Annotated in this window: 95 protein-coding genes, 3 tRNA genes and 1 pseudogene; 64 read left to right on the forward strand and 35 right to left on the reverse strand. The window is 71.5% G+C overall.

The window, feature by feature from the left end:
* The first annotated feature begins 131 nt into the window (after nucleotides 1-131).
* Together AB0877_RS28790 and AB0877_RS28795 are read left to right on the forward strand one after the other, a co-directional pair.
* Nucleotides 132-1,157 (forward strand): aspartate-semialdehyde dehydrogenase, encoded by a 1,026-nt coding sequence (locus tag AB0877_RS28790; protein ID WP_366612705.1) that lies wholly within the window; start codon nucleotides 132-134, stop codon nucleotides 1,155-1,157.
* Between the two features lie 185 nt (nucleotides 1,158-1,342).
* The gene (locus AB0877_RS28795) at nucleotides 1,343-1,783 is read left to right on the forward strand and encodes a PPOX class F420-dependent oxidoreductase (RefSeq protein WP_366612777.1); all 441 of its coding nucleotides are present in this window, start codon (nucleotides 1,343-1,345) and stop codon (nucleotides 1,781-1,783) included.
* Nucleotides 1,784-1,885: 102 nt separating this feature from the next.
* On the opposite strand, the gene AB0877_RS28800 is transcribed toward AB0877_RS28795, so the two are convergent.
* The gene (locus AB0877_RS28800; protein WP_366612706.1) at nucleotides 1,886-2,467 is read right to left on the reverse strand and encodes a nucleotidyltransferase family protein; all 582 of its coding nucleotides are present in this window, start codon (nucleotides 2,465-2,467) and stop codon (nucleotides 1,886-1,888) included.
* A 254-nt stretch (nucleotides 2,468-2,721) separates the two neighbouring features.
* Here AB0877_RS28800 and AB0877_RS28805 point away from each other — a divergent pair, with 254 nt between their 5' ends.
* The 4 genes from AB0877_RS28805 (at nucleotide 2,722) to AB0877_RS28820 (ending at nucleotide 6,622) form a co-directional block, all read left to right on the forward strand.
* Complete coding sequence (locus tag AB0877_RS28805) at nucleotides 2,722-3,138, forward strand: CBS domain-containing protein (RefSeq protein WP_030333361.1); 417 nt, start codon at nucleotides 2,722-2,724, stop codon at nucleotides 3,136-3,138.
* A gap of 200 nt (nucleotides 3,139-3,338) precedes the next feature.
* Complete coding sequence (locus tag AB0877_RS28810; protein WP_366612707.1) at nucleotides 3,339-3,710, forward strand: SCP2 sterol-binding domain-containing protein; 372 nt, start codon at nucleotides 3,339-3,341, stop codon at nucleotides 3,708-3,710.
* The gene (locus tag AB0877_RS28815) at nucleotides 3,710-5,770 is read left to right on the forward strand and encodes a glycogen debranching N-terminal domain-containing protein (protein WP_366612708.1); all 2,061 of its coding nucleotides are present in this window, start codon (nucleotides 3,710-3,712) and stop codon (nucleotides 5,768-5,770) included. Before AB0877_RS28810 ends, AB0877_RS28815 begins: the two co-directional genes overlap by 1 nt.
* A gap of 99 nt (nucleotides 5,771-5,869) precedes the next feature.
* Nucleotides 5,870-6,622 carry a lysophospholipid acyltransferase family protein gene (locus tag AB0877_RS28820; RefSeq protein WP_366612709.1) on the forward strand — a complete coding sequence of 251 codons (753 nt, stop codon included), beginning with the start codon at nucleotides 5,870-5,872 and terminating at the stop codon, nucleotides 6,620-6,622.
* Nucleotides 6,623-6,730: 108 nt separating this feature from the next.
* On the opposite strand, the gene AB0877_RS28825 is transcribed toward AB0877_RS28820, so the two are convergent.
* From AB0877_RS28825 to AB0877_RS28845, 5 genes are all read right to left on the reverse strand, one after another.
* Nucleotides 6,731-7,453 carry a hypothetical protein gene (locus AB0877_RS28825; RefSeq protein WP_366612710.1) on the reverse strand — a complete coding sequence of 241 codons (723 nt, stop codon included), beginning with the start codon at nucleotides 7,451-7,453 and terminating at the stop codon, nucleotides 6,731-6,733.
* A gap of 72 nt (nucleotides 7,454-7,525) precedes the next feature.
* Complete coding sequence (locus AB0877_RS28830; protein WP_091405585.1) at nucleotides 7,526-8,239, reverse strand: response regulator transcription factor; 714 nt, start codon at nucleotides 8,237-8,239, stop codon at nucleotides 7,526-7,528.
* On the reverse strand, nucleotides 8,212-9,414 hold the full coding sequence (locus tag AB0877_RS28835; RefSeq protein WP_366612711.1) for a hypothetical protein: 1,203 nt from the start codon (nucleotides 9,412-9,414) through the stop codon (nucleotides 8,212-8,214). Before AB0877_RS28835 ends, AB0877_RS28830 begins: the two co-directional genes overlap by 28 nt.
* Entirely contained in the window at nucleotides 9,404-10,582 is a 1,179-nt protein-coding gene (locus tag AB0877_RS28840; RefSeq protein ID WP_366612778.1) for an ATP-binding protein, read from the reverse strand. Before AB0877_RS28840 ends, AB0877_RS28835 begins: the two co-directional genes overlap by 11 nt.
* A gap of 118 nt (nucleotides 10,583-10,700) precedes the next feature.
* Nucleotides 10,701-11,096, reverse strand: a complete 396-nt coding sequence (locus AB0877_RS28845) for a VOC family protein (RefSeq protein ID WP_366612712.1) — start codon at nucleotides 11,094-11,096, stop codon at nucleotides 10,701-10,703.
* A gap of 196 nt (nucleotides 11,097-11,292) precedes the next feature.
* Here AB0877_RS28845 and AB0877_RS28850 point away from each other — a divergent pair, with 196 nt between their 5' ends.
* Nucleotides 11,293-12,285, forward strand: a complete 993-nt coding sequence (locus AB0877_RS28850) for a hypothetical protein (protein ID WP_366612713.1) — start codon at nucleotides 11,293-11,295, stop codon at nucleotides 12,283-12,285.
* Between the two features lie 8 nt (nucleotides 12,286-12,293).
* Here AB0877_RS28850 and AB0877_RS28855 read toward each other — a convergent pair whose 3' ends face one another.
* Together AB0877_RS28855 and AB0877_RS28860 are read right to left on the reverse strand one after the other, a co-directional pair.
* Entirely contained in the window at nucleotides 12,294-13,334 is a 1,041-nt protein-coding gene (locus AB0877_RS28855; RefSeq protein ID WP_366612714.1) for a hypothetical protein, read from the reverse strand.
* A complete protein-coding gene (locus tag AB0877_RS28860; RefSeq protein WP_366612715.1) occupies nucleotides 13,334-13,831 on the reverse strand; it encodes a SigE family RNA polymerase sigma factor in 498 nt (165 codons plus the stop codon). Before AB0877_RS28860 ends, AB0877_RS28855 begins: the two co-directional genes overlap by 1 nt.
* A 190-nt stretch (nucleotides 13,832-14,021) precedes the next feature.
* Here AB0877_RS28860 and AB0877_RS28865 point away from each other — a divergent pair, with 190 nt between their 5' ends.
* Nucleotides 14,022-14,630, forward strand: coding sequence for a hypothetical protein (locus AB0877_RS28865; RefSeq protein ID WP_366612716.1), 609 nt, complete (start codon nucleotides 14,022-14,024; stop codon nucleotides 14,628-14,630).
* Nucleotides 14,631-14,763: 133 nt separating this feature from the next.
* Here AB0877_RS28865 and AB0877_RS28870 read toward each other — a convergent pair whose 3' ends face one another.
* Together AB0877_RS28870 and AB0877_RS28875 are read right to left on the reverse strand one after the other, a co-directional pair.
* Nucleotides 14,764-15,498: an LPXTG cell wall anchor domain-containing protein gene (locus AB0877_RS28870; RefSeq protein WP_366612717.1), complete on the reverse strand. Its 735-nt coding sequence runs from the start codon at nucleotides 15,496-15,498 to the stop codon at nucleotides 14,764-14,766.
* 162 nt (nucleotides 15,499-15,660) lie between these two features.
* Nucleotides 15,661-15,733: transfer RNA gene (locus tag AB0877_RS28875), tRNA-Arg, on the reverse strand.
* Between the two features lie 160 nt (nucleotides 15,734-15,893).
* Here AB0877_RS28875 and AB0877_RS28880 point away from each other — a divergent pair.
* Nucleotides 15,894-16,589 carry a hypothetical protein gene (locus tag AB0877_RS28880; RefSeq protein WP_366612718.1) on the forward strand — a complete coding sequence of 232 codons (696 nt, stop codon included), beginning with the start codon at nucleotides 15,894-15,896 and terminating at the stop codon, nucleotides 16,587-16,589.
* A 17-nt stretch (nucleotides 16,590-16,606) separates the two neighbouring features.
* Here the strand turns inward: AB0877_RS28880 and AB0877_RS28885 are convergent, their stop codons facing one another.
* Both AB0877_RS28885 and AB0877_RS28890 read right to left on the reverse strand, forming a co-directional pair.
* Nucleotides 16,607-17,617, reverse strand: coding sequence for an alpha/beta hydrolase (locus AB0877_RS28885; protein ID WP_366612719.1), 1,011 nt, complete (start codon nucleotides 17,615-17,617; stop codon nucleotides 16,607-16,609).
* A 173-nt stretch (nucleotides 17,618-17,790) separates the two neighbouring features.
* Nucleotides 17,791-18,210: an HPF/RaiA family ribosome-associated protein gene (locus tag AB0877_RS28890; protein WP_366612720.1), complete on the reverse strand. Its 420-nt coding sequence runs from the start codon at nucleotides 18,208-18,210 to the stop codon at nucleotides 17,791-17,793.
* 302 nt (nucleotides 18,211-18,512) lie between these two features.
* On the opposite strand from AB0877_RS28890, the gene AB0877_RS28895 reads away from it, so the two are divergent.
* From AB0877_RS28895 to AB0877_RS28905, 3 genes and pseudogenes are all read left to right on the forward strand, one after another.
* The gene (locus tag AB0877_RS28895) at nucleotides 18,513-19,310 is read left to right on the forward strand and encodes a single-stranded DNA-binding protein (protein ID WP_366612721.1); all 798 of its coding nucleotides are present in this window, start codon (nucleotides 18,513-18,515) and stop codon (nucleotides 19,308-19,310) included.
* 303 nt (nucleotides 19,311-19,613) lie between these two features.
* Nucleotides 19,614-20,552 (forward strand): annotated as a pseudogene (locus AB0877_RS28900) (cobalamin biosynthesis protein); the annotation flags it as partial.
* Nucleotides 20,553-20,719: 167 nt separating this feature from the next.
* Nucleotides 20,720-22,261 carry a cobyric acid synthase gene (locus AB0877_RS28905; protein WP_366612722.1) on the forward strand — a complete coding sequence of 514 codons (1,542 nt, stop codon included), beginning with the start codon at nucleotides 20,720-20,722 and terminating at the stop codon, nucleotides 22,259-22,261.
* A gap of 367 nt (nucleotides 22,262-22,628) precedes the next feature.
* Here the strand turns inward: AB0877_RS28905 and AB0877_RS28910 are convergent, their stop codons facing one another.
* Entirely contained in the window at nucleotides 22,629-23,030 is a 402-nt protein-coding gene (locus tag AB0877_RS28910) for a rhodanese-like domain-containing protein (protein WP_366612779.1), read from the reverse strand.
* Nucleotides 23,031-23,544: 514 nt separating this feature from the next.
* Between AB0877_RS28910 and AB0877_RS28915 the strand changes: the two genes are divergently transcribed.
* From AB0877_RS28915 to AB0877_RS28935, 5 genes are all read left to right on the forward strand, one after another.
* Nucleotides 23,545-24,204 (forward strand): hypothetical protein, encoded by a 660-nt coding sequence (locus AB0877_RS28915; RefSeq protein ID WP_366612723.1) that lies wholly within the window; start codon nucleotides 23,545-23,547, stop codon nucleotides 24,202-24,204.
* Between the two features lie 67 nt (nucleotides 24,205-24,271).
* Nucleotides 24,272-25,417: a M48 family metallopeptidase gene (locus AB0877_RS28920; protein ID WP_366612724.1), complete on the forward strand. Its 1,146-nt coding sequence runs from the start codon at nucleotides 24,272-24,274 to the stop codon at nucleotides 25,415-25,417.
* Nucleotides 25,418-25,453: 36 nt separating this feature from the next.
* Entirely contained in the window at nucleotides 25,454-26,797 is a 1,344-nt protein-coding gene (locus AB0877_RS28925; RefSeq protein ID WP_366612780.1) for a dipeptidase, read from the forward strand.
* A 77-nt stretch (nucleotides 26,798-26,874) separates the two neighbouring features.
* A complete protein-coding gene (locus tag AB0877_RS28930; RefSeq protein ID WP_030333429.1) occupies nucleotides 26,875-27,081 on the forward strand; it encodes a hypothetical protein in 207 nt (68 codons plus the stop codon).
* A 141-nt stretch (nucleotides 27,082-27,222) separates the two neighbouring features.
* Nucleotides 27,223-28,815, forward strand: coding sequence for an ATP-dependent DNA ligase (locus AB0877_RS28935; RefSeq protein WP_366612725.1), 1,593 nt, complete (start codon nucleotides 27,223-27,225; stop codon nucleotides 28,813-28,815).
* 10 nt (nucleotides 28,816-28,825) lie between these two features.
* Here the strand turns inward: AB0877_RS28935 and AB0877_RS28940 are convergent, their stop codons facing one another.
* Nucleotides 28,826-29,647 carry an SURF1 family protein gene (locus AB0877_RS28940; RefSeq protein ID WP_366612726.1) on the reverse strand — a complete coding sequence of 274 codons (822 nt, stop codon included), beginning with the start codon at nucleotides 29,645-29,647 and terminating at the stop codon, nucleotides 28,826-28,828.
* 205 nt (nucleotides 29,648-29,852) lie between these two features.
* On the opposite strand from AB0877_RS28940, the gene AB0877_RS28945 reads away from it, so the two are divergent.
* Both AB0877_RS28945 and AB0877_RS28950 read left to right on the forward strand, forming a co-directional pair.
* Entirely contained in the window at nucleotides 29,853-31,256 is a 1,404-nt protein-coding gene (locus AB0877_RS28945; protein WP_366612727.1) for a cobyrinate a,c-diamide synthase, read from the forward strand.
* Complete coding sequence (locus AB0877_RS28950) at nucleotides 31,253-31,822, forward strand: GNAT family protein (protein WP_091405515.1); 570 nt, start codon at nucleotides 31,253-31,255, stop codon at nucleotides 31,820-31,822. The genes AB0877_RS28945 and AB0877_RS28950 overlap by 4 nt, the downstream gene beginning before the upstream one ends.
* Before the next feature lie 131 nt (nucleotides 31,823-31,953).
* On the opposite strand, the gene AB0877_RS28955 is transcribed toward AB0877_RS28950, so the two are convergent.
* Nucleotides 31,954-34,083 (reverse strand): transglycosylase domain-containing protein, encoded by a 2,130-nt coding sequence (locus AB0877_RS28955; protein WP_366612728.1) that lies wholly within the window; start codon nucleotides 34,081-34,083, stop codon nucleotides 31,954-31,956.
* Nucleotides 34,084-34,204: 121 nt separating this feature from the next.
* Between AB0877_RS28955 and cobC the strand changes: the two genes are divergently transcribed.
* From cobC to cobA, 3 genes are read left to right on the forward strand one after another with little or no spacing between them, the layout of a single operon-like run.
* On the forward strand, nucleotides 34,205-35,290 hold the full coding sequence (cobC, locus tag AB0877_RS28960; protein WP_366612729.1) for an Rv2231c family pyridoxal phosphate-dependent protein CobC: 1,086 nt from the start codon (nucleotides 34,205-34,207) through the stop codon (nucleotides 35,288-35,290).
* Entirely contained in the window at nucleotides 35,290-36,432 is a 1,143-nt protein-coding gene (locus AB0877_RS28965; protein ID WP_366612730.1) for a nicotinate-nucleotide--dimethylbenzimidazole phosphoribosyltransferase, read from the forward strand. The genes cobC and AB0877_RS28965 overlap by 1 nt, the downstream gene beginning before the upstream one ends.
* A gap of 40 nt (nucleotides 36,433-36,472) precedes the next feature.
* A complete protein-coding gene (cobA, locus tag AB0877_RS28970; RefSeq protein WP_366612731.1) occupies nucleotides 36,473-37,873 on the forward strand; it encodes a uroporphyrinogen-III C-methyltransferase in 1,401 nt (466 codons plus the stop codon).
* Between the two features lie 185 nt (nucleotides 37,874-38,058).
* Here cobA and otsB read toward each other — a convergent pair whose 3' ends face one another.
* From otsB to AB0877_RS28990, 4 genes are all read right to left on the reverse strand, one after another.
* On the reverse strand, nucleotides 38,059-40,623 hold the full coding sequence (otsB, locus tag AB0877_RS28975) for a trehalose-phosphatase (RefSeq protein ID WP_366612781.1): 2,565 nt from the start codon (nucleotides 40,621-40,623) through the stop codon (nucleotides 38,059-38,061).
* Nucleotides 40,624-40,664: 41 nt separating this feature from the next.
* Nucleotides 40,665-42,065, reverse strand: a complete 1,401-nt coding sequence (locus AB0877_RS28980) for a trehalose-6-phosphate synthase (protein WP_030333449.1) — start codon at nucleotides 42,063-42,065, stop codon at nucleotides 40,665-40,667.
* A 143-nt stretch (nucleotides 42,066-42,208) separates the two neighbouring features.
* The gene (locus AB0877_RS28985; RefSeq protein WP_366612732.1) at nucleotides 42,209-42,598 is read right to left on the reverse strand and encodes a hypothetical protein; all 390 of its coding nucleotides are present in this window, start codon (nucleotides 42,596-42,598) and stop codon (nucleotides 42,209-42,211) included.
* Complete coding sequence (locus AB0877_RS28990) at nucleotides 42,591-42,875, reverse strand: hypothetical protein (protein WP_366612733.1); 285 nt, start codon at nucleotides 42,873-42,875, stop codon at nucleotides 42,591-42,593. Before AB0877_RS28990 ends, AB0877_RS28985 begins: the two co-directional genes overlap by 8 nt.
* A gap of 210 nt (nucleotides 42,876-43,085) precedes the next feature.
* Here AB0877_RS28990 and ettA point away from each other — a divergent pair, with 210 nt between their 5' ends.
* The 4 genes from ettA to AB0877_RS29010 all read left to right on the forward strand — a co-directional run bounded on the left by ettA (nucleotide 43,086) and on the right by AB0877_RS29010 (nucleotide 46,671).
* Nucleotides 43,086-44,762, forward strand: a complete 1,677-nt coding sequence (ettA, locus tag AB0877_RS28995) for an energy-dependent translational throttle protein EttA (RefSeq protein ID WP_366612734.1) — start codon at nucleotides 43,086-43,088, stop codon at nucleotides 44,760-44,762.
* A gap of 12 nt (nucleotides 44,763-44,774) precedes the next feature.
* Nucleotides 44,775-45,221, forward strand: coding sequence for a thioesterase family protein (locus AB0877_RS29000; RefSeq protein WP_112584127.1), 447 nt, complete (start codon nucleotides 44,775-44,777; stop codon nucleotides 45,219-45,221).
* Complete coding sequence (locus tag AB0877_RS29005; protein ID WP_366612735.1) at nucleotides 45,218-45,955, forward strand: hypothetical protein; 738 nt, start codon at nucleotides 45,218-45,220, stop codon at nucleotides 45,953-45,955. Before AB0877_RS29000 ends, AB0877_RS29005 begins: the two co-directional genes overlap by 4 nt.
* A 131-nt stretch (nucleotides 45,956-46,086) precedes the next feature.
* Entirely contained in the window at nucleotides 46,087-46,671 is a 585-nt protein-coding gene (locus tag AB0877_RS29010) for a YbjN domain-containing protein (RefSeq protein ID WP_357356583.1), read from the forward strand.
* Nucleotides 46,672-46,683: 12 nt separating this feature from the next.
* Here AB0877_RS29010 and AB0877_RS29015 read toward each other — a convergent pair whose 3' ends face one another.
* The 3 genes from AB0877_RS29015 to AB0877_RS29025 form a co-directional block, all read right to left on the reverse strand.
* Nucleotides 46,684-47,112, reverse strand: coding sequence for a globin (locus tag AB0877_RS29015; protein WP_366612736.1), 429 nt, complete (start codon nucleotides 47,110-47,112; stop codon nucleotides 46,684-46,686).
* A gap of 124 nt (nucleotides 47,113-47,236) precedes the next feature.
* Nucleotides 47,237-48,622 (reverse strand): MFS transporter, encoded by a 1,386-nt coding sequence (locus AB0877_RS29020; RefSeq protein WP_366612737.1) that lies wholly within the window; start codon nucleotides 48,620-48,622, stop codon nucleotides 47,237-47,239.
* A gap of 233 nt (nucleotides 48,623-48,855) precedes the next feature.
* Nucleotides 48,856-49,866 (reverse strand): mechanosensitive ion channel family protein, encoded by a 1,011-nt coding sequence (locus tag AB0877_RS29025; protein WP_366612782.1) that lies wholly within the window; start codon nucleotides 49,864-49,866, stop codon nucleotides 48,856-48,858.
* 123 nt (nucleotides 49,867-49,989) lie between these two features.
* Here AB0877_RS29025 and AB0877_RS29030 point away from each other — a divergent pair, with 123 nt between their 5' ends.
* The 3 genes from AB0877_RS29030 (at nucleotide 49,990) to AB0877_RS29040 (ending at nucleotide 52,107) form a co-directional block, all read left to right on the forward strand.
* Nucleotides 49,990-50,544, forward strand: coding sequence for a hypothetical protein (locus AB0877_RS29030; RefSeq protein WP_366612738.1), 555 nt, complete (start codon nucleotides 49,990-49,992; stop codon nucleotides 50,542-50,544).
* Between the two features lie 150 nt (nucleotides 50,545-50,694).
* Complete coding sequence (locus AB0877_RS29035) at nucleotides 50,695-51,315, forward strand: hypothetical protein (RefSeq protein ID WP_366612739.1); 621 nt, start codon at nucleotides 50,695-50,697, stop codon at nucleotides 51,313-51,315.
* A gap of 255 nt (nucleotides 51,316-51,570) precedes the next feature.
* Nucleotides 51,571-52,107, forward strand: a complete 537-nt coding sequence (locus tag AB0877_RS29040; protein ID WP_030333470.1) for an HNH endonuclease — start codon at nucleotides 51,571-51,573, stop codon at nucleotides 52,105-52,107.
* 15 nt (nucleotides 52,108-52,122) lie between these two features.
* On the opposite strand, the gene AB0877_RS29045 is transcribed toward AB0877_RS29040, so the two are convergent.
* Complete coding sequence (locus AB0877_RS29045) at nucleotides 52,123-53,703, reverse strand: DUF6194 family protein (RefSeq protein WP_366612740.1); 1,581 nt, start codon at nucleotides 53,701-53,703, stop codon at nucleotides 52,123-52,125.
* A 54-nt stretch (nucleotides 53,704-53,757) separates the two neighbouring features.
* Between AB0877_RS29045 and AB0877_RS29050 the strand changes: the two genes are divergently transcribed.
* From AB0877_RS29050 to AB0877_RS29060, 3 genes are all read left to right on the forward strand, one after another.
* Nucleotides 53,758-54,531, forward strand: a complete 774-nt coding sequence (locus AB0877_RS29050; protein WP_366612741.1) for a MerR family transcriptional regulator — start codon at nucleotides 53,758-53,760, stop codon at nucleotides 54,529-54,531.
* A gap of 79 nt (nucleotides 54,532-54,610) precedes the next feature.
* Nucleotides 54,611-54,889: a type II toxin-antitoxin system prevent-host-death family antitoxin gene (locus AB0877_RS29055; RefSeq protein ID WP_366612742.1), complete on the forward strand. Its 279-nt coding sequence runs from the start codon at nucleotides 54,611-54,613 to the stop codon at nucleotides 54,887-54,889.
* On the forward strand, nucleotides 54,886-55,296 hold the full coding sequence (locus AB0877_RS29060) for a type II toxin-antitoxin system VapC family toxin (RefSeq protein ID WP_366612743.1): 411 nt from the start codon (nucleotides 54,886-54,888) through the stop codon (nucleotides 55,294-55,296). The genes AB0877_RS29055 and AB0877_RS29060 overlap by 4 nt, the downstream gene beginning before the upstream one ends.
* A gap of 23 nt (nucleotides 55,297-55,319) precedes the next feature.
* On the opposite strand, the gene AB0877_RS29065 is transcribed toward AB0877_RS29060, so the two are convergent.
* From AB0877_RS29065 to AB0877_RS29075, 3 genes are all read right to left on the reverse strand, one after another.
* A complete protein-coding gene (locus AB0877_RS29065; RefSeq protein ID WP_366612744.1) occupies nucleotides 55,320-56,156 on the reverse strand; it encodes a class F sortase in 837 nt (278 codons plus the stop codon).
* A gap of 12 nt (nucleotides 56,157-56,168) precedes the next feature.
* Complete coding sequence (locus AB0877_RS29070) at nucleotides 56,169-56,693, reverse strand: hypothetical protein (protein ID WP_366612745.1); 525 nt, start codon at nucleotides 56,691-56,693, stop codon at nucleotides 56,169-56,171.
* A gap of 223 nt (nucleotides 56,694-56,916) precedes the next feature.
* Nucleotides 56,917-57,366 (reverse strand): Lrp/AsnC family transcriptional regulator, encoded by a 450-nt coding sequence (locus AB0877_RS29075; RefSeq protein WP_366612746.1) that lies wholly within the window; start codon nucleotides 57,364-57,366, stop codon nucleotides 56,917-56,919.
* Nucleotides 57,367-57,513: 147 nt separating this feature from the next.
* Here AB0877_RS29075 and AB0877_RS29080 point away from each other — a divergent pair, with 147 nt between their 5' ends.
* The 16 genes from AB0877_RS29080 to AB0877_RS29155 all read left to right on the forward strand — a co-directional run bounded on the left by AB0877_RS29080 (nucleotide 57,514) and on the right by AB0877_RS29155 (nucleotide 71,067).
* Nucleotides 57,514-58,416: a tryptophan 2,3-dioxygenase family protein gene (locus tag AB0877_RS29080; protein WP_366612783.1), complete on the forward strand. Its 903-nt coding sequence runs from the start codon at nucleotides 57,514-57,516 to the stop codon at nucleotides 58,414-58,416.
* A gap of 14 nt (nucleotides 58,417-58,430) precedes the next feature.
* Nucleotides 58,431-59,738 (forward strand): kynureninase, encoded by a 1,308-nt coding sequence (gene kynU, locus AB0877_RS29085; RefSeq protein ID WP_366612747.1) that lies wholly within the window; start codon nucleotides 58,431-58,433, stop codon nucleotides 59,736-59,738.
* A complete protein-coding gene (locus AB0877_RS29090) occupies nucleotides 59,735-61,072 on the forward strand; it encodes an NAD(P)/FAD-dependent oxidoreductase (protein ID WP_366612748.1) in 1,338 nt (445 codons plus the stop codon). Before kynU ends, AB0877_RS29090 begins: the two co-directional genes overlap by 4 nt.
* Before the next feature lie 23 nt (nucleotides 61,073-61,095).
* Entirely contained in the window at nucleotides 61,096-62,577 is a 1,482-nt protein-coding gene (locus AB0877_RS29095) for a 2-hydroxymuconic semialdehyde dehydrogenase (protein WP_357223424.1), read from the forward strand.
* A 20-nt stretch (nucleotides 62,578-62,597) separates the two neighbouring features.
* Nucleotides 62,598-63,395 (forward strand): fumarylacetoacetate hydrolase family protein, encoded by a 798-nt coding sequence (locus tag AB0877_RS29100; protein ID WP_366612749.1) that lies wholly within the window; start codon nucleotides 62,598-62,600, stop codon nucleotides 63,393-63,395.
* Nucleotides 63,392-64,327 carry an acetaldehyde dehydrogenase (acetylating) gene (locus tag AB0877_RS29105; protein WP_366612750.1) on the forward strand — a complete coding sequence of 312 codons (936 nt, stop codon included), beginning with the start codon at nucleotides 63,392-63,394 and terminating at the stop codon, nucleotides 64,325-64,327. Before AB0877_RS29100 ends, AB0877_RS29105 begins: the two co-directional genes overlap by 4 nt.
* Nucleotides 64,324-65,388: a 4-hydroxy-2-oxovalerate aldolase gene (gene dmpG, locus AB0877_RS29110; RefSeq protein WP_366612751.1), complete on the forward strand. Its 1,065-nt coding sequence runs from the start codon at nucleotides 64,324-64,326 to the stop codon at nucleotides 65,386-65,388. The genes AB0877_RS29105 and dmpG overlap by 4 nt, the downstream gene beginning before the upstream one ends.
* The gene (locus tag AB0877_RS29115; RefSeq protein WP_366612752.1) at nucleotides 65,385-66,158 is read left to right on the forward strand and encodes a fumarylacetoacetate hydrolase family protein; all 774 of its coding nucleotides are present in this window, start codon (nucleotides 65,385-65,387) and stop codon (nucleotides 66,156-66,158) included. The genes dmpG and AB0877_RS29115 overlap by 4 nt, the downstream gene beginning before the upstream one ends.
* On the forward strand, nucleotides 66,149-66,577 hold the full coding sequence (locus tag AB0877_RS29120; RefSeq protein WP_366612784.1) for a RidA family protein: 429 nt from the start codon (nucleotides 66,149-66,151) through the stop codon (nucleotides 66,575-66,577). The genes AB0877_RS29115 and AB0877_RS29120 overlap by 10 nt, the downstream gene beginning before the upstream one ends.
* Entirely contained in the window at nucleotides 66,574-67,098 is a 525-nt protein-coding gene (locus AB0877_RS29125) for a 3-hydroxyanthranilate 3,4-dioxygenase (RefSeq protein ID WP_357205430.1), read from the forward strand. Before AB0877_RS29120 ends, AB0877_RS29125 begins: the two co-directional genes overlap by 4 nt.
* Nucleotides 67,098-68,108, forward strand: coding sequence for an amidohydrolase family protein (locus tag AB0877_RS29130; RefSeq protein ID WP_366612753.1), 1,011 nt, complete (start codon nucleotides 67,098-67,100; stop codon nucleotides 68,106-68,108). Before AB0877_RS29125 ends, AB0877_RS29130 begins: the two co-directional genes overlap by 1 nt.
* A 28-nt stretch (nucleotides 68,109-68,136) precedes the next feature.
* Nucleotides 68,137-68,355 (forward strand): type II toxin-antitoxin system VapB family antitoxin, encoded by a 219-nt coding sequence (locus AB0877_RS29135; protein WP_366612754.1) that lies wholly within the window; start codon nucleotides 68,137-68,139, stop codon nucleotides 68,353-68,355.
* Complete coding sequence (locus AB0877_RS29140) at nucleotides 68,352-68,780, forward strand: PIN domain-containing protein (protein WP_366612755.1); 429 nt, start codon at nucleotides 68,352-68,354, stop codon at nucleotides 68,778-68,780. Before AB0877_RS29135 ends, AB0877_RS29140 begins: the two co-directional genes overlap by 4 nt.
* Nucleotides 68,781-68,837: 57 nt before the next feature.
* Complete coding sequence (locus AB0877_RS29145) at nucleotides 68,838-70,301, forward strand: amidase (protein WP_366612756.1); 1,464 nt, start codon at nucleotides 68,838-68,840, stop codon at nucleotides 70,299-70,301.
* A 75-nt stretch (nucleotides 70,302-70,376) separates the two neighbouring features.
* Entirely contained in the window at nucleotides 70,377-70,673 is a 297-nt protein-coding gene (locus AB0877_RS29150; protein WP_196930456.1) for a hypothetical protein, read from the forward strand.
* Nucleotides 70,660-71,067 carry a DUF5130 family protein gene (locus AB0877_RS29155; RefSeq protein ID WP_124856680.1) on the forward strand — a complete coding sequence of 136 codons (408 nt, stop codon included), beginning with the start codon at nucleotides 70,660-70,662 and terminating at the stop codon, nucleotides 71,065-71,067. Before AB0877_RS29150 ends, AB0877_RS29155 begins: the two co-directional genes overlap by 14 nt.
* A 68-nt stretch (nucleotides 71,068-71,135) precedes the next feature.
* Here the strand turns inward: AB0877_RS29155 and AB0877_RS29160 are convergent, their stop codons facing one another.
* Together AB0877_RS29160 and pepN are read right to left on the reverse strand one after the other, a co-directional pair.
* Complete coding sequence (locus tag AB0877_RS29160; RefSeq protein ID WP_366612757.1) at nucleotides 71,136-71,699, reverse strand: Uma2 family endonuclease; 564 nt, start codon at nucleotides 71,697-71,699, stop codon at nucleotides 71,136-71,138.
* 84 nt (nucleotides 71,700-71,783) lie between these two features.
* Nucleotides 71,784-74,333, reverse strand: a complete 2,550-nt coding sequence (pepN, locus tag AB0877_RS29165; RefSeq protein ID WP_366612758.1) for an aminopeptidase N — start codon at nucleotides 74,331-74,333, stop codon at nucleotides 71,784-71,786.
* 221 nt (nucleotides 74,334-74,554) lie between these two features.
* On the opposite strand from pepN, the gene AB0877_RS29170 reads away from it, so the two are divergent.
* The 4 genes from AB0877_RS29170 (at nucleotide 74,555) to AB0877_RS29185 (ending at nucleotide 77,723) form a co-directional block, all read left to right on the forward strand.
* Entirely contained in the window at nucleotides 74,555-75,181 is a 627-nt protein-coding gene (locus tag AB0877_RS29170) for a disulfide bond formation protein DsbA (RefSeq protein WP_366612759.1), read from the forward strand.
* A 182-nt stretch (nucleotides 75,182-75,363) separates the two neighbouring features.
* Entirely contained in the window at nucleotides 75,364-75,879 is a 516-nt protein-coding gene (locus AB0877_RS29175) for a hypothetical protein (protein ID WP_366612760.1), read from the forward strand.
* An 89-nt stretch (nucleotides 75,880-75,968) separates the two neighbouring features.
* On the forward strand, nucleotides 75,969-77,168 hold the full coding sequence (locus AB0877_RS29180; RefSeq protein WP_366612761.1) for a DUF1015 family protein: 1,200 nt from the start codon (nucleotides 75,969-75,971) through the stop codon (nucleotides 77,166-77,168).
* Nucleotides 77,169-77,255: 87 nt separating this feature from the next.
* Nucleotides 77,256-77,723 (forward strand): ribose-5-phosphate isomerase, encoded by a 468-nt coding sequence (locus AB0877_RS29185; protein WP_366612762.1) that lies wholly within the window; start codon nucleotides 77,256-77,258, stop codon nucleotides 77,721-77,723.
* 11 nt (nucleotides 77,724-77,734) lie between these two features.
* Here the strand turns inward: AB0877_RS29185 and AB0877_RS29190 are convergent, their stop codons facing one another.
* Nucleotides 77,735-78,076: a hypothetical protein gene (locus AB0877_RS29190; protein ID WP_366612763.1), complete on the reverse strand. Its 342-nt coding sequence runs from the start codon at nucleotides 78,074-78,076 to the stop codon at nucleotides 77,735-77,737.
* A 139-nt stretch (nucleotides 78,077-78,215) separates the two neighbouring features.
* Between AB0877_RS29190 and AB0877_RS29195 the strand changes: the two genes are divergently transcribed.
* Nucleotides 78,216-78,761 carry a hypothetical protein gene (locus AB0877_RS29195; protein ID WP_366612764.1) on the forward strand — a complete coding sequence of 182 codons (546 nt, stop codon included), beginning with the start codon at nucleotides 78,216-78,218 and terminating at the stop codon, nucleotides 78,759-78,761.
* Between the two features lie 153 nt (nucleotides 78,762-78,914).
* On the opposite strand, the gene AB0877_RS29200 is transcribed toward AB0877_RS29195, so the two are convergent.
* Entirely contained in the window at nucleotides 78,915-79,679 is a 765-nt protein-coding gene (locus AB0877_RS29200; RefSeq protein ID WP_366612765.1) for a class I SAM-dependent methyltransferase, read from the reverse strand.
* 130 nt (nucleotides 79,680-79,809) lie between these two features.
* On the opposite strand from AB0877_RS29200, the gene AB0877_RS29205 reads away from it, so the two are divergent.
* The 3 genes from AB0877_RS29205 to fxsT are packed head-to-tail and all read left to right on the forward strand — an operon-like array spanning nucleotide 79,810 to nucleotide 84,410.
* Complete coding sequence (locus AB0877_RS29205) at nucleotides 79,810-80,181, forward strand: CU044_2847 family protein (RefSeq protein WP_366612766.1); 372 nt, start codon at nucleotides 79,810-79,812, stop codon at nucleotides 80,179-80,181.
* A 57-nt stretch (nucleotides 80,182-80,238) separates the two neighbouring features.
* On the forward strand, nucleotides 80,239-81,213 hold the full coding sequence (locus AB0877_RS29210) for a trypsin-like peptidase domain-containing protein (protein WP_366612767.1): 975 nt from the start codon (nucleotides 80,239-80,241) through the stop codon (nucleotides 81,211-81,213).
* On the forward strand, nucleotides 81,210-84,410 hold the full coding sequence (fxsT, locus tag AB0877_RS29215) for an FxSxx-COOH system tetratricopeptide repeat protein (protein ID WP_366612768.1): 3,201 nt from the start codon (nucleotides 81,210-81,212) through the stop codon (nucleotides 84,408-84,410). Before AB0877_RS29210 ends, fxsT begins: the two co-directional genes overlap by 4 nt.
* Nucleotides 84,411-84,432: 22 nt before the next feature.
* On the opposite strand, the gene AB0877_RS29220 is transcribed toward fxsT, so the two are convergent.
* The 3 genes from AB0877_RS29220 to AB0877_RS29230 form a co-directional block, all read right to left on the reverse strand.
* Nucleotides 84,433-85,533 (reverse strand): HEXXH motif-containing putative peptide modification protein, encoded by a 1,101-nt coding sequence (locus AB0877_RS29220; RefSeq protein ID WP_366612769.1) that lies wholly within the window; start codon nucleotides 85,531-85,533, stop codon nucleotides 84,433-84,435.
* Between the two features lie 86 nt (nucleotides 85,534-85,619).
* The gene (locus AB0877_RS29225) at nucleotides 85,620-85,814 is read right to left on the reverse strand and encodes a hypothetical protein (RefSeq protein ID WP_366612770.1); all 195 of its coding nucleotides are present in this window, start codon (nucleotides 85,812-85,814) and stop codon (nucleotides 85,620-85,622) included.
* A gap of 146 nt (nucleotides 85,815-85,960) precedes the next feature.
* Entirely contained in the window at nucleotides 85,961-88,111 is a 2,151-nt protein-coding gene (locus tag AB0877_RS29230; protein ID WP_366612771.1) for a M14 family zinc carboxypeptidase, read from the reverse strand.
* Nucleotides 88,112-88,317: 206 nt separating this feature from the next.
* Here AB0877_RS29230 and AB0877_RS29235 point away from each other — a divergent pair, with 206 nt between their 5' ends.
* Together AB0877_RS29235 and AB0877_RS29240 are read left to right on the forward strand one after the other, a co-directional pair.
* On the forward strand, nucleotides 88,318-88,827 hold the full coding sequence (locus AB0877_RS29235) for a SigE family RNA polymerase sigma factor (protein ID WP_366612772.1): 510 nt from the start codon (nucleotides 88,318-88,320) through the stop codon (nucleotides 88,825-88,827).
* Complete coding sequence (locus tag AB0877_RS29240; protein ID WP_366612773.1) at nucleotides 88,824-89,654, forward strand: hypothetical protein; 831 nt, start codon at nucleotides 88,824-88,826, stop codon at nucleotides 89,652-89,654. The genes AB0877_RS29235 and AB0877_RS29240 overlap by 4 nt, the downstream gene beginning before the upstream one ends.
* 70 nt (nucleotides 89,655-89,724) lie before the next feature.
* On the opposite strand, the gene AB0877_RS29245 is transcribed toward AB0877_RS29240, so the two are convergent.
* Nucleotides 89,725-89,798, reverse strand: a tRNA-Gly gene (locus AB0877_RS29245).
* A gap of 301 nt (nucleotides 89,799-90,099) precedes the next feature.
* Between AB0877_RS29245 and AB0877_RS29250 the strand changes: the two genes are divergently transcribed.
* The 6 genes from AB0877_RS29250 (at nucleotide 90,100) to AB0877_RS29275 (ending at nucleotide 95,663) form a co-directional block, all read left to right on the forward strand.
* Nucleotides 90,100-90,173 (forward strand) — tRNA-Pro (locus tag AB0877_RS29250).
* A 138-nt stretch (nucleotides 90,174-90,311) separates the two neighbouring features.
* Nucleotides 90,312-91,658, forward strand: coding sequence for a trigger factor (gene tig, locus AB0877_RS29255; RefSeq protein WP_366612774.1), 1,347 nt, complete (start codon nucleotides 90,312-90,314; stop codon nucleotides 91,656-91,658).
* Between the two features lie 244 nt (nucleotides 91,659-91,902).
* Nucleotides 91,903-92,544: an ATP-dependent Clp protease proteolytic subunit gene (locus tag AB0877_RS29260; protein WP_007464111.1), complete on the forward strand. Its 642-nt coding sequence runs from the start codon at nucleotides 91,903-91,905 to the stop codon at nucleotides 92,542-92,544.
* 10 nt (nucleotides 92,545-92,554) lie between these two features.
* Nucleotides 92,555-93,217 carry an ATP-dependent Clp protease proteolytic subunit gene (locus AB0877_RS29265; protein ID WP_030333536.1) on the forward strand — a complete coding sequence of 221 codons (663 nt, stop codon included), beginning with the start codon at nucleotides 92,555-92,557 and terminating at the stop codon, nucleotides 93,215-93,217.
* Nucleotides 93,218-93,427: 210 nt separating this feature from the next.
* On the forward strand, nucleotides 93,428-94,723 hold the full coding sequence (gene clpX / locus AB0877_RS29270; RefSeq protein WP_355010117.1) for an ATP-dependent Clp protease ATP-binding subunit ClpX: 1,296 nt from the start codon (nucleotides 93,428-93,430) through the stop codon (nucleotides 94,721-94,723).
* A gap of 142 nt (nucleotides 94,724-94,865) precedes the next feature.
* A complete protein-coding gene (locus AB0877_RS29275; protein WP_366612775.1) occupies nucleotides 94,866-95,663 on the forward strand; it encodes a carbon-nitrogen hydrolase family protein in 798 nt (265 codons plus the stop codon).
* 127 nt (nucleotides 95,664-95,790) lie between these two features.
* On the opposite strand, the gene AB0877_RS29280 is transcribed toward AB0877_RS29275, so the two are convergent.
* Entirely contained in the window at nucleotides 95,791-96,015 is a 225-nt protein-coding gene (locus AB0877_RS29280; protein WP_366612776.1) for a hypothetical protein, read from the reverse strand.
* Nucleotides 96,016-96,534 lie beyond the last annotated feature (519 nt).

Raw genomic sequence — 96,534 nt, forward strand, 5'->3', positions numbered from 1 at the left:
GGTGCACCACCAGCAGCGCGGTGCTGTCGCGCAGGACCCGCCGCAGCGCCGCTTCGACCAGGGCCTCGGTGTGCACGTCGAGCGCGGAGAGCGGTCCCGGTTTCGGGGGTGGGGTCGGTAGCCTCGCGGGCATGAGGATCGGCATTGTGGGTGCCACCGGCCAGGTCGGTGGCGTGATGCGGCAGGTGCTGGCGGAGCGGGAGTTCCCAGCGGAGCAGGTGCGGTTGTTCGCCTCGGCGCGGTCCGCCGGGCGTACGCTGCCGTGGCGCGACGGCGAGGTGACAGTCGAGGACGCCGCGACCGCGGACTATTCGGAGCTGGACATCGTGCTCTTCTCGGCCGGTAAGGGCACCGCCCGGGAGTTGGCCCCCCGGGTCGCCGAGGCCGGCGCCGTGGTGATCGACAACTCGTCGGCGTTCCGGATGGACCCGCAGGTGCCGCTGGTGGTCGCCGAGGTCAACCCGCACGCCGCCCTGGACCGACCCAAGGGCATCATCGCCAACCCGAACTGCACCACGATGGCCGCGATGCCGGTGCTGCGTCCGTTGCACGCCGAGGCTGGCCTGGTCGGTCTTGTCGTCTCCACCTACCAGGCGGTCTCCGGCGCAGGGCTGGCCGGCGTCGCCGAGCTGGACGAGCAGGTCCGCAAGGTGGCCGAGCACGCCGCCGGGCTGGCCTTCGACGGGTCGGCCGTGGAGTTCCCCGCGCCGCGCTCGTTCACGCAGCCGATCGCCTTCAACGTCCTCCCGCTGGCCGGTTCGATCGTCGACGACGGCTCGTTCGAGACCGACGAGGAGCAGAAGCTCCGCAACGAGAGCCGCAAGATTCTGGACATCCCCGACCTGTTGGTCTCCGGCACCTGTGTCCGGGTGCCGGTCTTCACCGGGCACTCGCTCCAGATCAACGCCCGGTTCGCCAGGCCGCTCACCCCGCAGCGCGCCCACGAACTGCTGGCCGACGCGCCCGGGGTGGCACTGACCGACGTCCCGACGCCGTTGCAGGCCGCCGGCCAGGACCCGACCTACGTGGGCCGGATCCGCGCCGACGAGACCGTCGAGCACGGGCTGGCGCTGTTCTGCTCCAACGACAACCTGCGCAAGGGCGCCGCGCTGAACGCGGTGCAACTCGCCGAGCTGGTCGCCGCCGAGCGCCGCTGACCGGCACGGTCGCCGAAACATCGAACTCTCACCGAGCCCTCGCCGTTCGCCGGCGGGGGCTCGGTGCCGTCCCGGGGCTCGGTGCCGTCCCGGGTGGTCGCCCTGCCGTCCCGGGTGGTCGCCCGCGGCGGCCGGCAGGTCGTGCTTGGATGGGTCGGAGACGATCGTCCAACCTGGAGGACACCATGCCGGATGACCGGACCCAGCAGGCGTTGACCGATCTGGTGGCCGACCGCTCGATGGGCGTGCTCGCCACCATCAAGCGGGATGGGCGTCCGCAGCTGTCCACGGTGCTGTACTCCTTCGACCGGGACGCGGGCCTGATCCGGGTCTCGGTCACCGAGGGTCGTGCCAAGACCGCCAACCTGCGCCGCGACCCACGCGCCAGCTTCCACGTCAGCAGCGCGGACGGCTGGGCGTACGCGGTGGTCGACGGTCGCGCCGAGCTGACCCCGCCGGCCACCGAACTCCACGACGAGACTGTCGAGGAGTTGGTGGCGCTCTACCGGGGGCTGAGCGGCGAACACCCCGACTGGGACGAGTATCGCCAGGCCATGGTCGACGAGGGTCGCATCGTGCTGCGCCTGCACGTCGAGCGGCTCTACGGCATGCCGCCCCGAGGCTGACCGGCGCCCAGAGGCTGACCGGCGCGCCGAGGCTGACCGGCGCGCCCAGACTGACCGGACGCCCAGGCTGACCCGCCCGCGGGCTGAGCGGCCCACGGTCGGTCAGCCCGGCTCGATCACTGTCACGCCGGGCCAGCGCTGCGCCGGCCGGTGCCGGGCCAACCGCTGCCGCGACCGGGCCACGTCCACCCGGGCCGGGTTGTGCCGCCACACTCCGCCCAGCAGGTCCGTCAGGCCGTACGGCGCGCAGACGACCAGCCGCCCGGTCTGGTCCAGGCGGACGGCCACCGCTGTCGCGTACTCCGGCCAGGTGGCGACCGCCTCGGCCACGCTTCGGTACGGCTCGATCGGGTCGCCGCCGAACGTGGTCGCGTACCAGGTGTGCACAGCGGCCTGGTTGCGAGCCTCCCACGGCGGCTGCGGCCACATCCCCGTCAGCAACGCGGTGGCCCGGTCGTCGTCGGCTCGGGTGAGCCTCGCCGGGTCGAAGAAGACCACGTCCACGTCGCGGACCCGCGCCGGGTCGAACCCGTCGCCGTACCGCTCGCCCCAGACCAGGTCGCGCAGCGCGCCAGCGCCGATCCAGGCGTCCGGCAGCCCGGAATCACGTACCACCGCCAGCGCCCGGGTCAGCCAGCTACTGCCCCTGACCAGGTCCCGCAGCTCATCCTCGCCCGTTCTCATCCGCCCACGGTAGGCGGCGGGGTCGACGCGCGCCTGTGCCGCCCGTCGACGGGTAAACCGCCCTACCTCGCCCCTGGGGGACGTCGGGGAGGGGTTGGCGATGGGCGCCGGCACGAGCAGCGACGGGATCGACCCGGCGGGCCCGACGCTGCGGGCGGCTGCTACACCCGCACGGACAGCCCGGCGGGCACTCGGCGTTACCCCCTCCCGGGCGGCGGGTAGACGGGCCGTGCCGACACCGAGAGGGGAGCACCATGACAACGGTCGGAGAGTTCATGACGACCCGGTTGGTGACGATGGACGGCAACGACACGCTCATCGCCGCCGCGCAGGAGATGCGCGACAGCGCGATCGGCGATGTGGTGGTTACTGATGGTGACAGCGTGGTTGGCATCGTCACGGACCGGGACATCACGGTCCGAGGTGTCGCGGAGAACATGGACCCGGGCTCGACCCGGTTGAACCAGATCACCACTCGCGACGTGATCACGGTGAGTCAGTACGACGATGCCGTGGCCGCCGCAGACCTGATGCGGACGTACGCCGTACGCCGACTTCCGGTGATCGACGACGGGCGCCTGGTCGGCCTGGTGTCGATGGGCGACCTCGCGGTCGAGCGCGAACCGCAGTCGGTCCTGGCCGACATCAGCGCCGACGACCCGAACAACTGACCCGTCCGCCGCGGCGCGCGCCGGCTCTCCCTTCCGGGAGGGCCGGCGCGTGGCGTCTCCACCCCCTGCTCACCCGGATTGGGCGAGGTTGGGCGGGGGAGCGGCGGGGACCCGTGCGGGGACGTGCAACGCCGGCCGTCCGCGCGACGCGAGCGCGGTGGGTGGGATCCCCGGCCCGGCAACTGGGAGGAGTGGACCCGATGGTGGACGCGACCACGAGGTTCTTCGAGGACCTGGACCGGCGGGGGTACGAACCCCTGCTGGCCAAGACCTCCGGGACGCTGCGGATCGACCTGCACGAGGGGGCGCAGACCCGGCACTGGCTGCTGAGGATCGATCACGGCCGGCTGAACGTCAGTCAGGAGGAGCAGGAGGCCGACACGGTGATCGGCACCAGCCCGCTGCTCTTCGACGACATCGCCTCGGGGCGCGAGCACGGCCTGGCCGCGCTGTTGCGGGGGGACATGACGGTGTCGGGTGACGCTCGCCTCGTCGTACAGGTGGAGCGGATCTTTCCGGGTTCCCCGGACGCCCGCGGGCCGCGCCGGCGATTCGCGGGGGAGGAGCACTGATGGGGCAGAGCAACACGATCCGGATCCTGGACGGCAACACGTTCGTCGTCTGCGAGGACACCGGTGACATCGAGGCGACGCCGAGCGAGCCCACCGGGCTCTTCTCCATCGACACCCGGTTCCTGTCGACCTGGGTGCTGACCATCAACGGTGAGCGACTCAACTCGCTCTCCTACGACGACCTGCAGTACTTCGAGTCGCGATTCTTCCTGGTCCCGGGGATGGCCACGCACTACGTGGACGCGAAGCTGTCGATCATCCGCGAGCGCGCGGTGGGCGGCAGCTTCTGTGAGCAGCTGACCATCCTCAACCACGACGAGAAGCCGGTCGACCTGGAAGTCCGGATGGACGCGGCGTCGGACTTCGCCGACCTGTTCCAGGTGAAGGACGAGATCCTCAACAAGAAGGGCGAGATCTACACCGAGGTGGAGTCGGACCGGCTGAAGCTGGGGTACCGGCGGGGGAACTTCCGGCGGGAGACAACCATCTCGTCGTCGGTGTCGGCCCGGTACGACAGCAAGGGCTTCTCCTACACCGTGCACCTGGAGCCCAACGAGCAGTGGGACGCCTCGATCGACGTCCAGACCCACGCGGTCGGGCCCGGCGGCCGGGACCTGCGGTTCGGGCTTCGCACACACGGCACCGAGCGGCTCGCCCTCCAGCACGACCTGGAGAAGTGGATCGCCGACGCACCGAAGGTCAACAGTGAGCACGGCCGGGTGGCCAGCACGTACCGGCGCAGTCTGATCGACCTGGCGGCGCTGCGCTTCTCGCCGCTGTCGCTGGGCGGTGCCACCCTGCCCGCCGCCGGTCTGCCCTGGTTCATGACCATGTTCGGCCGGGACAGCATCCTCACCTGCCTGCAGACACTGCCGTTCACCCCGCAGCTGTCGAAGACGACGCTGCGCATCCTGGCGTCCCTGCAGGGCAGCCGGTTCGACGACTTCCGGGACGAGGACCCGGGGCGCATCCTGCACGAGATGCGCTACGGCGAGACCGCGGCCTTCGAGGAGCAGCCGCACTCGCCGTACTACGGCTCGGTGGACGCGACGCCGCTGTTCATCGTGCTGCTCGACGAGTACGAGCGGTGGAGCGGGGACGTCGCGCTGGTCAAGGAGTTGGAGCAGGAGTCCCGGGCGGCGCTGAGGTGGATCGACAACTACGCCGACCTGGTGGGCACCGGCTACATCTGGTACGAGCGACGCAACACCGACACCGGCCTGGAGAACCAGTGCTGGAAGGACTCCTGGGACTCGATCTCCTACTCCGACGGCACGCTGCCGCCGTTCCCTCGGGCCACCTGCGAGGTGCAGGGGTACGCGTACGACGCGAAGGTCCGCGCGGCCCGGTTGGCGCGCGAGTTCTGGGGGGACCCGGAGTTCGCCGACCAGTTGGAGCGGGAGGCGGCGGAGCTGAAGGAGCGGTTCAACCGGGACTGGTGGGTGGACGACGGGGAGTACTTCGCCCTGGCCCTGGACCCGGACGGTCGACAGTGCGACATCCTCAGCTCCAACATCGGCCACCTGCTGTGGAGCGGGATCGTCGAACCCGAGCGGGCGGAGAAGCTCGCCGCGCACCTGGTCGGGCCGCGGCTGTTCTCCGGCTGGGGGGTGCGCACCCTCGCCGAGGGGGAGGCTCGCTACAACCCCATCGGCTACCACAACGGCACGATCTGGCCGTTCGACAACTCGTTCATCGCCTGGGGTCTGCGCCGGTACGGCTTCGCCGAGGAGGCCGCGACCATCGCCAACGGCATCCTGGACGCGGCCACGTACTTCGACGGCCGGCTGCCGGAGGCGTTCGGCGGCTACCCGCGGGAGCTGACCAAGTTCCCGGTGGAGTACCCGACGGCGTGCAGCCCGCAGGCCTGGTCGACGGGTACCCCGCTGCTGCTGCTGCGCACGATGCTCGGTCTGGAGCCGCACGAGGGTCACCTGGCGGTGGAGCCACGGCTGCCGGTGGGGATGGGTCGCATCGAGGTCCTGGACATCCCCGGTCGTTGGGGCCGGGTGGACGCGTTCGCCCGGGGTCGACTGGACCTGGACAACCTCGCCGAGTGACCGATTAGGCCGCCGAACCGGCGGTGGCGTCGCCGCCCGCGTCGCCGCCGCCGGGTCGCCACCCAGCCGATCCCCAGCCGGTCAGGGTAGATTCTGCGAATGCCGGAGCTCGTGTACCCGCCCGTTATCGCCACCGCCAAGACGCTGTTCCGGGTCCTCGACCTGAAGATCACCATTGAGGGCGCCCACCACGTACCCCGAACGGGCGGGGCGGTGCTGGCCAGCAACCACGTCAGCTACCTCGACTTCGTCTTCGCCGGTCTGGGTGCGAACGCGTCGGGCCGGCTGGTGCGGTTCATGGCCAAGGATTCGGTCTTCACGCACAAGATCTCCGGCCCGCTGATGCGCGGTATGCGGCACATCCCGGTGGACCGGCAGGCCGGCGCTGCCTCGTTCCGCGCCGCCGTGGGCGCGCTCAAGCAGGGCGAGGTCGTCGGCGTCTTCCCCGAGGCGACGATCAGCCGGTCGTTCACCGTCAAGGAGCTCAAGAGCGGCACGGTCCGGATGGCACGCTCGGCGAAGGTGCCGGTGTTGCCGGTCGCGCTGTGGGGCACCCAGCGCCTCTGGACCAAGGGCCGCCCGCGCACTCTGACCCGACGGCACACGCCGATCACCATCCTGATCGGCGAGCCGATCAACCCGGCGGACTTCCCGGACCCGAACGTGCTGGCCGCCGAGCTGACCACCCGCCTCAGCGCCCTCGTCGACCGGGCGCAGCGGGATTATCCGGACACCCCGGCCGGCCCGGACGACACCTGGTGGCAGCCCGCGCACCTGGGCGGCAGCGCGCCCACGCCGGAGGAGGCCGCCGCTCTGGACGCCGCCGCCGAACACCCCGCTTCCAGCGCCTGACACCGACGGCGACGTTCTCGGCGGGCCAGGGGCTTCGACGTACGCCTCAGCAGGCCGGATCGTTTGGAGCCCGGACACAGCGGTGTCCACCGACGCGGGCGGTCGGTGTCACCGCTGCCCGGATGCTGCGCCGCCGGCGAGCCCACCCCACGAGCTCGGGTCCGGTCTTGAGCGGTAGTAGTCGTCCCTGGAGTGGAACTCCACCGGCAACGAGCCGGGCAGCGTGATCCGGGTGTCGCCGGCCAGCAGGCCGGGGCCGGCCCGCAGCAGCAGCACGTCGCGCTCCTGGGCCGAGAGATCGACCAGTTGTGGACGGTTGAGCCGGAACATGGCAACCGCCCGGCGGACCTGCCGGGCCAGCGCCACGACCTCGGCTGTCATTCCGCTGAGGGCCAACGCCGGCTGCTGAATGGTGCGCAGCGCGTCGCAGACGATCAGCAGCTGGGCCGGCGCGTCCGGCGCGCTCGTCGGCAGCTCCAAGCGGGACGGCCACTGCCAGCGGATCTGACCGCTCATCAGGCCGTTGTGTCGAGCCGGCGGTCGGGCCCGGTGCGTGCCGTCGGCGACCAGGGACAGGTGCGAGCCACTGCCCACCCAGCAGATCCGCTGGTCGGTGACGGTCACCGCGACCGGCTCGGGCAACTGCCAGCGGCGTCGCACCTCGCTCGGCCCGAGCAGGTAGCCCGCGACCAGCAGCCGGTGTCGCCCGAGCAACCGCTCGCCGGGCATCGGTCGCAGGTTGTAGCGGCGGTCCAGGGTCGGGCCCACGTCGTCGTCGGGGGCGTCGAACCGGTGGGGACCGATGAAGAAGGGGGACGCGTCGGCGTGCATCGTCACGACCTTCCGGTCAGCTGGCTGTGTAAGGAAGCCTTCCGGACCGCAGCGCCCCTGTCATGACGCCTGTTAGGGGGTCGGCCGGTCGTGCGTCGCCTGTGACCGGTAGATGCCGATCTCCTCCGGGCGGACGAGACCGTCCTCGATCGCACGGGCGAGTAGTGCTGCCTTTGTGGCGGCTGGTCGCCCCGCCCGGGTGTACTTGATCCGTGCCCGGTCGACGTACTGCTTCACCGTGTGCTCGCTGATCTGCATCCGCCGGGCCACCGACGCCTTGGACATCGACTGGAACCAGAGCAGCAGCGCCTCACGCTCCTTGTCGGACAACATCGGCCGGTCCGGCCGTGGGTCGCCGACCATCGCACCGGCGAGCGCTGGCGGCACGTACGGACGGTCGCTCGCGGCGGCCAGCACCGTCTCCACGCAGTGTTCCCGGCCCTCGTGCTTGGCCAGGAACGCCACCGCCCCGGCGTCCAGCGCGGCGAGCATCGTCTGCGGGTCGGTGTGCTCCGAATAGACCACCACCCGCCGGCCGGCGGCGCTCAGCTCGGCCAACTTGTCCAACGCCATCCGCCCGTGCAGTCGCAGGTCGAGCAGGATGACGTCGGCGTGCGGTGCCGCCCGCAGCACCGCGTCCGGGTCGTCGCCGGTGGCGAGCACCGTCAGGCGAGGCTCGGTGGCGAGCCAGGCGCGGACCCCCTCGACCACCACCGGGTGGTCGTCGACGATCGCTACCCCGACCGGTCGATCGCCGGTCACCGCCGCCACCGGGTCTGCGCCCATCTGATGTTTCCGTCCCGTTCGTAGAGGTACTCCACCGGCCCGTCGTCGTGCTCCCCGGGGGGCGGGCCGGTCGACTCCGGCCCCTCCCGGTCCGGTGTGACCAGGCTGACCACCACCTCGTCCGGGCCGGAGACCACTGTCAGACGCGCCCATTCGCGAGCGTCGGCGAGGGTGCCGGTGAGCGGGTCGGCCAGTCGGCGGCGGACCTCCACCGGCAGCGGCGGCGGAGTGCCGATGGTGACCAGGTCGATCGGAAGGCCGTTGCGTTCCGCCAGGTCGGCGGCGGCTCGCAACTCGTGCAACAGCGGGTCGGGCACATCGTCGGACTCGGCGATCAGTCGGCGCAGTCGGGCGGCGGCCAGCATGCAGCGGCGCTGCACCTCCGGGTCGTCCGGGTCGGCCTGGCCGGCGGCCAGGTCCCCGAGGACCCGCCCGGCCGCCGAGCTGACCAGGGCGAGCCGGTCCCGGCGTTCCCGAAGGCCCCGCTCGGCGGCGTCCCGCTCGGCGGCCATCGCGTGACCGGCGGCCGAGACGGCGGCCCGTTCCCGAGCCAGGCCGACGATGACGGTGCTGCCCACGAAGACCGCCACCGGCAGCGAGAAGGTGCCGTAGACGTACATCACGTAGCGGGCCACGTCGGCCGGGTCGGGGCCGTGCCCGAGCACGGCGACCAGGGCGATCAACGCGTGCGTGCCGAGGAGCGCGATCAGCCCCGCGACGCGCCGGCCCCACACCGCCAGCACGAAGAACCAGCCGAGCGTGCCCCACACCCAGTTGGCGGCGGTGAACAACTGCCGCTCACCGGCCGCCGCGAAGACGGCCGCGTCGACGACGAGCAGCAGCCCGGCCAGCGGCCACGGCGGCAGTGGTGAGCCTTGCAGCAGCCGTACCCCGGCGACCGCGCCGGTCACGGCGACCAGTACCCAGGCGCCGAGCACCACCGCTGGCGCGGCGAGCTCCGCACGGGCGGACAGCACCGCCGGCAGCGCGATCGCCACGTGCCAGGCCAACGCGATGGCGACGGCGGCGATCCGGGCACCCCGGTCGGACGCGTGCGCCACGGCGGCCGGCGCGGCGAGCGCAGCGGGGGAGTCCGGCTCCCGGGGCGTCGGAACGCTGGTGCGCTTCGGTGCCTCCGGCGCGGCGGTCGCCGGGGCGTTCAGGTCAGCCGACACCGGGCCACTCCAGCCGAATCCGGGTGCCCGCGCCGACGGCCGAGTGCACGTCGGCCCGGCCACCGACAGTCGCCATCCGGCCACGGATGGACTCGCGCAACCCGTACCGGTGCGGGGGGACGGTAGCCAGGTCGAAGCCGGGGCCGTCGTCGGCGACCTCGACCACGACGCCGATGGCGTCGCGGGTCAGTCGCAGCGTGGCCCCGGCGCCCTGCGCGTGCCGGACCACGTTGGACAACGCCGCGTAGGCGCTCTCGCTGATCGCGTCGGCCACGCCGACCGGGACGGCGCAGGACGCCAGGTCCAGCCGGACCGCAAGCTCGGGCAGCCGGCCGGCCACCAACCGCAACCGCCCGTCGAGCGGCACCGGGCCGTCGCCGGCCACCGGGCCGACGTCGGTGAGCGCGACGAGGGTACGCAGGTCGGCCGCGCAGCGTTCCCGGAAGACTGCCGAAGGGCCGGCCACCGCGCCCAGCCCCACCATGGTCAGCGTCCCGAGCACCGTGTCGTGCAGGTCGCGGTTCTGCTGGCGTTCGGCCTCGCGGGCGGCGCGCGCGACCAACGCCTCCCGGGTCAGCCGCTGGTGTTCGACGAAGGCGCGGTCCGCCCGGCCGATGCGTCGGCGCATGACCGCCGCCATCATCGCCGTGCAGGCGGTCTGTGCCAGCAGCGTGGCCGCGTGCGCCCGGGCTTCGGTGGGGTTGCCGGCGGCCTGCGCCCCGATGACGTAGGTGGCTATCACGAGCAGTCCGGCCGGGATCGACCAGCGCGCCGAGGTCGTGGCCTGCGTGTTGATCACCGTGGTGCTGGCCAGCACGGCGATCCAACTGCCCTCGCCGGGCAGCACCTCGGGCGCCACCAGCACCGGAATGAGCAGGCAGGTCAGGGCGGTGACCGCCACGTCACCGCCGACGAGACGGGGGCCGATGCCGTGGCGCAACGCCCGGTGTGCGTACCAGAGGGACCAGCCGGTCAGCACCGCCACAGCGGGCAGCAGCACCGCCTGCCGCACCGGCGGGGTCTGCACCGACACGGCCACCGCCGCCCCGAACAACCCGCAGCTCAGCCGCAGCAACGCTGGCAGCGTGGTGAAGATGAGGCCCAGGGCCCCGCCGGCCGGATTGTCCAGCGTGGGCGGCGGCACGGTTGGGGTGGCAACGGCCGGCATCGGGAAGTGTCCTTCCGACAACGACCCGGTCCGGGTCCACACGGCGTAGATCGACATCGGACAATAGCATGCGGACCGTGACGGGGTGATCCCTTGTGTGCGGAGTGTCGCTAATGTGTCACTCTGTGCTGCGGGGCTGAAGGAGGTCCCAGCGGTTGCCGTAGATATCGACGAACACCGCTACCGAACCGTACGCCTCGTGCCGCGGTTCCTCCAGGAAACGCACTCCGGCCGCCACCATCCGGGCATGGTCCCGGGCGAAATCCTCCGTGTGGAGGAACAGCCCGACCCGGCCGCCGGTCTGGTCGCCGATCCGAGCCTGCTGCTCGGCGCTGCTCGCCCGAGCCAGCAGCAGCGCCGTCTCCCGGGCCCCCGCCGGGCGGACCACGACCCAGCGTGAGCCATCCGGTCGGGCGGTGTCCTCCACCAGCTCGAAACCGAGGTCGCCGACGTAGAAGTCGATCGCCTCGTCGTACTCCCTGACCAGCAGCGCGACAAGTCCCAGATGTGCCATTCGGCCATTCTGCCGGCGCGTACGGGCGCCGTGGCGTGCGGGTCTGATCCACTCGAGTGCACGGAAGTCCGGGTGTCCGGAGCCGACTGACACCCGGACATCATGGAAACCGAGTCGATCACCGGGTGCGATGCAGCGACCACCCGGCCGGAACCGCGGCTGCCCGTCGTCCGTCTCATCCCCGGATGGAGAGGTGGTGAGCCGGATGCGCTCGTCCCGTACGGCACTCGCGGTGGCGCTGCTCGGCATGACGTTGGGCGGCTGCGGTGGCACGGCGGTTGGGCCGGGTCGGGCCGACGAGCCCGCACCGGCTCAGATCGTCGACGGGTGGGCCTCCTGCGCCACCGACGCACCCCGGGCCGGCGAGATGACCACGGAGGCGTCGCCGCCGGCCGTGGACGAGCCGACGATCGGTCGCATCGACCCCACGTTCACGCCCGTCGCGGCCGTGACCTGCGGGCGGGAGATTCGACCGGGCCCCAACGGCGGCCAGGAGCAGGTCGCCACCGAGCGACGCGCCGAGGAGATCGCGCCGCTGCTCAGCGCGCTGCGGCTACCCGATGAGCAGGGCGGTGGAGATGTCGCCTGCACCCTCGACCTGGTCATCCCACCGTGGTTGGCGCTGCTCGACGACCGGGGACGGTGGCTGCGACCCCAGATCCCGACGGACTCCTGCGACAAACCGCGCCCCGAGGTGATCGCCGCTCTGGCCGGGCCGCAGTGGACCACTGTGGCCACCCGTACCATCCGGCAGGTCGAATCCGCGGCGGCCGAGGCCGCCGGATGCGCCCAGCAATGGACGGACCTGGTGTGGGTGGAGACCCGCAACGGCCGCCCCGGGCCGCCTCCGCCGGCCCGCTCGACCGCCGGGCCGCTGCGCCTCTGCGTCTACGAGGTGCCGGCGTCGCTTCAGGAGAGCGAGAAACCGCCAGGTGATTTCGTGTACGGCGGCCCGCTGCCCGCCGAGCGTCAGGCGGGTGTGCTCCGGGGTCTGTCCAACCGCCGGGCAGTGGTCGACTGTGCCACCCCGGCGAGCCGCTTCGCGGTGCTGCGCCCCCTCGAAGGAGCAGGCCCCGACCGGTACGTGGAACTCGACGGCTGCCGACGGTTCCTGATCGCGCCCGCGACGGACGCTGTGCAACTCGGCCAGGGCGACGAGACGTTGACCGCCCTGCTGGGACCCGTCTAGGGCTCGTGTCACCAGGTCGCCGGGCGGGTGAGATCGCGGGCCAGCTGGTAACCGCCGAGGATCGCCAGGCCCTCCGCCTCGCTGTAGCCGTTCCCCCAACCCTTGCGGAACGCCTCGACGACGCAGGGCTTGACGGTCATCTCCAGCACGTCGCTGCCCTGCCGGCGGGCTCGGTACGGGCCGGCGACGAGATCCCCGGGCCGGGCGTCGCGGGCCGGGGCGGGTTGCGCCCGAACAGTCAGCCAACGGCCGGACGCGTCACCGACCACCAGAGCGCCCTCGACGAAAGGGTCCCGCGCTGACCTGCCGAGGGTGACCGAGCACTCCAGCAACCGTCCGTCCGGCGGCAGCGACTCCAGGCGGAACGGCACGGCGCAGCGGTGGGCGCCGTCGAACCGGACCCGGCTCGCCGTACCCGTCGCGCCGTCAAGGGTGCTCGCGTAGCTGTCCAACTGGGCCCAGAGCCCGTCGGCGGGCTGCCAGCGGACGAACCACAGTCTCCGGTCGCCGGACGGATCGAACCAGGCGACCCCCGAGCGGTCGCCGACCCGTACCTCCGTGCGTCCCTGCGGTCGTCCCTGCGAGGACAACGTCTGCTGGAGCCCGTCGAGCAACGCCTCGGTGCGTGCCAGCGCGAAACGCGCCTGATCGCTCGGACCCCGGAACTCGACGCTCTCGATGCCGCGACCGGTGCGCCACGTGGCGACGTCGGCGCCCCTCACCAGGGCTTCGGTCGTGAAGTGCACGGTCGCGGGATCGGCGCCGACCTCCTCCGGACGTACGGTCCCGTTGCTCTGCACCTCCGGCAGCATCAGCGCCGCGGCCGGCATGACCGGGTCATCGGTGCTCCGAACGCCCGGAATCGCCAGCACCACCGAGGTGAGAGCGACACACGCCGCTGCCACGCCACCGGTGATCAGCCCCCGCCGCCGCAGACGCAACCGCCGGCCCCGGTGCTGGGCCTGTCGCACTATCGGCGTCGGGTCGATGTCGCCTCCCGCCCGATGCCTCAGCGTGCTGGCGAGCTGCTCGTCGAGGTCACTGAACATCACAGGTCTCCCGCCCAGGCGTGGGTTGTCGCACCCTGTCGTCGACGCAGCGCCGCCAGGGCGCGCTTGGCATGTGTGCGTACCGTCCCGGTCGAACAGGCGAGGATCTCGGCGATCGAGGTGTCGTCCAGATCCTCGTAGTAGCGCAGCACGATCACGGTGCGCTGACGTGCCGGCAGATCGCAGACCAACCGCCACAGCGCGTCGCGCTCGGCGACCCCGGCGGCCTCGTCCACCCCGCCGGCCCGGTCGAGCACCGCGGCAACCGAGATCTCCCGGCTGCTGAGCCGACGCCACCACGAGTTGTGGGTGTTGACGAGCATGCGCCGGACGTACGCGTCCGGCTGGTCCGTCCGCGAGATGCGGCCCCACCGGGCGTACGCGCGGGCGAGGACCTCCTGCACCAGGTCCTCGGCTCGATGCTCGTCACCGGTCAGCAGCCGGGCGAGCCGCACCAGCGCCGACGTGCGAGCGAACGCGTACTCCTCGAACGTCACGCCCTATTAACGCCGTAGGCCGGCCGACCCGTAGACACGCGCCCGGCACTTTCCACCGAGCCGGGCCGTCGTGACGCGCCTTGCTGTCGCCGAGGCAGGTGCCTCCGCAGCTTGGGTGAAGCCACCGAGGCGATGCTGATCTCGTAGCCGTCGAGCGCGAGGTCGATGTCAATCGTGTTGAATGCCGGTCATGCCGCTGACGATCGGACCGGCGTTCACCATTCCCGGGTACACCACACTGGCCGGACCCGACTACGACACTGAGTGCGAGGCGGCTGTGTATGCCGCCGACGTCGTGTCGGACCACCCGGCCTTCTGGTCGCACTACCTGGCCGGCCCACTCGGCGCGGACCGGGAGGCGGACGCTGCCTTCGAGGTCACACCGGCCGGCCATCAGGAGATGTGGGCAGTCCTCAACGACCCGGAGCGCTGGCCGGTCGTGTCCGTGCGGCTCGATCGGAACGCCTGGCTGCGGATCGTCTATCGCAACGTCGAGGACGACGCAACGCTCGACTTCGTCACGGTGCGACCGGGCCAGCCGGTGCAGGTCTTCACCCTGGATCAGGATGCCGGTTGTTCCACGATGACCTGGGCGGAGCTACGTGTCGCGGCGGACTTGCCCGACGATCGGCTGACGTGGGGGCAGCGCTTCGTTCTGATGCTGCCGATGCTGGAGCCGCAGGAGCTACCCGCCGACGCCGGAGAGGTCATCGACAGGGCGCTGGGAGGGATTGGCGCTGCGAACAGGGCGGCCGTCGTGGCGGTCCTGCTCGACTCGCTGGACTGGCGTTCCCGCTAGCGGATCGGCCACCGACTTGTTGATCATGCTGGTCTCGCCGGCGTCGAGCGCTGGCCGCCGCATCCACGACGGCCAGGCATTGCGCGGACGCGCCCGGCCCGACGACGCATCGAGCCGGGCGCGTCGGGCTGAGCTACGCCACGAAGCGGGAACGGCGTCGGCGGCCGATCAGGTAGCCCCCGCCGCCGAGGAGCAGGAGCACGCCGCCGATGCCGGCCACGGTCAGGGTGTTGGCGCCGGTCACGGGGAGCCCGCCGCCCTCGCCGCTTTCGCCGCCCTCGCCGCCGGGGGCACCCGGGCTGGCGGAGGCAGTAGGAGTCGGTGCCGCGGTCGCCGTCGCGCTGGGCGTGGCGCTCGGAGTGGCCGTCGGCGTCGGGGTGGGCTGAGACGCGCAGTCAAGCTCACGGGCGGCGTACAGGCCGTCGTTGAGGTAAGCCAGGTAGGCGTCAACGGCCGTCTCGCCGAGCACCTTCTGCGCAGCGGCCTCCACGTTGGGGCCAGCATCCGTCAGCGTGCGAACCACAACGATCCGCAGAGCCACCGACCAGGCTTTCTGCGCATCCGTCTTGAGGAATGCGCGGAGTTCTTCCTCGGTGCCCTTCAGTGCCTCCTGAATGGCACCCGGCAGAACCGGCAACGAGTCGGCGTTCGCCGCGGACAGGATCTGGGCCGCCAACACCCGTACCTCCTGCTCGGGGGCGGTGTCCAGGTCGATGGTGAAAAGCTCGCGGATGTCCTTGTACGCCTTGCGTTCGACCGTCTGGCAGGACTCGTTCAGTCCGGGCGATTCGATGTGAGCCGTCGCCGGTGCCGCCGGAATCAGAAGGGCCAGCGCCAATAGGGCGCCGGCCGGGAACTTCCATCGCATGTGGTCTTCCTCCCCGTGATCAGCAAAAAACACGGAGATACTACCGTCAGTGCGCGAAGGAGCAAGATGGATGGACGTCTCAGCCCGCGCCCTGGCTGCCGCCTTCAGATGAGGTGATCGGCGGGACCGGGCACGGCAAGCCGCTGACCTACGGTGGTGGAGTGCGCCCGGCAGGATTCGAACCTGCGGCCTTGGGATTAGAAGTCCCCTGCTCTATCCGCTGAGCTACGGGCGCGTGTGGCGTGGATGTCGCGCCCAGAGGGTACCGCCGTCCCACTGCCCGACGGCGAAAAGGGTGCCCGCGTCCACGTTGCCGAGCAGAGTCTCACGTCCGCCTCGTAGCGGGCATCCGGGTTACCGCTAGGCGGCCCGGCCCCGGACCGTACCGTGGGCTGGTGTTGCTGGATTCCGACGCCGAGAGCGACGTCGCCTACGAGCTGTGCCAGGTCGTCGGTCGCGCCATCCTGCCGTACCGGTCGTCGGGCGACGTCGGTACCGCGTTCTTCTTTCAGGGAGGCGACGACCCGGTGGGAGAGTCGCTGCTGACGGCGGCCGACCTGGTGGGCGGTTCGGGTGGTGAGTTGAGCCTGCGGGCCAGCGTCACCGAGCCGGCGGGGGTGGCCCCGGCCGTCATTTCCGAGGCCGAGATCGTGCCCGGTTGGGCCCGCTTCGCGGGCGACGGGGTGGCCGTGCTGCCGACCGCCGGCCTGCACCGGTATGCCGGCGACGGAGGCTGGCGGTGGCGCGTCCAGCCGGTGCCGGCGGGGATCGCCGCCGGGCCCGAGGTGGTCGCCCGCCTCGGCGCCGACACCAGTTCCGCTTTCGTGCTGGCCCACGGGGTACGCGAAGACGGGTCGCGGCCGCTGGAGGTTGCGATCGAGCGGGTGGTCCGCGACGGGGACGCCGTGCTGATCACCGCCGAGCTGCCGCCGGGGTACGTCGGCGCGCCGGTCTTCATCGTGCAGGCCGAAGCCACGGGTGAGGTTTCCCCGTACTGCCTGGGCCTGGTCCTGCCCGGCGTCGGCGTACACCCGGTGGCGACCTTCGACCGGATCAGCGCCGTTCTTCCGGCGACGTCCGGCGACGTCTGAGCCGCGGCCCCGCCCGGTCAGCCGCCGGGCGTCGTCACCTTCGCCGGGTCGGCCGGCTGCCCGTCGGCCGGTGCGGTGGGGCCGGCGGCGAGGAACGCCTCGGCCCAGCGGCCCACCTCGTCGAAGACCTTCGCCCGCACGGCCGGGCCGGAGAGCGTGAGGTCGTGCAACCCGCCGTCGAAGCGCGCCAGTGTGACGTGGCGACCCAGCCGGGGCGCGTAGCGGACCATGTGCTCGACGTCCAGGACGGCGTCGGCCAGGGTCGCGTTGTCGTGCCACTTGGTGCCCCGGAATGACCGGGTCGAGCAGGCCAGCAGCACCGGGACCTGGATGTCCAGCCCGGCGCGCAGCCGGCGTTGCCCGGTGCGGATCGCGTTCAGCCAGCCGGCCCGGACCGGGAACCCGGCCAGCGGCTTCCACGCCAGGTCGTAGGTCCACTCGCCGCGGTGGTCGGAGTGGAGGCTTTCGCCGTACACGGTGCCCAGCCCGAACGGCAGGATGCGGTGCGGCGCCCTGCGGCCCAGCCGGGACGCGGCGGCCGCGAGGGGTCGACGGACCGCCCAGGGGGCGTTCAGGTCGAAGAAGGGGCTGTTGAGCACCAGGCCGTCGATGGTGCCGGTGTCGCGGCGGGCGTCCGCCCAGAGCGAGATGATCAGGCCACCGGTGGAGTGGCCCATCGTCAGCAGGGTGTCGTGCCCGTCGTCCTTGCGGATGATCTCGGCGGCGGCGTCCAGCTCGGGGAAGTAGTCGCTGATGTCGCGGCAGAAGTTCGGGGTCTGGGCCGGGAGCAGACTCCGGCCGTATTTACGCAGGTCGAGCGCGTAGAAATCCCAGCCTCGCTCGGCGAAGAAGTCAGCCAGATGGGTCTGGAAGAAGTAGTCGACGAAGCCGTGCACGTAGAGCACGGCCCGACCGGTGGGGCGCTCGGCCCGCCGTCGGACCAGTGTCGCGACAACGGGGCCCTCGTCGTCGGTGCCCAGGTCGATCGTCTGCCGCTCGTACGGCGGCCCCAACACGTCCGGTTCCACGAACGCGACGCTACGCCGCCGCCCCTACCCAGCGGTAGCCCACGCCCTGCCGCTGTTCACCCCCGCGATCTTGCACTTTGTGTCCCGGCATAAGGGACGATTGCCGCCATTCGGCGTTCGAAAGTGCAAGATCGCGGGGGTATGGCGTGGGTCAGGCGTGGGTATGGCGTGGGTCAGGCGGTTTCTGCGTCGGCGCGGAGGGTTGGGTCGGCGGGCTCCTCGGCATCCAGCTGCGGCTGGGGGAGGTCGCGCAGGTGCTTGTTGTGCCGGGGCTCCTGGCGGGTCTTGGCGTCGTTGAGCTTGCGGCGCAGGTCGTCCCGGACGTCGTTGAGGGCGGCGTGCAGGTCCTCCTCGGCCGACGTGGTGACGATCTTCTGTCGGCCGGCGATCCAGCACTCCAGGGTCACCTTCTGGCCGCGCGCCTCCCGGTCCTTCACCGACACCTCCAGCTCGGTGGCGTCGGCGTGGAAGCTGGCGAGCCGGGCGTCGAGGGTGCCGAACTGCTCGGCGATCCAGTTGCGGTCGCCCTGCGAGAACCCGGCGCCCACCCGCAGGCACTCCGCCACGGTGGCCGGGTTCGCCGCGGCGCTCATCGCTGCGCCTCGGAAGCGTTCGCGGAGCCGATGGTAGTGATCATCATGGCGCTGACCTCTCGTCGACGTGGAGCTGTCGGTGGTGCGTTGATCAAGTCCTTACCCAGTTCGGGCGGCCTGGGAAACCGTGGACGGCGGGTCGGGTGGGTCGGGCGTACCACATCCGGGCTTGATCAGGGCGTTGTCCACAGGTGGCTTCGTCATCCACAGGTTGGGGACGGGTGCTCACGAAGGGCGTCCGGAGTGTCGATGCTCGTGTCGAGTCGACTCGCGCTGGCAGCCCCGATCTCCCTGGAGGGACGATGTTCGACACTTACGTGACAATCGTCGGCAATGTGCTGACTACGCCCGAGTGGCGGCGTACGACCCAGAGCAACACCCTGGTGGCCAACTTCAAGGTCGCCTCCACCGCCCGCCGACTCGACCGGGACAGCGGCCGGTGGGTCGACGGCAATTCGCTCCGGGTCCGCGTCAACTGCTGGCGCAAGCTCGCCGAGGGGGTGGCGGCCTCCGTCATGGTCGGCGATCCGGTGGTGGTCTGCGGGCGGCTCTACACCCGCGACTGGACCGACGACGGCGGTAACCACCGCACGCTCTACGAGTTGGAGGCGGTGGCCGTCGGTCATGACCTGTCCCGGGGGCGCGCCCGCTTCCTGCGCAACCGGCCGAGCATGGCGACCAGCACGGTGGAGGACGCGGAGGCCGAGAGCCGGGTGCACGGCGAGCCCACCGAGCCGGTGCCGGCCGGGCAGGCGCCAGCGCTGCCCGACGACAGTCCGCTGGACGACGACTTCGAGCTGCCCGACTATGCAGAGCTGCGAAGCAGCCCGTTCGGCAACGTCCCGACCGACGACGACAGCCCTCCGAGCGGCGGCGTCTTCGGTGACGGCGGAGCGCTTTCCAGCGGTGGACCGGGCGGGCCGGCCGACGCGGCGTCGGCACTCGACGACGAGTTGGCCCCGTCGCCCCAGGCGGACGACGACAACGCCGACGGTGACCTGGACATCGAGTTGGGGTCGGTGCCCGACGAGGGGCAGCCGGAGCCGGCGCAGCCCGCTCGGGGGCGGCGTGGTCGGGGCCGGATTCCGCAGCCGGCCTGACCGGTCGGCTCGGCCTTCGCGGTTCGGTAGCGGTCGAGCCGACCGAGGCACCCTGCCGGTCGCCGCGGTGAAGCGGTGCCGCGACGCAGCGGCACCACCCGGCCCGGCGTGGTGCGGCACGACGGGGGCGGGGTGGCGGCGCGAGCAGCGTCGTCACCCCGCGTGACCGGACGTCGGCAGGTCTGCCGGCCGGTCACTCAACGGGTGCTCGCTGTCGGTGCGGGGCCGTGAGTTGGACTGGTTCACGGAATGCTCGTCTAGGCTGGCCGGCCGGAGGTGGTGCGGGTGCGACGGACAGCGCCGATGGCGAACGCGGTGGGGTTGCTGGCCGGGTACGCGCTGGACAGGGCGCTCGGCGACCCCCGCCGGTGGCACCCGGTGGCCGGCTTCGGGCAGGCAGCGGGCGCGCTGGAGCGCCGCCTCTACCGCCCGGACCGAACGGCGGGTACGGCGTTCACCGCGCTGGCCGTGGGCGGGCCGGTGTTGCTCGGGGCGGTCACCGCAGCGGCTACCCGCCACCGGCCGGTGACCCGGGCGGTGCTGGTGGCGGCCGGCACCTGGACCGTGCTGGGCGGCCGCACGCTACGGCACGAGGCGACCGTCATGGGTCGTACGCTGCGTAACGGTGACCTGCCCGCCGCCCGGCGTCGCCTCGGTCACCTCTGCGGGCGGGACCCGTCGACGCTGGGCGAGTCGGAGTTGGCCCGTGCCACCGTCGAGTCGGTCGCGGAGAACACCTCCGACGCGGTGGTCGCTCCGCTGCTCTGGGGTGCGGTCGCTGGTCTGCCCGGGCTGCTGGGCTACCGCGCGGCGAACACCCTCGACGCGATGGTCGGGCACCGGTCGACCCGCTATGCGCGGTTCGGCACACCGGCCGCTCGGCTGGACGACGCGCTCAACCTCCTGCCGTCCCGGCTGACCGGGCTGCTCACCATCGCCGTCGCGCCGGTCGCCCACGGGGACCGGCAGCGCGCCTGGCAGGTGTGGCGGCGCGACCGCAACGACCACCCGAGCCCCAACGCCGGTCAGTGCGAGGCGGCCATGGCCGGCGCGCTCGGGGTCCGCCTCGGTGGTCGCAACGTCTACTTCGGGCGCTCCGAGGTGCGGCCGTTCCTCGGCGACGGTCCCCGCCCGGAGGCGCGGCATTTGAAACGGGCCGCCCGGATCTCCGGCGCGGTGGGGCTGGCCGCCGTCGGGTTGGCCGCCGCGTACCCGGTGACGCTCGGCCGGCTGGTTGGTGCGCTGAGCAGGCGTGCGCTCACCGCTGCCGGGGGCCGGACAGGGCCGGCGGGCACGGCCGGAGGGCGCGGTTCGGGTGGTGTGGCCGGGGCCCTGCGTCCGGCCGCTGCCGGCGAGCATGGGCTGCGGGCGGTCGGTATGGGCGCTGCTGTACGTCGAGGGAGCGCGAGGTGAGCGGCGGGCTGCTGGTGGCCGGCACGACGTCCGACGCCGGCAAGAGCGTGCTCACCGCCGGCATCTGCCGTTGGCTGCACCGGCAGGGCGTGAAGGTGGCGCCGTACAAGGCGCAGAACATGTCGAACAACTCGGCGGTGGTCGTCGGGGCGGACGGGCGCGGCGGCGAGATCGGGCGCGCCCAGGCCATGCAGGCCGCGGCGTGCGGGCTCGCACCCGACCTGCGGTTCAACCCCGTGCTGCTCAAGCCGGGCAGCGACCTGGCCAGTCAGGTGGTGCTGTTGGGCGAGGCGGTCGACACGATCACCGCGGGCACCTTCCGGCAGTTGCGTCCCCGGCTCGCCGAGACCGCGTACGCCGCGCTGGCCGAGCTGCGCGAGACGTACGACGTGGTGATCTGCGAGGGCGCCGGCAGCCCTGCGGAGATCAACCTGCGGGCCGGTGACTACGTCAACATGGGGTTGGCCCGGCACGCCAACCTGCCCACCATCGTGGTCGGCGACATCGACCGGGGCGGCGTCTTCGCCTCGATGTTCGGCACCGTGGCCCTGCTCGACCCGGCCGACCAGGCGCTGATCGCCGGGTTCGTGATCAACAAGTTCCGGGGCGACCTCGGGCTGCTCCAGCCGGGTCTGGACATGTTGCGTCAGGTCACCGGCCGCCCCACGTACGGAGTGCTGCCCTGGTCACTGGACCTGTGGCTCGACGCGGAGGACTCACTCGCCTACGGTCGGGTGCTCGGTCGACCGGCCGCCCCGCACGGCAGCGAATGGCTGGACGTGGCCGTCGTCCGCCTACCCCGGATCAGCAACGCCACCGACGTGGAGGCGCTCGCCACCGAGCCGGGCGTCCGGGTGCGCCTCACCATCGAACCGGCCGAACTGGCCGCCGCCGATCTGGTCGTCCTGCCCGGCTCCAAGTCCACCGTCGCCGACCTCCGCTGGCTGCGCGAGACCGGTCTCGCCGACGCGGTGGCCACCCATGTGGCGGCCGGCAAGCCCCTGCTCGGCCTCTGCGGGGGCTTCCAGATGCTCGGCCGCGCCATCCACGATCCGGTGGAGAGCCGGCAGGGCAGCGTGCCGGGGCTCGGTCTGCTGCCCATCGACATCACCTTCGACCCGCGCAAGACCGTCCGGCAGTCGGTGGGCACCGGCCCCGGTGGCCTTCCGGTCCGGGGCTACGAGATCCACCATGGGTACGTCTCGCAGGCCGACCCGAACCTGACCCCGTTGCTGACCAGCGACGACGGTGTCGCGGAGGGCGCCGTGCGCGGCGTGGTGCACGGCACGCACTGGCACGGGGCGTTCGAGTCCGACGAGTTCCGGCGATGGTTCCTCACCGAGGCGGCTCGCCTGGCCGGCCGCAGCGGGTTCCGGGTCGCACCGGCCACCAACTTCGCCGCCGCCCGGGAGCACTCGCTCGACCTGCTCGGCGACCTGGTCGAGGAACACCTGGACACCGATGCCCTCTGGCGTCTCATCAAAGCCGGCCCCCCCGCCGACCTGCCCTTCATCCCACCCGGCCCGCCACCCGATTGACCTGCGAACGGTCTTGACCTGCGAACGGTCTTGACCTGCGAACGGTCCTGGCCGGTGCGTGGTCTTGACCCGGGCGTGGACCTGGTCGGTCCGCCGTCCCAAGGGAGTGGGAGGCGCGAACCGTCCATGATCGTGCTGGATCCTTGTTGTAGTGGCCTCGTCCGCGCGACGAGGGGCCTGTTTCCTGGATCTAGCGCGATCTTGCAACGGGCTCGGCCGTGAAGCGGCGAGCTTGAGCCAGGCTCGGCCGTGAAGTGGCGAGCTTGGGCCAGGCTCGGCCGCGAGGTGGCGAGGTGGCGAGGTGGCGAGGCTCGAGGTGGTTCGGCCGCGAGGTGGCCCGGCGGACCCGGCGGCACGGCGGTGCGGATCAGGGGCGGATGTCGGCTGGGCGGTCGGTGGTGGGCAGGCCGGCGGCGAGCCAGGCGTCCACGCCGCCGATCATGTCGGTGGCCCGGCGCAGCCCGAGAGTCTGCAGGCTGGCGGCGGCCAGGCTGGAGCTGTAACCCTGTCGGCACACCAGGATGATCTCCCGGTCGTACCCGGTGGCTTCTGGGATCCGCCAGGCGCTGGCCGGATCGAGGCGCCACTCCAGTACGGTCCGGTCGACGACGACCGCCCCCGGCAGGTCGCCCTGTTCGCGGCGCTGCGGTTCGGTACGGGTGTCGACCAGCAACGCGCCGCCGCGGACCGCCTCGACGGTCTGCTGCGGAGTCAGTCGGTGCAGCCCGGCGCGGGCCTGTTCGAGCAGGGCGTCTATACCGGGGCTCATCACGTCTCGGAGCACCACCCGATCATGCCGATTCGGTGGCACCCCGGGCGGCGAACGGGCCGCCCGTCACCCGTCGCCGCACCAATTCCCCCGGACGTGACGGTGGCCGCCCAGCGCGGTCAGCCGGACGTGTCACAGTGGCCCACCATGCCACCCCACCACGCATGATCGACATGGCCCACCAGGCATGATCGACACCGCTTCAAGGAAGTCGCGGTGTCCGGCCGACAGGGATACCGCGACTTCAATGAAACCGAGTCGATCACCGTGCTCAGCGACCGTCGCGGCATACTTCGGTCATGCGCCAAGCGAGGTCGGGCCACGGAAGGCCGGCCCGCGTGAGGTCGGGCCACGGAAGGTCGGGCCACGGCGGGCCGGGCCACGGAAGGTCGGGCCACGGAAGGTCGGGCCACGGCGGGCCGGGCCAAGCGAGGTCGGGCCACGGAAGGCCGGGCCGCGTGAGGTCGGGCCACGGAAGGTCGGGCCGCGTCAGACCGCGCGCTGCCACGCCGCGTTGGGCTCGGGGGCTGCGCTGAACCCGGAAACCGGCGGACCGACAGTCGCGGTTGTCGAGGCGTACGCCGAACTGGCTCGTCGGGTGCTCGCGGGCCCGGCGCGGTTGGGGCGGACCCGGCTGGTCGCGGTCGACGGGCCGAGTGGCGCGGGTAAGAGCCGGTTCGCCGCGCGGCTCGCGGACGCCCTGGCGGGGCCGCTCGGCGGCCGACCGCCGGTGGTGCACACCGACGACCTGCTCGACGGGTGGGACGACCAGGTCACCTTCTGGCCCCGGCTCGACGAGGGGGTGCTCGCCCCGCTGCGTATCGGTGAGCCGGGAGCCTACCGGCGGTACAGCTGGGTCCGGCGGTGTTTCCTGCCCCGGCCGGTTCCGGTGCCGGTGGCTCCGGTGCTGGTGGTCGAGGGGGTCAGCGCCGCTCGGGCGGTCGTCCGGCCAGAGCTGACGCTGGCCGTGTTCGTGACCGCGCCCGCGTCGCTGCGGCTGGCCCGCGCTTTAGCCCGGGACGGGCCGGAGATCCTGCCCGAGCTGCGCCGCTGGCATGAGGGGGAGCGGGCGCACTTCGCCGTCGACGACACCGCGACCCACGCCGACCTGGTGGTGGACGGCGCGCCGACACTGCCCAATGACGCGGACCGGTACTACGTGCGGCGTTGCTGAGCGGGGCATGGACGTGGGTCACGGTCTGCGGCACGATGCGGAGAGCTACGGCGAACGGGGAGCCAGCATGACGGCAGCGGATGCGCCAGCGCGACGTCGGATCACCCTCACCGGCATCAGCTCGCGGGCCTGGGAACACCCGGCCGATCGGGGTGCCCTGGTCGCGCTGCGGGAGCTGCGCGGTTTCGACGACGTGGTGCGGGCGTTCTTCGGGATGTGGAACGAGCGGGGTTTCCGGCTGTCCGTGCTGGCCTCCGGCATCCGGGTCGACCACCGGCAGTATCCGGCGGTGTGGCAGCGCTACACCGAGGCCGCGGCGGCGCTCGACGTGGCCGAACTGCCCGAGCTGTACGTGACCCAGTCGCCCTGGTTGGGCGCCGAGGCGGTCGGGCTGGAGCGGCCGTTCATCGTGCTGAACTCCGCCTGCGTGCAGCAGTTCGACGAGGACGAACTGCGCTGCCTGCTCGGCCACGAGTTGGGCCACGTGGGCAGCGGGCACGCGGTCTACAAGACCATGCTCATGATCCTCACCCGGTGGGCGGCCAACCTGAGCTGGTTGCCGGTTGGCGCGATCGCGCTGCGCGCCATCATCGCGGCGATGCTCGAGTGGTGGCGCAAGGCGGAGTTGTCCGCCGACCGGGCCGGCCTGCTCGCCGGGCAGGACCCGGCCGCCGCGCTGCGGCTGCTGATGAAGCTCGCCGGCGGCGGCGACCTGTCCCAGGTCGACACCACGGCCTTCCTGGAGCAGGCCGCCGAGTACGCCGGTGGCGGCGACCTGCGCGACAGCCTGCACAAGATCAAGATGACCGCGTGGAGCACCCACCCGGCGCCGGTGGCGCGGGCCGCGTCGCTGCGCAAGTGGATCGACTCCGGGGCGTACGGGCGGGTGCTGGCGGGGGACTATCCGCGCCGCGAGGACGACAGCTCGACAAGCGTGTCGGAGGAGATCAAGGCGGCTGCCGAGTCGTACCGGGAGGAGTTCAGCCGGTCGACCGACCCGCTGGTGGGGTTGCTGCGCCGGCTCGGCGACGGCGCCAGCGACGTCGGCGAGTGGGTGGGTGGCACCGCCGGTCGGGCCCGTTCCTGGATGGACGCCGCCACCGAGGCGGCGGGCCGCGCACACCGCGCCGGCCGGGCCGCCCCGGGAGCGCGGGCCGGGGCCGGCGCCGCGGACAGCGGTGACGGTACGGGCTCCGCCGGCACGCCCAGGTAAGGCCGGCATACGATGCCGGTCATGACCTCACCGATCATGACCGAGTCCGAGGTGCGGGCCGCCGTCGAGCGGGAGATGCCCGGCGTCCGGGCCGACCTGGAGCGCCTCGTCCGCATCCCCGGTATCGCCTTCGAGGGCTTCGACCACTCACACGTGGAACGCTCCGCCGAGGCGGTCGCCGAACTGCTGCGCGGCTGTGGCCTGGACGTCGACATCGTGCGATCCGGTGGCCAGCCGGCGGTGATCGGCCGTCGGGCCGCCCCGCCCGGCGCGCCCACCGTGCTGCTCTACGCCCACCACGACGTCCAGCCGGTCGGCGACCGGTCGCTGTGGGAGTCCGACCCGTTCGAGCCGGTGGAACGGGACGGCCGGCTCTACGCCCGGGGCGCGGCCGACGACAAGGCCGGCATCATGGCGCACGTGGCGGCGCTGCGCGCGTACGGTGACGCGCTGCCGGTCGGCGTGGTCCTCTTCATCGAGGGCGAGGAGGAGTACGGCTCCGACTCGCTGGAGCAACTGCTGGCCGAGCACCGCGACGCGATCGCCTCGGACGTCATCGTGATCGCCGACTCCGGCAACTGGGACATCGGCGTACCGGCGTTGACCACCTCGCTGCGGGGCATCGTCAACTGCTTCGTCGAGGTGCGCACGCTGGACCACGCGGTGCACAGCGGCATGTTCGGTGGCGCCGTGCCGGACGCGCTCACCGCGCTGGTCCGGCTGTTGGCGACGCTGCACGACGACGCCGGTGACGTGGCCGTGGACGGCCTGGTCGGCCGGGAGGGCGCGACCGTCGACTACCCGGAGGACCGGGTCCGGGCGGAGGCCGGGCTCGCCGACGGCGTGCAGTTCATCGGCACCGGGCGGATCACCGACCGACTCTGGACCAAGCCGGCGCTGGCCATTCTCGGTGTCGACGCGCCGTCCACCGGCGAGGCGCCGAACGCCCTGGTCCCGGCCGCGAAGGCGAAGCTCAGCATCCGCCTCGCCCCGGGCGACGACCCCAAGCGGGCGTACGCGGCGGTGCGCGCGCACCTGGAGCGGTACGCGCCGTGGGGTGCGCAGGTGACCGTCACCTTCGAACACGACGGTGACCCGTGCGTGATCGACGCGTCCGGGCCGATGTTCGACGCCGCCCGCTCGGCCTTCCGGACCGCCTGGGACGGCACCGACCCGGTGGACATCGGCGTCGGCGGTTCGATTCCGTTCATCGCCACCTTCCAGGAGATGTTCCCGAAGGCGGCGATCCTGGTGACCGGCGTGGAGGACCCACACGCCCGCGCGCACGGCCCGAACGAGAGTCTGCACCTGGGTGAGTTCGCCCGGGTCTGCCTGGCCGAGGCGCTGCTCCTGCGCAACGTGGCGGCGGTGAGCAGTTAGGCGTCAGAACGGCAACTTTGGGCCTGATCTGGGAGTTTACGGCGTGTCGGATGGTCAGCTGTTATAGCCTTTCGTACATGAGTACGAACGAGGTGATGGCCCGGTTGGGGGCCGCTGTCAGCGCGCTGGGAGATGTCGATGTCTCCGCGTGGTCCGAGGACACGCTCAACGAACAGCTCGGTGAGCTCTCCGCCGCACTGGTCGCCCTCGACTCGGTGCTCTCCCGGGTCGCCGGCGAGGTCCGCGCCCGGGGGTTGCGCATCGAGGAACCCGTCTCCGCTTAGGGCGTGTGTCAAAGCCCTCGGCTCGACCGAGGACTTTGACACACGCCCAGGCCCTGATCCGTCGTCCAGTGAGTGGGCGGCACCCTGCCGACACCGCCCGGGCACGGCAATGCCCGGGCGGTGTCGGAGGTGACTGGCAGGATGAGCTGCGTGCGGTTTCTCGATCTGGCAGCCACCTCCGCCGCCGTCGGCGCCACCAGCGGCCGCCGGGCCAAGGTGGAGCTGCTCGCTGACGCGCTGCGTCGGCTCGACCCTGCCGAGGTCGAGCCCGGGGCCGGCTATCTCGCCGGTGAGCTGCGCCAACGGCAGACCGGCGTCGGCTACGCGAGTCTGCGTGACCTGCCGCCACCGGCCGCCGAGCCGACGTTGACGGTGGCCGGCGTGGACGCGGCCATCGCGCAGATCGCCGCGGTGCGCGGCTCAGGCTCACAGGCTCGTCGGCGGGACCTGCTCGGTGCCCTCTATGCGGCGGCGACGGCCGACGAGCAGCGGCTGCTCACCGGCCTGTTCAGCGGCGAGCTACGGCAGGGCGCCCAGGCCGGCCTCCTCGCGGACGCGGTGGCCCGGGCCGCCGAGGTGCCGGTGGCGGCGGTCCGCCGGGCGCTGCTGCTCGCCGGTGATCTCCGGGCGGTGGCGGTGGCCGCGCTGGCCGGAGGGGCCGCCGAGTTGGCCGGCTTCGGCCTACAGGTCGGCCGCCCGCTGGCGCCGATGCTCGCGCAGAGCGCCCCCTCGGTCGACGAGGCGCTCGCCGCGACCGGCACGCCCGCGGTGGTCGACGTCAAGCTCGACGGCATCCGCATCCAGGTGCACCGCTCCGGCACCGACATCGCCGTGTTCACCCGCAGCCTCGACGAGATCACCACCCGGGTGCCCGAGGTGGTCGCCGCGGTCCGTGCCCTGCCGGGCCGGGAGTTGGTCCTCGACGGTGAGGCGATCGGCCTGGACGAGACCGGTCGCCCGCTGCCGTTCCAGCAGACGTCGAGTCGGGCCGCCCGACGCGCCACCCCCAGCACCACCGGGCGCGCACCCGTCGCTCCGGCGGTGCTCGCGGCGGCCGCCAGCACGGGCGCCACAGTGCTCACCCCGTACTTCTTCGACCTGCTGCACCTCGACGGTGAGGATCTGATCGACCTTCCCGGCCGGGACCGGTGGGCCGCCCTCGCCGGTTCGGTGGACTCGTCGCTGCTGGTCGGCCGGATGGAGGTCGACGGCCCGGAGCAGGCCGGTGCCGCGTTCGCCGCCGCGCTCGACGCCGGGCAGGAGGGCGTCGTGGTCAAGGCGCCGGACGCCCCCTACGACGCCGGCCGGCGCGGTGCCGCCTGGGTCAAGGTGAAACCGAGGCACACCCTCGACCTGGTGGTGCTCGCCGTCGAGTGGGGCAGCGGCCGACGCAAGGGCTGGCTGTCCAACCTGCATCTGGGTGCGCGGGACGCGCGCACCGGTGACTTCGTGATGCTCGGCAAGACGTTCAAGGGGCTCACCGACGAGCTGCTGCGGTGGCAGACCGAACGGTTCCTCGGCCTCGCCGTGGAACGCGGCGACTGGGTGGTCCGGGTCCGGCCCGAGCAGGTGGTGGAGATCGCCTTCGACGGGGTGCAGACGAGCTCGCGCTATCCCGGCGGGATGGCGCTGCGGTTCGCCCGGGTGGTGCGCTATCGCGACGACAAGTCCGCCGCGGAGGCGGACACCATCGAGGCGGTCCGCGCCATCCACGCCGGGCGCGTCACCGGCTGACCGGGCGAGGTCAGGCGGAAGCGGTCGGCGTCGGCTCGGCGGCCCGGTCCAGCGGAGCCGGGGCGGTGCCGATTCCGGCGGCCCGGCGCGCCTCCCGACGGGCCACCCAGCCGTAGCCGAACAGCGCCATCACCGCGAACAGCCACCACTGCACGACGTAGCCGAAGTTCTGCCAGTTGTTGGCGTGCCCCACCGGCACCGCCTTGAACACCGGATCGGCTGCCGGGGTCTGCTCGTCGAGCAGCAGGTACGCGCCGTAGACCGGGTAGGGAAGCTCGCCGGCCAGCCGCGACACCCCGATCCGCCGGATCTCCAGCACTCCGTCGCGTCGGGCCACCGCGCCGGCACCGCTCTCGGTCTCGTGCACCCGGCCGACCACGGTCACGTCGCCGGTCGGCGCGGCCGGCACCGACGGCTGCGCGGTCGCCCCACCGGGCGCCGGCGGGATCCACCCCCGGTCCACCAGCACCGCCGTGCCGTCGGCGAGCACCAGCGGGGTGAGCACCTCGAAACCGACCCGGCTGTCCACCGTGCGGCCACGGACCAGCACGGTGTTCGTGGGGTCGTACCGGCCGGTGACGGTGACCCGGGTCCAGACCTTGTCCTCGGCGGGGGCCGGACCGGCGGTCCCCGCGCCGCCGGCGGGAGCGCGCAGCGCATCGGTGAGCGGCACCGGCGCCATCCGCTGGCCCGCGTCGATCCGCTCGTTGACCTCGGTGCGCCCCCGGTAGCGGTCGAGCTGCCAGTTGCCGAGGAACACCATGACGGCGGCCGCGACCAGGGTCAGCGCGAGAGCGCCCAGCCAGCGTGGGCTCAGCAGGAACCGGTACACGGCACCGAGGCTACTCGTATGACCGGCGCCACTGACCTGGACCGGGCCGGAGCGGCCGGGGCCGGCGGCCGGGGGTCCGGCCAGGGCCGGGCCGGGCACCCCGGTTGGCGGTGCTCGCGCCTGCGGCGGGGCGGGTATCGTCACGCCGACGGATCGGCCTCGGTCGTCCCGTCGCGTACCCACCGCCGCTCGCGAGGAGTCGATGATGACCGTCGTGCCGCGCCTGGTGCTCAGCGCGCCGTCCTCCGGGCACGGTAAGAACGCGCTGGCGATCGGGCTGCTAGCCGCCCTGGCCGAGCGAGGGGTCGACGTCGCCGGGTTCAAGCTCGGGCCGGACCACGTCGACGCCGCCTACCTCGGTCTCGCCTCCGGCCGGCCGGGCCGGGTGATCGACCCCCGACTGGTCGGCCTCGACCGGCTCGCCCCGCTGGTGGCGCACGGTGCCGCCGGTGCCGGGCTGGCCGTGGTGCAGGGCAGCATGGGCCTGTACGACTCGGTCGGTGGCCGTCCCGAGCAGGAGTCCACCGCTGCCGCGGCCGCCGCGCTGCGCAGCCCGGTGGTGCTCGTCGTCGACGTGGCCGCGATGGGTCAGTCGGTGGCGGCCCTGGTGCACGGTTTCCGCTCGTACGACGAGCAGTTGTGGCTCGGCGGGGTGATCCTCAACCGGGTGGCGTCATCGCGGCACGAGGGGATGCTGCGTGAGGCGTTGGACGACGTGGGGGTGCCGGTCTACGGCGCGCTGCGTCGACAGGACCTTCCGGCGGTGCTGCCGTCACGGCGGCACGGGGTGGCCCCGGTGGTCGAGGGCTCGGCCGACGCCGGTCGTGCGGTCCGCCGGCTGGGCGAGGCCGTCGCCGCCACCGTCGACCTGGAACGGCTGCTCGGGCTGGCCCGCTCCGCCCCGCCGCTGCCGGCGCCGGCCTGGTCTCCCGAGGAGGCCCTCGGCACCTTCACACCGCCGGCGAACCGCCCACTGGTGGCGGTGGCCGGTGGGCCCGGCGGCAGTTTCAGCCACCCGGAGACCACCGAGTTGCTCCGGGCCGCCGGCGCCGAGGTCGTCGTCGTCGACCCGCTGCGCGACGAGGCGCTGCCGGTCGGCACCCGCGCGCTGGTCGTCGGCGGCGCGCTGCCCGAGGCGTACGCCGAGCAGTTGTCGGCCAACCGGCGGCTCTGCATCGCGGTGGCCGAGTTGGCGCGGACCGGGCGCCCGGTGATCGCCGAGGGCGCCGGCCTGCTCTGGCTGGCCCGGGAGCTGGACGGGTTGCCGATGTGCGGTGTCCTGGACGCGGTGGGCGTCAGCCGCGACGGGGTGGTGGCCGGTTACCGGGAGGCGACCGCCCAGACCGACAGCGTCGTCGCCGCCAACGGCACGGTGCTGGTGGGGCACAAGGCACACCGCGCGGTGCTCACCCCCCGCGCCGGTCAGCGCCCGGCCTGGAGTTGGGACGGCGGCACGCCCGAGGGCTTCGTCTGGCGCAACGTGCACGCCTCGCAGCTCACGCTGCACTGGGCGAGCCATCCGGCGACGGCGGCCCGGTTGGTCGCCGCGGCGGCGGCCGATCCGACGAGCGAGGTGGTGCCCGCGCAGTCGGGCGAGGTGTCGGTGTGATCGGTCAGGTGGCGGTGCGCCGATTCCCGGCGCTGACCGTCTCCACCCCGCGTACCGAGGTGCGGCAGCTCACGGCGGCCGACGCGGCGGCGGCCGGGGAGATCTTCGCCGACAAGCTCACCCGGCGTTGGCTGCCGCTGCCCGACGACTCCGGCCCGATCGACGGGCTGGCCTGGTGCACCGATCTGGCCCGGCAGCGGCGCGACAGCGGAGAGGGCGACCACTACGCGGTGCTCCGACGGGAGGACGACCAGGTGGTGGGCTCGCTGTGGACCCGGCGCACCGACTGGGGCGCCCGCCTCACCGAGATCTCCTACGCGATGGCGGCGCACGCGCGGGGCTTCGGCTTCGCCGCCGAGGCGGTCGACGCGGTGGCCATCGCGCTGATCCTGGAGCACGGCTTCCAGCGGGTCGAGCTGCGGGTGGCTCCCGGCAACCTGGCCTCGCGCCGGGTCGCCGAGAAGGCCGGGTTCAGCTACGAGGGGTTGCTGCGCAACGCCGGGTTCGTCAGCGGCGGCCGGGTGGATCTGGAGCTGTGGTCCTTCGTCGCCGCCGACCTGCGCTGAGCGTCCTCGGCCTGCGCTGCGCCCTGCCTGCCTGCGCTGAGCGTTCTCGGCCTGCGCTGCGCGACGTCGACCCGCGCTGAGCCCTGCCGACCCGCGCTGAGCCCGCCGGCCTGCGCTGACTGGCGCGCCGGTCAGCCGACGATGGCGTCCGACGGTGGCGTGAACTGACGGGTCGGGGTGCCCTTCAAGCCGTCGCGCAGGGTCTCCGACACCGCCTTGATCGGGATCTGGGACTGCCCGTCACCGACCGCGTTGAACGGGTTGTCCGGGTCGGAGATGAAGCTCGCCGCTGCCAACTCCGGGGTGTAGCCCACGAACCAGGCCGACCGGGTGCTGTCGGTCGTACCGGTCTTGCCGGCCACCGGGCGTCCGACGGTGCCCCGCACGCTGTCGGCGGTGGACCAGCCGCCGCAGCTGCCGCGCGCCGGGGTGTCGCCGGTCGGGCAGCGGGCCGCGTCGGTGGCCGCCCGTGCCGCGTCCGCGCTCACCACCTGCCGGCAGCGCGGCTTGGCCACCTCACGGTGCAGACCGCCCGGTGTGGCGTACGTGGCGGGCGTGCCGTCCCGGTTCATGATCGCTTGTACGGGGATGGCCTCGCAGTAGCGGCCGTCGGCCGCGATGGCGGCGTACGCGTTCGCCATCTCCAGCGGGGTGGCGTCGGAGACGCCCAGGGTGAACGCGCCCCACTTCTTCGCCTTGTCCGGGGACGCGTGGTCCCGGTCGACGTCGGTGCGCCACCGCAGCCCGAGCTGTTCGGCCAACCGGACCGCCCGGTCCGCGCCGACCTTCTCCTCCAGCCAGACGAAGTACGTGTTCACCGACTTGCCGAAGCCGGACCACATGGTCTGCTGACCGGACATGGCGCCGCTGGCGTTGGAGGGGGCCCAGCCGTCGTAGACCTCGGAGCGGTAGCGGTGTGGGGCGTTGAACGAGGTGGACAGGGGCATCCCCGCGTCGAGCGCGGCCAGCATCGGGAACATCTTGAAGGTCGATCCGGCCTGGTAGCCGGCCAGATCACCGCCGCCGAGCAGCGGTGCCACGGTGTTCGGGTAGTTGGCCTTCACCTTCGGCCCGGCCTCCGGGTTGGAGCTGAGCGGGTTCTCGGCCAGGTCCAGCGAGTACGTCCGGTTCACCGCCATGGCCTTCACCCGCCCGGTGCCCGGCTCGGAGACCACGATTCCGTTGGCGAACGGGCTGCCGGTGGCCTCCTTCGCGCCGACGTTCTTCTCCGCGGCCGCCTGGATCTTCGGGTCGAGGCTGAGCACGATGCGGTAGCCGCCCCGGCGCAGGTTGTCCATCCGTTCCAGCCGGTTCGCCCCGAACGCGGGCTGGGCGCTCCACCAGTTCTTCAGGTAGTCGCAGGCGAAGCCCCAACTGTTGTACTTCTCCGCCACCGCGGCGCAGTCGTGCGGTGGAGTGGTCAGCTTGAGCCGGATCGGTTCGGACTTGGCGGCGGCGGCCGAGTCGGGAGAGAGGTAGCCGAGTTGGCTCATCCGGTCCAGCACGTAGTTGCGCCGCCCGGTGGCCTCCTTCTGGTCGGAGTCGGCCGGGTCGTACTCCGAGGGTGACTTGACCAGTCCGGCGAGGGTGGCGGCCTCGACCGGGGTGAGGTCCTTCGGGGTCTTGGAGAAGAAGATCTCGCTGGCGGCGTAGATGCCGTACGCCCGGTGTCCGAAGTACGCCGAGTTCAGGTAGCGCTCCATGATCTCGTCCTTGCTGATCTCCTTCTCCAGGTCCAGCGCCATCCGCATCTCCTTGACCTTGCGCAGGCTGGTCTGCTGGGTGGCTTCCTGGACCTGCTTGGGCGTGGTCGCGCTGTCCCGCAGCGCCATCCGGACGTACTGCATGGTCAGTGTCGACGCGCCCTGGGAGCCTCCGGAGCGGGCGTTGGAGACGAAGGCCCGGGCCACGCCCTTCGGGTCGACGCCGTGGTGCTGGTAGAAGCGGGAGTCCTCGGCGGCGATGATCGCCTGCTGGATGTTCGGCGACATGTCCGACAGCTTCGTGTACTGCCGGTACTCCTCGTAGAACATCGTCAGCACGGTCTTGCCGTCCGGGCCGTAGACGTACGAGGTCTCGGCGGGCAGGGCGGTCTTCAGCACCCGGGTCTTCTGGTCGACGGCGTGCGCGGTGGCCTTCGCGCCGAGCCCGGTGAGGGCGACGACCGGGTACGCGACGGCGGCGATCACGATTCCGGCGATCAGCCCGGCGCGGAGGAGAGGGACGAGACGACCAGCGGCAGCAAGGGGTCGGTTGCTCACCTGGTCAAGTTATGACATTTCCGATTCGTACATGAGAAGAACTCTTAAACCGGCGAGTGGTGACGCGGCTTACGCCGAGATCGGCTGTCCCACCGGCCGCCTTCCCGGCAGGATCGCGGACATGTCTGATCAGCCGAGCGCGGTCGTCCCACCCGCCGGGGTCGAGCCGGACCTCGCCCACCACGGTGACGCGGAGGCTACCGCCGGCCTGATCGACCTCGCCGTCAACGTCCGTCGGGCGCGGCCGCCCGCCTGGCTGGCCGATCCGATCGCCGCGACCCTGACCGATCTGGCCCGCTATCCGGACCCGGCGCCGGCCCGGGCGGCGGTCGCCGCTCGACACCGCCGTCACCCGAACGAGGTGCTGCTCACCGCCGGCGCCGCCGAGGGGTTCGTACTGATCGCCCAGGCGCTGCGCGGCGTGCGCCGCCCCGTGGTGGTGCACCCCCAGTTCACCGAGCCGGAGGCGGCGCTGCGGGCCGCCGGTCACCCGGTCGAGCGGGTGCTGCTCGACGCCGCCGACGACTTCCGGCTCGACCCGTCCCGGGTGCCCGCCGACGCCGACCTCGTGATGATCGGCAACCCGACGAACCCGACCTCGGTGCTGCACCCCGCCCAGGCGGTGGCCGCGCTGGCCCGCCCCGGCCGGGTGCTGGTGGTCGACGAGGCGTTCGCCGACACCACCATCGCCGCAGGGCACCCCGGCGAACCGGAGTCGCTGGCCGAACGCCGCGACCTCCCCGGGCTGCTCGTGGTGCGCAGCCTCACCAAGACGTGGGGCCTGGCCGGGCTGCGGATCGGCTACCTGCTCGGCGCGCCGGAGCTGCTGTCCCGGCTGGCCGCCGTCCAACCGCTCTGGGCCGTCAGCACACCCGCGTTGGCGGCCGCGTCGGCCTGCGCCGGCACCGTCGCGGTCCAGGCCGAACGCGCGATCGCCGCCGACCTCGCCGCCGACCGCGAGCACCTGGTCGCGCGCCTCGCCGAACTGCCCGGTGTACGCGTCGTCGGCCGTCCCGCCAGCGCGTTCGTCCTGCTGCGCCTGCCGGGCGCGACAGCGGTCCGGGCCGCCCTTCGCGAGCGCGGCTGGGCGGTACGCCGAGGCGACACGTTCCCCGGCCTCGGCCCGGACTGGCTGCGGGTGGCCGTACGTGACCGAAACACCACCGACGCGTTCATCGACGTGCTGCGCGAGACCATGGAGGCATGATGCTGGAGACCACTATCGCGGCGATCCGCCCGGCGGACGAAGCGGCAATGGCCGCCGCCCGGGAGCTGCACGGCCGGCTGACCAAGCCGGCGGGATCGCTGGGCGCGCTGGAGGAGCTTTCGGTACGCCTCGCCGGCCTGGCCGGAGTCTGCCCACCACCGCTGCCCGAACCGGCCGCGGTGGCGATCTTCGCGGGGGACCACGGGGTGCACGCCCAGGGGGTCAGCCCCTGGCCGCAGGAGGTCACCGCGCAGATGATCGGCAACTTCCTGGCCGGTGGAGCGGTGGTCAACGCGTTCGCCCGGCAGGCCGGCGCCTCGGTCACCGTGGTCGACGTCGGCGTGGCCACCCCGCTGCCCACCGACCCGGCCGCGCTCGACCCGGCCGTGCTCGACTCGGCGGTGCTCGACCCGGTCAGCGGCCTGGCTGTCGACCCGGTCGTGCTCGATCCGGCCGTGCCCCGGCTGGTTGTCTCGTCCGTCCGCCGGGGCACCGGCGACCTCACGGTGACGGCCGCGATGACCCGGGACGAGGCGCTGGCGGCGGTGCGGACCGGCATCCGGATCGCCGACGAGCTGATCGACGCCGGTGCCGGCATCCTGCTCACCGGGGACATGGGCATCGGCAACACCACCCCGGCCGCCGTGCTGATCGCCGCGTTCACCGGCGCCGACCCACTCGACACCACCGGTCGGGGCACCGGGGTCGACGACCCGACGTACGCGCGCAAGGTGGCTGTGGTGCGGGCCGCCCTGGCCCGCCACACCCCCGACCCGGCCGACCCGCTGGGCGTACTGGCCGCCGTCGGTGGTCTGGAGCACGCCGCCCTGGCCGGGCTGATCCTGAGGGCTGCGGCGCGCCGCACACCGGTGCTGCTGGACGGTGTGATCGCGGTCTCGGCCGCGCTCGCCGCCGCCGCGTTCGCCCCGGACGCGGTCTGCGCCATGGTCGCCGGCCACCGCTCGGCCGAGCCCGGTGCCACTGTCGCGTTGCGCCACCTCGGCCTCGATCCGCTGATCGATCTGGGGCTGCGCCTCGGTGAGGGCACCGGCGCGCTGCTGGCGTTGCCCGTGGTCACCGGCGCGGTCCGGGTGCTGCACGAGGTGGCCACCTTCGACTCGGCGGGGGTGGCCGAGAAGTGAGCACGTACCGCGAACGAGCCGTCCGCCTCGGTGGTGCGGTGTGACCTCCAATCCGTACCCCCTGGGTTTGCGGCTGCACGGGCGGCGGGTGGTCGTGGTGGGCGGCGGCGCGGTCGCCACCCGGCGCGTACCCGCGTTGCTGGATGCCGGCGCGGACGTCCTGCTGGTGGCCCCGGAGCTGACTCCGGCGCTGCGCGCCCGGGCCGACGCGGGTCGGCTGCACTGGGTGCCGCGCCGGTTCGAGCCCGAGGACCTGGACGGTGCCTGGCTGGTCCAGGTCGCGGTCGACGACCCGATGGCGGCGGCATCGGTGAGCGCCGTCGCCGCCGAGCGGCGGATCTTCTGCGTCCGGGCCGACGACCGGACGGCCGCCACCGCCTGGACCCCGGCCGTCACCCGGCACGGCCCGGTCACCGTGGCGGTGCTCGGCGGCGGCGACCCGCACCGGGCGATGACCGTCCGCGACGCCGTCCGCGACCTTCTCGCGGTCCGCCTGGCGCCCGCCGTCGCTGCGCCGTCTGGTCAGGCCGGTGCCGTCGCTGCGCCGCCCGGTCAGGTCGGTGCCGTTGCTGCGCCGTCTGGTCAGGCCGGTGCCGTCGCTGCGCCGCCCGGTCAGGTCGGTGCCGTTGCTGCGCCGCCCGGTCAGGTCGGTGCCGCCGCCGCGCCGTCTGGCGGGCTCGGTGCCGGTGCGGCCGGTGCGGGCGGCTTGCGGGAGGTCGGGCGGGTGGCGCTGGTCGGGGCGGGGCCGGGGGACCCGGAGCTGATCACCGTGAAGGGCTGGCGGCTGCTCACCGAGGCCGACGTGGTGGTCGCCGACCGGCTGGTGCCCGGACTGCTCCTGGACGAGCTGCGCCCGGATGTCGAACTGGTGGACGCCTCGAAGATCCCCTACGGCCCGTCCCGGGCCCAGGAGGAGATCAACCAGATCCTGGTCGACCGCGCGCTGGCCGGCGCGTTCGTGGTGCGGCTCAAGGGCGGCGACCCGTACGTCTTCGGGCGCGGCGGCGAGGAGTTGTTGGCCTGCGCCGCCGCCGGTGTCCCGGTGACAGTGGTGCCCGGGGTGACCAGCTCGATCGCCGCCCCGGCCGCGGCCGGAATCCCGGTCACCCATCGGGGGGTGGCGCACGAGTTCACCGTGGTCTCCGGACACCTGGCACCCGAGGCCCCCGCCTCGCTGGTGCGCTGGGACGCCCTCGCTGGTCTGCACGGCACCCTGGTGATCCTGATGGGGCTGAAGAACCTCGCCGCCATCACGGCCGCTCTGATCGCCCACGGTCGGTCGCCGCAGACGCCAGCCGCCGTCGTTCAGGAAGCCACGACGGGCACCCAGCGGGTGCTGCGGTCGACGCTCGACGCGGTGGCCGCCGACGTGCTCACGGCCGAGGTACGGCCACCCGCCGTCGTCGTCGTGGGCGACGTGGTCAACACCCTCGACGGTTGAGGGAGCCGGTGCATCCGCAGCGGTTCGAGATCTTGGACAGTTTCCGTCACGCGCTGACGGAAACTGTCCAAGATCTCGCCGGAAGCCGGCAGCCGGCAGCCGAAGCCGAGGGCCGGGGGCTGGGAGTTGGGACAGACGACGGGCCGGAGCAGCGCTGCTCCGGCCCGTCGTGGTCTCTGCGTCGACTACTGCTTGAGCATGTTGTCCAGCAGCAGGGCGCAGCGGATCAGACCGAGGTGGCTGTACGCCTGCGGGTGGTTGCCCAGGCCGCGCTCGGCGAGCGGGTCGTACTGCTCGGGGAGCAGCCCGGTCGGGCCGGCGGTCAGCACCATCTGTGCGAACAGCTCCTCGGCGTCGGTGCGGCGGCCGGTGCGCAGGTACGCCTCGATCAGCCACGCCGTGCAGATGTGGAAGCCACCCTCACGGCCGGGCAGGCCGTCGTCCCAGTGGTAGCGGTAGACGACCGGGCCGCTGCGCAGGTCCGCCTCGATCCGCAGGACGGTGGACAGGAAGCGCGGGTCGTCGCCCGGGAGCAGGCCGGAGAGCCCGATCCAGAGCGACGAGGCGTCCATGTCCTCGTCCCCGTACGCCACGCTGTACGCCTCGACGTCGGAGTGCCAGCCGTGCTCCAGCACGTTGGCGCCGATCCGGTCGCGCAGGTCCTTCCACTCGGCTCGGTCCTCGCCGCCGTGCTCGCGCATCACGTGCAGCGCGCGGTCGACCGTCATCCAGCACATCACCTTGGAGAAGACGTGGTGCCGGGGTGGCAGCCGGGCTTCCCAGATGCCGTGGTCGGGCTCGTGCCAGCGGCGGCGGACCGCCTCGACCATGTTCTCCAGGACCCGCCACTCGTCGTCGCGGACCGAACCGCGAGCGTCGGCGACGGCCGCGATCAGGTCGGCGATCGGGCCGAAGACGTCCAGCTGCAACTGGTGGTTGGCGAGGTTGCCGACCCGGACCGGCCGGGAGCCGGCGTACCCGGGCAGCGTGTCGATGACCGCCTCGGCGCCCAGCTCGTAGCCGTCGATCGTGTAGAGCGGGTGCAGCCGCTCCGGGTGGCCGCCGGTGCGCTCGATGCAGCCGTCCACCCAGCGCAGGAACGCCTCGGCCTCCTCGATGGAGCCCAGGTCGACGAGCGAGCGGGCGGTCAGCGCCGCGTCGCGCAGCCAGCAGTAGCGGTAGTCCCAGTTGCGGACGCCGCCCAGCTCCTCGGGGAGCGAGGTGGTGGCCGCGGCGAGGATCGAGCCGGTGGCCTCGTGGCAGAGCCCGCGCAGGGTGAGGGCGCTGCGCGCGACCAGTTCGCGGGAGGTGGACGGCAACCGCAGCGAGGCCACCCAGTCCTTCCACGGCTGCTCGGCCGCGGCCTGCCGCTCGTGGATCGGCACCCGGTGGTGCTCCAGGCTGTGTGTGCCGAAACGCAGCTCCAGCACCACCTGCCCACCGGCGGCGGAGAGGTCGACGGTCGCCTTGGCGGTCTCGTACCCTCCGTCGTTGCTGACCTCCCACTGCACGCCGGGGGCGTAGAGAGCGACCGGTTCGTTCGAGCCGAGCACCAGCAGGCCGTCGCCGAGCGGCTGCAACTGGACGGCCACCTGGCCGAACTCCGGCCTGGGCGCGAACTCGACGGTGGCCTTGCCGCTGCCGGTCAGCACCCGGACCAGGGTCGAGTCGCCGGTGAGGATCGCCGGGCTGTCGCCGGGGGTGGTCTCCCGGGCCGGCTTGTCCAGCCAGTCGGTGACCGTGAGCCCGGACCACCGGGTCTCCACCGTCATCGTGCCGGAGCGGTAGCGCTGGCCCAGCGGGATGCCCCCGCGTTCCGGGGCGACGCTGAAGTGACCGGCCGGGCTGCCACCCACCAGGTCGGCGAAGATCGCCGCCGAATCCGGCTTGGGGTGGCAGAGCCAGCTCACCTTGGCCTCGGGGGTGAGCAGAGCGACGGTACGACCGTTGGCCAGCATGGAGTGCCGTTCGATCGGCACCGCCCGCTCACCGAACAGCCAGTGCCGCCGGGTCTCCAGCAGCAGGGCCAGCGCGCGGGCGGCCTCCAGCGGGTCGGCCACCCGGTAGCTGGCCTGGGTGTCGCCGGGACCGATCTTGATGCCGAGGTCGGGACCGTGCAGGTGGCCGAACCCGTTCTCGTCGGTGATGTCGTCGCCGATGAACAGCACCGCGCTGGAGGCGAGCTGGGTCCGCAACTGGTCGAGCGCGGTGCCCTTGTGGGTGGCCACCACGGAGAGTTCGATGACCTCCTTGCCCTGGGTCACCGTGACGCCGTCGAAGGTGGCCGGACCGCTGCGGACCGCCTCGATGGCGGCGGCGGCGATCTGTGGGTCGACCCCACGGGTGTGCATCGCGACGCTGGCCGGTTTGCGTTCCAGCCGGATGCCCGGGTGCTGGGCGGCGATCTCACGCAGGGCGTTGCGGACCTGGGTCCGCACGGCGACCAGCTCGGGGGAGAGCCGCTCGACGAAGCCGATGTCGAATTCGGAGCCGTGGCTGCCGACGAGGTGCACCTCGCTGGGCAGCCGCGAGAGGGCGGCCAGGTCGCGCAGCGCCCGACCGGAGACCACCGCCACCGTGGTCTGCGGCAGCGCGGCGAGCGCGCGGACCGCGGCCACCGACTCGGGTAGTGGAACGGCCGTGCTCGGGTCCTCCACGATCGGCGCCAGTGTGCCGTCGTAGTCGCAGGCGACAAGGAGTTGGGGGACCCGGGCTATCCGGCCGATGGCGGAGCGCAACTCAGGGTCCATGACCCCGGTGGCGACTGCCGCCCCATCGTTGACGGACGTGTTCACTCGGCCTCCGCCTCGGGAACTCCGAGTTCCGAGAGGAAAGACTTGGCCCAGTGGCCCACGTCGTGGGTACGCAGGTGACGTTGCATTGTCCGCATCCGGCGGCGCGCCTCGGTTTTCTCCACGTGCACTGCCCGGAGCAGGGCGTCCTTGACCGCGTCCGGGTCGTGCGGGTTACACAAAAATGCCTGGCGAAGCTCGGTGGCGGCACCGGCGAACTCACTGAGTACGAGCGCGCCACCCTGGTCGGCACGTGATGCTACGTATTCCTTCGCCACGAGGTTCATTCCGTCTCGCAGCGGGGTCACCATCATCACGTCGGCAGCAACGTACATCGCTGCCAGCTCACTGCGACTGTACGACTGATGGAGATAATGGACCGCCGGCACGCCGACCCTGCCGAACTCGCCGTTGATCCGACCGACCTCGCGCTCCACCTTCACCCGTAGTGCCTGGTAGTGCTCCACGCGCTCGCGGCTGGGTGTGGCGACCTGAACCATGACCGCGTCGGGGACTGTCAACTTTCCGTCAGCCAGCAGTTCCCGGAAGGCCTTGAGCCGCAACTCGATGCCCTTGGTGTAATCCAGCCGGTCCACGCCCAGGATGATCGTCTTCGGGTCGCCCAGCTCGGCGCGAATCTGCTTGGCCCGGGCCTGGATCGCCGGATCGGCGGCCATCCGCTCCATCTCCTGGGTGTCGATCGAGATGGGGAAGGCGCCCGCCTTCACCTGCCGACCGTCGACCTGGATCATCTGCCCCTCATAGCGCAGCCCGAGCAGGTGCCGGGCCAGCCGGACGAAGTTCTGCGCGGCCAGCCGCTGCTGGAAACCGACCAGGTCGGCGCCGAGCAGACCGCGCAGGATCTCGGTGCGGAACGGCATCTGCATGAACAGCTCGATCGGCGGGAACGGGATGTGCAGGAAGAACCCGATCCGCAGGTCCGGGCGGAGCTCACGGAGCATCGCCGGCACCAGTTGGAGCTGGTAGTCCTGCACCCAGACCGTCGCGCCCTCGGCCGCCACATCGGCTGCGGCCTCCGCGAATCGGGCGTTGACCAGGCGGTACGCCTCCCGCCACCGGCGCTTGTAGGCGGGTGTCTCCACCGCGTCGTGGTAGAGCGGCCAGATCGTCGCGTTGGACTGGCCCTCGTAGTAGCGCTCCAACTCCTCGGCGCTGAGCGGGACCGGGTGCAGCCGGATCCCCTCCAGGTCGAACGGCTCGGGGGCCGCACCGGTGCCACCGGCCCAGCCGACCCACGTGCCCTTGTGCTCGGCGAGTACGGGGTGCAGCGCGGTGACCAGCCCGCCCGGACTGCGTCGCCACTGCCGGCCCTCGGGTGTGCTCACCTCGTCGACCGGCAGACGGTTCGCCACTACGACAAAGGAGCTACGGACGGTCACGATCGGCCACCTCCGGGTACTGACGGGTCCACCGCGATGAGCGTACTGAGCGTAGCTGCGGCGTCTTGTGCCTAGTGCCGGAGTCTCCTACCCGCGTCGGTGTGGCCGAACCCTAAAGGTGATCTTGTCGACAACCGCGCTGGTCAGAGGTCGATGATCGGCCACTCCTTGGGCAGCACCTCGCCGAGCAGTTCCCGCCGATCCGTCATGATCGGTACGACCGCTCGGGCTGCCGCTTCGATCGCGACCTGGGCGAGATCGAAGCTGCCCAGGAGGCGGGACCAACCGCCCAGGATGGGGCACATGGTGTGATCGACCGGCGTGACGAGTACAGCTTCCAGGTCGGCGACGATGTCCAGCAGCGGCCAGCCGTCGTTGGACACCTGGCGATACGCGGCCGTTAGGCACATGGCCGGAATGATCACCGACTCCCGGCGGTAGGCGACCTTGGCGATCTGGATGCCGACAGCCGGCACTCCGTCGGAATAGGCCAGCAATGCGGTTGTGTCGAGCACGAGTCCCGCGTCAGTCACGGGCTTGCATCCGTCCTCGCGATGCCTCATTGAGCAGGGCGGCGGCCTTGGCGCGCAACTCAGGAGTTATCGCCTGGCGAGCCTGATCCAACTTGCGCCCGGCCTCCGCAAGGCCCTCATCGGTGATCTTGAACCCGATCTGCTCCAGGGTCTGCCGGGTTCGTTCGCCGACCATTCGTTCGCGGATGCTCTCCGTCACGAAGGCGGACACGTTGGGCTCGATGGCCAGCCGTTCTGCGACGTCGTCCGGGATGCTGATGGCGATCTTCTTGGTCATACTCAAGACGGTAGTGAATCATACCGGCTGCGGCAAGGAGGCTCGCCGACGTACTCCTGGGGCGGGGTGATGTGGGCGAAGCGCGCCGTACCTGTCAGGATTGACGATGGCGTGCGCGCGGCCGGCTCCCGGCCGGCGGCGGCGGGCGGTCCTCGCAGCCCGCGCCGCGCCGCCGATCAGCGACAGCAACCGACGGAGGTAGCCCGCACCGTGGCCCAGTACATCTACGTCCTGGAAAAGGCGCGCAAGGCGCACGGCGACAAGGTCGTGCTCGACAACGTCACGTTGAGCTTCCTGCCGGGAGCCAAGATCGGTGTGCTCGGTCCGAACGGCGCCGGTAAGTCCAGCCTTCTCAAGATCATGGCAGGGCTGGACAAGCCGAGCAACGGCGAGGCCCGGCTCATGCCCGGCTACACCGTCGGCATGCTCGCCCAGGAGCCCCCGCTCAACGAGGCCAAGACCGTGCTCGGCAACGTCGAGGAGGCGGTCGCCGAGACCAAGGCCAAGCTGGAGCGGTTCAACAAGATCGCCGAGCAGATGGCCACCGACTACTCCGACGAGCTGATGGAGGAGATGGGCAAGCTCCAGGAGGAGCTCGACCACCTCGACGCCTGGGACGTCGACTCCAAGCTCGAACTGGCGATGGACGCGCTGCGCTGCCCGCCGCCGGACGCCGACGTGACCCAGCTCTCCGGTGGTGAGCGTCGCCGGGTGGCCCTCTGCAAGCTGCTGCTGGAGGCGCCCGACCTGCTGCTGCTCGACGAGCCCACCAACCACCTGGACGCGGAGAGCGTCTCCTGGCTGGAGCAGCACCTGGCGAAGTACGCCGGCACGGTCATGGCGATCACCCACGACCGGTACTTCCTCGACAACGTGGCCAACTGGATCCTCGAACTGGACCGTGGCCGGACGTACCCGTACGAGGGCAACTACTCCACCTACCTGGAGAAGAAGGCCGCCCGGCTGGCCGTCGAGGGTCGCCGCGACGCCAAGATGAAGAAGCGCCTCACCGAGGAGCTGGAGTGGGTCCGCTCCAACGCCAAGGCCCGCCAGACCAAGTCCAAGGCCCGCCTCGACCGGTACGACGAGATGGCCACCGAGGCGGAGAAGACCCGCAAGCTGGACTTCGAGGAGATCCAGATCCCGCCGGGCCCGCGCCTGGGCAGCACGGTGATCGAGGCGAACAACCTCAGCAAGGGCTTCGGGGACCGGCTGCTGATCAACAACCTGTCGTTCTCGCTGCCGCGCAACGGCATCGTCGGCATCATCGGCCCCAACGGCGTCGGCAAGACCACGCTGTTCAAGACCATCGTCGGGCTGGAGGAGCCGACCGCCGGCGAGGTCCGGGTCGGCCCCACCGTCTCGCTGTCGTACGTCGACCAGAACCGTGAGGGCCTCAACGGCGACAAGACCGTCTGGGAGGTCGTCTCCGACGGGCTGGACTACCTGATGGTGGGCAAGGTCGAGATGCCGTCGCGGGCGTACATCGCCGCGTTCGGCTTCAAGGGCCCGGACCAGCAGAAGCCGACCAAGGTGCTCTCCGGCGGCGAGCGCAACCGGCTCAACCTGGCGCTGACCCTGAAGATCGGCGGCAACGTCATCCTGCTCGACGAGCCGACGAACGACCTGGACGTGGAGACGCTGTCCAGCCTGGAGAACGCCCTGCTGGAGTTCCCCGGCTGCGCCGTGGTCATCTCCCACGACCGGATGTTCCTGGACCGCGTCGCCACGCACATCCTGGCCTGGGAGGGCGACGACCAGGACCCGTCCAAGTGGTTCTGGTTCGAGGGCAACTTCGAGGCGTACGAGAAGAACAAGATCGACCGCCTCGGCGCGGAGGCTGCCCGGCCGCACCGGGTGACCTACCGCAAGCTGACCCGCGACTGACCGGCCGAGAAGGTGTCTGACCGCTTCGTCTACCACTGCACCCTGCGCTGGTCCGACCTGGACGCGTACGGCCACGTCAACAACTCGCGCTTCCTCACCCTGTACGAGGAGGCGCGGGTGGCGTTGATGTTCGCCGGCGGCCGGGCCTGGGGCGTCGGCTCGTTCGCCGACGGTGTGGTGATCCGCCGGCACGAGGTCGACTACCTGCGCCCGGTCGACTACGCGCTCGGCCGGGCCACCGCGGAGGCCGCCCCCACAGTGCGGATCGAGCTGTGGGTGGAGGAGATCCGGGCCTCCCGGTTCACCGTCGCCTACGAGCTGTACGACGGTGAGGTGCTGGCCAGCCGGGCCCGGTCGGTGCTGGTGCCGTTCGACCTGACCCGTCAGGTGCCCCGGCGGATCACCACTGAGGAACGGGACTTCCTGCTCACGTACGCGCCGCAGGGCGGGGTGGCGTGACCCGGCCGGGCACCGCCGAGCCGGGCCGGACGGCGGCGCCCACCCACGGTGTCGATCAGGTGGCGGACGCGGGCGCCTTCCTGGCCCGGCTGGTCCGGTTGGATCCGGTCGCACCGGTCCGGCTGCGGCCGGCCGGCGCACCGGGCCGGATCGCCCTGTGGGCCCGGCTGCCGTGGCAGGTCCTGGTGGTCCGCACCGTTGCCGGTGGGCCGGCTGACGGCGTCGCGGAGGACGTCACTGTGGCCGCTTCGGAGCTGCTGGCCGAGCTGGAGCGGAGCGGCGCGACCCTGCCGACCCGCCGGGACGCTCAGTGGCGGTGGCCGCTGCCGCCGGCGCGGAGCCGCCAGGTGGAGACGCTGCCCGCCGCCGACCTGCGACGGATCGCCGACGCGGCGGCGGGCACCCTGCGGACGGCGAGCGAGCAGGGCGTGGCCGGCCGTGCCGTGGGCCAGCGGGCCCTGCGTGACGCGTTGCTCGACCACGTGGCGGTGTTGATCACCCCCGACGGGGCGCCCGACGAGCCGGTCGAGGTGCCGCAGCGGCTGGTGCAGGGGGTGGTCCGGATGGGCTTCCTCGGTGCCGCCCGGGGCTCGGCTGCCGGCGAGGGCGGGGACGCCGTTCAGGTGCGGGTGGCCGGTCGTTGGGTGGGCCTGGTGGGACCGCACGGAGCGGCGTGGTTGCAGAAGGCGACGGATCTTGCCGTGACACCCCTGAGCGCTCGTCCGAACGGATGATCCCGGGTCATTCTTCTGGTCAGGGGCGGTCGTTGGGGGGGTGCTTCAACCCGGCTGTCCGGGTACCGTCCATCCTCGGATCCAACGCACCGTAGGCGACTGGATCCGCTGGGGAGTGAGGTGCGCGAGCGATGCCGTGGTGGTCATGGCGCCCCGGTCCCGCCGACGGCGGCGAACCGGAAACCCGAAGCGGGATCACAGTCGATAGCGCGGTCCGGATCGGGCCGCCCAGTCCTCGCCAGCCGGGGGACGACTGCCCGTCCAACGAGCGGCCCGTGCTGACCGAGATGCCCGCCACCGTCGAGCCGGTGAGTCTGCGCCGGGTCTGCGACGCGCTCGATCTGCTCGACGTGCGATACCTGGCCGACGGCGACGGTAACCTGCTGGCGATGTGGGAGCGGCACGCGGTGCTGGTCACCCTCGAAGGGCCGGAGGACGAGATCCTGGTCATGCGGGCACGCCCGCACGCCACGGTCCCGCCGGACTGGGCCGACCGGGCGTACCGGGTGGTCAACGAGTGGAACCACACCCGCCGGTTCTGCAAGGCGTACATCGGTGACCCGACCGAGCGCGGTCAGCTACCGATCTACGCCGAGCTTCAGGTGCCCCTGGGCGCCGGCACCCACGACGCGCTCCTGGTCGAGATGCTCGACTGCGGCGCGGCGGTCGCCACCAGCTTCGTGGACTGGCTGCACGACGAGGGCGCGCTGCTCTGACGCCGCTGCGGGTCAGCCGGCGTTGGCCGGGTCGTCCTCGACGTTGACCATGAAGTACGCGGCCCGCTCCAGGTAGTCCCAGAGGGTGACGGCGATCTCCGGCTCAAGGTCGAGCCGGTCCACGGCGCGGCGCATGTTGCGCAGCCAGGCGTCCCGTTCGGCCGCTCCGATCCGGAACGGCGCGTGGCGCATCCGCAGCCGAGGGTGCCCCCGCTGAGCGGAGTACGTGTTCGGCCCACCCCAGTACTGCATGAGGAACAGGGTCATCCGGTCCGCGGCCGGGCCCAGGTCCTCCTCCGGGTACATGGGTCGCAGCAGGGGGTCGGTGGCGATCCCGGCGTAGAACTCGTCGACCAGCTTGCGGAAGGTGGGTTCGCCGCCGACCGCTTCGAAGAGGGTCATCGACGCACCGGAACGGTCGGATTCACCTGCGGAAGTCACAGTTCCATCCTGCCAGGTGCGTCCGGCGTCGACCCGACCCGCAGGGCGTGCGTCGGATCACGCCGGGTCGACAAGCCCGAATATGGGCACTCGGCCGGCTCGGGTGGCGGTCGGTTTCGACGGGTCAGGTGACAGCGTGCCGGCGGTGGCCGTCACCGGTGTGCGGGTTGGACCTGCCGTCCACCGGGCGGTCGTCGGCGGGGTCGCCGAGGCTGGAGGGCGGTGGATCGGCGTTGGCCAACGACGCGGCAGTGATCGCGTCGTCGACCGTCTGCCGGTCCGGCCACCGCAGCGTGGCCACCGTCATCAGCAGCACCCCGGCTGCGCTCCAGACCCCCACCACGACCGGAATGGGGAACCGTTCGGAGAGCATTCCGGTGACCAGAACCGCGAGGCCCTGGATGACCTGGATGCCGGTGGCCATCACCCCGAAGGCGCGGGCTCGGAAGCCGTTGGGGAGCGCCTGGACGAACAACCCGTTGGCCATCGGCATCATGCCGGCGACCGCGAACCCGCAGAGCGCGGCGAGCAGTGCCACCACCAGCGGCGGGGGGTCGAGCAGCACCGGTACGAGCACCAACGGGGCGAGCACCGCGAGCGGCCGCATCAGCTTCAGTCGGCGAGCCGGCCCGAACAGGCGACTCACCAGCAACCCACCGAGGATGAAGCCGATCGGGTTCGCCACCATGATCGCCGCCTGTGCGGTGCCCGCGCTCACCGCGCCGCGGCTCTCCTCGTTGGCCCAGGCCGCGGCCAGACCCTCGGGAACGATCGAGAAGAGCATCGAGCTGAACACCAGCACCGCGATGGCCCGCAGCACCGGTGTGCGGAACACGATGCCGAACCCCTGCCGAGTCTCCCGCAGCAGGTGGCTGCGGTGCTCCGGGTTCATCACCGCCGGACGGTCGCGCACCCCGAGGCGGACCAGCAGCGCCGAGAGACCGAACGTGACCGCGTTGAACAGCAGCGCCGCCTCCGGGTCGACCGCGGCGACAGCGGCGCCGAAGACGTACCCGATGACCTGGGCGGCCTGCCCGACACTGCCGTTCAGCGACAGCCCCAGCACCAGTCGGTCCCCGGTGAGCAACTGCGGGATCAGCGCGGACTTCGCCGCCTGACTCGGCGGGTTGGCAAGCGTGGCGGCGAAGATGAGCACCAGCACCGCCTGGTACGGCAGGCCCGGAATGGCGATCAGCAGCATCAGCGCCATCCGGATGAGGTCGCATGCCACCATCACCCGTCGGAACGGGTACCGCTCCGCGAGTGCGGCGAGCACGGGACCACCGAGCAGCCAGGGGAGGAAGCTGACCGCGAAGGCAGTCGCGGAGAGCGCCACGGACCGGGTCTGCTGATAGACGAGCAGGGTGACGGCGGCCTTCGCGACGTAGTCGCCGACCCAGGAGAGAGCGCCGGCCACGAACACGGCCCGGAACTCGTGCTGGCCGAAGACGTCGCGAAATGTGGCGGGGCCTTCCGCGGAAGGTCGCTCGTCAGGCACCGTCGCCTCCATCGGCCCCGGCTCGGCCGCTCGTGGCAGCCCGGCCGGAAGCACTCGTCAGATCTACGGATCAGCGAGGTTGTGATCACGCTTCGGTGGTAACGCGTGCTCCGGATTCTGCCCGATCGTCTGACAAGTAGCTAGGTCGAACGGGTCGTTCGTCGCCTCCCCGACTGAACGAACGGACGATACCCGAGGGGCCGGCCGGATCGCGACCCCTGAATTGCCGGACTATGTCGGCGATGTCAGGTAGCGCCGCCCTGACCCGTCTCGCCCTCGGACAACGGCCGGGTCGACAGCCCGGGATAGATGCGGGCCGCAGCGATCTGCGCGGTGATCCCCGAATTCTCCAACGCCTCGGCGAGACGCCGACGCAGTTCCCGGCCCACCGCGAACTGCCCGTCAGCGGTCGTCTTCACCACGGTGCGGATGACAGCGCCGTCCACAGTCACCTGCTCGACACCCAGCACCTCGGGCGCCTCCACGATCTCCGGTGACAGCTCCGGGTCCACCGCGACCGAGGCCGCCGCGGTCCGTAGCACCGCTGTGGCCTCCTCGGTGCTGTTGAAGCCGATCGGCAGGTCCACCACCACGAGGGCCCAACCCTGGCTCTTGTTGCCCACCCGGATGATCTCGCCGTTGCGGATGTACCAGAGCACGCCCCGGCCGTCGCGCACCGTGGTGACCCGCAGGCCGACCGACTCGACCACGCCCATCGCCTCGCCCAGGTCGACGTTGTCGCCCACGCCGTACTGGTCCTCGATCAGCATGAAGAGGCCGGCGATCAGGTCCTTCACCAGGCTCTGCGCGCCGAAGCCCAGCGCCACACCGGCGATCCCCGCGCTGGCCAGCAGCGGGGCCAGGTCGAAACTGAACTCCCGCAGGATCATCAGCAGCGCGATGCCGAAGACGAACGCGGTGGTGAGGCTGCGTAGCACCGACCCGATCGCCTCGGCCCGCTGCCTCCGTCGCTCGGGCACGAACTCTGCCGGGTCGACCGCGGCGGTGGGTACCCGCTCGCGCAGCGGCCGGAGCATCGTCGGCACCGCGCCGTCGGTGGTCGTCCGGACCAACCGGTTGATCGTCCGGTGCAGCGCCCAGCGGGCCACCATCGCCAGGGCCAGGATCAGCAGCACCCGAAGCGGTTTGAGCAGGATCCAGTAACTGCCCTCGGCGAACCAGGACGACCCGGTGATCCGGTAGATCCACTCGCAGGAGGTGCTGCCCTGGCAGCTCACCGAGACGGCGTCGGACAGGGCTAGGGGCGTCACGCTGGCGGCACTCACTATGTCTTCGTACCGCAAGGGGCCCGAGCGTCCGCCGCCGACCCACCGGCCGGCGGACCGGCGTGGCGAGCACGGCGACGGAAGAGGTGGAGCGTGCGTATCGACCCGATGGGGCGCAGGGGCCGGGACCGGGTCTTCTACGGCAGCGCCGATCGCTGGATCGGACGGCTGCTCCTGCTGGGCGTCGTGGTGGCGGTGCCGAAGGAGATGTCCGAGCCGACCCTGGCCGGGCTGCCGTTCGACGTCGCCGCCGCGGGCTTCTTCGCGGTCATGGGCTGGTTCTGTTTCCGGCTCGGCTTCCGGCTAGGGCTGACGGCCCGGCTCGACCACTTCGAGGTGGTCAACCCGCTGACCGTCGAACGCATCGCCTACCGCGACGTGACGTCGATAGATCTCGACCTCATCTCGGTCCGCCTCACCCTGGCCTCCGGCAGGAAGGTCCGGGCCTGGGGTCTGTCCGACTCGCTGCAGAGCACCGCGGGATCGAAGGGGCAGGACCTGGTCGACCGCCTCGGTGTGATCGTCGCCGAGCGGCAGGCCGCCGACGGCCCGCGCCACACCCGCAGTCGATTTCCGGACTGGTGGGTGCCGATCGCGCTGTTCGTGCTCTTCTCGGCTGCGATCGGCTACCGCCTGTCGGTGCGGTGACACCCGGCGCGGCGCACGACGAAACCGGTGTGAAGCAACCTGGCCGAAGCGGCGGGTTCGGCATGGGTGAGCCGTGAACTCCAAAGCTGCGTGACAGGTCCGGCTGGACCTGCCGTGCGGGTCTGTGCCGGCGCTTGGCAGGCTGGAGGCGTGTCTGCGGAGGTGCATGGGGACTACTTCTGGACGTTTGACCTTGCTGCCACGGACCACGTCGTGCGACGCCGGGCGCTTGCTCGGCACCAAGCGTTGGTTGCGGCTGCCCGCGAGGGCCTGCGCGGGTGGAACGCGCCGGAGGCCATCGCGTTGTACAGGAGACGAACGATCCATGGGCCCGTCAACACATTCCTGGACTCGGCCCCCCATGACGGTACGGAGGCGTTGTGGGCACCGTTCGCGGTGCTGTACCTGCGGTGGGAGGCGGACTATCCGACCGAGTGGGGAGTGCCTGAGTCGCGGATGCATTCCCCCTGGGCAACCAAGGACGTGCTCCTGCGACGGTTCGAGCGCGGCGGCCTGCCGGAAGGTACTCGGCCTGACATCGCAGAGTTGGTCCTCTCAGCGCTGAGGCGACCCTATCGATGCAAAGACTGGATGTACGCCCGGCTGGTCCCACGTCTTGACCCGTCGTTCCTCGACAGGGTCGCCGCGCTGACCACGGCAGACGAGCCGTTGGTCCGGCTCCGGGCACAGTTCGTCCTCGAGGCGGCCGAGAGCCCCGAGCGGCGGGTCACCCGTGTCAGCTGGCAGCGTTGGCTGAGCGGAAGCAGCTGACTCGGCGTCCTCGACTCCGCCGTGCCACCGGCAGGGATCACCGAGGTGCCCAGGCCAGGCCAGCATGACGATCCGCCCGGTTGCGGATGATCCTCATACCCCATGCGGGATTAGTACGTGCAATCCGGGGTCCGATCAGGGACTATTGGCGCAACGGACGTCGGTGATCGGCCCGGCGTCGACCGTGTGGGCCCCTGTGCCCGGCCCCGGTCGACGGCGGTCCCCAGCAGCCGCTGAACCGGGAGGGTGAGCGCGATGCCTGACATACGACCCACGGTGGGCTCCGGCGCGTTGGTCCTCAACGCCACCTACGAGCCGCTGTGTGTCGTGTCGGTGCGTCGCGCCGCGATCCTCGTCCTTTCCGCCAAGGCGGTCTGCGTCGCCGACGGGGACGGCATCCTGCACAGCGCCCGGGACGCGCTCCCGGTGCCGTCCGTGGTCCGGCTGACGCGCTTCGTCCGGGTGCCGTACCGGACGCATGTCGGGCTGTCCCGTCGGGCGATCTTCGCCCGGGACGGGTGGCGGTGCGCCTACTGCCGGGGCCCGGCCGAGACCATCGACCACGTCTTTCCGCGCAGCCGGGGTGGCCGGCACGCCTGGGAGAACGTGGTCGCCGCGTGTGCCCGGTGCAACCACACGAAGGGCGACAAGACCCCGGCCGAGATGGGCTGGCGGTTACACGCGTTGCCGGCCGCCCCGAAGGGCACCGCCTGGCGGGTGCTGGGCCACCGCGCTCCCGACCCCCGCTGGGCCGACTGGCTGGACCTGCGGGAGCCCGAGGCAGCCGCCTGACTCCGGTCGGTCGCGCTACTCGGCGGTCCGTCGCGCCGCACGCTCGCGGCGACGCACGGCACGGTCGTACGCGACCGTCAGCAGCCGGTCCACCTCGGGCAGCAGGTGCGGACCGGGCATGACGATGCTGGCGAAGCCGTACTGTGCGTAGCCCGGGTGCGGTGCGAGGCTGTCCAGCCGGGCGAAGTCGTACTCGTGCCGGTGCTCCTCGAACGCCTTGGGCGGGAAGCCGAACAGCCGCTCGAACTCGGCCCGGCCCAGGTCCAGGTTGAGGCGGAAGACGCCGGGGCGGTCGAGCTGTGCGGCCTCGTCGAAGCCGGGCACGTCCTGCTCGACGATGGTGGCGAACGGCTGGCGGCGGTCCGGACCGACGAAGAAGAACCGGTCGCCCCAGGCCGCCTCGGGCGATCCGTTCTCGTTGCTCGCCACGAGCTGCTCGACCTCGGGCAGCGCGGCGATGCGATCGGCAAGCACGGCCGGGTCGACACCGGTCGGGACGTGCAGGACCGCGTCGGCGTTCTCGATGGCGGCCCGGTCCAGCGGGAAGTAGCGGTGGTCGTGCGTGCGCAACTCGGCCGCTTCGATGTCGGACGTCGACAGATACCGGGGAAGGCTGTTCTCCTGCTGGAGTCGGCCCTCGTAGGTGTCGGCGGCCGGTGGCCCGATGCCGAGTGCCGGGCTCGCGCCGAGGCTGCCGGCGATCACGGCGTACCGGTCGCCCAGCACCGACGCGATGATCGCGCCGGCGCCGGCCCATGACACCCGCGTGCCGGCCAGCGTCATGGTGCTCGGGTGGCGCTGAAGGTGCGTGTTGTGCGCGAAGACGAGTGTGGGCCCGCGATGTGCCTCCACCGATCGGATCGCCAGCAGGTTCTCGGCCATCAACGCGTCCCGGACTCCGGCCAGGCGGCCGAAGCGTTCCTCCTGGCCCAGCGGCGCGGCGGCCGCGGCGTGATAGCGCAGCAAGGCCACAGCAGCTGTAGCGTGCACGAACGCCGCCTGCCAGCCCGCCGACCTCCACGGCGCGCGCAGGTACAGCTCGGTCAGCAGGTCGTCGGCGAGCACCCGCAGTCGCTGGGCGTCGGTGGAGCGCCCGACCGATCGGCCCGGTTCCCAGATCGCGGCCGTCTCACTCCACCGTGCCTCGTCCCCGATCAGGTCGTCGATCTCGGTGACCCGGTCCAGGTCGAGGAACTGGCAGACCTGGTTGAGGTGGTGGCGGGGGCTCGGGGCGCTCTCCAACTCGACCGGGGCGTCGAAGCCGTGGAATGTCAGCCGTTCGGCGACGGGCCGCCGGGCGTTCCACTCCCGCATCCGCAGCAGGAGGTCACGGTTGGCCGGGGCGGCCCCGAACCCGTGGCTGAACCCTTCGGCGAGCGCGCGGTCGAGCGTCACGGCCGCGACGCCCCGCACGAACTCGTCGGCGATCAACCCGGCCGTCCGGTCGCTCTCCAGGGCGATCGAGCGGTAGCCGTGCTCGGCCAGCGACAGAAATGCCTCGTTGCGGAGTTGGAGGAAGGCGGGCTCACCGTGGGTCGGTTCGCCGAACCCGAGCAGCTCAGGGGTAACCGCCAGCAGGTCGAGAAAAGGTGGCATTCCATGAACCGTATCGTTGAATCAGCGGTTGAGACTTACGAGCGATGGAGCGCGGTGACAGCCACAAAACCTTCAAACCCGGGGGTACGCCGGCCGGTCGACCTCGCGCGCGCCCACGGTCTCTCCGCGCAGGCCGTGCGCAACTACGAACGAGACGGCGTCCTGCCCCCGGCCCAGCGCACGCCGAGCGGCTACCGTCGCTTCACCGAACTGCACGTCAAGGCGCTGCGTGCCTACCTTGCGTTGATCCCGGGCCACGGCTATGCGGCCAGCGGCGAGATCATGCGGGCCGTCAACCGGGGCGAGATCGACACGGCGTTGCGCACCATCGACCAGGGGCACGCGCTGCTCCAGCGCGATCGGGAGACCCTGGACGCGGTCGAGGCGGCGGTGGTGACGCTCACCGGAACGAGACCGCAACCGCAGGGCCAGAAAGCCGTGCCGATCAGCGTGCTGGCTCACCGGCTCGGTCTGCGGGCGGCCACGCTGCGCACATGGGAGCGGGCCGGGGTGCTGCGACCGGTACGTGATCCGGTCACCCACTACCGGCTCTACCGTCCCGACGACGTCCGGGACGCCGAACTGGCCCACCTGTTGCGCCGCGGTGGCTACCGGCTCGACCACATCGCGGGCGTGCTGCGTCGAGTGCGCGACGCCGGTGGTGCCGACCCGCTCGCCGCCTCGCTGCGTCGGTGGCGGCAACGGCTCACCGAGCGAGGCCGGGCCATGCTCACCGGGGCCGCCCGGCTCGCCGAGTACGTCGACGCCGGTCAACCGCCGGAACGAGCCTTGACCAGTGAGGCGAAGACCACCACGTTGTCCGCGTAGCCGGTCTCGCCGCCGACCCACTGGCCGCCGTCGTTTGAACGGACTCGGAATGTAGAACATTTAGTTCTACACTAACTCCATGGAGCGCATCGGGGTTCGAGAGCTGAACCAGAACACGAGTCAGGTGCTGGCTCGGGTGAGCGGCGGGGAAACGGTCGAGATCACCGATCGCGGGCATCCGATCGCCCGACTGGTTCCGGTCAATGACGACAGGTCGGTGCTGGCCAAGCTTGTCGCGGCAGGTCGGGCTGTCGCTCCAACCGGCGGCGGTCCTGTTCCGCTTCCGCCCAAGCTCGGCGCTGAGGATGTGGACGCTTCTGCCGCCCTCGCCGAGATGCGCGACGAGGAGCGCTGGTGATCTATCTCGACTCTGCCGCGGTCGTCAAGCTTGTTCGTCAGGAGGCGTGCAGCGCTGACCTCGTCGCCTGGCTCAACGACTACGGCGACGTCCCGCTGGTTTCCTCAGCCCTCGTCGAGGTTGAAGTGCCCAGAGCGTTGCGCCGATCAGCCCCGCAAGCGCTGATCGGCGTTCCGGCGGCCGTCGGGCGCCTCTTCCGGCTGGAGATCGACGGCACTGTCCGCGCGACCGCAGCCGCTTTCGCCGAGCCCACGCTACGCAGCCTCGACGCCATCCACCTTGCCACAGCCCAGGTGCTGACAAACGAGTCCGGAGCGGCGCTCATCGCATTCGTCAGTTACGACCGGCGACTGCTCGAGTGCGCGAAGGCCGCAGGGTTGCCCGTGGCAAGCCCAGGGCAGAACTGACCCCGGTGCCGATCTGCCCGACCTCACCCTGACCGCTCCTTGACCAGTGAGGCGAAGACCACCACGTTGTCCGCGTAGCCGGTCTCGCCGCCGACCCACTGGCCGCCGCAGGTGATCAGTCGGAGGCTCGGGCGGCTGAAGTCGCCGTACACCTCGTCCACCGGCAGTTGGTCCTTGTCGAACTTCTCCACCGAGTTGACCTCGAAGACCGCCACGCGCTGGTCGGTGCGGGTGACCTCGATCTCGTCACCGGAGCGCAGCTCGCGGAGTTTGTGGAAGACGGCCGGCCCGCTGGTGGTGTCGACGTGCCCGACGATCACGGCTGGACCGTACTGGCCCGGGGTGGGCCCCTGGTCGTACCAGCCGGCCTCCTGGGCGCGGGCCGCGTCCGGCACGGCGATCGTGCCGTCCGGGGCGATGCCCACGTCGTGTACGGGCGCCCGTACGTCGATCTTGTCGATGGCGAGGCTGGTCGGGTCGCTGGCCGGCAGCACCGGGAACTTCTTCGGCGGCGGTCGCAGTCCGGCGCTGAGCCGATCCGGCAGCAGGCTCATCCCGGTCACCTGCTCGACGCCGAGCATCGCCACGATCAGCACCATCAGCGCGGCGATGGCCAGCACCGGCAACCCGGGGCTCGTAACGAACCGGTGGCGAGTCGACGACGGCCCGGCCGGACGTCGCGGCGGCAGCGGACGGGCGGCCGGATCGGTGGTGGTGACGCTCGCCGAAACGGCCTGCCCGGCGACCCGGCGCAGCCGTCCGGTGACGCGGACCACCAGCCGGCCGGACGCGCGCAGCGCCGGCCCGGCCCGGAGGCGGGCGCGGCGGTCCGGCCGCGCCCGCGCGGATCTGCGGGTCATGGGTGATCCGGCTCAGGAGCCGGCTCCCGGTCGACGTCGACCACCGGCCATCCCGAGCACGATCGCGGTGGCCACCAACGCCACGCCACCGAAGACCAGCAGTGAGCCCGTCCCGCGCCCGCCGGCCATTCCACCGCCACCGGTCGCCGGGCCCTTGCTGGGTGAGGCCATGTTCAGCACGGTCAGCGTGGTCGACGACGTCTGTCCGTTGTCACACCGCAGGTCGACCGGGTACTGATCGGCCGGTTTGTCGCGCGGAATGCTGGCCTGCGCGGTGAGGAAGCCCTTGTCGGGCCTCAACGTCACGGACCCGAACGCGTCGGAGTGCACGCTGGACTGCCTGTTGTTGTTGTCGTTGTCGCAGCTCGCCTTGATGCTGACCCGGCTGCCGGCCTGGACGCTGTTGGGTGTCACCTCGACGAAGACGTTCTCGCCGGCTCGCGCCGGTGCGACCGACAACAGGACGAACGCCCCGACCAGCCCCACCAGTGTCAGTGCGGACGAGAGCGCGCGGTTGATCGTGCGGACTGCCTGCATGATTTCCCCCCAACCGGCGACGACCGCCGGAACCCTCCCCTGGGCACGCGCGCTGCTTTCCCCCCACCCCGAAGCCAAACCCGCCCACGCCCCACCCCACCCCGACCCCCACCCCCGCGATCTTGCACTTTCTGCACCGACAAATGCCCGCACAAAGGACATATCGGCAACAGGAACTGCAAGATCGACGCGGGAGGGAGGGAGGGCGCGGGAGGGCGGGGGGTTAGTGGGGTGGGTGGGGGAGGGGGGTGACGGGGTGCCAGTTCAGGGGGGAGGAGAGGACCATCGTGCTTGACGGTTGGCCGTACGGGGCGAGACGGTCGATGACCCCCTCGAACGCGCCGATCGAGCCGGCCGCCACCTTCAGCACGCTGCACGCGTCCCCGGTGATCCGGTGGATCTCCAGGATCTCCGGCCACTCGGCCACGGCGGGGTCGTGCAGGATGCACCGCGCGCCGTAGCAGGACATCCGGATCAGCGCGACCACGGTGCGGCCGGCGCGGCTCAGGTCGACGTGGGCGTGGTAGCCGGTGACGATCCCGGCCTCCTCCAGCCGACGGACCCGCTCCGCGACCGACGGTGGCGACAGGTGCACCCGTCGGGACAACTCGCTGAAGGAGAGCCGCGCGTCGGCCTGCAACTCACGCAGCAGCGCCCAGTCCATGTCGTCCACGCTTAGACCTTACTTTCGTGAACCGACTTCGCCTAGTTGCCTTTGGTTCGCCACGAGAAGTCGGCGGACGCCGTTGATTCGGCATTCCGCAGGCCGATCCGACCGCGAGATCATGACGTCGGCCAGTCCGGGGAGGGAGAAGAGATGGTGGATCAGACGGAGCGGCGGGCGCCGAACCGCCGTGCCACGGTGCGACCGGTGACCCCCGGGCAGCGTGTCGCGCAGGCGGAGCGCACCGGTGGTGAACCGACGCTGGAGTTCGCCGACATGGTGCCGTACGACGCGTACGTGCAGGCCAGCGCTCTGCACAAGATGCAGCACCCGCTCAGCAGCGACCCGGGCGAGATGTCCTTCCTGATGGTCAGCCAGATCATGGAGCTGTACTTCGGGTTGACCTGCCACGAGCTGCGCGAGACCCAGCGGCTGATCCGCGCCGACCAGATCTGGGAGGCGTTGGCCCCGCTGGGCCGAGCCAAGCTGCACCTGGAGGGGCTCAACGCCGCCTGGCAGGGCCTGCGCTGGATGAGCCCGGCCGACTTCAACCGGTTCCGCAATCTGCTCGGTGAGGCCTCCGGCTTCCAGTCGGCGATGTACCGGCAGTTGGAGTTCCTGCTCGGGCTGCGCGACCCGACGCTGATCCGCCCGTTCCGCCGGCAGGTCGAGGTGCATGCCGAGCTGAGCGCCGCGCTGACCACCCCGAGCCTCTGGGACGACGTACTCGCGTTGCTCGCCCGGCGCGGCTTCGACCTCCCCGCCGACCTGCTCGACCGGGACGTGGCCGTCGAACACGACCCGCACCCATTGGTGGAGGCGGCCTGGGTGCGCATCTACGACGACGCCAGCCCGGACAATCACCTGCGGCTGCTCGGCGAGGCGCTGAGCGCTGTCGCCGAGGAGTTCGGCGACTGGCGCTGGAATCACGTCAAGGCGGTGCAGCGGACGATGGGCGCCAAGGTCGGCAGCGGAGGCTCCGCCGGCCTGGCGTGGTTGCAGCGCAGCATGGCCCGGGTGGTCTTCCCGGAGCTATGGTCGGCCCGCACCGCGATGTGACCGGAGAGCGAGACATGCGAACCCCAGAACACGAAGCGCACCGCCTCGCCGGCGGCGAGGCCGAAGCGCACCGCCGTGACGAGACCGATCCCGGTCACCGGCACCTGTTCCACGTGCCGCCGGCCGACGGCGGCGACCACCCCGAGTCGGCGTACCTAGCCGGCAACTCGCTCGGTCTGCAACCTCGGGCCACCCGCGACGAACTCCTGGCCGACCTGGACGCCTGGGGGCGACTCGGCGTGGAGGGGCACCTGGAGGCGCAACGCCCCTGGCTGCCGTACCACGAGTTGTTGACCGGGCCGGCCGCGCGACTGGTCGGCGCCCGGCCCGCGGAGGCCGTGGTGATGAACTCGCTCACCGTCAACCTGCACCTGCTGATGGTGAGTTTCTACCGACCGGCCGGCGCGCGCACCCGCATCGTCATCGAGGACGCCGCGTTCCCCTCGGACAGCTACGCCGTGCGCAGCCAGGCCCGGTTCCACGGCCTGGACCCGGACGACACAGTGGTCCGGTTGCGTCCGCGCGCGGGTGAGGACGCCCTGCGTACCGAGGACGTGACCGACTACCTGGCCGCCGAGGGCGACCGGGTGGCGCTGCTGCTGCTCGGCGGGGTCAACTACCTCACCGGTGAGCTGCTGGACATCCCGGCGATCACGGCTGCCGGCCGGGCCGCCGGTGCGGTGGTCGGTTGGGACCTGGCCCACGCGGTCGGCAACGTGCCGTTGGCCCTGCACGACTGGGACGTCGACTTCGCCGCGTGGTGCTCCTACAAGTACCTGAACTCCGGCCCGGGTGCCCTCGCTGGCGTCTTCGTGCACGAGCGTCACCTCGGCGACGAGAACCTGCCCCGGTTCGAGGGGTGGTGGAGCACGGCGGCGGCCACCCGGTTCGAGATGACGCCGGTGTCCCGACCACCGGCCACCGTGGAGGCATGGCAGATCTCCAACCCGCCGATCTTCGCGATGGGCCCGGTGCGTACCTCGCTGGAGCTGTTCGACGCGGTGGGGATGACCGCGCTGCGTGAGCGCAGCCAGCGCCTCACCGGCTGGCTGGAGTCACTGCTCGACGAGGTGACCGACGGCCGGCCGCTGCGGGTGGTCACCCCGCGTGACCCGGCCCGTCGAGGCTGCCAGCTCTCCGTGCGCATCGGGTCGGGCAGCGCCGCCGAGCTGACCAAACGCCTACGGTACGAACACGGGGTCATCGCCGACGCCCGCGAACCCGACGTCGTGCGGTTCGCCCCGGTGCCGCTGTACTCCACGTACCTCGACTGCTGGCGGGCCGCCGCGGCGCTCGCCGCGACGGTGGGGGTGACTGCGTGACCGCGCGGCGTGACGAGATCGCGATCATCGGCGCCGGGCTGGCCGGCTGTCTGGCCGCCTGCTTCCTGGCCCGGCGTGGCTACCCGGTGGCCCTCTACGAGCGCCGCTCCGACCCGCGCGCTGGCACCGCCGAACGCGGTCGTTCGATCAACCTGGCGCTCTCCGAGCGCGGCCTGGACGCGTTGCGCCGCATCGGGCTGGCCGAGCAGGTGATGACCGACGCGCTGCCGATGCGCGGCCGGATGATCCACCCGGTCGAGGGCGGGCAGCAGTTCCAGTCGTACAGCGCGACCGGCGACCGGGCGATCAACTCGATCAGCCGGGGCGCGCTGAACAACGCCCTGCTGGACGAGGCCGCCGCGCTGCCGGGAGTGCGGGTCGTCTTCGACCACCGGCTCGTCGGGCTCGACCCGATCGACGGTGCCCTGAGCTTCGAGACCCCGCAGGGCCCGGTCGCGGCCAAGGCGTCGGTCGTGCTCGGCGCCGACGGCGCCGGCTCCGCGGTGCGTGGGCAACTGCTGGCGTACGGGCTGCTCGACGAGAGCGTGGACTTCCTCGACTACGGCTACAAGGAGCTGACGATCCCGCCGCTGGGCGGGGACTTCGCCCTGGAGGAGGACGCGCTGCACATCTGGCCGTGTGGCACCTCGATGATGATCGCGCTGCCGAACCCGGACCGCTCCTTCACCTGCACGCTGTTCTGGCCCAACGACGGTGCTGGCAGCTTCGCCTCGCTGACCAGCCCGGCGGAGATCGAACGGCACTTCACCGAGCACTACCCGGACGTCGTCGCGCTGGCCCCGAACCTGGTCGACGACTACCAGCACAACCCGGTGGGCGTGCTCGGCACCGTGCGCTGCACCCCGTGGCAGGTCAGCGGAAAGGTCGCCCTGCTCGGCGACGCGGCGCACGCCATCGTGCCGTTCTACGGCCAGGGCGCCAACTGCGCCTTCGAGGACGTGGTGGAGCTGGACCGCTGCCTGGACGAGTGCGCCGACGACTGGTTGACCGCGCTGCCGCTGTTCCAGCGGCGTCGACAGGAGAACGCCGAGGCCATCGCGACGATGGCGCTGACCAACTTCGTGGAGATGCGCGACAAGGTCGCCTCCCCGGTCTTCCAGGCCCGACGGCGGGTGGAGCACGCGCTGGAACGGGCTCTGCCCGGCCGGTACGTTTCCCAGTACGAGCTGGTGTCGTTCTCCACCACCCCGTACGCCGAGGTGCGCCGCCGGGTGCGCCATCAGCACCTGGTGCTCGGGGCGGTCGTCGGCGGAGCCGCGCTGCTGCTGGTCGGCGCGATCGGCGCGGCGCTGGGTCGAGGGAGGCGCGCATGACCGGCACCTGGGATCCGCGGCTGATGGCCGGCCACGCGCCGAGTGGTCCGCAGCGGTTGCGCAACTTCGTCGCCGGTGAGTTCGTCGACGGCGGGAACCCGTTCGCCAAGGCCAGCCCGGTCACCGGGGAGCAGGTCTTCGAGGTCGACGAGGCATCGCAGTCGACAGTGGACGATGCGGTGGCCGCCGCCCGTGCGGCGCTGCGCGGGCCGTGGGGCCGGATGGGGGAGCGCGAGCGCGCCGAGGTCCTGCGCCGCGTCGCCGACGAGCTGGAGCGCCGCTTCGACGACCTGGTCACCGCCGAGGTCGCCGACACCGGCAAATCCATCGCCCAGGCCCGCACCCTGGACATCCCGCGCGGCGCGGCGAACTTCCGCGCGTTCGCGGAGATCGTGGCGACCGCCCCCACCGAATCGTTCACCACCGTCACCCCGACCGGCGGTCGGGCACTCAACTACGCGCTGCGCAAGCCGGTCGGCGTGGTCGCGGTCATCGTGCCGTGGAACCTGCCGTTGCTGCTGCTCACCTGGAAGGTTGCTCCGGCGCTGGCCTGCGGCAACGCCGTCGTGGTCAAGCCCAGCGAGGAGACTCCCGCCTCGGCGACGGTGCTCGCCGAGGTGATGGCCGCCGCCGGCGTACCGGCCGGTGTGTTCAACCTGGTGCACGGCTTCGGGCCGGACTCGGCGGGCGAGTTCCTCACCCGCCACCCGGGCGTCGACGCGATCACCTTCACCGGCGAGTCGGCCACCGGCGGCGCGATCATGCGGGCCGCCGCCGACGGGGTGAAGGCGGTGAGCTTCGAACTGGGCGGCAAGAACGCCGGCCTGGTCTTCGCCGACGCCGACCTGGACGCCGCGGTGGCCGGCTCGGTGCGGTCCAGCTTCACCAACGGCGGTCAGGTGTGCCTCTGCACCGAGCGCATCTACGTGCAGCGGCCGGTCTTCGAGGAGTTCACCGCCCGACTGGCGAAGCGGGCCGGCGAGCTGGCGTACGGCTGGCCGACCGACGAGGCGACCGCCACCATGCCGCTGATCTCCCACCAGCACCGGGCGAAGGTGCTCGGCGCGTACGAGCTGGCCCGGTCCGAGGGCGCCGAGGTGCTCACCGGCGGCGGTACGCCCACCTTCGGCGACACCCGCGACGGCGGGTCGTACGTGCAGCCGACGGTGCTCACCGGGCTCGGTCCGGACGCCCGCACCAACCGCGAGGAGATCTTCGGCCCGGTGGTGCACGTCGCGCCGTTCGACACCGAGGACGAGGCGTACGCCCTCGCCAACGGCACCGAGTACGGCCTGGCGGCGACCGTGTGGACCCGGGACGTGGGCGTCGCGCACCGAGCCGGTGCCCGGCTCGACGCCGGCATCGTCTGGGTCAACACCTGGTTCCTGCGGGACCTGCGTACCCCGTTCGGCGGGGTGAAGGCGTCCGGGATCGGTCGCGAGGGCGGCGTGCACTCGCTGAACTTCTACTCCGAACTCACGAACGTCTGCGTGGACCTGTCGTGAGCCGTAGCGAGGGAGCGGGCATGGAAGCTGACATCGAGGCCGCCAACCGGGAGCTGACCGACGCCCGCGGCACCGGCAAGCCGTGCGCGCCGCTTCGGGGCCGGCTGCTGCCGGAAGGCGACGTCGAGGCCGCGTACCGCGTGCAGCAACTCCAGGCGCGGGCCTGGCAGGGCCGCGGCGAACGCCGGGTCGGCGCGAAGATCGGGCTGACGTCCCGGGCGGTGCAGGAGACCTTCGGGGTGTTCCAACCGGATTTCGGCATGTTGACCGACGCCATGGCCGTCGGCGACGGGGTCGAGGTGCCCATCGACCGGCTGCTCCAGCCTCGGGTCGAGGCGGAGATCGCGTTCGTGCTCGACAGGGACCTTCCGAACCCGCAGCTCACCACCGTCGACCTGATCCGCGCGGTCGACCACGTGCTGCCGGCGATCGAGATCGTCGACTCCCGGATCGCCGCCTGGGACATCTCCATCGTGGACACGGTCGCCGACAACGCCTCCAGCGGGCTCTTCGTGCTCGGCACCACGCCGCGCCGGCTCGCCGACGTGGACCTGCGACTGTGCGGGATGGTGCTGGAGCACGCCGGCGAGCCGGTCTCGGTGGGTGCGGGCGCCGCCTGCCTGGGCAACCCGCTGCACGCCCTGCTGTGGCTGGCCGGCACCCTCGCCCGCGCCGGTGACCCGCTGCGTGCCGGGGACGTGGTGCTCTCCGGCGCGCTCGGCCCGATGGTGCCGGTCACCCCCGGCGCCGCGTACGAGGCCCGGATCTCCGGGCTGGGTTCGGTGCGCACATCCTTCAGCGACAGGGGCGGCCAGTGACCACCAACGTGGCGGTACTCGGTTCCGGGAACATCGGTACCGATCTGATGATCAAGGTGTTGCGGCTGAGCGACAGCCTGCGCGTGGTGGCGATGGCCGGCATCGACCCGGCCTCCGACGGCCTGGCGCGTGCTCGCCGCCTCGGCGTCGCCACCACCGCCGACGGCGTGGACGGGCTCGTCGCGTTGCCCGAGTTCGCCGACGTCGAGTTGGTGTTCGACGCCACCTCGGCCGGCGCGCACCGACGCCATGACGAGGTGCTGCGCGCGCTCGGCCGGACGGTGGTCGACCTGACCCCGGCCGCGATCGGCCCGTACGTGGTGCCGCCGGTCAACCTCGACGAGCATCTGCACCAGCCCAACGTCAACATGGTGACCTGCGGCGGACAGGCGACCGTGCCGATCGTCGCCGCGGTCCGCCGGGTCACCCCGGTGGCGTACGGGGAGATCGTCGCCTCGATCGCGTCGAAGTCCGCCGGGCCGGGAACCCGGGCCAACATCGACGAGTTCACCGAGACCACGGCCCGCGCCATCGAGGTGGTGGGCGGTGCCGAGCGGGGCAAGGCGATCATCGTGCTGAACCCGGCGGACCCGCCGCTGCTGATGCGGGACACCGTCTACTGCCTCTGCCCGGACGCCGACGCCGACACCGACGCGATCGCCGCCTCGGTGGCGGACATGGTGGCGACCGTGCAGGAGTACGTCCCCGGCTACCGGCTCAAGCAGGACGTGCAGTTCGACCGGGTCGACGCGTACCTGCCGACGCTCGGCCGGCGGCTCACCGCTCTTCAGGTGTCGGTCTTCCTGGAGGTCTCCGGCGCCGGGCACTACCTGCCCGCGTACGCCGGGAACCTGGACATCATGACCTCCGCCGCGCTGCGCACCGCGGAGCGGCTGGTCGCCCTGCGTTCCTCGGAGGTGGCCGCGCCATGACCGACCTTTACATCCAGGACGTGACGCTGCGCGACGGCATGCACGCCGTCGCCCACCAGTACACAGTCGACCAGGTACGCACCATCGCCGCCGCGCTGGACGCCGCCGGGGTGGCCGCGATCGAGGTGGCGCACGGTGACGGGCTCGCCGGTTCCAGCGTGAACTACGGCCACGGCGCGGCCAGTGACGCGGAGTGGATCTCCGCGGCGGCCGAGGTGCTGACCACGGCGAAGCTGACCACGCTGCTGCTGCCCGGGATCGGCACGATCGCCGACCTGAAGGCGGCGAAGGCGCTCGGGGTGACCAGCGTGCGCATCGCCACCCACTGCACCGAGGCGGACATCAGCGCCCAGCACATCTCCTGGGCCCGGGAGAACGGCATGGACGTCGCCGGGTTCCTGATGATGTCGCACATGTTCGATCCGGCCGGGTTGGCCGGGCAGGCCAAGCTGATGGAGTCGTACGGGGCGCACTGCGTCTACGTCACCGACTCCGGCGGTCGGCTGCTGATGTCCGACGTGGCGCAGCGGGTCGACGCGTACCGGCAGGTCCTCGCCCCGGAGACGCAGATCGGCATCCACGCGCACCACAACCTGTCACTCGGGGTGGCCAACAGCGTGCTCGCCGTCGAGCACGGGCGGGTCACCGGGTCCGCGCCGGTCGGCCCCGACGCGGCGCACGGTCGGACGGTCCGTGTGGACGCCTCCCTCGCCGGCATGGGCGCGGGCGCCGGCAACGCGCCGCTGGAGGTCTTCGTCGCGGTCGCCGAGCTGCACGGCTGGAAGCACGGCTGCGACGTGTTCGCGCTGATGGACGCCGCCGACGACATCGTCCGCCCGTTGCAGGACCGGCCGGTCCAGGTGGACCGGGAAACCCTCTCCCTGGGGTACGCGGGTGTCTACTCCAGCTTCCTGCGGCACGCCGAGCGGGCCTCCACGAAGTACGGCGTGGACGTCCGGTCGATCCTGGTCGAGCTGGGCCGCCGCCGGATGGTCGGCGGCCAGGAGGACATGATCGTGGACGTGGCCCTCGACCTGGCCGACAAGGAGCAACAGTCATGATCGGACCGGACATCGTCGGGATCGCCGAGAAGCTGGGCACGGCTGCCGACACGGCCACCGCGATCCCGCAGCTCGCCGCCGAGACCGGCCTCGACGTGGACACCGCGTACGCCGTGCAGGCCGCGCTGCTGCAACGCCGGCTGGACGCCGGTGAGCGGTTGGTCGGGCTGAAGATGGGGCTGACCAGCAGGGCGAAGATGGCCCAGGTCGGCGTGGACGAGGTGATCTGGGGGCGGCTCACCAACGCGATGCGGGTGCCCGACGGCGGTGCCGTCGACCCGGCCGCGTACATCCATCCCCGGGTCGAGCCGGAGGTGGCCTTCCTGCTGGACCGGCTGCCCGAGCCGGGCGAGCCGGTCGGCGACTTCGCCACGGCGGTCCGCGCGGTCGCCCCGGCCATCGAGTTGATCGACTCTCGGTACGCGGACTTTCGTTTCTCGTTGCCCGACGTGGTCGCGGACAACACCTCGGCCGCCGCCTTCGTGATCGGGCCGTGGTCGCCGGTGCCGGCGGGGCTGGACAACCTGGGCGTGCTGCTGGAGGTCGACGGGCGGGTGGCGCAGGTCGGTTCGACGGCGGCGATCCTCGGTGATCCGCGCCGGGCGCTCGACGAGGGCATTCGGTTGGCGGGCCGGCACGGAGTGCGGTTGGAGTCCGGTTGGGTCTTCCTGGCCGGTGCCGCCACCGCCGCTGTTCCGTTGCGTCCCGGCGCCCACGTCCGCGCCGTCGTCGAGAAGCTCGGCACCGCCTCGCTGCGGGCATCGTCGTGACCGCCCGGGTGGTGGCCGGGAAGGCCGTCCCGCGGGGGGCCTTCCCGCACGTCAAGGTCGCCGGTGGGTTCGTCTTCGTCTCCGGTACGTCGTCGCGGCGCGCGGACAACACCTTCGCCGGCGTCGAGGTGGACGGGTTCGGCACCACCAACCTCGACATCCGGGTGCAGACGCGGGCCGTCATCGAGAACGTGCGGGATCTGCTGCGTTCGGTCGGCGCGGACCTCACCGACCTGGTGCAGGTGACGTCCTACCTGGTCAGCATGAACGACTTCGGTGGTTACAACGAGGTGTGGGCCGAGTTCTTCGACGCCTCCGGACCGACCCGTACGACGGTGGCGGTGCACCAGCTCCCGCACCCGCACCTGCTGATCGAAATCCAGGCCGTGGCCCTTCTTCCCTCGGGAGGTCAGTCGTGAGTGAGATCGCCGAGCCGTTCAGCTTTCCGGGCTGGATCGCCGACAACCAGCACCTGTTGAAGCCCCCGGTGGGCAACAAGGAGATGTTCCCCGGCGGCGACGACTTCATCGTGATGGTGGTGGGTGGGCCCAACCAGCGCACCGATTTCCACGTGGACCCGTACGAGGAGTTCTTCTACCAGGTCAAGGGCAACATGCACATCAACCTGGTCACCCCGGAAGGGCCGCGTACCGTGCACGTGCGCGAGGGGCAGATGTGGATGTTGCCGCGCAACACCCCGCACTCGCCGCAGCGGCCGGAGGCCGGGTCGATCGGCATGGTCGTCGAGCGGGTCCGTGAGGAGGGCACCTTGGAGACGTTCCAGTGGTACTGCCCGGAGTGCGGCGACAAGGTGCACGAGGTCGAGTTGCAGGTCCGCGACATCGCCGCCGATCTGCCGCCGGTGTTCCAGGCGTTCTATGCCGACGAGTCGGCGCGTACCTGTGCCAACTGCGGCACCCTGCACCCGGGCAAGGGCTGATGCCCGCAGGCGTGGTCGACGTGCACACGCACGTCGTACCGAAGGGTTGGCCGGACCTTGGCGCGGCGTGCGGCGGGTCCGACTGGCCGTGGTTGCGGGTCGACTCCGAGCGCGCCGCCATGATCATGGTGGGGGAGGCGGAGTTCCGCCCGGTCGGCGCGGAGTGCTGGGACGCGTCGCGCCGACTGGCCGACATGGACGCCGACGGCGTGGCCGTGCAGGTGGTCTCGCCCACCCCGGTCTTCTTCAGCTACGACCGCCCGGCCGACCAGGCGGTGAAGGTCGCCCGGATCTTCAACGACCTGACCCTGGAGGTCACCGCGGCCGGGGGCGACCGATTGGTGCCGTTCTGCCAGGTGCCGCTCCAGGACCCGGATGCCGCCTGCGCCGAGCTGGACCGCAGCCTCGCCGCCGGGCACGTGGGCGTGGAGATCGGCAACCACGTCGGCGACCGGGACCTGGACGACGCCGGTGTGGTCACCTTCCTCCAGCACTGCGCCGAGGTGGGCGCACCCGTCTTCGTCCACCCGTGGGACATGCCGGGCGGGCCACGACTGGACCGTTGGATGGCCCGCTGGCTCACCGGGATGCCCGCCGAGACGCACCTGTCGGTGCTGGCGATGATCCTCGGCGGTGTCTTCGACCGGGTGCCCGAGACGCTGCGGATCTGTTTCGCGCACGGCGGCGGCAGTTTCCCGTTCTGGCTCGGCCGCGCCGACAACGCCTGGCACCGCCGTGGGGACCTGGTCCGGGGCGCGTCCGCCGGCCCGCCCAGCAGCTACCTCGACCGGTTCAGCGTCGACTCGGTGGTCTTCGCGCCGCCCGCCCTGCGGCTGCTGGTCGACACCCTGGGGGAGGATCGGGTGCTGGTCGGCAGCGACTACCCGTACCCGCTGGGCGAGCGGCCGGCCGGCGCGGTGGTGCACGGGGCCGACTTTCTCACCGACGCCCAGCGCGACAAGCTCCTGTCCACCAACGCCCTGCGCTTCCTCGGCCAGTCGCGTATATAGAAATCGGGTTAGCGTATATAGTCGGGCCATGAAGACCCTCGTTGACCTGGATGATGAGCTGCTCGAACGTGCCCGCCGAGAGCTGGGCACCAAGACCAAGAAAGACACCATCCACGCGGCACTTCGGCTCGTCGCCGAACGAAGTGAGCGCCTGGAGGCCATCCGGGAGTTGCTCTCGATCGATCGTGACTGGACCGGTCTCCTCGACGACGACAAGACGCCGCGAGGCGAGCAGGACGCCGCGTGAACCCCCCAGCCGGCCTGTACGTCATCGACACCTCCGCATGGGGGCGTCTTCGTCAACCAGTAGTCGGCAAACGGATCAGAATCCTGCTTGAGGAGCGGCTCGCTGCGACCTGCGTGCCGCTCGACCTGGAGGACGGGAGGAGCGCTCGCGACTTCCGTGACGCGATGGCAGTGCGTGCTCGCCGCGCGGAGCTGATGGTCGACCTTCCGATCACCCCGGCCGTCGCCACCCGGGCCCGTGACCTGCAGTTGGCGCTGACAGCCCGCGGCCACCATCGGGCGGCCAGCCCCGTCGACGTCCTGGTCGCGGCGGCCGCTGCCGAATACTCCGCGACCGTCCTGCATTACGACCGGGATTTCGACCTGATCAGTGACGTCGGTGGGCCTCGCAGTGAATGGGTGGCGCCGGCGGGCACGCTGGACTGACGGTAGGACGCCGTGTCGGCCCGTCGACAGTCGCTCCCAGCGGGCAGGATGAGGGCTATGGCCGAGCCGCACGACCTGACCGCGTTGGAGCAGGCCGCCGCGATGACCCGCGGCGAGCTGTCCAGCGTCGACCTGGTCGAGCATTCCCTGCGCCGGGTCGCGGCGCTCGGCGACACCGTCGGCGCGTTCGTCACCGTCACACCGGAGCTCGCCCGGCAGGCCGCGCGCGCCGCCGACGCGGTGCCGAACGAGGAGCGCGGTCCGCTGCACGGCGTGCCGACCGCGATCAAGGACCTGACGCTCACCGCCGGGGTTCGCACCACCTTCGGTTCGGCCGCCTTCGTCGACTTCGTTCCGCCGGTCGACGCCGACGTGGTCCGCTTCATCAAGGCCGCCGGTCTGGTCAGCCTGGGCAAGACGACCACCTCCGAGCTGGGCTGTTCGCTCTACTCCGAGGGCCGGGTCGCGCCGCCGGCCCGCAACCCGTGGCAGCTGGCGTACACAGCGGGTGGGTCCAGCGGCGGCGCGGCGGCGGCCGTCGCGGCCGGGCTGGTCCCGGTCGCCCAGGGATCCGACGGCGGCGGGTCGCTGCGCATCCCGGCGTCGCTCTGCGGCCTGGTCGGCTACAAGCCCAGTCGGGGCCTCGTCTCCGGCGGGCCGGTCGGCTCCGGCGCGTTCGGCCTGCCCACCGCCGGCCCGCTCGGGCGGACGGTCACCGACGTCGCCGCGCTGCTCGACGTCATGGCCGTTCCCGTCCCCGGCGAGCCCTACCTGCCGCCGCCCGCGCCGCCCGGCGGCTACCTGGCCGTCGCGCGCCGGGCCGAGCCCGGCCCGCTGCGGATCGGCCGGTTCACCACGCCGATGCTCGCCGACGAACCGGTGCATTCCGACTGCGTGGCCGCCGTGGACCGGGCCGCCGCGCTCCTCGCGGCGGCCGGCCACGAGGTGGTCGAGGTGCCGCCGCCGCTCGGGCCGGCGGCGTGGCCGCTGTTCGAGACCCTCTGGTACGTGCTGGCGCTCGCCCCGGTGCCACCGCAGCGGGAGGCGGAGCTGCTGCCGTTGACCCGGTTGCTCCGGGCCCGGGGCGCGGAACTCTCCGCCGGCACCCTGACCGCCACCCTCGGGGAGTTGCAGGCGCAGGTGCGCCTCGGTGCCCGCCGCACCGCCGGATACGACCTGCTGCTCTGTCCCACCCTGGCCACCCCGCAGGCACCCGTCGGCTGGTTCAGCGCCGACGCGGACCCGGCCGCCGACTTCGACCGGCAACGCCGGTTCTCGCCCTACTGCGCCATCTTCAACGTCACCGGCGATCCTTCCGTCTCCCTGCCAGTGGGTACCACGACCGACGGACTGCCCGTCGGGGTGCTGCTCACCGGCCGGTACGGCGACGACGCGCGGCTCATCGCTACCGCTGCGCAACTGGAGAACTGCAGTGACGGATGGGATCGGCACCCCGCAATCTGGCGGGCCGTCGACTCCGCTAACGTGAATGGTGACGGAGTCGGGCGGTCGGCAGCGTGATCGTCCATCCGACCCGGTTTTTCACTGTCGTCCTTCTTCCGCCTGGGGGCGTTGGGATTGTCTGTTACCGAGACGTTGCTGGTCTTCGTCGGCATCCCGTTGGCCGCGGTGCTGGTCATCGCCGGCCTGTCGTACGCCGGTAGCCACGGTGGTGCCACCGGCGGTGGCGGTGGTGCCAAGCGCTACCGCCCGGGCCGGCCCTTCGACTTCACTCCGGTCTGGTTCCTGGGCCGTCCGGAGCAGCTGGCCGACTCGGCCGGCACCGCGCTGACGGCGGGGGCGCAGGCGCCCGCGTTGACCAGCCACAAGCTTGAGCAGGCCAGCGTCGAGGCGCCGGCCGGTGGAACCGGAGGCGCAAGTGACCGTTGGTGAGAAGCAGGCCGGGTCGGAAAATCCGCCCGAGGTGCTCGACGGGCCGTTCTCGACCCGCCAGCTGCTGCGCATCGACGAGGCGTTGCGCCTGGCCGACAAGGGCACCGGTCTGGTGTTCTCGGTCTTCGTCGGTGGTCTCGACGAGCCGATCCGTGAGCACGCCCAGCGGCTGCACCGTCAGCTCGCCGAGCCCGACAAGTCGGTGCTGATCGCGGTGTCGCCCAACCAGCGCCAGCTGGAGATCATCACCGGGCGGTACGCCCGCAAGCGCATCCCGGACACGTACGCCAAGCTGGCCGCGCTCTCCATGGTCGGCGCGTTCAGCGGCGGTGACCTGGCCGGCGGCATCATCAACGGCCTCGACCAGCTCGCCAGCCACGCCGGCAAGGGCTGACCCCTTCCTCGTACGACGAAGCCCGGCCCGCTCGCAGCGGGCCGGGCTTCGGTGTGTCTGGGCTTGCTTCAGCGGGGCCAGGCCGAGGGATCGAGGCCCATCGGCCACGGCTCGTCGATCTGCACTACATCGTCGGGGCCGACCGTGCCGAGCAGGTTGTAGTGCACCCCCTTCACCAACTCGTACCGGTAGATCACCGGACCGAAATCGCCACGTTCTACGCGCCAGTAGGCGGGGATGCCGGCCTCGGCGTAGAGCGCTGGCTTGGTGAACCGGTCATGCCGACGGCTACCCGGTGATTCCACCTCGACGACGAGCGCCACATCCTCTGCTTCGACCCAGGTGCCGTCGGCGGGGGCTGTCGGCTTCAGCACCGTGACGTCGGGGATGAGGTTTCCCCCGGCCATTCGAAGCCCTGCCTCCCGGATGACCCGCCATCCAGCGGGCACCGCCGCTCGAAGGGCGGCCCGTAGTTCATCCGCCAGCTCCTGATGCCCGTAACCCGGGGGTGGTGTGACGTGCAGGCTCCCGTCGATGATCTCGTAGCGGTTCCCATCCTCAGGCAGGTCGGATAGGTCCTGCTCGCGCCACGCGCGCGCGGGGGGCCGCCACTCGTAGGTCGGCTGTGCCATCACGTCCACCTCCTCCTGTCACGATAATGCCCGAGGCCGGCGCGGAGTCACACCCACGCCGGCCCCGGGCCGCGTATTCGATGCTCAGGCGCTCTGCGCGTCCTTCGCGCGGGCCTTCAGCGCCCGCACCACACCGTCGCGGCCCTCGGCGACCAGTCGACGCAGCGGGGCGGGGTGCCCGTCACCGGCCAGCCACGCGTCGGTGGCCGCGACCGTGTCGTCCTGCACCAGGTAGGTCGGGTACGCCAGCTGGGCGAACTCCTGCGCCGGCTCGCTGTCCCGGGTGGCCCACACCTGCCCGACCGCCGCGAAGTACCGCTCCCGGTACGGGGCGACCAGCTCCACCTGCGCCGGGTGGGCGAACCCCTGCAACAGCGCCCGGTGCCGCCAGTTGGGCAGCGAGTCCGGGCCGGTGAGCAGGGCCCACACGGCGGCCTTGTTCTCGGCCGTCGGCATCAACGCGTGCGCGTACGCGGCTTCCCGCTCGCCACTGGCCGTGCGGTCGCTGCTCAGCTCCGCCTCGATCTCGGCGGTCCCGGCGGCACCGTTGGCCACCAGCGCGGCGAGGACCGACCAACGCAGCTCGGTGTCGACGGTCAGCCCGGTCGGCACACCGGTGCCGTCCAGCCAACCGCGCAGCGTGGCCAGGTCTTCCTCGGAGCGGACCGCCGAGGTGAACGCGCGGGCCCAGGCCAGCTGGAACCCGCTGCCGGGCTCGGCGGCGGCGAGCGCGTCGCGGGCGGTACGGGCCAGGTCGGCCCAGCCGGTCGGTGCCCAGGCCGGGTCGGCGTACAGGGTGAGCGCGGTGGTCGCCTGCCGCAGCGTGGCGGTGACCAGGTTGATGTCGGTCTCCGCGGGCAGCCCGCTCAGCGTCAGCGCCACGTAGTCGCGGGCGGACAGTTCGGCGTCGCGGATCATGTCCCACGCGGCGGTCCAGCAGAGCGCGCGGGCCAGCGACGAGTCGAAGCCACCGATGTGCTGCACCACCGTCGCCATGGAGCGCTCGTCGAGGCGCAGCTTGGTGTAGCTGAGGTCGTCGTCGTTGAGCAGCAACACGTCGGCGGCCCGGACGCCACGCAGAGCGGCGAGATCGGTGTGCTCGCCGGTCACGTCCACCTCGTACCGTTCCCGGCGGACCAACCGCCCGTCGGTCAGGTCGTACAGGCCCACGCCGATCCGGTGGGTCCGCAGCGTCGGGTACGCCGCCGGCGCCTCCTGCCGCACCAGCACCTGCTCGTACGTGCCGTCGGCCCCGATGGTCACCTCCGGACGCAGCGTGTTGACCTGCGCGGTCTCCAACCACTGCGCGGCGAACTTGCGCAGCTCCCGCCCGGATGCTGCCTCCAGCTCGGTGAGCAGGTCGTCGAAGGTGGCGTTGCCCCAGGCGTGCTTGCCGAAGTAGGCCCGCAGCCCGGCCACGAACGGCTCCTCGCCCACGTACGCGACGAGCTGCTTGAGCACGCTCGCGCCCTTGGCGTAGGTGATGCCGTCGAAGTTGACCTCCACGGCCTCCATGTCCGGCATCTCGGTGTAGACCGGGTGGGTGGAGGAGAGCTGGTCCTGCCGGTAGCCCCAGTTCTTCCGGATGGACAGGAAGGTCGTCCACGCCTCGCTGAACCGGGTCGCGTTGGTGTTGCACCAGTGGCTTGCCCACTCGGCGAACGACTCGTTCAGCCACAGGTCGTTCCACCAGCGCATGGTGACCAGGTCACCGAACCACATGTGGGCCAGTTCGTGCAGGATCGTGTTGGCCCGCTGCTCGTACTCGAAGTCCGTGACCTGCGAGCGGAACAGGTAGTGCGACTCGGCGTGCGTCACGCAGCCGAAGTTCTCCATCGCACCGGCGTTGAAGTCGGGCACCCAGAGCTGGTCGTACTTCGGCAGCGGGTAGCGCACGTCGAACTTCTCGTGGAAGAAGTCGAAGCCCTGCTTGGTGATCAGGAACAGGTCGTCTGAGTCCAGGTACTGGGCCATCGACGCCCGGCAGAACACCCCCAGGTCGATGCCGTCGTGCGCGTCGCGCACCTCGTGGTACGGCCCGGCGCACATCGCCGTGATGTAGGTGCTCATCCGGGGCGACTCGGTGAAGTGCAGCGTCTTGAGCGCCTCACCCGCCGGCTCCTCCCGCTGCACCGGCATGTTGGAGACCGCCCGCCAGTGCGCCGGCACGGTGACGTGCCAGGTGTAGACGCTCTTCAGGTCGGGCTGGTCGAAGCAGGCGTACACCCGCTGCGCGTCGGCCGTCTCGAACTGGCTGTAGAGGTACGTCTCGCCGTCCACCGGGTCGACCGTCCGGTGCAGACCCTGACCGCTGTTCGAGTAGTTGAAGTCGGCGTCGACCACCAGGACGTTGTCGCTGTCCAACCCGGACAGGGTCAGGCCCTTCTCGGCGGACCAGTCGGAGAGGTCGACGGGCGTGCCGTTCAGCGTGGCGGACCGCACCGACTCGGCGGCCAGCTCGATGAAGGTGCTCGCGCCCGGTTCGGAGCAGCGGAACCGGACCTCGGTGGTCGACCTGAACGTGCGGCCGTCGGCCGCCAGCACGGCGCTGGACAGGTCCAGACTGATGTCATACCCCGTCACGTTGAGCAGGCGTGCCCGCTCGGTCGCCTCGACCTGCGTCAGGTTGCGCACTCCCGGCACTGTTCGTCTCCATCCCACATGTCGCCGTACGCCCGGCGGCGCCCGTTCGCCTACCGCTCGTGACGGCTGGCCCGATTCGAGTCTTCCATGTACGGGCAGCCCGCGGTGGCCGAGGTCACGCTCTCATTCGGGTGCCGGTCGATGCGCTGCGGGGTGAAGATTCTCCTCAGACGCCGACCTGTCGGCGCCACCCGTCGCGAAGGGATCTCACCGTGACCGAACGTGTCACCGCCGACATGTGGTTCGACCCGGCCTGCCCGTGGGCCTGGATCACCTCTCGCTGGCTGCTCGAGGTCGAGCAGATCCGGGAGGTGGACATCCGCTTCCACGTGATGAGCCTGGCCGTGCTCAACGACGGCCGGGACGAGCTGCCCGAGGACTACAAGGAGTTCCTGAAGACCGCGTGGGGCCCGGTGCGGGTCTGCATCGCCGCCGAGCAGCTGCACGGCAACGACGTGCTGCGCCCGCTCTACACCGCGCTCGGCAACCGGATCCACCTGCAGAAGCAGGAGCGGGGTCCGGAGCTGTACGTGGCCGCCCTCACCGAGGTCGGCCTCGACCCGGCACTGGCCGCGGCCGCCGACAGCACCGACTACGACGAGGCGCTGCGGGCCAGCCACGAGGCCGGCATGCGCCCGGTCGGGCAGGACGTCGGCACTCCGGTCGTGCACGCGCCCGGCCCGGACGGCACCCCGGTCGCGTTCTTCGGCCCGGTGATCACTCCGGCTCCGAAGGGGGAGGCCGCCGGCCGGCTGTGGGACGGCGTGCTGCTGGTCGCCGGCACCCCGGGCTTCTACGAGCTCAAGCGCACCCGCGAGCAGAGCCCGATCTTCGACTGAGCGAGGACCTCCGCGCCCCCGTCCGTGCCCCGTCAGGCGCGCGGACGGGGGCGTTTCTCGTCCGCTGCCGAGGTCGGCGGTGGGTCGTGGCGTCACCGGGAGGCGGGCGGCGTCGTTTCCCTCGGTGTCCGCCGCAGCGACCCGAAGGGGCCGCACGCCGCAGTTCGTGGAGGCAAATCCCGATGGCCAAGCACCGTGCGTCCGGTGACGAACAGCTGACCCGGCAGGGGGTGATCGAGACTCCCGGTGCTGACTACTGGTCCGTTGACGACTCCCGCTGGCCGACGGTCCGCCCGGACCTGCCCGCCCACCTGGTGGATCTCCTCGCGCCGCCCATCGTGGTGGGCGTGGCGCGGGTCCCGGTGACCTCCCGGCTCACCCCGCCCAGGGCGGTCGACCCACTGCCGTCGTCCGTCGACGCGGTGCCGACCAGCGTGCCGGCGCTGGTGCCGTCGGGGGCGGCACCGGCCGAACCGGCTCCTCCGCCGCCGGCACCGGCTCCTCCTCGTCCGGTGCCGACGCCGCCGCTGAACCCTCGGCCCGTTCCCACGCCTCCTCCCGACCGCCCCGTCCCGGGGCCGCCCGCGTCGCCCCGCCGCGCCCTGAACACCGGGCCGATCGGGACGGGTCGGCGTGGCAACAATGGGCCGGTGAGCGCGGGTAAGCACCGCCGGGGCACCTCCGACCGCGCCGGCTGACCAGCCGGGCCCCACCGGGCGCTTTCATCTGGTGGACGCACCGCGGGTCCCCGTCGGCGACGACACCGCCGCCGGTAGCGTCAGTGGGCATGACGGTCGTGCATCCGATCACCCGGGCCTGGGTCACCACTGGCGGCACCGGCGCGCAAAACTACGACGAGTTCGCCGACGACGCGGAGATCACCGCGATCATCGAGTCGAACCCGCACAGCGCTCTCGGCATCGAGATGCCGCATCGCGCCCCGCAGAGCCTGGGCACGTCGTTCCTCGACGCGCTGCCGGACGCGGTGGCCCGCCTCGCCGAGGCCAAGGCCGACGGCAGTTACACCCCCGCCGAGCAGGTGGTGGTGCTCTACCGGATCAGCGCCCCCGGCGAGGAGCCGGCGTACGGGCTGTTCGCGATGGTGGACACCGACCAGATCTCCACCCGGGCGGACGAGCCGGGCCTGGTCATCCGCAACGAGGACGTCTTCATCGCCAAGGTGCGCGAGCGGGTGGCGCTGGCCGACGCGCTGGGGCACCTGCTCTCACCCGTACTCCTGCTCCAGACCGGGCGTGGCGACGACCTGCACGCCGCGCTCGCGGCGGCGACCGACACGGCCGGCGCGCCCGCCGCGACGGACACCGACCAGGCGGGGCGCACGCACGCCATCTGGCTGCTCGGCCCCGGCCCGGAGCAGGCCACGCTGACGGCTCTCGCCGGTGGCGGGGACCTGGTCGTCGCGGACGGCAACCACCGCAGCCTGGCCGCCCAGACCGGCGGGCTGCCGCGCTTCCTGGCCGTGATCACCACCCCCGCGTCGGTGGCCATCCAGCCGTACAACCGGCTGGTCAGCGAGCTGACCACCACCCCGGCCGAGCTGCTCGACCGGCTGCGGGCCGCGGGCGCCGAGGTCGAGCCGATCGACGGCCCGGTCGAGGTCCCGGCGGCCGGCGGCACCGTGCACCTCCGCCTCGACGGCCAGGGGTACGCGGTGCGCCTGCCCGCCACCGCCTCCGCCCGCCTGGAAAACCTGGACCACGCTCTGGTCGAGCGGTTGGTGCTGCGCGACGCGCTCGGTCTGGACCCGGGCGACAAGCGCATCACCTACGTCGGCGGCGACTACCCGGCGAGCTGGCTCACCGGTGAGGTCGACGCCGGCCGGGCCGAGTTGGCCATCCTGATCGCGCCGGTGACCGTGGCGGATTTCGTCGCAGTCAACCTGGCCAGGGAGAAGATGCCCCGCAAGAGCACCTGGTTCACCCCGAAGGCGCGCGGCGGCCTGGTCGTCGCCGAGCTGCCGCGTTGAGCCTCATCCCCACGACCGTGTGACGAACCCGGCTCGGGGACGCCGCCCCTGTGACGTCCCCGAGCGCGGCCTGACAGACTGCCCGGTATGCGCGTCTACCTGGGATCCGATCACGCCGGTTTCGAGTTGAAGGTGCACCTGGCCAGCCACCTGGCCATGCAGGGCTACGACGTGGTCGACGTCGGCCCGCACAGCTACGACCCGGACGACGACTACCCCACGTTCTGCCTGCACACGGGCGACCAGGTGGTGGCCGACGAGACGGGCCTCGGAGTGGTCATCGGTGGCTCCGGCAACGGTGAGCAGATCGCCGCGAACAAGGTCGCCGGCGTCCGCGCCGCCCTGGCCTGGAGCGTCGAGACCGCTCAGCTGGCCCGCCAGCACAACGACGCCAACGTGGTCGCCATCGGTGCCCGCCAGCACACGCTGGACGAGGCGACCGGCATCGTCGAGGCGTTCCTGAACACGCCGTTCTCCGGCAACGAGCGGCACGCTCGGCGGATCACGCAGGTGGCCGAGTACGAGCGGACCCGGAAGCTGCCCGACCTGCCCTGACCGCGCGGCGCTCAGCGCGGCGAGCGGGGCAACTCCTCGCGGGGCACCCAGTTTCGCCGGACGACCACCACCCGGGCTTCCGCCTCGGCCAGGTCGTCGTCGGTGGGGCGGGCCGCGTCCCGGGCCCGTAGCGCCGCGCTGAGTCCCACCTGGGACGAGCCGGAACCGACCAACCCGCGCAGCCCCCGCTCGCCGTCGCGCTCGTCGCCGCCCGTGTTCCTGCGTCGCGGCGGCGGCTCGTCCCCGTCGTGCACGCCCGGCGTGCTGACCGTCGGGCCGTCCGCGCCCGGTCTGGCCGTCTCGGTCTCGACGTGGTGGCGCAGCCGTCGCCGTCGTCGGTCGGGGTCACCCATCAGCCGACCGTACCCTGGCCGGGTGGAATCCGGCATCGTCGCGGGACCGCGCGCCCCGGCCGGGGTCTGCGACCGATTTGCCGGCTGGCTACCCTCGAATCAAGGCGGTGCTGTTGCCGTCGGTCAGGGGGAGGACGAGATGGCAGACCAGACGCAGCCGTGGGCGGAGCGGACCGTGGAGGTGCCACCGCAGGCCGGCGTCGGGGTGCCGCCGCAGCGTGACGGGTTCCGCCGGGGGGTCGCTCCGGTTGGTGAGCCACGCACCCCGCGCACGGAACCGTTCCCGGTGGTCGAGCAGGAGCCGACCGGCACCGGTTGGCCCGGTGGTCCGGTGCCCCGTCGCTCGCTCAGCTCGCGGATGGCGCAGCTGCGGCGCGGCGGTGAGTGGAGCGCTGCGGCAGGCCTCTTCGCGTTCGTGTGTTGGGGGATCTGGGCGCTGTCCGGCCAGGGTGACCTGAGCGGCCCGCTGTTGGTGCTGGTGCTCAGCCTGCTGGTGGCGGCCGGCCTGTTCGCCCTGTTCCGGCTGGTCGGCCGGGTGGTGCTGGAGCGGCAGCTGGGCCGGGTCCGGCGCAGCGCCAGAGGTGCGCACCTGGCGACGGCGGTGTTCCTCGTCGGCCTCGGGGTGGCGTGGCTCCAGCAGACCGAGTGGGTCGTCTCGGCCTGGAACTGGATCTCCTCGAACTGACTGGGCGTGCACGGGCGGGCCGGTCCAGGACCGCCCACCCGTGCACCCGGTCGTCTCCCCACCAGGCAAGGTCGCTGCTTACCCGGCCGACCGCGGTTCATCCGTGGCCGGCCGCTCCGACCGGTACTCCTTCGTGGGCTTGGAGCCGTTCGCTCAGTGCTGGGGCTTGTGCGCCCGCACCAGGACGCGCTGGGCGTGGGCCACGAACGGACCATGGCGACGGATGTGGTCGTGCAGATCGGCGAGCCGGGCCCGGTAGCGCTCCACGGAGAAGTCCGGCACCGTCCAGATGACTTTGCGGAGGAAGTGCACCACCGCTGCCACGTCGTTGAAGGTGGTCGGCAACGCCTCGTGCCGCAGCTCGTCGATGACAAGGCCGGCGGCTCGCGCGTCGGCGGCGGCGCGGGCCGGGCTCCGTTCGTCACTGATCTCGCGGGGACCGGTGAGGAACTGGGCCAGTTCCCGGTTGGAGCCGGGGCCGATCTGCTGGGCCAGGTACCGCCCGCCGGGGGTGAGCACCCGTGCGATCTCGTCCCAGAGCACGACGTTGGGATGCCGGCTCACCACCAGGTCGAACGTCTCGTCGGGAAACGGGAACGGAGCGTCCTCGGCAACGTCGACCACCCGCACGCCGCGGGGTTCGAGCGCGCGTCGGGCCAGGCGGAGATTGGGCGGCCAGTGTTCGGTGGCCACGGTCAATGGGGGAAATGCCGGCACCTCGGAGAGCACCTCGCCGCCGCCGGTCTGGATGTCCAGTGCGGCGCGGGCCACCCTCATCTGGGCTGTCATGAGTCTCAGATATCCCCAGGACGGCCGCCGTTCCGTCGCGCGGCCGTCGAACCAGGAGAAGTCCCAACCGTCCACGGACGCGTCGACGCCTTCTCGGAGCAGATCCTCGAAGGTCGCCGTGTCCTGCATTGCGTCAGGTTGACAGGCGGCAGTGGTGATGGCAAGCGGATGTGTCCCGTGTCGGCGCAGGGTGCATGCAATGACTCCTGTCAGTGATCTGACACCAATTCCGAACGATCTTTCGGCGAGAATTTGTCACGTGGCGGATCTCCTTCGTTTCGAAACCGATCAGGGCGTCCTCCTCGTCGAGGAACACGCCGGCACCGATCTGGAAAGGGTCGGTCTGCTCGATCGGATCCGCCCCGCCCGGGAGACGCTGGAAACGGCACTGGCCCACATCAAACCCGCGCTCGACGCGGCGCTGGGCGTGGTCCGTGGGGTGGCGGTGCGCCCCGATCAGGTGGAGGTCGAGATCGGCGTCACCCTCACCGCGGAGGCTGGTGCCGTCGTCGCTCGCACCAGCGCGCAGGGCCACCTCAAGGTCAAGCTCATCTGGACCTCGCCCGTCCCCGCGCTGCCGTCGCCGGGTGAGGACGGGGCCGGCGCGCAGGAGAACGCCGCGCATGACTGAGCGCAGCGTCGGCCGCCGGCCGCCGGCCGCCCTGACCGAGTGGCTGGCGGAGCACGGATGACCGGCACCCGGTCGCTCGCCGGCCGGGTGCGGATACTCGGCGGCCACCACTCGTCGGTCGTCGGCGCGGGCATCCAGTTGACCACTGACCTGGTGCTGACCTGCTGGCATGTCGTCGATGACGGCACCGGGGCGGGCCCGCCCGGGGTGCTCGTCGACACACCGAGCCACCCCGGCACCCGGGCCGCCGCCGAGGTGACCTGGTCCCGGGGTGTCGGCCCGGCCGGCGACGGCGACCTGGCGCTGCTGCGCTGCACCACGCCGCTTCCGTCCGCCCCCGCCACCCTGGCCGATCGCGGCGACGACGAGTTCGACGTGCGGATCGTGGGCTTTCCGGCCAACACCCCGGCGTCCGTCATGGTGCTGGCGCGGGCCGTGGGTCCGGTCGACGTCGGCACCGGATGGCGTCAACTCGACCGGATTTCCGCCGCCACGGCCGGAATCGACAGGGGATTCAGCGGTTCCGGGGTGTACGCGCCGGACGGCGCCGTGGTGGGCATGGTGCTGGCCCGCGCGAGCGTCGGCCAGCAGTTGGTCGGCTGGATGTCGCCCGTCGGGCAGTGGCGTGCCCTGCTACCGCCCGACCTGTTGCCGCCTGGCCTGTTGCCGCCCGGCCCGCTGGCGGCCGGCGCTCGGGCGAGGCCCCGACCGGCGCCCGCGCCGCTGTCATTCCCGCAGAAGATGGCGCTGGCCCGACTGCTGGAGGACATTCCGGTACTCCGGCACCCCGACAGCCGTCAATTGGTCATTCAGTCGCTGCCGCCGCACATCAGTCGGATGGTGAATCCATTCGGGCCATTGGGTCTCGACATGTTCGGCCTGATTCGGACGGGCTTAGAATACGAGGACGGGATCGCGGCTCTCTATCGCGTCCTGCTGTTGACGGAAGGCCCGGCGAGTACGCCACTGCGGGCCTTCCGTGACCTTGCCGAGAGCCTCGGTCTGCTGACGGGTACGGAGGACAATCGGTGACGACGCCCCGGATGCCGAGCGCCCAGGTGCAAGCCATCTGCGACGCACTGCTCTCGATGAGTTCGATCAATGACGTGAGCACCCGTTCGCTCTATCTCGACGAGGTCGAGGGGGAGCTGCGCAAGGCACTGTCGGTGCCCCGGCACTCCGAGGTGCGGTACGACGTCTACCGCATCGTGCGCGCCTGCGCCGAGGAGCCCCGGGGCGTGTCGACGCTGTTGCAGGTCATCGCCAACATCCACCCGGGCGCCAGAGCGGTCACCTCCGCCCAGCAGATCTACCTCTCCTGGCTTTTCGCGCAGTTGCTCACGGACGTCCCGCCCGAGGTGCTGACCGGGGCCGTCGCGGCGGTCTCGGATCATCCGCTGTCGTCCGAGGACCTGCCTGAGCTGGTAAAGGCCGTCGGCTGGCAACCGGTGGGTGACTGGCGGGTCCCGGGCGTCGTGGCGCTGGCGGGCCTGGTGCTCGCCGGCATCGAGTCGGACAGCAAGCCGCTCGAGCAGTGGTTGCGGGAGGCGGCGGCGGTCCTTCGGCTCACCACCGCCGATCTCGACGATATGCGCGTGGCTGCGAAGACGCACTGGACGTCGCTACGATCCCCGCACCAGGCGGCACCGGCCGAGGCCGGTGGAGAGGAACCTGATTCCGACATGCGCAGGACGATCATCATCGAGGAGACGACGCCCCAGCGATCCCGAAATCTCATCCGGGGCGGCGTCCCACCGCGCAACCTGTACTTCACCGGCCGGGAGAAGCAGCTCGTCGCGCTCGACGAACTGCTCTCGTCACAGCACCGGGCCTCGGTGCTGCCGGAAGCGGCGCTGCGCGGTGTCGGTGGGGTCGGCAAGACCCAGCTCGCTGTCGAGTTCGCCTACCGGTACGCGGACCGTTACCAGCTGATCTGGTGGATGGCCGCGGAGGATCTCACCGCGCTGCGTACCTCGATCGCGGCCCTCGGCGAGCGGCTCGGCCTGGCCGCGAGCGCCAGCCTGGAGCAGACCGTGCGGACGGTCCTCGACTCGCTGTCGACGAGTTCGCTCAGTTGGCTGCTGGTCTACGACAACGCCGACGACCCGCACGAGCTGGCCCCGCTCATGCCCTCGTCGAACCTCGTCGGCGAACGCGGCCACGTCCTCGTCACCTCACGGAACATGGCCTGGTCGGCGAGCGCCCTGACGCTGGACGTCGACGTGTTCACCCGAGCCGAGAGCGTGGAACTGCTGCTCAAGCGGCGTCCCGCGACCAGCCCCGACGACGCCCGCCGGCTCGCCGCCGAGCTCGGCGACCTGCCGCTCGCCCTGGAACAGGCCGTCAGTTGGCTGCTCACCATGCTGTCGTCGGTCGACGAATACCTCGTCGACCTCAAGGAACACGCTCGGGAGCTGCTGGGCGAGGGGCAACCCCGGCAGTACCGGGGCACCGTGTTGACCGTGGTGTCGATGGCGCTGGCCGCGGTACGCGAGCAGAACCCGGCCGCCGCGCAGCTGATCCAGCTACTCGCCTTCCTCAGCCCCGACCCGGTTCCGATGCGCCTGCTCTGGGAGGGGCGCCGCGCCGGGCTGGACGAACCGCTGCGCACCAGCCTCCAGGAGCGCAACGACATCGCCCGGGCCATCCGGCAACTGGCGTCGCTCGGGCTCGCGAAGGCGGACAATGCCAGCCGGCACGTACAGGTGCACCGACTGGTGCAGGCGGTCATCCGGGAGGGGCTCGCCGAGCAGGGCGACGAGAGCCCGCTGACGAACGCCCGCCGGCTGCTCGCCGCCGCCAACCCGGGCTTCCCGGACGACCGGAGCACCTGGCCCCGCCACGCCGACATCGCGCCACACGTCCGCGTCGCCGGTCTGATCCACGGTGACATCGACGCCCGCCGGACGGCGATGGACCAGCTGCGCTACATCTACAACCTGGGTGACTTCGAAGGCTGTCGGGACTTCGCCGAGGAGATCCTGGCTGCCTGGGACCAGCCCGGTCCAGACGGCGAGCGCAGCGGCGATCCGCTGACCCTGCTGGCCATGCGACGGTACGCGGACGCCCTGCGGCTGCTCGCCGACCCGCGCGCGGCCACGTTCGGCCTCGAAGCGCTGGAACGGATGCGGACGAGCCTCGGTGAGGAACACGAGTACACGCTGGGCGCGGCGAACAGCGTCGGCGCGGACCTGCGGCGTCTCGGCGACTTCGCGGCGGCGGCCGAGCTGGACCGGCGCAACCTCGACGTGCACCGCCGGGTGCTCGGCGACGGGCATCCGAGCACCCTGCGGGTGATGAACTCGATGGCGATCAACCTTCGCCTCAGCGGTGACTTCGAAGGGGCGTACGACCTCAACCTCGAAGTGGCGCGGCATGCCGGCGCGGCCGCGGAGGACGGCACCTATTCACTGGTGCTGGCGCAGGAGGCCCAGGCGCGCGACCTCTACCTCCTGGGCCGGTACGCCGACGCGCTGGCATTGCTGGACAGCTCCCTGCCGGTGCAACGGTCGCTGCTGGGCGCGGAGCACCTCACCGTGCTGCGCGCCACCTGCATCCACATCGCCTGCCTGCGCAAGACCGGGCGGCTCGACGACGCCGTGACCGAGGGCGCGGCCAACTACCGGCTGGTGACCCGCCGCTTCGGGACCGATCACGTGCTGGCCGCGGAGGCGGGCATGACCTGCGCCAACGCCATGCGCGCGGCGGGCGACGCGACGCAGGCGTACGCCCTGGCCTCCCAGGGGCACGCCACCTTCCGAGCCGTCTTCGGGGAGCGGCATCCGGTCACGCTCTGCGCTGCGGTCAATCTCGGGGTGATCCTGCGGGCCCGCAACTTCGACCGGGAGGCGCGGGAGTTGGGTGCGGCCACCCTGGAGGCGATGGGCGAATCGTTGCCGCCCACCCACCCGTACCTGCTGAGCGCGCGCTCCGCGCAGGCGATCAACCTGGTCCGGTCACACCGGCTGGAGCAGGCGCAGGTGCTCTCCGAGGCGATCCTGGAGGACTCGCGTCGCCTGCGCGGGCCGGGGCATCCGTACACGCTCTACTGTGCGGTCAACGCGTCGGTCGACCTGATCGAGGTCGGCGAGGAGGCTCGGGGCCGCGAGCTGCTCGACGAGGCCGCCGCGGCGCTGGAGGCGTTGTTCGGGCCGGACCACCCGGAGGTGGATGCCGCGCGCGGTCAACGGCGCATCGAGTGCGACATCGAGACCGTCGGGCTGACCTGACGCACCGACCGGTGGCGGCCGTTCATCCGGTGGGGATCGTCGGTCGGCGGGCGCGCTCGGCCTCCGCCACCTCCCACCGCCCTGCGGCGTCGGCGGACGCCGGGACCGGCACGGCGGCCAGCCGGCCGATCCGTTCGGCCAGGCGATCTGCCCAGAGCCGCCCGGCCGAGGTGAGACTACCGGCCCGGGCGAGCTCGACCAGGGCGCGTTCCACCTGTGCGCGCACCACAGCGAACCGTGCGGTGGCCTGGGCCGCCAGCTCCGGATGGGCGCGCAGCGCGGCCCACACCTCGGCGACGGCGGTGAACGCGTAGGTGCCGTGCAGCAGCCCGCCGATCGGACGCGGGTCAGGACGCCAGGGCGCGAAGTACCGCTGCGGGTCGGCGGGGTCGTGCAGCCGGACCAGGCCGAGGACAGCGTTGAGTTTGCTGTGTTGCAGCTCGTGCACCATCGTCACGGCCAGATCCACCGGGCCGAGGTTGGCGTCGGCGGCCAACGCCCCGAAGGCGTCGGCGTGCGTGACACTGTGCCCGCGCTCGCTGCCGTCGGCCAACGGTACGAAGGTGTTGATCCCGGCGGCCACCTCGGCGGCGTGCGTCGGGGCGTACCCGACGAGCAGGTGCCAGGCGTGCCCGACGGACCGTTCCAGCTCCGCAGCCTGCGCGGCGGAGAGCCGGGCGGCGACCGGCAGGCCGAAGCAGTCGCGGTAGGGGTCCAGGTCGTCGACGCGGAGGTCGAGGGTGACCGACTGCTCGGTGAAGCGCCACCAGCGGGTGGGCGTCCACCGACGCCCGGACAGGTCGGCCGGCGTCACCGTCGTGCTGCCACCGCGTCGACGCAGTACCCCGAGGCCCGGCACCGGCACCAGGCCCGCGCGCGGCGTGACCTGCACCGCCGTGTCCGACCGTCCGCTGAGGGCGGCCGCCGCGAGCGCCGCGAACGGAAGGTAGTCGGGCCGGTCGGTGGCACCGTGCCGGACCCGATCGATCGCCCAGACGGCCAGCCACGGATGGTCGAGCAGCACGTTCGCGGCGGCGGGGTCGAGGTGGTGGGCGTGGCCGAGCAGGTGCGCCGACGCCGCCAGGGCGTCGTCGGTGTTGGCGAGGCTCTTGAGGACGAGCATCGTTCGGTTGCGTTGCGCGCGCCGCAGAGCGCGGACGGCAGCCGGGCCAGCTCCGCCGTCGGCCAGGCGGGTGAACTCCGAGCGGGTCAGCTGGAGTCGGCGCCGGGGTCGAGGAAGCTGTTCCAGCCGGTCAGCGTCGTCTGCCGGGGACTCTTCAGTGTCGCGACCAGTTCCTCGATCCATCGGGCCAGTTCCGGATCCTCGTCGCGTAGCAGGTGGCTCAGACCCTGCGTCAACACGTCGACCACAACGAGGTGATCAGGTGTGGGTTGCTCAGTCATCGATGTCCCGGGTCGGCGCAGGCGTGCTGACATGAAAACACGTCAACGTCTGTGATCACCATCGGCTTACCGTCCGTCACGGCGAGTCGCGCGCCCCGGGCCGTACCGCCGCCGGCTGCTGCCGTCGGCGGTACGGGATCCGCGGGTCAGCCGGCGGCGGCCTCGGCGGCGGCGTAGTCGCGGGCCACCCGGACCATCTCCACCAGCCCGCCGGCGTACTCCTGGGATTCGCCGTGCGCCTCGTCGAACGGCGGCTGGAAGCCGACGCCCTCCCACTGGTTGGTCGCCGGGTTCCACCGGTCGTTGCCGACCTCGAAGTCCCAGGCGAAGATGCCCAGCTCGTAGTAGAGCTGGTCGGCCGAGTTGCCGGCGGCGGAGTAGAGCACGTCGGCGACCGGTCCGGTCTGCGACGGCCAGGTGACGGTGCCGCGCTCCTGGGCGATGGCGCCGACGATCCGCCGGGCGCTGTCGAGGAACAACGTCGACTCGTCGATCGACGGTCGCGGCAGGGTGACCCTGCCGTCGGCCCGGTACGCCCCCGGCGGCCACATGAAGTACCCGCCGTAGGAGTGCACGTTCATCGCGAACCTGATGTTCGGGTGGTCCTGGGCGAGCGCGATCACGTTGGCGCTCTCCGCCTCGGACAGCTCGGCGGTGCCCGCGTAGGTGCCGGACAGGCAGTTGGCGCTGGCGCCCACGTAGCCGTCGAAGTACGACCCGACGGTGTAGTTGCGATTCAGGTCGACGCCCCACGAGGTGCGGTTCTTCGGGTCGCGGGCCGCACCGGTGCAGTGGTTGACGAGGTTCTTGCGCTGGAAGTTGAAGTCGTTGAACGAGTAGTTCGCGCCGTCCGGGTTGACCACCGGAATGACGAAGATGTCGACCTGCTCCAGCAGCTCACGGGTGGCCGGGTCGGTCCGGGCGTTGGCCAGCATCCGCTCGGCGAACTCCAGCGTCACCAGCGGGGTGGCCCACTCCCGGGCGTGTTCCTGGGAGTACGCGAGCACCCCGACCCGGGAGCCGTCCCGATGTACGCCGAGGCGCAGCGCCTGCACCGTCCACGGCCGTGCCGGCACCTCGGTGCCCTGGAGGCCGTCGTCGAGTCGGGTGGGGCCGGCGACGGGCATCGGCAGCCCGGCCGAGCCGTCCTCGACGGTGGCCCGGAACCGGTCCGGCTGTCGGGCGTTGATCGCCGCCGCGACCTCGTCGGTGGTGCTCACCGTCCTGCCGGCGGTGTCGGTGGCCAGTGACACGGTGAGGACGCGGTCGCGATAGCCGACGGTCAGTGGGCGGTTCGCCCGGCCCGGGTCGACGGTCCGCACCTGTACGCCGTTCATGTTCTGGTCGCCGAAGCGGACCGACTCGACGACCAGGGCGGCCACCGCCGGGTCGCCCAGGTAGCCGGCGGCGGTGCGTCGGTATCCCTGGGTCCTGTTCGGCAGGTCGATCACGTCCACCAGGTCCCGGTACTGGCGGGCCAGCCGCTTGATCCGCGCCTGGATGTCCACCGGTGTCAGGTACGCGTCGATGAAGTCCTTCTGGTAGCCGGCCGGCAGTGGCGGCGGGGACGCGTTCGGCCAGAGCGTCGGGGTGATCGCCCGGCTGACCCCGCCGAGGCTGGAGGTGGCGCTCAGCTGAACCGGCCGGCTCGGCACCGGCTGGGGGAGCGCGTAGTGGTACTGGTACTCGCCGGAGTCCTCGAACCGGTAGAGCGGGAACGAGCCGGTGGCGCCGTCCGCCGTACGCCAACTGACGGTGATCTCCACGTCCGGGTCGTCGGTGGCGGTGGTGGCCACCTGGGCCTGCAGGAAGGTCTGTCCGGTCGTGGTCCACCAGTACGCCTGCTGCACCTGGAGGGTGTCCACGGCAGCGGCGCCGGCGGTGGACCGCTGACCCGCGGCCGGAGCGCGCAGCCCGGCGGCGGTGCGGGCCTGAGCCGCGCGGACGCTGTCGGTGTAGTGCCGGTCGCCGTCCCCGGCACGCTGCACGATCTGCACGGCCGTCGCGCCCTGCGCGGTCAGTTCGCCGAGCTGCGTGCCGCTGAGCACCAGGTCGGCGAGGATCCGGCCGTCCCGCGTCCGGGGCCGGTTGGCCAGGTCCGCGCCGGTGGCGACGAGCCGGTCCAGCTGGGCCTGGTCACGGAGCTGAACTCGGACCACAGCGGTTTCGGTGGCGCTCAGGGAGATCGGGGCGGCCGGGGTGGCGGGTGCCGCCGCGCCGGAAGCCGGATGGGACAACACTGCGCTGAACAGGATCACTGTGGTGGCGGCAGCTGTCCACCGTCGTCGGACGATCATGTGCCCTCCTGTGACGGACGTCGATGTGTCTGGTCCTTACACCAGTGCACAGATCGACACCTGTCAAGATGGTCGACGCCGTTGGCCACGCCGGTAGCCCTCGGACGTCGTTCGGCGTTGATCCCGGTGACATCTGCGCGAGTTCCGGAGCAACCCGCTGAGCCAGACCCCGCGTGACTACCTCGAAACGGGGATCGGAGGCCTGAATGAGCGACCGCGACGAGGCGTTCGCCGAGTACTTCGCGGCACGGTCCGGTGCCATGCGCGGCACCGCGTACCTGCTGTGCGGCGACTGGCACCGTGCCGAGGACCTGGTCCAGACCACGTTCGTCAAGCTCTACCGGGTCTGGAACCGGATCTCGCGGCACGAGGTGCTCGACAGCTACGTGCGCCGGATCCTGATCCGGACCTTCCTCGACGAGCGCCGCCGCGGCTGGTGGCGGCGGGAACGGGTGGGTGGCGAGGACACCGAACAGGTGGCCCCGTCCGACTCGCCGGAGAGCCGGCTGGTGCTGCTGCAGGCGCTGGCCCGGGTGGCGCCGCGTCAGCGGGCCGTGCTGGTTCTCCGGTACTGGGAGGACCTGTCGATCGAGGACGTCGCGGCGTTGCTGGAGTGTTCTCCAGGGACGGTGAAGAGCCAGGCGGCACGCGGGCTCGAGACCTTGCGCGGCCTCCTGACACCCACCTACAGCGGGATCGAGATGGGGGAGCGATGAACGAGCAGGAGTTGCGCGAGATGCTGCGCAGCGAGATGGCGGAGACAACCCCACCACCACCATTGAGTACGACAGCCGCGCTCGGCGCGGCACGGCGGACGCACTTCCGCCGACGGGCGCTGTGGGCGTCCCTCGGTTCGGCGGCTGTCGTGCTGGCCGTCACCGGCTTCGCGGCCGTGGCCACCCCGGACGGCCACGTCTACCAGCCGGCGGGGCAGGGGCCACCGGCTTCTCCGGACACCAAGCAACCGTGGCCGACCGGGCCGGACGGGCAACCGCAGGAGGACCGGACCGCGCGGGCCGGATCCAGGTACGACCAGGGGGCTCACCTGCTCACCGAGGCCGTCTCGGTCGTACCGTCCGGCTACAGCACGCCGGAGGACCCGCCGAACCGGTCCGCCGAGGAGCGGACGCTGCGGACCCACCAGGCGCAGTTCGAGGACAAGGTGGACGGCGTCGACGTGTGGAGCTATTCGTCCTCGGTGGCGGTGGCCCAGGGTGGGGGCACCGGGCGCGTGATCGTCGAGGTGCACGCTGCCGGCAACCCGTTGCCGACCGAGCCGTGCGACCTGGCCCAGAAGTTCTGGAGCATGCGGGGCGAGTGTCAGGTCGAGACCGTCGGCGCCGTGCGGGTCGGCGTGGTGGTCCGACCGAGTCGCGACGATCGGCTCGACCAGTGGTCGGCGTACCGGCACCCGGACGGCGTGGTGGTCTTCGTGGCGCAGGGCGCGCGGCTGGACGAGAGCCGGCCGGGGTTGACGAAGCTGCCGTTCTCCGTGCCGCAGTTGGCAGCCCTCGCGGCAGACGAGCGGTTCCACCTGAAGTGACACGGCGACTCGGCCTCGCCGAGTGGGCCCAGGTGCCGCCACCGTGCGGGCCACCTGGGCCTTCGTGCGTTGGAGCGGGCGACGAGAATCGAACTCGCGTAGTCAGTTTGGAAGACTGAAGCTCTACCATTGAGCTACGCCCGCGTGCATCCCGCCGAAACCGGACGCGCCCCTAGCGTACCCAATGCTGTTGCCCGACGCGTAACCGCGTCACCGCCTGGCGGCGTCGCGTCGTCCGTGACCCGGCGGCACCGCGACCCAAGATCCGCGCGACGTCCGGGATGTAGTGGCCTCGCCCTGCGGGGAGACCATCACATCCGTGACGTTGTGCGGATCTTGGCGGTCCGGGAGTGGGGGCTAATGGTAATTTTCGGGTGATGTGTCCGGGTGGGGGATGCCCCGGCACCGACTGAGGCGTGGCGACGGCATAGACTGCACGTCGCCACGGGGTGTGGCGCAGCTTGGTAGCGCACTCGCTTTGGGAGCGAGGGGCCGTGGGTTCAAATCCCGCCACCCCGACTGTCGTCCGCGGCCGGGCCGCCCCGGGTGCCGCCCAGTGCGGCTCCCGGGCGATGCCGGAGCGTCAGGCCGGCTCGCCTACACTCGATGGGCTGAATCACGCCCAGACTCAACTGAGATCCGTCAAGGAGTACGCCTGTGAAGAGCACCGTCGAGACTCTGAGCCCGACGCGCGTGCGGCTCGCCATCGAGGTGCCGTTCGTCGAGCTCGAGCCGAGCCTCAAGAAGGCGTACCGGGAGATCGGTTCGCAGGTCCAGGTTCCGGGCTTCCGCCGGGGCAAGGTGCCGACCGCGGTGATCGACCAGCGGGTGGGCCGGGGCACCGTCCTCAACGAGGCGGTCCAGGAGGCCATCCCGGAGAACATCCTCGCCGCCGTCCGCGAGCACGACCTGAAGACGCTGGGGCGCCCGGAGGTCGAGATCACCGAGTTCAACGACGGTGACTCGCTGAACTTCACGGCCGAGGTCGACGTCCGCCCGGAGATCACCATCCCGGACGCGAGCACCATCGAGGTGACCGTCGACGAGCTGCAGATCGACGAGAGCGAGATCGACGAGCAGGTGAAGAACCTGCGGGAGCGTTTCGCGACCCTCAAGACCGTCGAGCGGGCCGCCGCCGAGGGCGACTACGTCCAGATCGACCTGAACGCCACCGTCGACGGCGAGGACGTGCCGGGTGGTCAGGCCAGCAACATCTCCCACGAGGTGGGCAGCAAGCAGCTCCTGCCGGGCCTGGACGAGGCCGTGGTCGGCCTCGCCGCCGGTGACGACACCACCTTCACCACCCAGCTGGTCGGCGGCGACTTCGCCGGTCGCGACGCCGACGTGGCGGTGACCGTGCGCACGGTCAAGGAGAAGGAGCTGCCGGAGCTCAACGACGAGTTCGCCCAGATGGCGAGCGAGTTCGACACGATCGAGGAGCTGCGCGGCGACCTGCGCAACCGGGTCACCCAGGGCAAGCAGGTCGAGCAGATCTACGCCGCTCGGGACAAGGCCCTGGCCGAGCTGGTCGAGGCGGCCGAGATCCCCGCCCCGGAGGGTGTCGTGCGCGAGGAGGTCGAGAGCCGCAAGCAGGCGATGATCGACCAGCTCGAGCGGATCGGCGCCTCGATGGAGGAGTACCTCGCGGCCGAGGACAAGACCGAGGAGCAGATCGACGCCGAGCTGACCGAGGCGGCGACCGAGGGCGTCAAGGTCCAGCTCCTGCTGGACACGCTGGCCGACGCCGAGGACGTGCAGGTCTCCGACGACGAGTTCGGGCACGAGATCGTGCACCGGGCGCAGCGCGCCGGGATGGCCCCGCAGCAGTACTACGACCAGCTGGTGCGCTCCGGCGCGGCCGCCGCGGTCTTCGGGGACGTGCGGCGGGGCAAGGCGCTCGCGGCCGTCATGGAGAAGATCACGATCAAGGACTCGGCCGGCAACGGCATCACCCTCGACGCGCTGCGCGCCGCCAACGAGGCCGAGCACAACCACCAGCACTGATCGTCGGGTGCGGCCGCCGTCCACCGCTCAGCGGCGGGCGGCGGCCGTTTCCCTCCCGGGTCCGCCCGGGCAGCAGGCACTGCCCGGTCCCGGGCAGCAAGCACTGCCGGGTACGCCCGGAAGCCCGCGCCGCGGGTGCGCCCGACACAGCTGCGCTGAGAGCGAACACTGCCCCGACCGGGACTCTGCCGCCCCGCACAGCGGTTAGTGTCGGGAAAGACGGTACGGAGAGCGAAGGGCTGCCATGACCGACATGCACATCCCCAAGAAGTCGCTCCGGGCGATTGACGCGCGCGGTGGCGACTCCATTGGCAACCTCGACGACTCGGTCTACAACCGGTTGCTCAAGGAACGCATCATCTTCCTGGGCAGTGAGGTGACCGACCAGGTCGCCAACCGCATCTGCGCGCAGCTGCTGCTGCTCGCCGCGGAGGACCCGGACCGCGACATCAACCTGTGGATCAACTCGCCGGGTGGCTCGGTCTACTCCGGCATGGCGATCTACGACACCATGCAGTTCATCGACAACGACGTGTCGACCGTGGCGATGGGCATGGCTGCCTCGATGGGTCAGCTGCTGCTCTGCGCGGGCACCAAGGGCAAGCGGTACGCCCTGCCCCACGCCCGGATCATGATGCACCAGCCGTCCGGTGGTCTGGGCGGCACGGCGTCCGACATCGCCATCCAGGCGGAGCAGATGCTCTACACGAAGCGGATGTTCCAGGAGCGGGTCGCGCACCACACCGGCCAGAGCCAGTCGCAGATCGAGGCCGACTCGGACCGGGACCGTTGGTTCACCGCCCAGGAGGCCATGGACTACGGCTTCATCGACAAGGTGATCATCGGGGCCGCACAGGTCCCGGATGGCGCCGGGACCCTGAGCTGAGGAGCTGACGATGACCGATCTGAGCCTGCCGCCCCAGTTCGCGGCCGTGCACAACCGCTACGTGCTGCCGTCGTTCGTCGAGCGCACGTCGTACGGGGTCAAGGAGTCGAACCCGTACAACAAGCTCTTCGAGGACCGGATCATCTTCCTCGGCGTCCAGGTGGACGACGCGTCGGCCAACGACGTGATGGCCCAGCTGCTGACGCTCGAGGGCACCGACCCGGACCGCGACATCATCATGTACATCAACTCGCCGGGTGGTTCGTTCACCGCCATGACGGCGATCTACGACACCATGCAGTACGTCCGTCCGGACATCTCGACGGTCTGCCTCGGGCAGGCGGCGAGCGCGGCGGCGGTGCTGCTCTCGGCGGGCACTCCGGGTAAGCGGATGGCCCTGCCGAATTCGCGGATCATCATCCACCAGCCGGCCACCGAGGGCGGCTACGGGCAGGGCTCGGACATCGAGATCCAGGCCCGGGAGATCCTGCGGATGCGGACGCAGCTGGAGGACATGCTGTCCCGCCACTGCAACCGCCCGATCGAGCAGGTTCGCAAGGACATCGACCGTGACAAGATCATGACGGCCGAGGAGTCCAAGGAGTACGGGCTGGTCGACACGATTCTGACCAGCCGCAAGAAGGGTTTGCTGGCGGCCAACGCCGCTCGCTGAGCCGTACCGGGTCAGAGGTTGGCCGGGGCTTTCGTTCCCGGCCGACCTCTGACACACCCGTTTTGGGGGTCGGAGAATGCCCCGCCAGCGGGTAACGTCGGGTCCGTACCGCTTCGCCGGCCGGGCCGGCGGCGCGAACCAAACCGGGCGGCGCGCAACGTCCGCAGGTCAGGGCCGGGTCTCCGGCCGATGAGTGCAGGGAGAACGTAGGTGGCACGGATCGGTGACGGCGGCGACCTACTGAAATGCTCCTTCTGCGGCAAGTCGCAGAAGCAGGTCAAGAAGCTCATCGCGGGCCCAGGGGTCTACATCTGCGACGAGTGCATCGATCTCTGCAACGAGATCATCGAAGAGGAGTTGGCCGAGTCCGGCGAGGTGAAGTGGGAAGAGCTTCCCAAGCCGATGGAGATCTGCCAGTTCCTCGACACCTACGTCGTGGGTCAGGATCAGGCCAAGAAGGCGCTCGCCGTAGCGGTCTACAACCACTACAAGCGGATCCAGGCCGAGGCGGCCGGTGCGCCGGGCTCCGGCAGTGACGCCGTCGAGCTGGCCAAGTCCAACATCCTGCTGCTCGGCCCGACGGGGTGCGGCAAGACCCACCTGGCGCAGACCCTCGCCCGGATGTTGAACGTCCCGTTCGCCATCGCCGACGCCACCGCGCTGACCGAGGCGGGCTACGTGGGCGAGGACGTGGAGAACATCCTCCTCAAGCTGATCCAGGCCGCCGACTACGACATCAAGCGGGCCGAGACCGGCATCATCTACATCGACGAGGTCGACAAGATCGCCCGCAAGTCGGAAAATCCGTCGATCACCCGGGACGTCTCCGGTGAGGGCGTGCAGCAGGCCCTGCTCAAGATGCTCGAGGGCACGGTGGCCAACGTGCCGCCGCAGGGTGGCCGTAAGCACCCACACCAGGAGTTCATCCAGATCGACACCACGAACGTGCTGTTCATCTGTGGTGGGGCGTTCGCCGGCCTCGACCAGATCATCGAGTCCCGCACCGGGCAGGGTGGCACCGGTTTCGGCGCCCGGCTCCGGTCGGTCTCGGAGCGGTCGACCGATGACATCTTCAGCCAGGTCATGCCGGAAGACATGCTCAAGTTCGGGTTGATCCCCGAGTTCGTCGGCCGGCTGCCGGTCATCACCAACGTTCGCAGCCTGGACCGCAGCGCCCTCGTTCGAATCCTCACCGAGCCGCGCAACGCCCTGGTCCGGCAATACCAGCGTCTGTTCGAGCTGGACGGTGTCGAGCTCGAGTTCGACGAGCCGGCGCTGGAGGCCATCGCCGATCAGGCGATGCTCCGGGGCACCGGTGCCCGTGGTCTGCGGGCCATCATCGAGGAGGTTCTGCTCTCCGCGATGTACGAGGTGCCGAGCAACCCCGACGCCGCCCGTGTGCTGATCACGCGCGAGGTTGTCCTGGAGAACGTCAACCCGACCATCGTGCCGCGTGAGTTCACCGGGCGTCGGGCTCGGCGCGACCGCGAAGACAAGTCCGCCTGATCCTTTCCGTGTCCCGCCGGCCGTTCGATCCTGAGCGGCCGGCGGGATCGTGTTGAGCACCATTCGTCGTCGGTGACCGCGCCCCGATGCCGGTCCGGCCGTGGCGCTGTCCGTGAACGGCCTCCAGCCGTACCCTGTGCTCATGCGTGTCGCCGTCTGCCAGCTGAACGCCCGGGACGACCGTAAGGCGAACCTGGCGGCCGCGGAGGCCCTGCTGGAGCGCGCCGCCGCCGGCGGCGCGGATCTTGCCGTCCTTCCGGAGTACGTCGACTACCTGGGTCCTGCCGCTGGGCTGCCCGAACCGGAGCCGGTCGACGGGGAGGTGGGCAGCTTCTTCGCCGGGGTGGCCAGGCGGCTCGGGATCTGGTTGGTGGCCGGTTCGTTCCACGAGGCGGGCCCGGACCCGGACCACACCTGGAACACCTCGCTGGTCTTCGACCGCTCCGGCACTCTGGCCGCGAGCTATCGCAAGATCCACCTGTACGACGTGGAGATCCCCGGTCGGGTCTCCTACCGGGAGTCGGCGAGTGTCGCGCCCGGGGCCCAACCCGTGGTGGTCGACGTCGAGGGGCTACGGGTCGGCCTGTCGATCTGCTACGACCTGCGCTTCCCGGAGCTCTACCGGCTGCTCGCGTCCGATGGTGGCGCTCAACTGCTCGTGGTTCCGGCCGCGTTCATGATGCACACCGGCCGGGATCACTGGGAGGTCCTGCTGCGGGCCAGGGCCATCGAGAACCAGTGTTTCGTGGCGGCGGCCGGTCAGACCGGCGACCACGAGCCAGGTCGCACCTGCTTCGGGCGCAGCATGGTGGTCGACCCGTGGGGGACGGTCCTCGGCCAGGTGCCGGACGGTCCGGGGGTCTCCGTCGTCGACCTGGACCTGGAGCGGCTCGACACGATCCGCGCCGAGCTGCCCAGCCTGGCCAACCGTCGGCTCTGAGGCGCCAGACCGGACAACCGCGGCTCTGAGCTGCGCGGCGGCAACCGCCGGCGGTGAGCTGCGCGGCGGGCGGCGGGCCAACCGTCGGCGTCGAACTGTGCGGCGGGCCAACCGTCGGCGTCGAACCTCAACCCTCCAGCAGGACGCCGATCACCGCGAACCCGGCGATCGCCGCGGCGGTGACCAGCAGCGCCGTGGTCATCCGGGACCTGCCCCGTCGGGCCAGCCGTCCCACCGAGAGCACCAGCACGACCAGCACGACCGTGCCGATCACCACCTGCCAGAACGGCCCGATGAGACCGAGCAGCGCCTGCTCGGCGAACACCCTGGTGCCCTGCCCGGACTCATCCATGATTGACACTCTGGCACGTCGAGGTGGCCCGCGTCCTCGGCTGTGCCGGGGAGTCGAAGTGGCTGGCAGCTCGGCGGTGCCAGGAACCGGCGGGCGGCTCCTCGTCCGAACCAGTGATGAACCCTGATTTGCCTTCTCCGGGCCGTCCGCGTAACTTTCTCTCTGCACGGGGGAGGCCGGACAAACCGGCCGAGAACGGGCGCCAGGCTCGTGGCGGCAACGCCGAGCGAGACTGAGGATCGGGCGGTGCGGAACACTCCGGAAACGGGGTTGCGAACGCGAAGCCGACCGGGTAGAGTTTCGAAGCCGGCAGGAGCCGGGCGGAGAGCCGCGAAGCGGCGATCGGCCGGTCTGCGGCTTCCCACGACAGAAACGAACGTCGGTAACGACGTGCGTCATCGTGGACTCGAGCAAGCAAGACTATCCGCGTTATCGGATGAAGCATGTCGAACCGCGAAATATCGGTTTGACAGGGTGGAAACGAGCGGGTAACGTAGTAAAAGTGCCTGGCGCTGAAAG

The organism is Micromonospora sp. NPDC047644, from assembly GCF_040704315.1.
Lineage (GTDB): Bacteria > Actinomycetota > Actinomycetes > Mycobacteriales > Micromonosporaceae > Micromonospora.

What these genes read in the sequence shown, in the direction of transcription:
- AB0877_RS29065 (WP_366612744.1), bottom strand. Translation starts at nt 56,156, where the DNA reads ATGACCCGCAGATCCGCGCGGGCGCGGCCGGACCGCCGCGCCCGCCTC.
- AB0877_RS29095 (WP_357223424.1), top strand. Translation starts at nt 61,096, where the DNA reads ATGGCCGGCCACGCGCCGAGTGGTCCGCAGCGGTTGCGCAACTTCGTC.
- cobC (WP_366612729.1), top strand. Translation starts at nt 34,205, where the DNA reads ATGTCTGATCAGCCGAGCGCGGTCGTCCCACCCGCCGGGGTCGAGCCG.
- AB0877_RS29240 (WP_366612773.1), top strand. Translation starts at nt 88,824, where the DNA reads ATGAACGAGCAGGAGTTGCGCGAGATGCTGCGCAGCGAGATGGCGGAG.
- AB0877_RS28795 (WP_366612777.1), top strand. Translation starts at nt 1,343, where the DNA reads ATGCCGGATGACCGGACCCAGCAGGCGTTGACCGATCTGGTGGCCGAC.
- AB0877_RS29275 (WP_366612775.1), top strand. Translation starts at nt 94,866, where the DNA reads ATGCGTGTCGCCGTCTGCCAGCTGAACGCCCGGGACGACCGTAAGGCG.
- AB0877_RS28790 (WP_366612705.1), top strand. Translation starts at nt 132, where the DNA reads ATGAGGATCGGCATTGTGGGTGCCACCGGCCAGGTCGGTGGCGTGATG.
- AB0877_RS29265 (WP_030333536.1), top strand. Translation starts at nt 92,555, where the DNA reads ATGACCGATCTGAGCCTGCCGCCCCAGTTCGCGGCCGTGCACAACCGC.
- AB0877_RS29175 (WP_366612760.1), top strand. Translation starts at nt 75,364, where the DNA reads ATGGCCAAGCACCGTGCGTCCGGTGACGAACAGCTGACCCGGCAGGGG.
- AB0877_RS28815 (WP_366612708.1), top strand. Translation starts at nt 3,710, where the DNA reads ATGGGGCAGAGCAACACGATCCGGATCCTGGACGGCAACACGTTCGTC.
- AB0877_RS29020 (WP_366612737.1), bottom strand. Translation starts at nt 48,622, where the DNA reads ATGGAGGCGACGGTGCCTGACGAGCGACCTTCCGCGGAAGGCCCCGCC.
- AB0877_RS28800 (WP_366612706.1), bottom strand. Translation starts at nt 2,467, where the DNA reads ATGAGAACGGGCGAGGATGAGCTGCGGGACCTGGTCAGGGGCAGTAGC.
- AB0877_RS29220 (WP_366612769.1), bottom strand. Translation starts at nt 85,533, where the DNA reads ATGCTCGTCCTCAAGAGCCTCGCCAACACCGACGACGCCCTGGCGGCG.
- AB0877_RS29115 (WP_366612752.1), top strand. Translation starts at nt 65,385, where the DNA reads ATGATCGGACCGGACATCGTCGGGATCGCCGAGAAGCTGGGCACGGCT.
- AB0877_RS28895 (WP_366612721.1), top strand. Translation starts at nt 18,513, where the DNA reads ATGTTCGACACTTACGTGACAATCGTCGGCAATGTGCTGACTACGCCC.
- AB0877_RS29130 (WP_366612753.1), top strand. Translation starts at nt 67,098, where the DNA reads ATGCCCGCAGGCGTGGTCGACGTGCACACGCACGTCGTACCGAAGGGT.
- AB0877_RS29225 (WP_366612770.1), bottom strand. Translation starts at nt 85,814, where the DNA reads ATGACTGAGCAACCCACACCTGATCACCTCGTTGTGGTCGACGTGTTG.
- AB0877_RS29190 (WP_366612763.1), bottom strand. Translation starts at nt 78,076, where the DNA reads ATGGGTGACCCCGACCGACGACGGCGACGGCTGCGCCACCACGTCGAG.
- AB0877_RS28865 (WP_366612716.1), top strand. Translation starts at nt 14,022, where the DNA reads ATGCCGCTGACGATCGGACCGGCGTTCACCATTCCCGGGTACACCACA.
- AB0877_RS29135 (WP_366612754.1), top strand. Translation starts at nt 68,137, where the DNA reads ATGAAGACCCTCGTTGACCTGGATGATGAGCTGCTCGAACGTGCCCGC.
- dmpG (WP_366612751.1), top strand. Translation starts at nt 64,324, where the DNA reads ATGACCGACCTTTACATCCAGGACGTGACGCTGCGCGACGGCATGCAC.
- AB0877_RS28890 (WP_366612720.1), bottom strand. Translation starts at nt 18,210, where the DNA reads ATGAGCGCCGCGGCGAACCCGGCCACCGTGGCGGAGTGCCTGCGGGTG.
- AB0877_RS29200 (WP_366612765.1), bottom strand. Translation starts at nt 79,679, where the DNA reads ATGCAGGACACGGCGACCTTCGAGGATCTGCTCCGAGAAGGCGTCGAC.
- AB0877_RS28910 (WP_366612779.1), bottom strand. Translation starts at nt 23,030, where the DNA reads ATGAGCCCCGGTATAGACGCCCTGCTCGAACAGGCCCGCGCCGGGCTG.
- AB0877_RS29145 (WP_366612756.1), top strand. Translation starts at nt 68,838, where the DNA reads ATGGCCGAGCCGCACGACCTGACCGCGTTGGAGCAGGCCGCCGCGATG.
- otsB (WP_366612781.1), bottom strand. Translation starts at nt 40,623, where the DNA reads ATGGACCCTGAGTTGCGCTCCGCCATCGGCCGGATAGCCCGGGTCCCC.
- AB0877_RS29010 (WP_357356583.1), top strand. Translation starts at nt 46,087, where the DNA reads ATGCCGTGGTGGTCATGGCGCCCCGGTCCCGCCGACGGCGGCGAACCG.
- AB0877_RS28855 (WP_366612714.1), bottom strand. Translation starts at nt 13,334, where the DNA reads ATGTTCAGTGACCTCGACGAGCAGCTCGCCAGCACGCTGAGGCATCGG.
- AB0877_RS28830 (WP_091405585.1), bottom strand. Translation starts at nt 8,239, where the DNA reads ATGGGCGCAGACCCGGTGGCGGCGGTGACCGGCGATCGACCGGTCGGG.
- AB0877_RS29160 (WP_366612757.1), bottom strand. Translation starts at nt 71,699, where the DNA reads ATGGCACAGCCGACCTACGAGTGGCGGCCCCCCGCGCGCGCGTGGCGC.
- AB0877_RS29230 (WP_366612771.1), bottom strand. Translation starts at nt 88,111, where the DNA reads ATGATCGTCCGACGACGGTGGACAGCTGCCGCCACCACAGTGATCCTG.
- AB0877_RS29180 (WP_366612761.1), top strand. Translation starts at nt 75,969, where the DNA reads ATGACGGTCGTGCATCCGATCACCCGGGCCTGGGTCACCACTGGCGGC.
- AB0877_RS28840 (WP_366612778.1), bottom strand. Translation starts at nt 10,582, where the DNA reads ATGCCGGCCGTTGCCACCCCAACCGTGCCGCCGCCCACGCTGGACAAT.
- AB0877_RS28990 (WP_366612733.1), bottom strand. Translation starts at nt 42,875, where the DNA reads ATGACCAAGAAGATCGCCATCAGCATCCCGGACGACGTCGCAGAACGG.
- AB0877_RS28925 (WP_366612780.1), top strand. Translation starts at nt 25,454, where the DNA reads ATGACCGAGTCCGAGGTGCGGGCCGCCGTCGAGCGGGAGATGCCCGGC.
- AB0877_RS29040 (WP_030333470.1), top strand. Translation starts at nt 51,571, where the DNA reads ATGCCTGACATACGACCCACGGTGGGCTCCGGCGCGTTGGTCCTCAAC.
- AB0877_RS28870 (WP_366612717.1), bottom strand. Translation starts at nt 15,498, where the DNA reads ATGCGATGGAAGTTCCCGGCCGGCGCCCTATTGGCGCTGGCCCTTCTG.
- AB0877_RS29055 (WP_366612742.1), top strand. Translation starts at nt 54,611, where the DNA reads ATGGAGCGCATCGGGGTTCGAGAGCTGAACCAGAACACGAGTCAGGTG.
- kynU (WP_366612747.1), top strand. Translation starts at nt 58,431, where the DNA reads ATGCGAACCCCAGAACACGAAGCGCACCGCCTCGCCGGCGGCGAGGCC.
- AB0877_RS28920 (WP_366612724.1), top strand. Translation starts at nt 24,272, where the DNA reads ATGACGGCAGCGGATGCGCCAGCGCGACGTCGGATCACCCTCACCGGC.
- AB0877_RS29070 (WP_366612745.1), bottom strand. Translation starts at nt 56,693, where the DNA reads ATGCAGGCAGTCCGCACGATCAACCGCGCGCTCTCGTCCGCACTGACA.
- AB0877_RS28930 (WP_030333429.1), top strand. Translation starts at nt 26,875, where the DNA reads ATGAGTACGAACGAGGTGATGGCCCGGTTGGGGGCCGCTGTCAGCGCG.
- AB0877_RS28935 (WP_366612725.1), top strand. Translation starts at nt 27,223, where the DNA reads ATGAGCTGCGTGCGGTTTCTCGATCTGGCAGCCACCTCCGCCGCCGTC.
- AB0877_RS29280 (WP_366612776.1), bottom strand. Translation starts at nt 96,015, where the DNA reads ATGGATGAGTCCGGGCAGGGCACCAGGGTGTTCGCCGAGCAGGCGCTG.
- AB0877_RS29100 (WP_366612749.1), top strand. Translation starts at nt 62,598, where the DNA reads ATGGAAGCTGACATCGAGGCCGCCAACCGGGAGCTGACCGACGCCCGC.
- AB0877_RS29195 (WP_366612764.1), top strand. Translation starts at nt 78,216, where the DNA reads ATGGCAGACCAGACGCAGCCGTGGGCGGAGCGGACCGTGGAGGTGCCA.
- AB0877_RS29210 (WP_366612767.1), top strand. Translation starts at nt 80,239, where the DNA reads ATGACCGGCACCCGGTCGCTCGCCGGCCGGGTGCGGATACTCGGCGGC.
- AB0877_RS29260 (WP_007464111.1), top strand. Translation starts at nt 91,903, where the DNA reads ATGACCGACATGCACATCCCCAAGAAGTCGCTCCGGGCGATTGACGCG.
- AB0877_RS28845 (WP_366612712.1), bottom strand. Translation starts at nt 11,096, where the DNA reads ATGGCACATCTGGGACTTGTCGCGCTGCTGGTCAGGGAGTACGACGAG.
- AB0877_RS28805 (WP_030333361.1), top strand. Translation starts at nt 2,722, where the DNA reads ATGACAACGGTCGGAGAGTTCATGACGACCCGGTTGGTGACGATGGAC.
- AB0877_RS29235 (WP_366612772.1), top strand. Translation starts at nt 88,318, where the DNA reads ATGAGCGACCGCGACGAGGCGTTCGCCGAGTACTTCGCGGCACGGTCC.
- AB0877_RS28810 (WP_366612707.1), top strand. Translation starts at nt 3,339, where the DNA reads ATGGTGGACGCGACCACGAGGTTCTTCGAGGACCTGGACCGGCGGGGG.
- AB0877_RS28825 (WP_366612710.1), bottom strand. Translation starts at nt 7,453, where the DNA reads ATGCACGCCGACGCGTCCCCCTTCTTCATCGGTCCCCACCGGTTCGAC.
- AB0877_RS28945 (WP_366612727.1), top strand. Translation starts at nt 29,853, where the DNA reads ATGACCGTCGTGCCGCGCCTGGTGCTCAGCGCGCCGTCCTCCGGGCAC.
- AB0877_RS29185 (WP_366612762.1), top strand. Translation starts at nt 77,256, where the DNA reads ATGCGCGTCTACCTGGGATCCGATCACGCCGGTTTCGAGTTGAAGGTG.
- AB0877_RS28965 (WP_366612730.1), top strand. Translation starts at nt 35,290, where the DNA reads ATGCTGGAGACCACTATCGCGGCGATCCGCCCGGCGGACGAAGCGGCA.
- AB0877_RS28820 (WP_366612709.1), top strand. Translation starts at nt 5,870, where the DNA reads ATGCCGGAGCTCGTGTACCCGCCCGTTATCGCCACCGCCAAGACGCTG.
- AB0877_RS29045 (WP_366612740.1), bottom strand. Translation starts at nt 53,703, where the DNA reads ATGCCACCTTTTCTCGACCTGCTGGCGGTTACCCCTGAGCTGCTCGGG.